The sequence below is a fragment of the Nocardioides gansuensis genome (assembly GCF_003076135.1).
In the GTDB taxonomy this organism is placed as follows: Bacteria; Actinomycetota; Actinomycetes; order Propionibacteriales; family Nocardioidaceae; genus Nocardioides; species Nocardioides gansuensis.
Genome location: NZ_QDGZ01000001.1, coordinates 228,033 through 339,755 on the forward strand (window position 1 = coordinate 228,033; position 111,723 = coordinate 339,755).

Genomic DNA, 111,723 nt, shown 5'->3' on the forward strand with positions numbered 1-111,723 from the left:
CGACGAGGTCTCCGCCGAGGAGGTCCTCGCGCACGAGGCCGTCGTCCTCTCGCCCGGCCCCGGCCACCCGGCCGACCCGCGCGACTTCGCCGTCGGTCGCGACGTGCTGCTCGCCGGCACCCGCCCCGTGCTCGGCGTCTGCCTCGGCATGCAGGGCCTGGTCACGGCGTACGGCGGCACGGTCGACCGGGTCCGCCCGGCCCACGGCGAGGTCGCCACCATCCGGCACGACGGCGCCGGCGTCTTCGCGGGGCTGCCGGAGCGCTTCGACGTCGTCCGCTACCACTCGCTCGCCGCGCTGGAGCTGCCCGAGTTGCTGGTCGCGACGTCGTGGAGCGACGACGGCGTGGTGATGGGCGTGCGTCACTGCTCGCTGCCGCTGGAGGGCGTGCAGTTCCATCCCGAGTCGGTGCTCTCGGAGCACGGCGCTGCGCTGGTCAGGAACTTCCTGTCATGACCGACCCCGTCTCCTTCTTCCGTGACGTCGCCGCCCGCCACCGCCGCTGCTTCTGGCTCGACGGCGGTGGCGCCCGCGAGTGGTCCGGCCGCCGGTCGCTCATCGGCTGGCTCGACGACGACGCGGTCTCCCTGTCGTACGACGCCGCGCGCGGCGAGGTCGTCCGCCACGCCGCCGGCTTGTCGACCGTCGTCGGCGACGACCCGTTCCTGGCCCTCGAGGACGAGATGGGGCCTGGGGAACAGTGGTTCGGCTACTTCGGCTACGCCGCCCGCCCCGACCTGCCCGCCCGCCCCGACGGCGTGCTCCCCGACGCGGTGTGGATGCGGGCGTCCCACGTCCGCCTCTTCGACCATCCGGTGAGCGCCGCGGCGGCCTTGGGGACCGCGCCGGAGGAGGGCGCCTCCGCGCCGTGGATGGGACTGGCCCCCTCCGCGAGGGACGAGCGGAGGGGGGTTGGCGCGGAGGGGCCCTCCGCAGGCGCGGGACCCCTCGACTACGCCGAGGCGTTCGCGCGCGTGCAGGAGCACCTCCACGCCGGCAACTCCTACGAGGTCAACCTGACCTACCGCGTGGCGGCCGAGGGCGGCGACCCGGTGGCGACGTACCTCCGGCTCCGCGAGCTCAACCCCGCGCCGTACGCCGGGTTCCTCCAGCACGACGTCGACGGCGCGCGCGCGTGGCTGCTCTCGAGCAGCCCGGAGCGCTACGCGGTGGTGACGACCGACGGCGTGCTGGAGACCAAGCCGATCAAGGGGACGACGCCGCGCGGCGCGACGGCCGAGGAGGACGCGGCGCTGCGCGACCGGCTGGCCGGCGACCCCAAGTGCCGCGCCGAGAACCTGATGATCGTCGACCTGCTGCGCAACGACCTGTCGATGGTCTGCAGGCCCGGCAGCGTCGAGGTGCCGGTGCTGATGGACGTGGAGTCCTACGAGACGGTGCACCAGCTGGTCTCGACGGTGCGTGGGCGGCTGCGTCCCGGCGTGACCACGGTGGGCGCGCTGCGGGCCCTCTTCCCGGCCGGCTCGATGACGGGCGCACCCAAGCTGCGCACGATGCAGATCGTCGACGAGGTGGAGTCGACGCCGAGGGGCGTGTACGCCGGGGCGTTCGGCTGGATCAGCGGTGACGGCGCGGCAGACCTGGGCGTGGTGATCAGGTCGCTGACGACGGCGGGCGACGGCGTGTGGCGGCTCGGCACGGGAGGCGGGATCACCGTGCTCTCCGACCTCGGCGAGGAGTGGGCGGAGTCGCGCTGGAAGGCGGAGCGGCTGCTCAGCGCCCTTGTAACGCCGGGTTAGTGCTTGTCCTACCCATGACATTTCATAGGCACTACAGCGCCTGACCCGGCGTTACAGCGCGCGGTGGGCCGGCAGCGCGACCCAGAAGGTGGATCCGGCGCCGGGCTGTGACTCCACGCCCACCGACCCGCCGTGCTGCTCCACGACCTGCCGGACGATGGCGAGCCCGAGCCCGGAGCCGGGCATCGAGCGTGACTCCTCCGACCGCCAGAAGCGCTCCCACACGTGCGGCAGGTCCTTGGCCGCGATGCCGGGGCCCTGGTCGGTCACGCTGAGCCTGCCGCCACCGAGTCGCACGGTGACGGTGTCGCCCGGGGGGCTCCACTTCGCGGCGTTGTCGAGCAGGTTGGTCACCGCCCGCTCGAGCGCGGTGGCGTCGCCCCACACCGGCCAGGCAGCCAGCTGCACGTCGAAGGTCAGGCCCGGCGCCCGGCGGCGTACGCGCGCCAGCGCCCGCTCGACCACCTCCGCCATCTCGACCGACTCCACCGTGCCGCTCGACGGCTCGTCGCGGGCGAGGGTGACCAGGTCGCCGACGAGGGTGGTGAGCTCGGCGATCTGGGCACGCACGTCGTCGAGCAGCTCCCGCCGCGCCTCGGGCGAGAGGCCGTGAGCGCCGTCCTTGGCCGAGTCGTCGGCCTGGGCGAGCAGGTCGAGGTTGGTGCGCAGCGAGGTCAGCGGCGTGCGCAGCTCGTGGCCCGCGTCGGCGACGAGCTGCTTCTGCCGGTCACGCGAGGCGGCGAGCGCCAGCAGCATCTGGTTGAAGGCGATGGACAGGCGCGCGATCTCGTCGTCGCCCTCGACGGCCAGCGGGGCGAGGTCCTCGGTGACGGCGATGTGCTCGACGGCCCCGGTCAGCCGGCGCACCGGACGCAGGCCGTTGCTGGCGACGCCCCAGCCGGCCAGGGCGGCGGCCAGGATGCCGAGGCCGCCGAAGGTCAGCATCACGCCACCGAGCTTGCGCAGCGTCTTGTCCTGTGACTCGAGCGGCTGGGCCAGGACCAATGCCTGGTTGGGCCCCGCCTGCACCGTGGCAACGCGGTAGCGCACGCCGCCCTCGGCGACGATCGTGCGCACCGACTGCGACCGGTGGCCTGCGGCCACCTCGCCCTCGGGCAGGCCGAGCTTGAGCTCCGGCCCGTCGTCCGCGGAGATGACGTCGGGGATCGGGCCAGTGAGGTCCACGTAGGCGATCCGGACATCGGCCGCGCCGAGCATCCACGAGGGCGCCTTGTTCCGCGTCAGCTCTGACAACGCAGTCGACTGGGCCGCCTTGTCCGCCCGGTTGAGCAGCGACTCGTCGAGCGCGCCCTGCAGCTGCATCCGCACCATGATGAAGGCGCCGAGCGCCATCGCGGCGATGGAGGCGCCGACTGCGATGGTGGTGAGCACGGCGACCCGCGAGGCCAGCGAGCGCCGGTAGTGCCAGCGCCGGTCCTCCCACCCGGGCATCACGCTTCCTTCAGCACGTAGCCGACGCCGCGCACCGTGTGGATGAGCCGGGGCTCCCCCTCGGCCTCCGTCTTGCGGCGCAGGTAGCCGACGTAGACCTCGAGCGAGTTGGCGGTCGTGGGGAAGTCATAGCCCCACACCTCCTCGAGGATGAACGACCGCTCCAGCACCCGCCGCGGCCGCCGCAGGAACATCTCGAGCAGGGTGAACTCCGTGCGGGTCAGCTCGATCGGTCGCTCGCCGCGGCGTACCTCCCGGGATGCCACCTCCATGGTGAGGTCGGCGAAGGACAGCACCTCGTCGGCTTCGCCGTCGGCAGGTACGACGCGGCGCAGGAGCGCGCGCAGCCGCGCCAGCAGCTCGGCCAGCGCGAAGGGCTTGGTCAGGTAGTCATCTGCTCCCGCGTCGAGACCTTCGACGCGGTCGCCGACCGCGTCTCGGGCCGTCAGCACCAGGATCGGCACGTCGTTGCCGGCGGCGCGGAGCGCGCGCGTGGTCTCCAGCCCGTCGAGCCGGGGCATCATCACGTCCATCACGACGACGTCCGGCTGGGTCGAGCCCGCGGCGACCAGCGCCTCGGCCCCGTCGGCGGCCAGCGCGACGTCGTAGCCGTTGAACTCGAGCGAGCGGCGCAGCGACTCGCGCACGGCCTTGTCGTCGTCCACGACGAGGACCCGGGGCTTGCTGGTGGGCACGGGGCAACTCTGCCATCCACGCCTGAGCACGCACTGAGAGCGCGGGACCTGTGCGCCGGGTCTCCACGGCATCGTCCGGCTGGTCGAGCGAAGTCGTTCGGCTGGTCGAGCGAAGTCGTTCGGCTGGTCGAGCGAAGTCGAGACCTCGCCCATTCCCAACGGCGCGCTCCGGGTCTAGCGTCAGTCCATGACGGGGTTGGAGCTGCGCACGGGCCTCCACGGCATCGCCCGGCACCCGCGGGCGCGGCCCGCCCCTGTGCCGACGCTGACGCTGCCGGACCACCGCAGGCCGATCCTCATCCTCGGCCGGGCCGGCGACTGCGACGTCGTGCTCGCCGATCCCACCGTGTCGCGGGTGCATGCCGTGCTGATGCGGTACGGCGGGCAGTGGCTGCTGCTCGACCGAGGCTCGACCAACGGCACGACCGTGAACGGCCGCAGGACCTGGGGGACGATCGCGGTGCGCCCCGGTGACCTGGTGACCTTCGGGCGGCTCGGCTTCCGGCTGGCGCGGGCGCCGAAGGGTCAGGTGTAGCGGCGCGCCACGTCGGCCGCCCGCGCGCCGTAGCCGCCGCCGAACATGCACGCGTGCACGAGCAGCGGGAAGAGCTGGTGCACGCCGAGGCGGTCCTCCCAGCCCTCGGCCAGGGGAGTGGTCTCCTCATAGGACGCCATCACCCGCGGGAGGTGGGGCAGGCCGAAGAGGTGCAGCATGGCGAGGTCGAGCTCGCGGTGCCCGCCATGGGCGGCCGGGTCGACGACGTGGACGCGGCCGTCGGCGCCCCAGAGGCAGTTGCCGTTCCAGAGGTCGCCGTGCAGGCGCGCGGGTGGCTCTTCGGGGAGCAGCGAGACGAGCTTGCCGATGATGCCCTCGATCGCGGATGCGTCCTCGGCCTCGACGGCACCGCGGTCCCGGGCCAGCTTGAGGTAGGGCAGCAGCCGGCGGGTCGCGTAGAACTCCGGCCAGGTCTCAGCCGGCCGGTTGGGCATCGGGAGCCGGCCGATGAACCCGTCCTTGTCCAGCCCGAAGCCGGGCGCGCCGGCGGCGTGGGTGCGCGCGAGCGCCCGCCCGAAGGCGACCGCCGAGTCGACCGCCGTCTTCCCGGTCTGCTCGACCCAGGCCAGGATCACGCACTCGGCGTCGGCTGCGAGCACCTCGGGCACCGGGACGCCGCCCTCGACCTCGCCCAGCCAGCGCAGGCCCGCGGCCTCGGCCTCGAAGAAGCCCTCGGGGGCGTGGGGCAGTGTCTTCATCAGGGCCGTCGCGCCGGTGGACAGGCGCAGCCGGGTCGCGGTGGCGATGTCGCCGCCCGCGACCGGCGCCGTGGCCACGACAGCGGTGCCGAGGAGCTCCTCGGCACGGCGGGCGACCAGCGGCTGGCGGGTCATCGTGGGGCACCTCGGCCGGGCTCGCTCTCGCTCAGGGTCGACTGGAGGACGTCGACCAGGGAGGCACTCGTGCGCTCGACCATGGCCAACACCTCCAGGAAGCCCTCGTGCCCACCGTAGTACGGGTCCGGCACGTCGCGGCCCGGGTCGACGGGATCGAAGTCCCGGAAGAGGCGGCGCCGCTCGCCGCGGCCGCCGATGCCGGCGAGGTTGTCGTGGTCCATGGCCAACGCCAGGTCGTACTGGGCATCGGGGTCCCACTGGCTGGCGCGGTGCAGCGACCCGTCGTATCCCGCTCCCAGCAGGGTGGCCGCGGCCCGGGTGTCCATCGGGTTGCCGACGTGCCAGTCACCGGTGCCGGAGCTGGTCACCACCACCGCGCCGGCGAGCCCGGCGCGCTCGAGGTGCTCGGCGAGGACGACGTGGGCCATCGGGGAGCGGCAGATGTTGCCCAGGCAGACCAGGTGGACGCGGTAGGGGCCGGACCCCTGCCGCGGCGGCACCGCCGGACCACGCATCAGCGGTCGTCGTCCCCGATGACCGAGTCGACGCCCCACGTGACCAGCGTGATCACGATCGAGCCCAGCAGGGCCGTCCAGAAGCCGTCGACGTGGAAGCCGAGGTCGACGCGGCCGGCGATCCAGCCGGTGAGCATGAGCATCAGGGCGTTGATGACGAGCAGGAACAGGCCGATGGTGACGATGATGAAGGGCAGCGAGAGGAGCTTGACCACCGGTTTCACGATCATCGAGACCAGGCCGAGGATCAGGGCGACACCGAGCAGCGGGAGCGCCTTCTCCTGTAGCTCCGCCGTGCCCCTCACCGGGCCGTCGAACCGGATGCCGCCGAGGAGCCACGCGGCCACCGCCACGCCCGCGGCGTAGGTCAGCAGCCAGGTGACGATCCTCATGCCGCGACCCTAGTGGCGCGGGGCAAGCCGCCACGGCACCGCGTAGCCTTCTCCGCCGTGGTGACGATCGGCGGCACGGGCGTGATGGTGCTGGGCGCCCTGCTGGCGGCGGCCCTCGCCGCGTTGGTCGCCCTGCTCGTACGTCGCCGGCTGGGCCCCGTCCACGCCGTGCTCGTCGCCGGCCTGCTCTGGAGCCTGCTGGTCATCGCGGTGGTCACCTTGGTCCCCGCCCAGTGGGGCACCGGCATCGTCCCCGCCGAGACGCGCTCGCCGACGTGCTCGTGGGACTACGGCGGCCCCGCTCCCGAGGGGTTCTGGGTGCTCGGCGGCACGCAACGCACGCTCAACACGCTGCTCTTCGTCCCGGCCGGCGCGTTCGGCGTGCTCGCCTTCGCCGGCTGGTGGGCGTGGCGGTGGATCCCGCTCGGCTTCGCCGGCCTCGCGGCGTACTCCATCGGCATCGAGACCGGCCAGCTCGCGCTTGCCCGCATCGACCGCGCCTGCGACGTCACCGACGTCGTCGACAACGTGACCGGCGCGGCGATCGGCGTGGTCATCGGATTGCTGCTGGCCGCGGTGCTGCGGCCGTGGCGACGGTACTGATCGCTGGTCGAGCGCTGCCATCGCATCGAGACCCTCGCCGTCGATGGCTAGTGTGACCGCCATGCCAGCGACTCCCCAGCCCCGCGCGAACGTCGGCCAGATCCCGGCCTACGTCCCCGGCAAGCCGCCCACCCCGCGGCCCGGGCTCACCACCTTCAAGCTGTCGTCCAACGAGAACCCCTACCCGCCGCTCCCGGGCGTCCTCACCGCCGCCACGCGCGCGGCCGAGCAGATGAACCGCTACCCCGACATGGGCAACAGCGCGCTGTACGACGCGCTCGCGGCCAGGCTGGGCGTGCCGGTCGAGGACCTCGCGGCGGCGACGGGCAGTGTGGCGCTGATCTACCAGCTCCTCGGTGCGTTCTGCGACCCCGGCGACGAGGTCGTCTACGCCTGGCGGTCCTTCGAGGCCTACCCGATCGCGGCCGCGGTCGCCGGCGCCACCTCGGTGCGGGTGCCGGTGCTTGCCGACGGCCGGCACGACCTGCCCGCGATGGCGGCGGCCGTCACCGACCGCACGAAGGTCGTGCTCGTGTGCACGCCCAACAACCCGACCGGCCCGGCGGTGACGCAGGCCGAGCTCGACGCCTTCATCGCCGCCGTCCCCTCGCACGTGGTGGTGGTCGTCGACGAGGCCTACCTCGAGTTCGTGCGGATGGACGACCCCGTCGACGGACTCGCGACCTACCGCGACCACCACAACGTCGTGCTCACGCGCACCTTCTCCAAGGCCTACGGCCTCGCGGGCTTCCGGGTCGGGTACGCCGTGGCGCAGGCGCCGCTCGCCGCCGCCCTCCGCGCGGTGTCGCTGCCCTTCGGTGTCTCCTCGGTCGCGCAGGCCGCCGCGGTGGCCTCTCTCGAGGCGGAGGACGCCCTGCTGGAGCGCGTCGAGGCGCTGGTCGCCGAGCGCGCCCGGGTCGTCGCCGGCCTCCGCGAGGCCGGCTGGAACGTGCCCGAGCCGCAGGGCAACTTCGTCTGGTTCGAGCTCGGTGACCGCACCCTCGACTTCGCCGCGGCCGCCGATGAGCTCGGGATCGTGGTGCGCCCGTTCGCGGGCGAGGGGGCGCGGGTCTCCATCGGCGAGGTCCAGGCGAACGACCGGCTGCTCGAGCTGGCACGCTCCTTCGAGGCCCGCTAGCGACCCGGCTCGACGAAGCCCCGGAGCACCGGCAGCCCGCCCGACCACCCCAGCCGGGCGGCGTACATCGACCGGATGGCGCGCAGCCGGCCCCGGCGCTCCCACGACCACCCGTTGGCGCACGGCAACGCCTGCCCGCGACACGTCCAGCCGTGGAACCACAGCCGGTTGCCGGCGACGTCAGCCCCGCCCGGCCCGCAGAGGCGAGTGCTCCCGCGGTCCATCAGCACGCCCGAGTCGCGCACGCTCCAGTCGAGCAGGCTCGGCGAGCGGTGCCAGATCGTGCGGTAGCGGCAGGAGGTGAAGTCGCCCTCGCTGAGCAGCAGCACGTGCCCCTGCGGCCGGCTGAGGAGGAGCGGGTTCTCGACCACGCCGTCATAGCGCACCAGCTCCACGCTGGCCGACCCCGGTCGCACCCGCTGGGCGTCGCGCGTCAGCTCCACGATCCGGATGCTCGAGGGGATCCTGTCGGTCTTGTAGAGCAGGTGGTGCCGTCCATCCGCGGAGTGCAGCGACGGGTCGATCACGCCCGCGCGCGGCAGGTCGACGCTCGGCACCGGGTCCTGGGCGGTGGGCACCTTGCGGAGGTACGACGGGCAGACGAGGGGCTGCCGGCCCACTGGCTCGAAGCCCGAGAGGGGCGTGCGGGACCGGGCGACGCCGATGCAGCGACCGTGCTCCCCGACCCCCGGGACGGGCGCCGCGTAGAAGAGCAGCCACCACCGACCGACGCGCGCCACGTCGGAGGCCCACACGTGGCCCTCGCGGGTCCAGGCCGGCAGCCGGGTGAGCGCCGCGCCGGCGGGTCGCCACGACCCGTGCGGGCGGCGGGTGACCGCGCGCGGCACCAGCGAGCCGGTGGAGAAGCCGACGTAGCCCGCCCCCAGCTCGGCCACCGCCGGGTCCGCGAAGTCGGACGCCAGCACGGGCCGGGGGACGCGCGGCTTCGCGGCGGCTGGGCTCCCCGTGAGGACAAGCACCCCCACGAGCAGGGCGAGCAGGGGTCGGGGCAGGCGCGGCACGGCGCTCAGGGTGCCAGATGCTGCCGGGTGGGCGGTCGCAGGCCGTGAAGCCCCAGCCGGTTTAGGCTTCAACGATGAGCGACAACGGGAAGCCCACCTACACCGAGGAGGGCAAGGCCTTCGAGCGGGACATGAGCTACGTCCCCGACCGGATCCTGGCGGGGGAGCGGTCGGCGGACCCGCACGACGCGGAGTACGGCGGCCGCTCGGACGTGACGGTCTGGCCGGTCGAGCCGGGCCGCTACCGCCTCGTCGCCGCCCGTGCCTGCCCGTGGGCCAACCGGTCGATCATCGTGCGCCACCTCCTCGGCCTCGAGGATGTCATCTCGTGGGGCGCCCCCGGCCCCACCCATGACAAGCGCAGCTGGACGTTCGACCTCGACCCCGGCGGGGTCGACCCGGTGCTCGGCATCGAGCGGCTGCAGGAGGCCTTCCTCAACCGCTTCCCCGACTACCCCAAGGGCATCACCGTCCCCGCGATGGTCGAGGTCGAGACGGTGCAGGTCGTCACCAACGACTTCCCGTGGATCACCCACGACCTCTTCTTCGAGTGGCGCGACCACCACCGCCCCGATGCCCCCGACCTGTGGCCCGACGACCTCCGCGAGGAGATGGAGCAGGTCATGGAGCGGGTCTTCACCGAGGTCAACAACGGCGTCTACCGCTGCGGCTTCGCCGGCTCGCAGGAGGCCTACGACGACGCCTACGACCGCCTGTTCACCGCCCTGGACTGGCTCGAGGAGCGGCTGACCGACCGTCGCTACCTGATGGGCGACCGGCTCACCGAGGCCGACGTGCGGCTGTTCACCACTCTGGTGCGCTTCGACGCCGTCTACCACGGCCACTTCAAGTGCAACCGCAACAAGCTGGCCGAGATGCCGGCGCTGGGGGGCTACGCGCGCGACCTCTACCAGACCCCCGGCTTCGGACAGACGATCGACTTCGACCAGATCAAGGCGCACTACTACTGCGTGCACACCGACATCAACCCGACCGGCATCGTGCCGAAGGGGCCTGACGAGTCGGTCTGGCACACGCCGCACGGCCGCAACAAGCTGGGCCGGGACGCGCGGTAGCCGGCTACGGGCTGGGGGCCGGTGTCGGTGAGGTCGTCGGTGGACTCGTCGTCTCGGTCGGGGTGGGTGTCGGGGTGGGCGACGGAGTCGTGGTGGGTGTCGGGGTGGGCGACGGAGTCGTGGTGGGTGTCGGGGTGGGCGACGGAGTCGTGGTGGGTGTCGGGGTCGGCGTCGGCGGGGGCGGGGTCCACGGCGGCCCCTGCACGAACGCGGCGATCGAGGGTCCGTCCATCCGCCACCTCAGCCGCACGGCGTACAGCGCGCGCTTGCCGACGTCCTCGTAGTCCTGCTGTCCCTGGTAGCTCTGGTAGCAGGGCAGGTTGGTGCCCTTGCAGACCCAGCCGTGGAAGAAGAGCCGGTTGCCCGCACCCGCGGTCGGCGGCACGTAGTCGGCGCCGCCGGGGCCGCAGACTCCGGTGCGCTGGCGGTTGAGCAGGACGTGGGAGCGCACCTCCTCCCAGCCCTTGTGCCACCACCTCGAGCGCCGCCACACGGTCCGGTAGCGGCAGTCGCTGTAGGCGCCCTTCGACGTCATCAGGTAGTGCCAGCCACGATCCTTGACCAGCGTCGGGTTCTCCAGCACGCCGGGGTCGCGCAGCAGTTCGCGACTGCGGCGCACGGCGTACCGCCCGTTCGGCGACAGTCGCACCATCCGGATCGTGGAGGGCGTGCCCTGGGTGCGGTAGAGCAGGAAGCGGCGGCCGTCCGCGGCGATGTACGACGAGGGGTCGATGACGCCGCGCTGGGGCAGCTCCGGCGCGCGGCCGGCCACCTGGTCGCCCGCCGGCTCGGTGGGGGCGTAGGACGGGCAGACGAGCGGCCGGCTGCCGAGGGGGGTGAACTTCGCGTCGAGGCTGGGCGCGACGGCGACGCCGATGCAGCGGTCCTCGGCGTGCGGCATGCCCTTGACCGGCATCGTGTAGTAGGCCAGCCACGACCCGTCAGGGGCCTTCTCGACCTCTGGCGCCCACACGCCGGCGAAGCGGGCCCAGGCCGGCCTGGTGTTCAGCAGGTCGCCCGTGCGCAGCCAGCCGCCGTGGTCCAGCGTGGAGATCGAGGTGCGGGCCCGCCAGCCGGTCGCGGCGCCGAACCACCGGGTGCCGTCGTGGACCACCGACGGGTCGCCGAAGTCGCGGTCCCAGATGACCGGCCGCGGCGCGGCGACGGCGCGCTGCCGGTCTTCCGGGTCGCCCGGGTCGGCAGGTGCCGAGGGGACGAAGAGCCCGGCGCCCACGGCGGCGAGGAGGGTTGTGGCGGCCACTCCACACAGCCGCGTGCGCGTGCGTCGCATCCTGTCCCTTCCCCGTGACCTCTCGAGATCGTCGGGCGCTCGGTGGTCCAGTCCAGTGCGCCCCATTCCGCCACGGGGGTAAAGGGCCAGTCAAGTTGCCCCGCGGGTCGTCAAGGTCCTCCCCATTTTGGGGCAACCTTCCAGCAATGGGGCATCCCCCATTTGGAGTAGCCCGAATTATCAGGCCCACGAGGAGCGCGGGGCGACCTGTCTGGCCGTCCGATCCGAGCGAGGCTCTCAGGGGCCCACTTCAGTGGGGAGTCACTACATGTCATCATCTCGACCCGTTCGCGGAGCGACCGTGTGTCCGGAGCCGGGGCTCCGTCGACGCCGGGCTTCTGCTCTCACGACGCTGGTGGCGCTCGTCGCGTCCCTCGGTGTCGTCCACGTCAGCATGCTCGCGCTTGCGCCTGCCGCGTCCGCCGCCATCGTCCAGGGCTTCGAGATCGACGGCAACGTCACGGTCGATGCAGGGGGCAAGGACTGGGCCAGCACAGGCACGCACGCCAAGGACCCGGTGGGCAACGTCGACACGTCCACCTTCGGGCAGGGCTCGAAGGAGTTCCAGCACCCGAGCACCTGGATCCAGAAGACCGGTCTCGCGCCCAACCAGGACGACATCTCCGACGTGTACTTCTACAACGAGACCAACGCGGCGGGCGAGGAGTGGGGCTTCTTCGGGTTCCGCCGGCTCACGACGACCGGCGTCACGAACTACGACGTGGAGTTCAACCAGGAGGACAACACCTCGGCCAACCCCGCCCGACCGACCCGGACCGCCGGTGACCTGATGGTCCGGTTCGAGCAGAACGGAAGCGACGCGTTCACCCTGACCAAGGCCTACATCTGGACGATCCAGGGCGCCGGCACGTGGGGTAGCAACTGCCTCCTGGTCCCGGGCTACGACCCGGCGGCCGGCTGGTGCCAGATCTCGACCGCTGCAGCAGGGTTCGTGGGTGCGACCGGTGAGAGCGGCCACTTCGCGGAGGGGGCGCTCAACCTCAGCTCCTTCTTCACCGGCACCGACTGCCGTGGCGGGTTCGGCACCGCCAACATCCGCTCCTTCACCGGTGAGGCGGACGCGTCCTCGCTGAAGGACTACGTGGAGCCCGTGCCGATCAGCGTCCCGCCGACGTGCGGCTCCATGCTGTTCAGGAAGGTGGACCAGTTCGGCAACTCGGTCGGTGGAGCCACCTACCAGATCTCCCCCAACCCGGCCCCCGGGAGCGCTCCGACGCCGCCGCTGACCGTCGTCGACAACCAGGCCCCCGACAGCGACCCCAGGGCGGGCTGGATCGAGATCGACCCGGCGTCGCCGGGCACCTACACCGTCACGGAGACGGTGGCGCCTCCCGGCTACCTGCTGCCGCCCGAGGGAGAGCGCTCGTTCGAGATCGTCGTCGACGAGGACGGCATGACCACACCGATCCGGATCTTCCGGGATCCGCGGATCTTCAAGCCGCTCACGATCACCAATGACCCCGAGGCGACGTACGACGTCGAGTACGACTGGAAGGTCGAGAAGTCGGTCGACCGGCAGAGCGCCAACGTGCCGGAGGGCACGCCGGCCGACTTCCAGTACACCGTCAAGCTGAGCGCTCTCTCGGAGCAGAAGTCGGGCTTCGAGGTGCACGGCACCGTGACGCTCGGCAACCCCAACGCCGTGGGCATGGTGGCGACGCTCGACACCACCATCACCGGTGGCAACGCCTGCACGTTCGTGACCAGCCTCGCCGACCCGCAGCCCCTCGAGGACGTCTCGAGCGCGGCCGGCTTCCAGGTCAACGTGCCCACAGGCAGCAACCAGTACGACTACGTCTGCGACCCCGGAGCCAACCCGGCGGCCAGCGGCACCAGCACCGCCACGGCCAGCTGGGACGCGGCCACCTACCCGCAGGAGGGCGCCAACCCGTCGTACACCCGGACGCACGCGGTCGACTACACCTACACGATCGACCAGCGCACCGACGAGCAGGTCACCGTGACCGACGTCTTCAACGGCCAGCAGCCGGGCAAGGACCTCGGCACGTTCACCTGGGACACCTTCGTGGGAGGCGGCACCCTGCCGGTCACCAAGACGATCGCCACCTACAAGCGCACGATCGACGGCGTGCCGGGGTCGTGCACCAGCTACCCGAACAAGGTGACGGCGGACGAGAACGACACCACCGACGCCACGGACGACTCCGAGACCGTGCAGGTCTGCGTGGGACGCAACCTGGCGATCGACAAGATCGCGACCCTGTCCTACGACCGGGTCTACACGTGGGACGTCGCGAAGTCCGGTCCCGGCACCGTCTTCACCGGTGACGACGGGCAGGGCAACTACACGACCGAGGTCACCTACAAGGTCGACCTCAAGGCCGTGGGCTACCAGGACTCCGACCGGCAGCTCGCCGGCCAGGTGTTCCTCAGCAACCCGAACGACTGGGCCGTCGAGGTGACCCTGGTCGACGTCGCCACAGTGGACGGCCAGGCCTACCCGTGCACCTTCACGGCTGCCGACGCCGACCCCGGCACGGCCGGCCACCAGGTGTCCGTCCCGGCTGACGCAAGCAGCCAGTCCTACGCCTACACCTGCCCGGGTGTGCCGCAGGGCAACTACGTGGGCACGAACACCGCCACGATCACGTGGGACAAGCAGGAGTACTTCACGCCGGGTGAGACGGCGACCAAGACGGTCGACATCAACGTCGCCCACGACCCGACTCCCGCCAACTACAACATCACGCTGGCCGACGTCCTCGACGGTGCGCCGGTTGGCCTACCGCAGTCGTCCTTCAACTGGGACACCGTCCGCGCCATGGCCGGCAACACCCAGACGCTCACCTACACCCGGACGCTCGACACCACCGCCGGTGCCTGCGAGCCGCACCTCAACACGGTGACGATCAGCCCGACCGGGCAGGACGCCAGCCACACCGTCGAGGTCTGCGCGCCCGGTGTCGACAAGACGTACGACGCCAGCCACGGCCGCAAGCGGCTGTGGACCGTCACCAAGGACGTCGACGAGACCCAGGTCGAGATCGCCCAGGGCGGTGCCGCGACGTTCACCTACACGGTGAAGGCGGTGCCCGGCGACGTCGTCGACGACGGCTCGGCGAGCTGGACCGGCACGGTGTCGGTCAAGAACCCGTCGGCGACCACACCCCTGACCGTGGACGTCACCGACGTCTCCGGAGTCACGGGCTGGACCTGCACGTTCACCAGCTCGGGCAAGGACACCGCGACCGGCGTGAAGATCGCTCCCAAGGCGACGGTGCCGCTGGCCTACACGTGCCAGGGCGCCGGGCACCCGGACGGCAACAACACCGCGCGGGTGACGTTCGGCGGTGAGCAGGTCAGCAAGACGATCCCGATCGCGTTCAAGCCTTCGGGGACGATCCTCGACTCGAAGGTCACGATCACCGACGACAAGACCAACCAGGACGTGCCGCCCGGCTTCCTGTTCGACGCCGACTTCGCGGACCCGTCCACCTGGTCGCACACCTACCAGCTGACCAAGACGGGCGCCGCTGGCACCTGCACGTCGTACACCAACAACGCCGTGCTCGACCTGACGGCCAGCCCGAACCCGCCGGTCGCAAGCGAGACGGTCGAGGTCTGCGTGGAGAAGCCGCTCACGCTCGCCAAGACGGTCGCCGCTGACCTCGAGCGCTCCTACACGTGGGGCATCGAGAAGGTGGCCGACGCGACCAGGCGTGACGTCGACCCCTCGACCGGCACCGCGAAGTTCCACTACACGGTCACCGTCAAGGCCGGTGCGGCCGTCGACTCCGGGTGGGCGATGAAGGGCACGATCGCGATCACCAACCCCAACGAGTACGCCGGGGGCGCCATCACGGCCGACATCACCGATACCCCGATGAACGTCGGTGGTGGGGTCACCTGCACCGTGCAGGGTGGCCAGGACGTGGTGATCCCCGCCCGGGCGGGTGACCAGAGCGGCGTCGTGACGCTGCCCTACACCTGCTCGTTCACCGGTGCGCCGACCGACGGGACCAACGTCGCCTCCGCTTCGTGGACCCCGCCGGGCTCCGCACAGCCGGCAACGGCCTCCACCTCGCCGGCCCCGGTGGCCTTCGCGGTGCGGGCGGAGCACGACAAGGTCGTTGACGTCGTCGACGACAAGACCGTGCCCGGCCAGCGGATCGTGCTGGAGGAGGACCTGGTCTGGTCGTCCGGACTCACGAAGTCCTATGAGTACGACCTGAGCGTGGCAGGGGGCGCACGCGGTGCGTGCCTCGACCACACCAACACGGCGATCGTCGACATGACGGGAGCGGGTGACCCGTCCGACAGCGTCACCGTCACGGCGTGCACCCCGCCCCTGCCCCCGGTGGTCACGGCTCCGCCGCCGCCGCTAGTGGAGGTCATCGCTGAGCAGGAGTCCGGCAAGGCCGTCGGCTCGCTGGCTGCCACCTGCCAGGGGACCGTGCGGGCCAGGCTCCGCAACTCCCGCTCGAGCGTGGCCGTCTACCAGGTCAGGATCGGCACGAAGAAGTACGCCGTCCGGGTCAAGCCCGAGAGCCGCAAACTCTGGGAGGGCCACGGCAAGCCGCAGGTGAGGGTGTCGCTGAGGGAGTCCGGGAAGGTCCTCGACCGGCTCCGGATGCCGCGGGCCTGCGAGCTTCCCGAGGTGCTGCCGGACACCGGCAAGCGGCCAGACTCGCGGACGTCCTGGTGACGTACGTGGAGTCCCGGCTGGACTGATCCCCCAGCCCGGCCGGAGCCGAGCCGGCGCAGAGGGTCGACCCCGACCTCTGCGCCGGCTTCGGTGTGTCCGGAGCAGCGTGGTCACCCACCGGATTGGTGTGGGGGCTGGTCCGCCCGATACGTTTGACGACACCATGTGGTCGGGGTCACACACGCCATCGGCCACACCGAGCTGCCGGCGAGCCGGAGACCCCGAGCCGCCGCTAGTGCGAAGGAGTCTGCCTTGAGCGACGCGTCAGGTTTCGGTCCAGACCTCGTGGAGGTGTTCGGCCCCTCGCAGCAGGACGGCGGCCCCGAGCTCGTCCAGCTGCTGACCCCCGAGGGCGAGCGGGTGCACCACCCCGACTTCGACCACGACTTCACCGCCGACCAGCTGCGCGGGTTCCACCGCGACATGGTGCTCACCCGGCGGATCGACACCGAGGCCACGGCGCTGCAGCGCCACGGCGAGCTCGGCATCTGGGCCCAGCTGCTCGGCCAGGAGGCTGCGCAGATCGGTGCCGGCCGGGCGCTTCGCCCACAGGACTACGTGTTCCCGACCTACCGCGAGCACGGCGTCGCCTGGTGCCGCGGCGTCGACCCGCTCCAGCTGCTGGGCCTCTTCCGCGGCGTCGACCAGGGCTCCTGGGACCCGGCGGAGAACAACTTCGGCCTCTACACGATCGTGATCGGCGCCCAGGTGCTGCACGCCACCGGCTACGCCATGGGCATGCAGCGCGACGGCGTCGTCGGCACCGGTGACCCCGACCGCGACGCCGCGGTGATCGCCCACTTCGGTGACGGCGCATCCTCGCAGGGCGACGTCAACGAGGGCTTCATCTTCGCCGCGTCCTACAACGCGCCCGTGGTGTTCTTCTGCCAGAACAACCAGTGGGCCATCTCCGAGCCGATCGAGCGCCAGAGCCGGATCCCGCTCTACCAGCGCGCCCTCGGCTTCGGCTTCCCCGGCGTGCGCGTCGACGGCAACGACGTCCTCGCGACGTACGCCGTGACGAAGGCGGCGCTGCAACGCGCCCGCGACGGGCAGGGCCCGACCTTCGTGGAGGCCTACACCTACCGGATGGGCGCCCACACGACCACCGATGACCCGACCCGCTACCGGCTCTCCGACGACCTGGAGCACTGGAAGCTCAAGGACCCGATCGCCCGGCTGGAGGTCTACCTGAGGCGCAACGGGCTGGTCGACGACGCCTACTTCGCCGACCTCAAGGCGGAGGCGGACGAGCTCGGCCACCACCTGCGCGAGGGCTGCAAGGCGCTTCCCGACCCGTCGCCGCTGAGCGTCTTCGACCACGTCTACACCGAGATCACCGACGAGCTGGCGGGCCAGCGCGACACCTACGCGGCGTACCTGGAGAGCTTCGAGACCGAAGGGGCCCACCGATGAGCACGACGAAGGTGACCCTGGCCAAGGCCCTCAACATGGGCCTGCGCAAGGCGATGGAGGACGACCCCAAGGTCCTCATCATGGGCGAGGACGTCGGCAAGCTCGGCGGCGTCTTCCGCATCACCGACGGCCTGCAGAAGGACTTCGGCGAGGACCGGGTCATCGACTCGCCGCTCGCCGAGTCCGGCATCGTCGGCACGGCGGTCGGCATGGCGCTGCGCGGCTACCGGCCCGTCGTGGAGATCCAGTTCGACGGCTTCGTCTACCCCGCCTACGACCAGATCGTCTGCCAGGTCGCGAAGATGCGGTTCCGCAGCCAGGGCAAGTCCAGGCTGCCGATGGTCATCCGCATCCCCTATGGCGGCGGCATCGGGGCGGTCGAGCACCACAGCGAGTCGCCGGAGGCGCAGTTCGCGCACACGCCGGGCCTCAAGGTCGTCACCTGCTCCAACCCGGTCGACGGCTACTGGATGATCCAGCAGGCCATCGCGCACGACGACCCGGTGATCTTCCTCGAGCCCAAGCGGCAGTACCACGCCGACAAGGCCGACCTCGACGAGTCCGCGACGCCGGACCCGCTGTTCGCCTCCCGGCTGGTCCGGCAGGGCTCCGACGCCACCGTGCTCGCCTACGGCCCGACCGTGAAGACCGCACTCAAGGCCGCCGAGGCCGCCTCGGGCGAGGGCACCTCGCTGGAGGTCATCGACCTGCGCACGCTCTCGCCGCTCGACATGGCCCCCGTCTACGACTCCGTACGCCGCACCGGGCGCTGCGTCGTCGTGCACGAGGCCCACGTCAACCTCGGCCTCGGCGCCGAGATCGCGGCCCGGGTCACCGAGGAGTGCTTCTACAGCCTGGAGGCCCCGGTGCTGCGGGTCGGCGGCTTCGACACCCCCTACCCGCCGTCGCGGATCGAGGAGGAGTGGCTGCCCGACCTGGACCGGCTGCTCGACGCCGTCGACCGCTCGCTCCAGTTCTGAGAGGCGCCCTGATGTCCGAGTTCCTGCTCCCCGACGTCGGCGAGGGCCTCACCGAGGCCGAGATCGTCTCCTGGAAGGTCAAGGAGGGCGACACGGTCGAGATCAACGACGTGATCGTCGAGATCGAGACCGCCAAGTCGATCGTCGAGCTGCCGTCCCCGTTCGCCGGCACCGTGCTGGGCCTGCTCGTCCCCGAGGGCCAGACCGTCGCCGTCGGCACCCCGATCATCTCGATCGGCACACCGGGCGAAGCTCCGGCCGCCGCGCCGCAGCCCCCTTCCCCGGCCGTCGACCTGACCGACATCGACCTCTCCAACCCCGCCGCCAGCGGCGGCGGCGAGGGTGAGTCGCTCGTCGGCCGCAACAAGGCCGAGCGTGGCGCGCTGCGCCGGGCCCGCCGCGGCTCTGCCTCGCCGGCCTCGGAGGCCGGTGCCCAGGCCCAGCTGCAGCTGCAGGGTGCGTTCGCGCCCGGTGGCGCGCAGTCGCACGAGGTGGTCCCTGCCGAGGAGGCGCCGGTGCCGGCCACGTCCGCGGCCGCGCCGCCGCCCTCCCGTCCGGCCGAGGCCCTGGTGCCTGCGCACACGCAGAGCCCGCGTGGCGACGTACGAGCGCTGGCGAAGCCGCCCGTCCGCAAGCTCGCCAAGGACCTCGGCATCGACCTCGCCACGCTGACCGGCTCGGGCTCGGGCGGCGTGATCACCCGCGAGGACGTGCAGGCCGCGGCATCCGGTGGGCCAGCGCCGAGGATGCCGGAGCAGTACGCCGATCTCGGCCGCCCCGGCGTCGCCCCGATGATGGGCGCCCGGGAGACCCGGGAGCCGGTCAAGGGCGTGCGCAAGATGATGGCCCAGGCGATGAGCCGGTCGGCCTTCACCAGCCCGCACGTGACCGAGTGGATCACCGTCGACGTGACCGCCACGATGGACTTCGTCGAGCGGCTCAAGCAGCGTCGCGAGCTGCGCGACGTCAAGGTCAGCCCGCTGCTGGTCCTGGCGCGCGCCTGCATCCTGGCGATGCGGCGTACTCCCGAGATCAACTCCTGGTGGGACGACGCGGCGCAGGAGGTCGTCTACAAGGGCTACGTCAACCTCGGCATCGCCGCGGCCACCCCGCGCGGGCTCGTCGTGCCCAACGTCAAGGATGCCGACCAGCTCTCGCTGGTCGAGCTGGCGCGGGCGCTCGGTGAGCTCACCGCGACGGCGCGCGAGGGGAAGACCCAGCCGGCCGAGATGGCGGGCGGCACGTTCACGATCACCAACGTCGGCGTCTTCGGCGTCGACGCGGGCACCCCGATCATCAACCCCGGCGAGTCGGCGATCCTGTGCTTCGGCGCGGTCCGCAAGCAGCCATGGGTGGTCTCCGGGCCCGACGGCGACCAGATCGTGCCGCGCCAGATCACCACGCTGGCGCTGAGCTTCGACCACCGCCACATCGACGGGGAGAAGGGCTCGCGGTTCCTCGCCGACGTCGCCGGCATCCTCGAGGACCCGGCGAGCGCGCTGCTCTTCTGAGGAGTTTCACCGCCACCGGCGCGGGGTAGGAGAGGCCCGTGCACTCCTACCCTGCCGCCGGTGACGAGGTCGGGCCCTACCGGATCCAGCGCCGCCTCGGCGACTCGGACCACGGCGTCCTCTACGCCGCCACCCAGGGGGCTGGCGGGCGCGAGGTGGCCCTCAGGGTGCTCTCCGCCGACGCCGCGGAGGACACGGTCGCCCGCCGCCGCGTGACCCGGGCCGCCCGCGCTGCCGCGTCGGTTCAGTCGCCGCACGTCGCGCTGGTCTACCTCTACGGCGAGGACAAGCGGCGCCGGATGTACGTCGCGAGCGAGCTCGTCACGGGCGACCAGCTCGGCCACGTGCTGCGCCATCAGGGCGCGGCACCGGTCCACCTCGGCCTGCAGCTGATGGCTCAGGTGGCGACCGGGCTGTCCGCGATCCACTCCACCGGCGTGCTGCACGGCGGGCTGACGCCGGCCAACGTGCTCGTCCAGTGGCGGGCCGGCACGCCGACCGCCGTGCTCGGCGACATCGGCGTGAGCCGGTCGGTGACCGCGCCCGAGGTGCACCTCGGCGAGCAGCCGGGGGTCGCCAGCGACGTGCACTCCCTCGGGGCCCTGGTCTGGACGACCCTGACGGGAGAGCCGGTGCACCAGGGCTCCGACTTCCAGGTCGCCGAGGCCTTCGTGCGCGACCCCGTGCCCCAGCTGCAGGGCCGCTCGCCCCAGGTGAGGCACCTCAACGAGCTGCTGGCGAAGGCGATGCACCGCGACCCCGCCAGGCGCCACGCCTCCGCCCTCGAGCTGCGCGACGACCTCGTCGCCGCCCTCGCCCTGCCCGGCGAGGCGGGCCCGCTCCGCCGCAGGCCGGTGGTCGTCAAGGGCCCCGACCGGCGTACGACCGTCACCACCACCGTCGCGGCCCTGCTCCTCATGCTCGTCGGGCTCGTCGCCGGCACGGTCCTGCTGTTCTCGTCCTTCTGACCGCGACCGGACCGCGACCACACCGCGACCGGGGGTGCGGCCCCCGCCGCGGGGGGCGGCTGCCGGGCCGTCTACCACGGCAGCACCCAGCAGCACGACGAGCGCGCGGTCGACCACCAGCGCGCGCTCGTGTGGTTGGGCACGGGGAGCGAGCCCGTGCGCGCCCACGACCCGTTCGGGCTGCAGAAGACCTCCGCGTGCAGGGTCCCCGGCAAGTGCCTGCCCCGCTCGGTGCGCGCCTGGAGGCGCTCGGTCCGGCAGTGAGCCTCAGTTGTCGTCGTCGGACTCCCACGAGTCGTTGCGGATCCCCGGCACCGAGCGGGGGTACCAGTCGCGGTCACCCTGCACGTTGTTGACGGAGTCCACGATCGACTGGGCCCGCTCGGTCTTCAGCGTCTGGAGCGCCTTGTCGAACTCCCCGAGGAACTCGTCGTACATGGTGCTGGTGAGGCCGTTGTAGATCTCCTCGGCCGTCTTCATCGTGAACTCGATGGGCCGCCTGGGCAGGTCGTCGCCCGAGGTGTTCACGTACTTGCCGATGATGTCGCCCGCGGACTTCAGGTCCCCGATGGTTTCGGCGACCTGGACGACGTCGCCCGGGATCTCGGCGAACTTGTCGACGATCGGGATGACCTCGACGATGTCGCCGGCGACACCGGCGATGTCCGCGACCCAGCCGAGGTCCGGCGGCGCGTCGTAGCTCTCGGGCGTGCGACCGACCTCGATCCACTGCCCGAGCTGGACGGCGAGGGCGTCCTTCACCGACTGCAGGAAGTCGAGCAGGCCGGCCTGGGCCGCGGCGACCAGCGCCCCGACCCCCTCGACCCAGTCGCCGGTGATCGACACCAGGGAGGCGTAGAGATCGGCGCGTGGGGGCAGATGCTCGTAGAACGTGACGAAGGCGTCGCGCCAGCCGCCCTGCCAGTGGACGAGCGTGGAGCCGAAGTCGGAGTTGCTCGACGCGGCGAAGTCGGCAGGCACCAGCCCGAGGCCGATCGCGTTCTTGAGGTCGATGGAGACGCTCTGGAACTTCTCGACGTCGGCCTCGGTGAAGGTGCCGCACAGGTTCTTGAGGTAGTCGGCGATGCCGCTGGCCCAGGTGGCGCCGCTCTCCCAGCTCGTCCGGGCGCCCTCCTTCAGGGTGTCGAGGTAGCCGGGACCCCAGCTCGGCATATCGCCCTGGGGGTCGAACGGCAGGACCCAGCGCAGGCCGAAGAACTCGCAGGCGAACTGCCCGTCGCTCGGCGTGGACTTGTAGGAGAGGATCGCGTAGTCGCCGGCGATCTGCTCGTCCGCGTGGTCGATGAGGTAGAGCTCGCCCTGGACGTTCTGGGCCTCGACGTACTCCACGACGAGCTCGTTGCCCTTGAGGTAGCCGAGGTAGCTCTCGATGTCGAGGCAGAGCTCGACGAGCCTGCTGTAGTCGAACGTCATGACGGGATCTCCCGCTGGTCGGGGAGGGCTTCCTCCGTGCGGTCGTCGCGCTCCTCGAGGTCGTCCTCGGGCGCCTCCGGCTCGGGGACCGACGTGTACTCGTCCCCGTCACCCTCCGGGGTCGGGTCGGGAATCACGGGGACACCGACCTGCGGGGGCGGTGGCCCGTCGCGGAGCGCCCGGTTGATCTGGTCGAACGCCTGCTGGGCCTGGTCGTCCGTGCGCGCGAAGTCGTCGGCGATGTGGATGAGGCCGGCCGCGCAGTCGTTCAGGGTCTGCACCGTCCGGCTCAGGGCGAGGTGGACGTCGTAGCAGACCTGCAGCGCGTCGACGAGCACGGCCGCGTCGCCGACCTGCGCCGACAGGCCGTTGAGCCGGTCCGTCGCCGCCTCGAGCCGGTCGGCCGCTGCCTTGACGTCCGACGCCTTGTCGGGGAACTCCAGCCGTCCCGCGCGGTAGAGCGCCTCCAGGCGGGCCTGGATCTCCGCCACTGTGGTCATCGTGTCCTTCTCTCTCTAGTCGCACCGCGCCACGGCCTCGGCGGGATACCCCGAGGTGCGTACGTCGAGCAGGCCGGGGGCCGCGTCAGCCTCGTCGCGAGCCATCGAGACCCGGACGAGGTCGCCGTCGGTCTCCGGCTCGCCGAAGGTGTAGGACGCCAGGTCGCTGGCGTGGAGCGACTCCGTGCCCACGACGACCTCGACGTCGGCCGGGTCGGTGGCGGGGACGAAGACCATCTCGCCCGGTTGGCCGCTGAAGGGCTCGACGACGGCGACCGCTTCGAGGCAGGACCATGCGCCGCCCTCGAAGCCGGACAGGATCGTGACCCCGGCCGCGCCCGTCCCGGCGGTCAGCTCGGCGGCGAGGGCTCCCTGAGGGGTCGTCGCGGGCGACTGCGCGAGCGCCGCCCGTGCGGCGTCCGCGCCCTCGGCTCTCCGGTCGCCCGCGAGGGCGACCAGCCCGTCCGCGAGTGCGACGTGGTGGACGGTCCGCGTGGCCGGGGCCTCGCCCTGGTAGGTGAGGACGTCACCGTCCGCGACGTAGCCAAGGTCCTCGAGGCCCGCCCTCAGCTCGGCGGCGTCCTGGTCGGTGTGCAGGACCTGGACCCGCTCGGCGACGGCCCCCGCACTGACGGCTGCGGTCACCTGCGTCGGGTCGATCACCTCGAGCAGGCCCTCCTCGCTGGTGAACGGAAGGGCGGCTGCCTGCGCGCCCCCGAGGATCCAGGAGCCGCTGCCGACGACGTCCCGGTCGGTCGGGTCGGCGGACGGGTCCAGCCCGGCAGCGGCGCGTGCGGCCGCGAGGTCGACGACGGTGAGGTAGGTCGGCGGGATCTTCGGCGTGGCCAGGGACCGGTCCACGAGCTCGCCGAGGAGCCCGGTGTCGACGGGGACCAGCTCGGTGACCGGCTCGGTGACCGAGCCTGTCGGTGTGCCGGTGGCGTCGGTCCCCCGGGTCCTCGGCTCGTCCCCGGTGCACGCCGCGAGCCCCGCGAGGAGCGCGAGCACGCCCAAGCTGCGGCCCACCCGTGCGGTCGCCCCTGTGTGCATCCGTGCCTCCGGTCCGTCGTCCCGCCCGTCGCGGCGGCTCCTGCCTCATTCCCGGGTGTGACCGGGGCGAAACCAACGCGGGGTGAACGTCAGGTGGACTCAGAGGTAGCGGCGCGTCCGGTCCGGCGTGCTAGTCCCACGACGTCCAGGACCCGCCGTCGGGGACGAGCTCGATCAGGTCGCGCGCGGAGAGTCGGGTCACCGTCGCAGGCTGGCCGCCCACGCTGCCAGCAGCTCGGCCTCTCGCTGCCGCGAGATCCCCGTGCGTACGGCGTCGGGTGTGGCCGCCAGCCACGCGGCCGTGTCGCGGGCGGTGTCGTCGATCGGGCGCAGCCACAGACCCGCAGCGAGGGCCGGGGCCGGGTCGTGGGCCATCATCCCGTCGTAGTCGGGGCGCGGCAGCCAGAGCGGCACGGAATCATCGCCGGACCACGGCTCGACGCCCTGCTCGGTCAGGAACTCCTGCGGCAGCCAGGTGAGCCTGGGCGTCGCGCCGACCCCGCTCGCGACTGCCCCGAGCAGCGACTCGAGCGACTGGATCTCGCCCACGGCGTCGTAGACGCCGGTGATCCGCTCCTCGGCCACGGTGACGAGCCACTCCGCGAGGTCGCGTACGTCGATGACCTGCACGACGTCGTCGGGCGTCCCGGGCGCGAGCACCTCGCCGCCCTCGGCCAGGCGCGCGGCCCAGTAGGTGAACCGGCCGCTGGGGTCGCCGGGCCCGACGATCAGGCCGGGCCGGATCACCAGGGAGGACGCGGCGCCGTCGGTCACGAGCTGCTCGCACGCCACCTTCATCCGGCCGTAGGCCTCCGGGGACTCGTCGAGGTCGACGTCCTCGGCCAGCGGCTCGTGCACCCGGAGGGTCTCGGGCGTGCCGGGGGTGTCGTCGTCGGGATAGACGCTGATGGTCGACACGAAGACCCAGTGCGTGTCCGGGACGGCCTCGACCGCGCGGCGTACGTGCGAGGGGAGGCGGGCGACGTCGACGACCGCGTCCCATCCCCCGTCGGCGAGCCCGGCCGGCGCCTCCTCGGAGCGGTCCCAGGCCATGTGGGTGACGCCGTCGGGCAGCCGGCCGGACGAGCCCCGGCACGCGCACGCGACCTGGTGGCCGCGGGCGACCGCCTCCTCCGCGACGGCGCGCGAGAGGAACCGGGTGCCACCGAGGACCAGGATCTTCATGGCACCTCCACCGTCGGGGTCGTCTCTCCCATGATCCACGCGTCGAAGAACGCCGTGAGCTCGCGACCCGTCTCGGCCTCCCAGAAGTCGTAGAGCTGCTCGCGGGTCACGGACTGGTTGTCGTGCTCGGACAGCCAGTCGCGGGTGATCCGGAAGAACTCCTGGTCGCTGAGCTCGAGCCGCAGCTCGTTCCACATCAGCGCCGGCAGGTAGTAGATGTTCGACCCGCCGAACTGCACCGGGTCCCAGTCGCCGGGCGGGCCGTAGGTGTCGCGCAGCTCCTGGTCGCGCGCCTCCCACTCGCCGAACATCTCCTCCAGCGTGCGCTCGCCGTGCTCGTCCTCCCACAGTGCCTGCATCAGCATCGTCATCCCCTCGTTGAGCCACACGTCGCGCCAGTCCGCCGGCGACACCTGGTCGCCGATCCACTGGTGGACGAGCTCGTGGACGATCACCGGGGCGGAGCGCACGTAGGGGTTGTTGCCGAGGGTGATCATCGTCTGCGTCTCCATGCCGCTCATGGAGTCGGTCATCACGATGCCCAGGCTGCTGAAGGGGTAGGGACCGAGCCGGTCCTCGATCCAGTCGACGCCGCTGGCCGCCACCGAGAGGTCCTGGCGGGCGCCGGGGACACCGCGGGGATACCAGTAGTCGACGACCAGCCCGTCCTCGGTCGTGTTGCTGGAATGCGCGTAGTCGCCGATCGCGACCGTGACCAGGTAGGACGACGCGGGCTCGTCGAGCTGCCACCGGGTGAGCTGTCGGCCGTCCTCGACCGACCGCTCGACCAGGCGGCCGTTGGCCACCCCGGTCCAGGGCCGCGGCGCCGTGATGGTGAAGTCGTAGAGCGCCTTGTCGGAGGGCTGGTCGTTCACGGGATACCAGCTGTAGGCGCCGTAGGGCTCCTGCATCGTCCAGGTCTCGCCGCTGGGCTCGACGGTCCAGCCGAGCCCCCAGAAGTCCCGCCGCGTCGTCGGCGCGCGGATCGGCCGCGGCCGCCCGCCGTACTGCACCTCCAGCTCGTACTGCTCGTCCGCGGCCACGGGCTCGGCGACGACGAGGTCCTTGCCGTCATGGGAGTACGCCGCGTCGCGGCCGTCGAGGAGGACCGACCGGATCCCCAGCCGGGCCGCGAGGTCGAGTTGGAACGAGTCGGCGTCCTCGGTCGCCCGGAAGGTGACGTCGGCCGTCGCGACCAGCTGCCGCCGCCGCTCCGGCTGCCAGTCCAGGGTGAGGTCGTAGTGCAGTGCGTCGACCCCGGGGTCGCCGACGTGGGGGTAGACGGAGTCCTCGACGGGCTCGCTGCGGGCGAGGTCGAGGTCGGTCTCGACGCGCGGCAGCGTCGCCGTGGCGACCTGAGTGGTGACCTCCGGTGCCGGCGCGGACGCATCCCCGCCCCCCGCCGTACATCCCGTGAGCACCGCGGCAGCCAGGAGGGCCGGTGCGAGCCTCACGCGTCGCCCCGGAGCAGCGGTCGGGCGAGCTTGCGGCCGTGGTGGATCTGCGCCTTGACGGTGCCGAGCGGGATGTCGAGGTGCTCGGCGATGTCGTCGTAGGGGAGGCCGTAGACGTCGCGCAGCAGCAGCGGCTCGACGCACTGCGGGTGCTCCCGCTCGATCGTCTCCATCGCCTCGAGGAGGTCGAGGCGGGTGCCTGCGATCACGCTGGTGGTGCGCGGGTCGGCCCGGTCGTGACCGCCGGCCTCGAAGTCGGTGGGCACGGCCTGGTTCTTCAGCCGGCGGTAGGTGGTGCGGGCGCTGTTGAGGGCGACGACGTGCATCCAGGTGGTGAAGCGGCCGCGGCCGTTCCACGAGCCGATCCTGGTGGCGATGTTGAGCAGCGCCTCCTGGCAGGCGTCCTCGGAGTCGCCCGAGTAGGGGAGCACGCCGCGGCAGATGTTCAGGGCGCGCTGGCGGACCGCCCCGAGCAGCAGCTCGAGGGCGTCGCGGTCCCCGTCGCGGGCGCGCAGGGCGAGGTCGTCGATCTCGTCAGGCGTCACCCCTGAACCCTAAGCCCGGCACCTATCATGCGACCGTGCCCACGCCCGCGAAGCTCGGTCGCTACCCGGTGCGCCGGCGCCTGGGCGCGGGCGCCTTCGCGACCGTGTGGCTGGCATACGACAACCACCTCGACTCCGCGGTCGCGATCAAGGTGCTGGCCGACAACTGGAGCGGGGACCTCCATATCCGGCGGCGGTTCGTCGAGGAGGGCCGCTTCCTGCGCAAGGTCGAGTCGCCGCACGTGGTGCCGGTCTACGACGCGGGGGAGCTGCCGGACGGCCGCCCCTACCTGGTGATGGCGTACGCCGACGAGGGCACGCTCGCCGACCGGCTGGAGCTCTCCCGGCTCACCCCGGAGGAGGCGCTGCACGTCATCTGCCAGGTGGGCACCGGGCTGCACGCTCTGCACCAGCGTGGCGTCCTGCACCGTGACGTGAAGCCGGCCAACGTGCTCTTCCGCACCGGCTCGGGCGGCGAGCTGGTCGCGATGCTCGGCGACCTCGGCCTCGGCAAGGCGATGGACATGTCCTCGCGGCTCACCGTCGTCGGCGGCACTCCTTCCTTCGTCGCACCCGAGCAGGCCCGGGGCGAGGGTCTCGACCCGCGCGCCGACCTCTACTCTCTGGCCGCCCTCTCCTACCTGCTCCTCTCGGGCCACCGCCCCTACGACCACCCGTCGCTCGGCGCCGCCGCCGAGCCGCAGCCGCCGCGGCCGATGACGGAGGCGGCGCCCGGGTCGGTGTCCGACGAGGTCGACGCCGTCGTGCGCCGGGCCCTCTCGCCGGTCCGTGAGGACAGGTACGCCGACGTCCCGTCGTACCTCTCGGCACTGACCCGCGCCACCGGCAGCACTGCCACCACGGCGCCTCAGCCCTGGCAGGCGGCCGCGCCGGGGCCACCGTCGCAGGGCACCAGCGCGGAGCCGGCGGCCGGGGCCACCCTGCACCGGGGACCTTCCGTCCAGCAGCGGCGGAGCCGGCCGCAGCTGGTTGTCGGCGCGGGCCTGGTCGCGCTACTACTGGGCGCGGTCGGCGGCGCGCTGGCGGAGTCGCTGCGCGACGGCGACCGGGAGGTGGTCGACGCGGCGGGGCACATCCGGGTGACCGTGCCCGAGGGGTGGGAGCGCGTCGAGGTCGAGGGCTGGAAGGTGCCGACCGGCGACGGCGCCCGCGTCGACCAGCCGGCGCTGTCGGTCGGGGAGTCCGCCGGCTGGCAGACGACCGGGACGGCGAGCGGGGTGTTCGTGGGGCTGCTGCCCGGCACCGGCCTGCCCGACGTGGTGCCGCAGCACCCCGAGTGCGACTCGGCCCGCCCGCCGATCGACGACAAGCAGGACGGCGACCGCTCGCGGACCGTCTTCTTCAGCGACTGCGTCGGCGGCACGGTGACGGTCGAGCGGGTCGTGCAGGCCACGGTCAACCAGCTGATGTGGGTTCAGGTGCGCAGCGCCGACCGCACGACGGCCAACCGGGTGCTCGACTCGGTCGAGCTCTCGGGCATCTGACCGAGTCGGCGCGTCTGCTCACGGCGTGACGGGCTGCATCCCGCTGGCGACGTGCTCGACCAGGGTGCGCATCCCCTCGACGTCGCGCTCGCGGCCGTTGGTGGCCACTTCCATCTCGGCCTCCCCCGACCCGGACACGTCGATCCAGGTGATGAACGCGTGGCGCCGGTAGCCGTTGAAGACGTAGTCGTAGGCCAGGCTGTCCGAGGTGCGCTCGGTGATCTCGACGTCGCTGATCCGGATGTCATCGTGCAGACCGACGATGCGTTGGGCCAGCATCGAGGGGATGGTGCGGCGTTCCCCGGCCACCCGCTCGACCCGCAGCACGTAGGTGAAGGGCGGATAGCCCTTCGGCTTCCACTTCCACTCGGCGATCTCGCTGATGTCCTGGCTCCAGCCGTTCGGCACCGGCACGTCGACCTCGAAGCCGTGGTCGCCCAGCCGCTCGACGTGGTACTCGAGGTCCGTGGCCAGGGGCGGCTGGTCGGGGTCGGGGTTGACCACCGGCTCCGGGTCGGAGGGCAGCTCCGGCTGGGCGGGCACCGGTGTCGCAGGGTCGTCCGAGGCGACGGTCCGGGCCGACCACGTCGCGCTCGCGGCGTACCCGCCCACGAGGCCGAGCGCGAGCAGCACTGCCACCGCCAGACCCCCGCGCCACGTCATGGGCGTCAGGGTAGTCCGTGACGAACGGACCCTCCGGGAGCCCGATCGAGGGTCCGGTCGTCACGGACTACCCCGAGTAATGGGACTACCCCGAGTAAAGAAATTGCCGGTCGGGATGTCGAATCGGGGCTGCGTGGTTCGTGGAGGAGGTGAGGGCCGCGAGAGGCGCCGCCCCGACAGACCTCCAGGAGTGACCATGAACGACGTCCGCGCCCGCTGGCTGGCGCTCTACGTGCTGTGCCTGGGCGACCTGATGATCGTGCTCGACACCAACATCGTGAACGTCGCGCTGCCCTCCATCCAGGGTGACCTCGGCTTCTCCCAGACCGCCCTGGCCTGGGTGGTCAACGCCTACATGCTCACCTTCGGCGGCTTCCTGCTCCTGAGCGGGCGCCTCGGCGACCTCTACGGCAACAAGCGGGTCTTCCTCGGCGGCCTGGTCGCCTTCACCGTCGCCTCCGTGGCCTGCGGCCTGGCGCCGACGCCCGAGCTGCTCGTCGTCGGCCGGGCCGTGCAGGGGCTCGGCGGTGCCGCGGTCTCGGCGGTCGCGCTGGCTCTGATCATGGGGCTCTTCTCCGACCCGGCCGAGCGGGCGAAGGCGATGGGCGTCTTCGGGTTCGTGATGTCCGGCGGCGGCGCGGTCGGCGTCCTCCTCGGCGGCGTACTCACCGGCCTCCTCAACTGGCACTGGATCTTCCTCGTCAACGTGCCGATCGGCATCGCCGTCTGGGTGCTCGCCCGGCGGGTGCTGCCGACCGACGAGGTGCTCGAGGAGCGCGGGCCCCTCGACGTGCCCGGTGCCGGGCTGGTCACGCTCGCGCTGATGCTGGCCGTCTACGGCGTCGTCGGCGGAAACGAGGTGGGCTGGGGCTCGGTCCGCACGCTCGGCATCCTCGGCGCGGCCGTCGTCCTCCTGGCCGCCTTCGTGTGGCGCGAGTCCGTCGTCGCCCACCCGCTGGTGCCGCTGCGCCTCTTCCGGCTGCGCAACGTCTCGATCTCGCAGTTCGTCGGCGTGCTGTGGGCGGGCGGGATGTTCGCGTGGTTCTTCCTCTCCGCGCTCTACCTCCAGCAGGTGCTGGGCTACGGCGCCCTCGCGGTCGGCCTGGCCTACCTGCCCACGTCGCTGGTGATGGCCCTCTGCTCGCTCAAGCTCAGCGACCGCCTGGTCATGCGCTTCGGCATCCGCACGCCGCTCACCGTGGGGCTCGGCCTGGCGGCCGCCAGCCTCGCGCTGTTCTCGCGGGCACCGGTCGGCGGCTCGTTCGTCGTCGACGTGCTGCCCTCGATGCTGCTGCTCGGCCTGGGCGCCGGCATCGCGTTCAACCCGGTGCTGCTCGCGGCCATGGGGGACGTCGAGCCGCACGAGGCCGGCCTCGCCAGCGGCGTGGTCAACACCTCCTTCATGATGGGCGGCGCACTGGGTCTGGCCGTGCTCGTGGCCGTGTCGTCGTGGCGCACCACGTCGCTCACCGGGTCGGGCGCGGCACCGCTCGAGGCGCTCAACGGCGGCTTCCAGCTGGCCTTCGGCATCGGCGCCCTCTTCGCCCTGGTCGCTGCGGTGGTCGGCGGGGCGCTGCTCCGGCCGCAGCCGATGACGATGCCCGCCGCGGACGAGGGCGACGAGGAGATCCTGGTGCCGGTCCACTGACGCTCCACCTTCGGCGGCTGGCTACGGTGGCCGTCATGCAGATCCGCACCGGCCCGGTCACGATCCTCCTCGCGACCGGGCTGGTCGCCGCCACGCTGGCGGGGTGCACCCAGGGGGAGGGGCCGGAGCCCACCGTCGAGCGCCTGGCGGCCGCGCTCGAGACGGGGGACCTGGCCCCCCTCGGCGCGGAGATCGAGGCCGCGGCGGCCGAGGAGTACGCCGCGATCCTCGAGCCGCTCGGCGACGAGCTGCGGCCGACGGTCGTCGTCGGCGAGGTCACATCGGAGGACGACACCGCCGAGGCCCAGCTGCGCTGGACGTGGGACCTCGGCGACGAGGAGCGCTGGACCTACGCCTCGGCCGCCGACCTCACCCGCACCGAGGACACCTGGCAGGTCCAGTGGTCGCCGAGCCTTGTCGAGCCCTCGCTCCAGGCCGGCGAGCAGCTCGACGTCGACACGGTCACCGCCGAGCGGGGGGACATCCTCGGATCGGGCGACCAGCCGCTGGTCACCGCCCGCGACGTCGCCCGGCTGGGGCTCGACAAGACCCGCGTCAAGGCCGGCCAGGTCGCGAGCAGCGCCCGGCGGATCGCCGAGCTCCTCGACATCGACGTCGCGGCGTACGTCGCCCGCGCCGAGGCCGCCGGGGCGGAGGCCTTCGTCGAGGCGCTCGTGCTGCGGGCGGACGAGGCGGCCGAGGTGTCGCCGGAGTTCGCCCGCGTGCCGGGCGCGTTCGTGGTCAACGACCAGCTGCCGCTGGGACCGACCCGCGGGTTCGCCGCGCCCATCCTCGGCTCGGTCGGCGAGGCGACCGCCGAGATCATCGAGAAGTCGGGCGGCCGCGTCGCCGCCGGCGACGAGGTCGGCATCTCCGGGCTGCAGGCGAGGTACGACGAGCAGCTGGCCGGCACCCCGGGCGTCCGCGTCGAGGCGGTGCTCGAGGACGCCGAGCGCACCCTGCACGAGGTCGCGCCGACGTCTGGCACGCCGCTGCGCACCACGCTCGACCCGCACCTGCAGACCAGGGCCGAGGCGCTGCTCGCAGACGTGGGCCCGGCGAGCGCGATCGTCGCGATCCGGCCGTCCGACGGCGCCCTCCTCGCGGCCGCGAGCGGCCCGGGCGGCGGGGGCCTGAACACGGCGACGTATGGGCAGTACGCCCCCGGCTCGACGTTCAAGGTGGTCAGCACCCTGGCGCTGCTGCGCGCCGGCCTCCAGCCGGCGACCGAGGTCGAGTGCCCTCCGACGACCGTGGTCGACGGCAAGTCGTTCAAGAACTACGACGACTACCCCTCGTCCGCCCTGGGCACGATCAGCCTGCGGATGGCGCTGGCCAACTCCTGCAACACCGCCTTCATCGGCTCCCGCGACCGGCTGCGTGAGGGCGACCTGGCCGACGCGGCCGCCGCGCTCGGGCTCGGTGTCGACCACGACCTCGGCTTCCCGGCGTACTTCGGCCAGGTCCCCCCGCCCGAGGGCGAGACGGAGGCTGCGGCCGACCTGATCGGCCAGGGCAAGGTGCTCGCCTCGCCGATGGCGATGGCGGCCGTGGCGGCCTCGGTGTCCGCCGGCCGCGCGGTCCTGCCGGTGCTGCTGCCCGACCACACCGCCGAGCAGCAGCCCCCCGCGAAGCCGCTCACCGAGGGCGAGGCGGTGGCGTTGCGCAGCCTGCTGCGGGCGGTCGTCACCGAGGGCTCGGGCGTGGGGCTGGCGGACCTCGGCGAGGTGATCGCCAAGACCGGGACGGCGGAGTACGGCGAGGCCCCCTCTGGTCAGGCAGGGGACGGCGAGCTGCCGACCCACGCCTGGATGATCGCGGCCCGCGGTGACCTGGCCGTGTCCGTCTTCGTGGAGACCGGGGAGTCCGGTTCGCGCACGGCTGGGCCGATCCTGGAGGCCTTCCTGAGATGAATGCGACGCTCATCCGCTCCGCCCGCCTCGTCGCGGTCTCGGGCGACGCGCCGGACCAGCCGGTCGACGTCCTGCTCGAAGGCGGGCGCGTGGTGGAGGTGGGGTCTCGACTTCGCTCGACCGACCGGCTGCGCTCGACCGACCGGCTGCGCTCGAGCGACCGGGTCGAGGTCGTGGACGCCGACGGGCGCTGGCTGATGCCCGGCCTGTGGGACCAGCACGTCCACCTGGGCCAGTGGACGCTCTCCAGCGCCCGCCTCGACCTCGGCCGGGCGCGGTCGAGCGCGGAGGCCGTCGAGCTGGTCCGCGAGCGGCTCGCCGTCGTGCCCGACCAGCCCGTCATCGGGTGGGGACACCGTCCGACCTCATGGGACGAGCCGCCCGTGGTCAGCGACCTCGACGCCCTCGGCAGCGACCAGCCGATCGTGCTCATCTGCGGCGACGGCCACCACGGCTGGCTCAACAGCGTCGCTCTCCACATGCTGGCGCTGGCCTCCCGCGAAGGGGTCGTCGCCGAGGCCGAGTGGTTCGCCGCCTACGGCCGCCTCGGCGCGATGCTGGGAGGCGACGGCACCGGGCCGGACGCCTACCGCCGGACCATGGCGGCGGCGGCCGCGCAGGGCGTCGTCGGGCTCGTCGACTTCGAGTTCTCCGGCGGGGTCGAGGAGTGGGTGGACCGCTGGGAGGCGGGCGCCGACCTGCTCCGCGTCCGGATGGCGACGTACGCCGCGGGGCTCGACGACGTCCTGGCCCGCGGTCTCCGCTCGGGCGATCCGCTGGCCGGGGCTCTGCCGACCGGGGATGGCCGCCTCACGATGGGCCCGCTCAAGATCATCAGTGACGGCTCCCTCAACACCCGCACGGCCTGGTGCTGCGAGCCCTACGCCGAGAAGGCCCTGCTCGGCTTCCCGCACGGCCAGCCAAACCAGACGCCCGAGGAGCTGCGCGCGCTGCTCGCCCGGGCCACCGGCCACGGCCTCGAGGTCGCGGTGCACGCGATCGGCGACCGGGCGGTGGCCGAGGCGCTGGCCGCCTTCGCCGACACCGGGGCCCGGGGCGGCATCGAGCACGTGCAGCTCACGACGCGCGACGACGTACGCCGGATGGCTGACCTGGGCGTGCGCGCGAGCGTCCAGCCCGCGCATCTCCTCGACGACCGGGACGTGACCGAGCGGCTGTGGCCCGGTCGGGCCGAGCGCTGCTTCCCCCTGCGATGGATGCTCGACGACGGCGTCGACGTGGTGCTCGGCTCCGACGCGCCCGTCTCCCCGCTCGACCCGTGGCTCGCGATCGCCGCGGCCGTGCACCGGTCGGGCGATGATCGCGAGCCCTGGCACCCGGAGCAGGCGATTACCGCGCGCGAGGCGCTCGCCGCTTCGACCGACGGGTGGGGCACTGTCGCTCCGGGCCATCCGGCCGACCTGGTCCTGCTGGCCTCGGACCCGCTAGGTTCTGGCCCGCTGAGCGGGCCAGAAGCCAGCGCCCACGAAGCGGCCCGGCTGCGCGACTTCGCCACCCAGGTCGAGGCCACCTGGGTCGCCGGAGCCCTGACGTTTGAGCGACAGGCGGCTGGGTAGCCTCGCTCGAGTGGACGAGCCTCCAACCGTGCGGCTGGTCCCGCGGTGGTACACCGCGACCGTGTTGACCGTCCTCGCCCTGGCGACCCTGGTGCTCGTCGGGCTGGCCCTCACGGCCGAGGGCGTCATGGGCTGGTCCGCCTGGGGACTGGTCGTCGCGTTCGGGTTGCTGTTCGCCTCGGCGGCCTCGGCGCTCGCCCGCCGCCGACGTCGACGGGAGCCGCAGGTCACCGCGGACGGCACCCGGGTCTTCCGCGCCCCGCCACTCACCGTGATGGGCCTGGTCGGCGCCTGGCTGGTGCTCCTCGTCGTGGCTGCCCTCTGGGCGTACGTCGCGGTGACGGACTTCGATGCCCTCGAGTCGCCGGGCTTCTCCCTGGTGACGATCGTCGGTGCGCTCGCCTCGCTCCCCGACTTCCTCCGGCTGGTCACGGGCAGGCTGCACCGCTGGACACTCGAGCTGGGCCACGACTCGCTGGTCTACCGGGGCTACCGGACCCACATCACCGTGCCGTGGTCGGACGTCCGCGGTGCGATCGTCCAGCGGAGGCACCCGGCCGGGGTCCGGATTGACCTGCGCGCGAACGCCCCCGACCCCGTCGTCCCGATCGCTGCCTTCGACGTCCCGGCTGAGCAACTGGTCGAGGAGGTCCTCCGCGGGCGGAAGGCCGCATCCGGTCGCTGAGCGCCGTACGGCTCAGGCCAGCGCCAGCGTCGCCTCGAGCACGAAGCGCGGGTCCTCGAGCCGGTCGCCGTAGAGCTCGCGCAGCTGGCCGACGCGATAGCGCACCGTCTGCGGGTGCACGAAGAGCTCCTCGGCGACCGCCTCACGACGGCCCTGGTGGAGCAGCCACGCGCGGAGGGTCTCGGCCAGCTTGTCTGCGGTGGACGGCCGCAGCTCGGCGAGGGGTGCGAGCACCTTCGCACGCAGATCGGCGCGGGCGGACGGGTCGGCGGCGAGCAGCACCTCGGCGAGGTGGGCCTCGGTGTCCACCAGCCCGTCCAGGCCGAGGCCGAGCGTGCGCAGGGCCCGCTCGTGCGAGCGGACGACCTCGAGCCAGGGCACCGTCGGACCGACCACCGACGACGTGCCCCGCAGCGCCCGCAGCAGCCCGGCCCGCGCGCTGGGCGACTCCGCCGTCGGCACCAGCAGCAGCGCGGTGCCGTCGTGGAGGCCGGGCACCTCCTCGCTCGGCTGCAGGGTGCGGGAGTCGATGAGGCTGAGCAGGTGGGAGACCTGCGACTCGGGCATCAGCACCGCCGTGAGCGCGGTCGGCGGCTCCCACTCGGCGCGCTCGGCGGCGGCCACCACGGCATCGGCGGCGGCGCCCGTGAGCAGGGCGTGCGCCAGCCGCTCGAGGTTGCGCTGCCGCACCCGGCCGCTGCTCTCCAGCTCGTCGGTGTGGCCCGCGGCGCTCGAGGCGGACAGCTCGTCGATGTAGGCGAAGACCAGCTCCGCGAACCGCGACAGCTGCTCCGCCCCCACGCCCGCGTCGACCGCGCTGCGCGCCATGTCCCGCCACGCCACCCGGGCGCCGATGCGGTACGCCGCCAGCAGGGCCTCCATGCTGCGGCCGCTCTTGGCCTCGCCCCGGCCGAGCTGGTAGGCCCCCTCGAGGGCCGGCGCCATCGGCGTGCCCGCGTCCTCGCGGGTGGCGAGGGTGAGGAAGCCGCCCAGGGCCAGCTGGACGGCGTTGCGGATGATCTCGCCCATCGACCCGCTCAGCGCGTTGGCATAGCTGGGCACCTCGGCGATGATCGCGGACACGGTGCGGTCGGCGACCTCGGGCAGCTGGGCGCGCATCAGGTCCACCACGCTGGCTTCCAGGGCGACCGGGGTGCGCCCGGCAACGGCCTGAGTCTGTGTGGCGCGGCGCACAACTCGACGTGACATCCCGCCTCCTGGGGTCCGTTTTGTTCGCTGTGCACAAAAGAGTAGCGCCGATTCACGTGCAGCGGGCAGGAAGTCTGCCGCGCCGACCGTCAGGCTGGAGGGCATGAGCACCACTCTCGAACTACCGGCCACGCAGGCGCCCAGCGCGCGCCTGAGGGACCGCCTGGTCCGGGTCGCCGAGGCGGCCACCACACCGCTCGTCCCGGCCGACTATCTCGACCTCTTCGCCCCCCTGCGCTCCGGCGCCGACCTCCGCGGCCGCATCGAGCAGGTCCACCCGGAGACCCGTGACGCCGCCACCATCCTGATCCGCCCCGGCGCCGACTGGGCCGGGCACGTCCCGGGACAGTACGTCCGCATCGGCATCGACGTCGACGGCGTGCGCCAGTGGCGCGCCTACTCCCTCACCCACGGCCCCCGCCGCGACGGCCGCATCGCGATCACCGTCAAGGCCGTGCCGGACGGCCTGGTGAGCAACCACCTCGTCCACGAGGCGCGCCCCGGCACCCTCGTCCACCTCGAGCAGGCGGCGGGTGAGTTCGTGCTCCCCGACCCGGGCGAGGGCGGCCACGCCAAGCTGCTCTTCGTCACCGCCGGCTCCGGCATCACGCCGGTCATCGGCATGCTGCGCAACCTCTTCCCCTCCACGGACGAGGGTGTGCTGCGCACCGAGCGGCTCGCGCACCGCGACCAGCACTCCGCCCCCGACATCGTCGTCATCCACGTGGCGCCCAGCCACCCCGACTCGATCTTCATCCGCGACCTCGAGGCGCTCGGCGAGGCCGGCGCCATCCGCCTGGTCGCGAGGTACGACGACCAGCACGGGCTCCTCGACCTTGCGGACCTCGAGACCTGGGTGCCCGACCTGCAGGAGCGCCGCACGTTCGCCTGCGGTCCCGCGGGGCTCCTCGACGCCCTGCAGGCCCACCACCAGGAGCGCGGCCTCACCGTGACGACCGAGCACTTCCGCACCGCCCGGGTCGAGCCCGGCGAGGGAGGCACGATCACCTTCGCAGACGGCAAGACCCTCGAGGCCGACGGGGCCACCCCGATCCTCGACGCCGCCGAGACCGCCGGCGTCCTCATGCCCAGCGGCTGCCGGATGGGCATCTGCTTCGGCTGCGTGCTGCCGCTGAAGGAGGGCGCCGTGCGCGACCTCCGCAACGGCGAGATCACCACCGCCGTCGCCGGTGAGAGCCGCCACGTCCTCGTCCAGACCTGCATCAGCGCCGCCGCCGGCGCCTGCCACCTCGACCACTGAACCCCTCTCGGCTGGTCGAGCGAAGTCGAGACCTCGACTTCGCTCGATCCACCGGACGAAAGGAATCTGATGACTGCCATCCAGAAGAAGTCCGACAACCCGATCGCCCACCTCACGCCCGAGGACATCGAGCAGCTCGGCCGCGAGCTCGACGCGATCCGCCAGGACGTGCTCGACTCCCGCGGCGCCGACGACGCGGCGTACATCCGCAAGGTCATCAAGACCCAGCGCGGACTCGAGCTCGGCTCGCGCGCCGTGCTGCTCTTCTCGGTCTTCCCGCCCGCCTGGGTGCTCGGCACCGCGGGCCTCAGCGTCTCCAAGATCCTCGAGAACATGGAGATCGGCCACAACGTCCTCCACGGCCAGTGGGACTGGATGCGTGACCCCAAGATCCACTCGACCACGTGGGAGTGGGACTTCGCGACCCCGGCCGCGCAGTGGCAGCACTCGCACAACCAGATCCACCACACCTACACGAACGTCATCGGCAAGGACAACGACCTCGGCTACGGCATCATGCGCGTCGACGAGGACCAGCGCTGGAGCCCGTTCCACCTCGCCCAGCCGCTGTGGTGCTTCCTCAACGCGGTCTTCTTCGAGTACGGCATCGCGGCCTACGACCTCGACCTCGGGGCCACCATCAAGAAGAAGAAGCTCAAGGACCCCGACTTCCAGCGCCGCGCCAAGGAGGTGCTCGCCAAGGTCCGCAAGCAGGCCACCAAGGACTACGTCGTGCACCCGCTGCTCTCCCTGCCGACCGGCTCGTTCCTGCCCACGGTGCTGGCCAACTTCACCGCCAACACGGTCCGCAACCTGTGGGGCAACTCGGTCATCCTCTGCGGCCACTTCCCCGAGGGCGTGGAGACCTTCGAGAAGCGCTCGATCGAGGGCGAGACGCGCGGCGAGTGGTACCTGCGCCAGATGCTCGGCGCCGCCAACATCTCCGGGTCGAAGGCCATGCACATCATGTCCGGCAACCTGTCGCACCAGATCGAGCACCACCTCTTCCCGGACCTGCCGTCCAACCGCTATGCCGAGATCGCACCCAAGGTGAAGGCGCTGTTCGACAAGTACGAGCTGACCTACTGCGCCAGGCCGTTCCCGCAGCAGGTCTACTCCGCCTGGCACAAGGTCTTCCGCCTCTCGCTGCCCAACGGCTGGCTCGCGACGACCAACGTGAAGAACGCGCCGCAGCAGCTCAAGCTCCTCTACGCCATGTCCACGAAGGGCCCCAAGGTCCGCCGTGCCGCCCAGGCCCGCCTCACCCAGGAGGCGCGTCGCAAGGAGGCGGCGAAGTCCAAGGCAGCCGAGAAGGAGACCGTGGCAGCCTGAACCGCCCACCGTCGCCGGCTGGTCGGGCTACAGCCCGACCAGCCCCGGCAACGGGGTGAGGTCGTCGACGAGCGCCAGGGCCCCGGCGGCGAGGAGTACGTCGCGGGCATGGGTCGTCGTCACGCCGTAGACCTGGCCCACGCCGGCCCCGAGGGCGGCGCGGACGCCGGCGGGGGAGTCCTCGACGGCGATGGCGCCTGAGGGGTCGACCCCCAGGCTGGAGCAGGCGAGCGCGAAGCCCGCCGGGTCGGGCTTGCCGTCGACGACGTCCTCGGCGGTGACCACGAGGTCGACGCCGTCGGACAGGCTGAGCGACTCCTGGAGCGACAGCCGGACCCATGCCGGGCCCGCCGACGTGACGACCGCGACCGGCACGCCGGCGCTGCGGGCGGCCAGCACGAGCGCCCGGGCTCCCGGCACGGGGGCCGGCGCCTCGTCGGGCACGAACGGGAGCACCTCGGCCAGCAGCTCGAGCGGGTCGTGCCCGGCCCACGGTCCGGGCTCGGTGACGAAGACGTCCTCGGCCCGCCGGCCGGTGAAGACCGACAGGTCGGGGACATCCCAGCCACGGTGCGCCAGCCAGTCGGCGTAGCCACGTCGGTGCAGCGGCTCGGAGTCGACGAGGGTGCCGTCGAGGTCGAGGAGCAGGGCGGCGGGAGTGGTCGGCGGCCTGGTCACGCGGTGAACAGCACCTCGCCGGTGGCCACGTCGGAGCCGATCCGCTCGCTCGACACCGAGCCCTTGGGGCGGTCCATCAGCACGATCGGGATGACCGTCGAGATGCCCTCCCCGGTGACGGTGGCGGGGTCCCAGGTGATCATCGGGTCCCCGGCCGCCACGTCGCTGCCCTGCTCGACGAGGACCTCGAAGCCCTCGCCCTCGAGGCGCACGGTGTTGATGCCGAGGTGGACCAGGAGGCCCACGCCGTCACCGAGCACGACGAACGCGTGCGGGTGGACCTTGAGCACCTTGCCCGCGATCGGCGAGACCACGGTGGTGCGGCCCGGGGCCGGCTCGATGGCCACGCCCGGGCCGACGATCTCCTCGGCGAAGACCGGGTCCGGGACCTCTGACATGGCGATGACCCGGCCGGGGCAGGGGGAGAGAACCGCCTTCACATCAGGTCCTCGATGTCCTCGGCCAGGTTGTCGGCCTCCGGACCCACGACGACCTGCACCACGTTGCCGCTCGCGACGACACCGTGCGCGCCCGCTGCCTTGAGGGCGGCCTGGTCGACCTTCGAGCCGTCCCTGACCTCGGTCCGCAGGCGGGTGATGCACGCCTCGATCTCGACGACGTTCTCGGCGCCACCGAGGCCGGCCAGGATCTGCTCTGCCTTGCTGCTCATCTGGGGTGCTCCTTCGTGGGTGTAGGGGTCAGGCGTCGGTCTGGGTGACCTTCTTCAGGCCGCGGGGATTGTCGGGGTCGAGGCCCAGGTCGCGGGCCAGCCGCTCGATCATCAGCTGGGCGGGCACGATCGTCGCCAGCGGCGCGACCGCCTCGGGCAGCTCGGGGCCGGCCAGGTGGACGTCGCAGGCCTCCGCGAACGCCGTACCGCCTCCGATGCCCACGATGTGCGCCCCCCGGGACCGCAGGTCGGCCGCGAGCTCGACCATCGGCTCCGCGAGCGGGCCATCCTGGGCGGCGACGAGCACGGCCGCGATCCCGGAGGTCACCACGGAGATGGGTCCGTGCCGCAGGTCGGCGTAGGAGTAACCACGCACCGGGGTCAGGCAGGTCTCCTCCAGCTTGAGGGCCGTCTCCAGGGCGGTGCCCATGAGCAGGCCGCGCCCTGAGACGACCACGTGCTCGGCGTCGGCGAGGAGCCGGGCGGCGGCCTCCACGTCGGCGCCCGAGAGACGGCTGATCTCCTCGGGCACGCGCGCGAGGTCGTCGCCGATGCCGGCACCGAGCGCGTCGGCGAGGACCGCGACGGCAGCCAGCTGGGTGACATAGGTCTTCGTGGCGGGCACCGCGAGCTCGGGGCCCGCCTGGGTGACCAGGGCCAGGTCGGCCGCTGCGGCGAGCGGTGAGTCGGCGACGTTGGTGACCGCCGCCGTGGCCGCGCCGCACTCGCGGGCCCAGGCCTGGGACTCGACGATCTCCTGGGTCGAGCCCGACTGCGAGACCGAGACGACCAGGGTGTCGGTGAGGTCGAGGCGAGCGCGGTAGTGGGTGGCCACGCTCGGCGCGGCCAGGGCGGCGGGGACGCCGGCGCCGACCTCGAGCAGGTAGCGCCCGTAGACGGCGGCGTTGTCGGACGAGCCGCGGGCCACCAGCAGCACGCGGCGGCGCTCGCCCACCAGCTCGCGCAGCGACTCGCGCTGGGGGAGCAGCCGGTCGAGGGTGCGCTGCACGGCGGCAGGCTGCTCGGCGATCTCCCGGGCCATCTGGCTCGACTGGCTGTGCTGGGCCGTCATGGTCACCCCTTGACAAGGACTCACTGCATGGTCAGGATAACTGGTACGTACCAGACCGTACCACGTCACGCGGAGCGCGTCGAGGTCGAAATCGCGAGGAGGAGCCATGGCCCTGGTCATCACCGACGGTCCCCGGCCCAAGCACGCGCAGCTCAGCGATGTGCTCGCCGAGCTCGCGGTCAAGGAGCTCGGTCCGGACGCCGCGATCCCCTCCGAGCGCGAGCTGATGTCGACCTACGACGTCTCCCGCGCCACCGTGCGCAAGGCGATCGAGACGCTGATCGCGGAGGGTCTGCTCACCCGGATCCACGGCAAGGGCACCTTCGTGGCCCGTCCGCGCGTCGAGAGCCACCTGCACCTCGCGTCGTTCAGCGAGGACATGCGCCGCCGCGGCCTCACGCCGTCGACCCGGCTGCTCGCCGTCGACCTCGACGAGCCGCCCGCCGAGGTCGCCACGTCGCTGCGGCTCGGCACCGCTGGGCGGGCCTGGCGGGTCGACCGCGTCCGGCTCGCCGACGGCCAGCCGATGGCGCTCGAGCAGGGCTGGTACGCCGAGGCCCTGCTGCCCGACCTCGACCACCACGACCTCACCGGCTCGCTCTACAGCCTCTTCGCCGACGTCTACGGCCTCGTCATCGACCGCGCCTCCCAGACGCTGTGGGGCGAGAGCGCCGACGCGACCCTCGCGCGGCGCCTCGAGGCGCCGCTGCACACGCCGCTCCTCGTCTTCCGTCGCGTCTCCACTGCGGACGGCAAGCCACTGGAGCACGTCGTCTCCCGCTACCGGGGCGACCGCTACCAGCTGCACATGGACCTGATCGGCAGCACCAGCACACCCCCCTCCCGCACGACACCCAGCACCACTCGAGAGAAGGGCAACCACCCGTGAGCACAACCGACACCGCCTCAGGCGGACTGCGGAGCAGGATCAACCTGGCTCCGATCCAGAAGTTCGGCCGCAGCCTGATGCTGCCGATCGCCGCCCTGCCGGTCGCCGCGATCCTGCTCCGCCTCGGGCAGGACGACCTCCTCGGCGTCGACGGGCTCGGCTGGGAGAGGGTCGCGGCGGTCATCGGTGCCGGTGGCGACGCACTCTTCGCGAACCTGCCGCTGCTCTTCGCCGTCGGCATCGCGATCGGCATGGCCAAGAAGGCAGACGGCTCCACCGCCCTCGCGGCCGTGGTCGGCTACCTCGTCTTCAAGGCCGTCGGCGACGCAGTCTCGCCGTTCGTCCTCGGCCTCCCCGAAGAGGGCCAGGAGCAGGAGCTCATCAACTACGGCGTGCTCGGCGGCATCGTGATGGGCCTCGCGGCCGCCTTCCTCTGGCAGCGCTACCACCGGGTCTCCCTGCCGCCCTACCTTGCCTTCTTCGGCGGCCGCCGCTTCGTCCCGATCATCACCGCGCTCGCGGCGATCGTGATCTCGGTGCTGATGTCGCTGGTCTACCCCTGGTTCGACACCGGTATCACCAGCCTCGGCGAATGGGTCACCGAGAACGCCGTGATCGGCGGCTTCGTCTACGGCACGATCAACCGGTTGCTGATCCCGCTCGGCCTGCACCACATCCTCAACAGCCCGCCGTGGTTCATCTTCGGCGAGTACGAGGCTGCCAACGGCGAGGTCTACCACGGCGACATCGCCCGCTTCCTCCACGGCGACCCGACCGCCGGCGCCTTCATGACCGGCTTCTTCCCGATCATGATGTTCGCGCTCCCGGCCGCCGCCCTGGCGATCTGGCACACCGCCCGCCCGGAGCACAAGAAGGCTGTCGGAGGCATCATGCTCTCCGTGGGCCTCACCGCGTTCCTCACCGGCGTGACGGAGCCGCTGGAGTTCACCTTCATGTTCGTGGCGTTCCCGCTCTACGTCGTCCACGCACTGCTCACCGGCACCTCGCTGGCGTTGGTCAACGCCCTGGGCATCCGCGACGGGTTCGGCTTCTCCGCCGGCCTGTTCGACTTCGTCCTCAACTGGAACATCGCCGAGAAGCCGGCCCTGCTGATCGTGATCGGCCTCGGCTACGCGGTGCTCTACTACTTCCTCTTCCGGTTCGTCATCACGAAGTGGAACCTGCGCACCCCAGGCCGTGAGGAAGAGGCCGCGATCGAGGCGGACACGTCCGCGTGATCCTCAGTGCCACTCGTGTGGTCACCCCGGCGCGTGTCCTCGCGCCGGGGTGGCTGCGCGTCACCGGCGACCGCATCACCGAGGTGGGCGAGGGGCACCCCCCCGCGCCCGCCGACGCCCACGCGGAGCTGCTCGTGCCCGGTTTCGTGGACATCCATGGTCACGGCGGCGGCGGCTTCTCCCACACCGACGGCGACCCGGAGGCGTCCCGCGCCGCGGTCCGCGCCCACCTCGCGCACGGCACCACCACCCAGGTCGCGAGCCTGGTCACCGACTCCCTCGACACGCTGGTCGCGTCGCTGCGGGCACTGCGGCCGCTGGTCGCCGACGGCGCCCTCGCCGGCCTGCACCTCGAGGGTCCGTGGCTCAGCTTCGACCACCCGGGTGCCCACGACACCAGCCACCTGTGCGACCCGACGCCCGCGGCGGTCGACGCCGTCCTCGACGCCGCCGACGGCGCGCTGAGCATGGTCACCCTGGCCCCCGAGCGCGCGGGCGGCCTCGACGCCGTACGCCGGCTGGCCGAGGCCGGCGTAACGGTGGCCGTCGGCCATACGGACGCGACGTACGACCAGACGCGCGCGGCCCTCGACGCAGGCGCCACCGTGGGCACGCACCTGTTCAACTGCATGCGCCGCCTCCACCACCGCGAGCCCGGCGTGATCGGCGCGCTGCTCGGCAGCGACGCGTACGTCGAGCTGGTCGCCGACGGCGTGCACCTGCACGACGAGACCCTGCGGCTGGCGTTCGCGGCGGCGCCCGGGCGGCCGGTGCTCATCACCGACGCGATGGGCGCGGCGGCCGCCGCCGACGGCGACTATCTGCTCGGCCCGATGGCCGTCGAGGTGCGCGACGGGCTGGCCCGGATCGCCACCACCGGTGCGATCGCGGGGTCGACGCTCACGTCGCTTGCCGCTGTGCGCCACGCCGTACGCTTCGCCGGGATCCCCCTCGTCGACGCGGTCCGCGCGGCCACCGCGACCCCCGCGGCGGCCCTGGGGCTGCCCGACGTGGGAGAGCTGCGAGCCGGTGCGCGGGCCGACCTCGTCCTCCTGGATGACGATCTCGGACTGCTGCGGGTGCTCCACGCGGGGGAGTGGCTCAGCCGTTGACCTGACGAGGGGGTCCGACCGGACTAGGCCGTTGGGGCAGTTCTTCCTCAACGTTCCCTCAAGAGACCGTCATGCCTTGGTCGTCGCTCCTTACGTTGCAGGTCACACATAAGCGCGTGGCTCGGGACGCCCAAAGACTCAGGGGCAAAGTCATGCTGATGCACTCGTTGCAGGACAAGCACAGGAAGAGGGCCGCGGCCGTGTCGCTGGCCGCAGTGCTGGGAGCCACCCCCTTCGTGGTGGCGATGACCGTGGACTCCTCGGTCGCGGCGGGGCCTCCCGCCAGGATGAAGGGCGTCATCACCGCCGCCGGCGGTGGAGCACTCGGGGGCATCAGGGTCTCGGCTCTGTCACTCATGCCGATCGACGGCGTCAACCAGTGGGTCGAGGTGGACTCCGCCGTCAGTGGGGTGGACGGCCGCTTCAACGTCGGCAAACTCGCCGACGGGGCCTACCGGCTCCGCTACTACGACCCCACCGGGACGTTCGCGACGGAGTTCTACGACAACGCGCCGCGCGCCGACGCGGCGAACGACATCGTCCTGTCAGGCGGCAACACCGTCCGCAGCGGCCTCGACGCCGAGCTGGGCGGCGCGGCGCACCTCACCGGCAAGGTCACCGACAACCTTGGTAACGCCCTGGCGGGAGCCGTCGTGACCACCTACGTCCTCCAGGGTTCGGACTGGGTGCCGTACCAGTCGGTCGAGACCACGGCCGACGGCAGCTATGACCTCGGCGGCCTGCCGGCGGGCGACTACACCCTCGGGTTCTCCGACCCCGCCAGCGGCGCGACGGAGTACTGGAACGACGAGGCGGCGCTGGCCGACGCCGACACGCTCGCCGTCGACAGCTCGGGCACGACCGCGGGCCTCGACGCCAGCCTGGACACCGGCGCGACCCAGCCGCCGGAGCCGACCCCGACGGTGACCGAGACGGCGACTGCGACCGCCACGGCCACGGCGACCGCCACGGACACGGCCACCGCCACGGCGACCACCACCGAGACGGCCATGCCGGCGGAGACCGCCACGTCCACCACCACCACGACCGCGGCCGCGCCGACCCAGGTGACGACCATCCGCGTCCTGACGAAGCCGCGGATCAAGGGCGTGCGCATGGTGGGCCGGAAGCTCCGGGTCACCCAGGGCACGTTCTCGCCCAGCCTGGTGGCGCGCAAGGTCCAGTGGCTCGCCAACGGCAAGGCCGTCAAGGGAGCGACCAAGTCGCGCCTGCGGCTCACGCCGAAGATGCGCGGCAAGCGGATCTCGGTCAGGGTCACCGTCTCGGTGCCCGGGTCGAAGCCACTGGTCGTGAAGTCCGCACGCACCAAGCGGATCAAGCCCGCGTCCTGACGGGCGGCCGGCTGGCGTTGACCGGCTCTGTTGACGGGCTGGGGCGGGCGGACGGCACGCGCCGTACGCTGACGGCATGTCTGCTCGCCCCAGCCTCGTCTCCTGCCAGATCGAGGACGGCATCGCGCACGTGCGGCTGATCCGGCCGGACAAGCTCAACGCCCTGACCCTCGACACGCTGGACCAGCTGGTCAGTACGGCGCGCAGGCTGCGCCGCGACAAGCGGCTGCGGGCCGTGGTGCTCTCGGGCGAGGGCGACGCGTTCTGCGCGGGCCTGGACTTCGCGACCGTGATGCAGGACCCCAAGGGCGTCGTCCGGGGCTTCATGCCGCGGCCCTGGCGGGGGACGAACACCTTCCAGGAGGCGTGCTGGGCCTGGCGCCGCCTGCCCGTCCCGGTGATCGCCGCCGTGCACGGCCACTGCCTCGGCGGCGGTCTCCAGATCGCGCTCGCGGCCGACTTCCGGATCGCGACGCCCGACTCGACCTGGTCCGTGCTCGAGGGCAAGTGGGGGATCATCCCCGACATGACCGGCGTGCGGAGCCTCGCCGAGCTGGTCGGGATCGACACGGCCAAGCGGCTCACGATGACCGCCGAGATGTTCTCCGGCAAGGAGGCGGCCGACCTCGGCCTGGTCACCCAGCTCGACGCCGACCCGGTCGCCGCGGCGCTCGGCTTCGCCCACCAGCTCGCACAGAAGTCGCCCGACCAGCTCGCCGCGACCAAGCGCATCTTCAACCGGACCTGGCACGCCAGCCCGCGGGCGACCTTCGCGCGCGAGCGATGGGAGCAGGCATTCCTGCTCGTCGCCCGCAACACCAAGGCGACCCAGAAGGCCGTGGTCTCCAGGACCGCGCCGGTCTTCGGTCCGCGCCAGCGCTGACGCCTCGCGTCCCGCGGGTCGATCAGGGGTAGGACAGCCCCACGGTCTCCTCGCTGATCTCCCACAGCCGGCGCTGCGCCTCCCGGTCGTGGGAGAGGCGGCGGCTCGACACGATCATCGGGGGACCGCGCAGCTCGCCGCGACCGCTCGGCCCGACGTACGTCGAGCCCGGCAGGTCGGCCGTCGCCGCCATCAGGCTCGGCCACGCGCCCGCGGCGGCCGACTGGGAGACGGCCTTGACCGCCGCGTCGAGGATGGCCGCGGGGCGACGGGGGGCCTCCCCCAGATGCGAGTGGGCGAACATCCCGTTGACCGTGAGGTGGGTGCCGGAGAGCCCGGGATGCGCGGCGAGCGCCTTGAGTGGCAGCCCGGCATCCCGCGCGCGCCGGTCGAGCTCGTAGGTGAAGAGCAGGTTGGCGAGCTTGGACTCGCCGTAGGCCGGCCACCGCTGGTAGCGCCGCCGGCTGCGGGGGTCGTGCAAGGGCGCCTGCCTGGCGGCCCGGTGCATCAGGGAGGAGACGGTGACGACTCTCCCTTCCCTTCTCTCCTCCCTTGACCCCTCCTTGCTGCCGTCGTCGGTGGCGACGAGCTGGGGGAGCAGCAGGCCGGTGAGCAGGAACGGGCCGAAGTGGTTGGTCGCCATCTGCGACTCGAGCCCGTCGACGGTGAGCCGGTGCGGCGTCGCCATGATGCCGGCGTTGTTGACCAGCACGTCGATCCGGCCGAGCACCACGGCGGCGGCACCGGCTCGGCGTACGGACGAGAGGTCGGCCAGGTCGACGACGAGGTGCTCGAGCGCGGCGTCGTGGACCTCCTTCCGGATCGCGGCGTCGGCCGCCGCGAGCTTCTCCTCGCTGCGGCCCGCCAGCACCACCCGCGCTCCCTTCCGGGTGAGCTCGAGCGCGGTGTGGTAGCCGATGCCGCCCAGGCTGGGCCCGGTGACGACGATCGTCCTGCCGGTCTGGTCAGGGATGTCGGCGAGGGTCCAGGGCTGCTGGCCGTCAGGTCCTTGCCCTTCAGGTCTTTGGCCACCGCTCATGGCGTGACCGCCATGACCTCGACGATGCGCTCGGCCAGGACGGGGTCACCCGCCAGCTGGACGCGGCCGGACTCGGGCTTGCGGCGCCCGCCGGCGAGCAGGGCGAAGGACTCCCGGTCGGTGCGGATCGTGACCGTGGGGTCTGCCGGCACCTCGACCGGGACGGCCCGGCCGGCGTCGTTCACCTCGACGGCCCGCGCGTGCCCGTCGATGTCCAGCACCACGCGGGTGCCGGCCGGTGCCTTGGCCCGCTTGGCCACCACGATCCCGAGGGACTCGGCGAGATAGTCGGCGGTGTGTGCGGCCGGCGCGGTGTGGAGGCCACCCGGCAGGTCGAGCGCGCGGCGGAGGTCCTGTTCGTGCATCCACACGTCGAGGGGACGGTTGCGCAGCAGGGTGCGCGTGGACCAGCCGATCATCCCGAAGACGCCGGGTGCCGGGGCGTCGGGATCGGTCGGGGGATCCGCCAGGAGCGCGGTGTGCCGGGCCGTGGCGGCGGAGCGGATCTCGTTGATCAGCTCGTCGGGAGTGCGGTCCTTGCGCGCGACGACGCCCTGCTCGGTGAACTGGCCCAGCATCCCGCGCACATGTGCCGGCTCGCCGATCTCCACGTTGTCGTGCTCGGCGCCTGCGAGGAGTGCCTCGAGGTGCGCGGTGTGCGCGGCGATGTCGTGGACGTCCCACCCCGGCAGGTCGGTGGGGTGGTGCCAGGCATCGTCGGGCACGTGCTCCAGCAGCGCGGTGAAGGCGTCGACCGCCTGCCACCACACGTCGACGTAGCCGGCCAGCTCATCCGAGACACTCATGCGCTGCAGGGTAGTGCCCGCATGCTCGCGTCGGTGCGCTCACTCGTGCCCCCGCCTAGAGGGGGCAAGACGTAGCGAGGACACAGGGTCAGTGGCGTCCTTGTCACGCGAGTCCTGGCACACCTCCCCCTCGTAGGCGAGGTCCGCCCGGTAAGGAGGTCCGCCCGGTAAGAATGTGCTGTGTCAGAGACCAGGGGGCGGGTGCGGGCGCCGGAGCTGCGCGGTCGCGCCTGGCTCAACACCGGCGGCAGCGAGCTGTCGACTGCCCAGCTGCGGGGCCGCTTCGTCCTCGTCGACTTCTGGACCTTCTGCTGCATCAACTGCCTGCACGTCCTCGACGAGCTCCGGCCGATCGAGGAGAAGTGGGCCGACGAGCTCGTCGTGGTGGGCGTCCACTCCCCGAAGTTCGTGCACGAGGCCGACCCGGTCGCCCTCGCCGCCGCAGTCGAGCGCTACGGCGTCCACCACCCCGTCCTCGACGATCCCGAGCTGGTCACCTGGTCGGCCTACGCCGCCCGCGCCTGGCCGACCCTCGTCCTGGTCGACCCCGAGGGCTACGTCGTCGCGCAGTACGCCGGCGAGGGCCACGGCCACGCGATCGACGCCCTACTCGCCGAGCTCGTCCCGCTCCATCGCGAGCGCGGGACCCTGCAGCCCGGCGACTCGCCGTACGTCCCTCCGGTCATCGAGCCCAGCGACCTCCGCTTCCCGGCCTCGGCCGTGCCCCTCCCCGACGGCCGGGTGCTCGTCGCGGACGCCGGTCACGACGAGGTCGTCGTCCTGGCCAGCCCCGAGGGCGACGACTCGGTCGAGCCGAGCCCGCTGGTCGAGCCTGTCGAGACCCGGATCGGCGGCTTCCGCGAGCCCAACGGCCTGTGCCTGCTGCCGCAGGAGGTCGCGGCCGAGGTGGGGTACGACGTGGTGGTGGCCGACACGGTCGCCCACCGCCTGGCCGGGATCACCCTCGCGACGGGGGAGGTGCGCACGCTCGCCGGCGACGGGACGCAGGGGATCGTCGGGGACGGGCACCTGAGCAGTCCCTGGGACGTGGCGTGGTGGCGCGACAAGGTCTGGGTCGCGATGGCGGGTGTGCACCAGCTGTGGATCTTCGACCCGCGCACCGGTCTCGCCGAGGTGGCGGGCGGCACCGGCAACGAGGGGCTCCTCGACTTGCCACTGGAGGAGGCGTGGTTCGCCCAGCCTTCGCGGCTCGCGCCGGACGGTGACCGGCTCTGGGTCGTCGACAGCGAGACGTCGGCGGTGCGCTGGGTGCGGGACGGCGCCGTCCACACCGCCGTCGGCACCGGCCTCTTCGACTTCGGCTTCCGCGACGGCCCCGCGGCCCCCGGCGCCGAGGACGGCGCGCTGCTACAGCACCCGCTCGGCGTGACCGTCCTGCCCGACGGCTCGGTGGCGATCTGCGACACCTACAACGGCGCAGTACGCCGCCTCGCCGACGGTCAGGTCTCGACCCTCGCCACCGACCTCGCCGAGCCGAGCGCGGCGTACGTCGAGGCCGGACCCGGTCAGGATGGCCACCTCGTCGTCGTGGAGTCCGCCGCCCACCGGCTCGTCCGGATCCCGCTGGACGCCCGGGTGGCCGCGGCGGACTTCGCCCACACCACGCAGCGCCCCGTCACCGAGGTGGGACCCGCGCTCGACCTGGTGGTGGCGTTCACGCCGCCGCCCGGCCAGAAGGTCGACGACCGCTTCGGGCCGCCCTCCCAGCTCTTCGTGACCGCGACCCCGCCCGCGCTGCTGCGCGAGGGCGACGGGCGAGGCACCGACCTCACGAGGCGGCTGGTGCTCGACCCCGCGGTCGGGGACGGTGTGCTCCACGTGGCCGCGCGCGCCGCGTCCTGCGACGCCGACGGCGGCGAGGGCGCCGCCTGCCATCTGCACCAGCAGGACTGGGGCGTCCCCGTCCGGGTCGTGCCTGACGGCCCGCCGACCCTGTCGCTACCCCTGGGCGGGACCGCGTGACGCGTACGTGAGGATCACGCCGGGTACCGGACGCTTGGGCGCGGCACCCGCCTGCGCCCACGACGGAAGGAGTGAACATGGGCATCGGCCTCGGCATCATCCTGCTCGTCATCGGCCTGATCCTCGCGCTCGGAGCGGTGGACCTCCCGGCCGCCGTGGACGACGTGGTGGCCACCGAGACGCTCGGCTGGATCCTGATCATCATGGGCGTCGTGGCCCTGGTCCTCGCGCTGGTGATCAACCAGCAGCGGCGGCACACCACCCACGTGGAGGAGCGCCGCGAGCTCTGAGCCGTGCAGCCGGGCTGAGCTCCTCGACCTGACCAGGAGGCACGCATGAGCATGGTGATCGTCGGGGGCGGGCTCGCCGCCGCCAACGCGGCCAAGGAGCTGCGGGACCGGGACTACCCCGGTCCGGTGACGGTCGTGGCGGCCGAGTCCCACCTGCCCTACGAGCGACCGCCGCTGTCCAAGGGCATCCTGCTCGGCAAGGCCGGGCCCGACGACGCGGTGGTCAATCCCCAGGAGTGGTACGCCGAGCAGGAGGTCGACCTGCGCACCGGCACCCGCGCCGAGTCGGTCGACCTCGAGGCGCGCACGGTCACGCTGGCCGGCGGCGAGCAGCTGTCCTACGAGCGGCTACTGCTCGCGACCGGCGCGACCCCGCGCACCCTGTCCTCCTTCGAGGCGTCGAGCCTGCCCGTCACCACCCTCCGCACGCTCGAGGACTCCCTCGCCCTGAAGGAGCGCCTCGACCGCGACCTGCTGATCGTCGGCGCCGGCTGGATCGGCCTCGAGGTCGCGTCGGCGGCCGTGCAGGCCGGCGGGCGCGTCACCATCGTGGACCCGGCGGCCCAGCCGCTCCTGGCGGCGCTGGGGCCCGAGGTCGGTGCGCTCTTCGCCGAGCTGCACCGCGGCCACGGCGTCGACCTGCGCCTCGAGACGTCGGTCGAGGCGGCCGCCGGTGACCTGGTCCGGCTCTCCGACGGCCACGAGCTGAGCCCCGACCTCGTGGTCGTGGGCATCGGCGCCGTGCCCGACGACTCGCTCGCCCGGGACGCCGGCCTGGACGTGGACGGGGGCGTCCTGGTCGACGCGAGCCTGCGCACGAGTGACCCGCACGTGCTCGCCGCCGGCGACGTCGCCGTGCACGACCACCCCGTGCTGGGCCGGCGCATCCGCGTGGAGCACTGGGACACCGCGATCCACCAGGGCCGCCACGCCGCGCGGGTGATGCTCGGCGACGAGGCGCCCTACGACCGCCAGCCCTACTTCTACACCGACCAGTACGACATGGGCATGGAGTACGTCGGCAGCGTCGGCCCCGACGGCTACGACGACGTGGAGATCAGCGGGAGCGGGCTCGTGGAGGGCCTGCAGGTCGTCTGGAAGCGCGGCGGGACCGTCGTGGCGGTCATGCAGGCCAACGACTGGGACGCCATGGACTCGTTGCGCGCGCGCCTCGGCGGCGCCTGAGCGGCGTACGACGAAGGGCCGTCCCGGACGAATCCGGGACGGCCCTCTCTCGCTACTCGACCAGCGAGGGCGGGTGGGTCAGAACGCAGCCTCGTCGAGGGCCATCAGGGAGTTGTCGACGGCCTCGGCGATGGCCCGCTCGGCCGTGATCCTCGGCAGGTTGGTCTGCGCGAAGAACTGGGCCGCGGCGATCTTGCCCTCGTAGAAGGCCTTGTCCTTGGCAGAGATCGAGGCGGCGTCGCCGGTCAGCTTCTCGAGCGCGACCTCGGCCTGGCGCAGCAGCAGCCAGCCGCAGATCAGGTCACCGAGCGCCATCAGCACGCGGGTCGTGTTGAGGCCGACCTTGTAGATGTGGGTGATCTCCTCCGCGGAGGCCATCAGGTCGTTGATCATGTGGCCGACGATCGCGTTGGCGTCCTCGAGCGCGGTGGCGAGCAGCGCGCGCTCGTTCTTGAGGCGGCCATCCCCCTCGGCAGAGCCGGCCCCTCCGGTGACGAACGCCTGGATCTCGGCGGCCAGGTGGCCCAGGGCGCGGCCCTGGTCCTTGACGATCTTGCGGAAGAAGAAGTCCTGGCCCTGGATCGCCGTGGTGCCCTCGTAGAGGGTGTCGATCTTGGCGTCGCGGACGTACTGCTCGACCGGATACTCCTGCAGGAAGCCGGAGCCACCGAAGGTCTGCAGCGACTCGGTGCCGAGCAGCACCCAGGAGCGCTCGGAGCCGTAGCCCTTGACGATCGGGAGGAGCAGGTCGTTGACCGCCTCGGCGAGCTTGACGTCGTCCCCCTCCTCGCCGGCGTGCCTGGCGAGCATGACCTTGTCCTGCCACGTCGCGGTGTAGAGCACCAGCGCGCGCATCGCCTCGGCGAAGGACTTCTGCGTCATCAGCGAGCGGCGCACGTCGGGGTGGTGGGTGATCGTGACGCGCGGGGCGGTCTTGTCGGCTGCCTGGGTCAGGTCGGCGCCCTGGACGCGCTCCTTGGCGTACTCCAGTGCGTTGAGGTAGCCGGTCGACAGGGTCGCGATGGCCTTGGTGCCGACCATCATCCGGGCGTTCTCGATGACCTGGAACATCTGCGCGATGCCGTCGTGCACCTCGCCCAGCAGCCAGCCCTTCGCGGGCTCGCCGCCGCCGACCTGCGGGTCGCCGAACGTGACCTCGCAGGTGTTGGAGACCCTGATGCCCATCTTGTGCTCGACGTTGGTGACGTAGACGCCGTTGCGCTCACCCGTGAGCTCGCCGCTTCGGAAGTCGAAGTGGATCTTCGGCACGATGAAGAGCGAGAGGCCCTTCGTGCCGGGGCCGCCGACGCCCTCGATGCCCTCGGGGCGGGCGAGGACGAGGTGGATGATGTTGTCGCACAGGTCCGACTCGGCGCTGGTGATGAAGCGCTTGACCCCGGTGATGTTCCAGGAGCCGTCCTCGTTGAGGGTGGCCTTGGTGCGGCCGGCACCGACGTCGGAGCCGGCGTCGGGCTCGGTCAGCACCATGGTGGTGTTCCAGCCGCGCTCGACGATGATCTGCGCGATGCGCTTGTCGCGGTCGTTGCCGTTGCGGTGCACGACGCCCGCGAAGGCCGGGCCCGCGGCGTACATCCAGATGGGGGCGTTGGCGCCGAGCACCATCTCGCCGATGGCCCAGTTGAGCGACGACGGGGCGAGGGTGCCGCCGAGCTCTTCGTCGATCTGGAGCCGCCAGTACTCCGCGTCCATCCAGGCCTGGTAGCTCTTCTTGAACGACTCGGGCACCGGAGCGGTGTGGGTCACGGGGTCGAAGACAGGCGGGTTGCGGTCGCTGTCGACGTACGACGCGGCCAGGTCCTCCCGCGCAAGGCGGTCCACCTCGGCGAGGATCTCGCGGGCGGTCGCGCCGTCGATCTCCGCGAACGGACCCGTGCCGAGGATCTCGTCCCGGCCGAGCACCTCGAAGAGGTTGAACTCGATGTCGCGCAGGTTGCTCTTGTAGTGGCTCACTGATCCACCTATCCGTTCCGACGGTGCCGGTCCTGGGGTCAGGCTCCGGTCCTCCTGGTTGGCCGGCCCGGGTGGGGCCGGGGCGGGAAGCGCAGTCCGCTACCCGCCAGTAACAAAATGATGCCTCCCGGACTGGCCGGATGCAAACACCAGGGCTGGTCCGGTGAGCCGCGTCACTGCTCCGAAGGAGCAAAGCCGTGAGCCCTCGACGTCCTGAGCGCGCCGACTTGACTCTCCCGGTTCTCGTAATGTCCACTTACACACTAGACATACAGACTTGGTGGACTAACTAAGGAAACACATGCGCAAGCTGCTCGTCCTCGGCTTCGTCGGACTCCTCGCCCAGCTGATCGACGGCTCCCTCGGCATGGCCTACGGCGTCACGTCCTCCACCCTGCTGCTCGCGGTGGGTGTCGCGCCGGCCGCGGCATCGGCTGCGGTGCACTTCTCCGAGATCGGTACGTCGCTCGTGTCCGGCGCCTCGCACCACAAGCTCGGCAACGTCGACTGGAGGACGGTGTCGATCCTGGCGGTCCCCGGCTTCGTCGGGGCCTTCGCCGGGGCGACGTTCCTGGCCAGCCTGCCCGGCGACGAAGCGAAGCCCTGGGTGGCCACCATCCTGCTGGCGCTGGGCGTCTACGTGATCTGGCGGTTCCTGATGCTGGGTGGCCGCCGGCCTGACTTCGCGGGCAGCCCGTCGCCGCTGTTCTTGGCGCCGATGGGCCTCTTCGGCGGCGCGCTGGACGCCATCGGCGGAGGCGGCTGGGGCCCGGTCGGGACCACCTCGCTGCTGTCGTCCGGGCGGCTCGAGCCGCGCAAGGTGATCGGCTCGATCGACACCTCGGAGTTCGTGGTGGCCGTGGGCGGCTCTCTGGGCTTCCTGCTGGCGCTGGGCAGCCAGGGCATCGACTGGGGCTACGCGCTGGCGCTCCTCGCGGGCGGCGTCGTCGCTGCCCCGATCGCCGCCTGGCTGGTGCGCCACCTCCCGGCGCGCGTGCTCGGCGTCGGCGCGGGCGGCCTGATCGTGCTCACCAACTCCAAGACCATCCTGGAGACGCTGGGCGCCACCGGCCTGCAGGTCGGCGTCGTGGCGGCCGTGGTGGCCGTGCTGTGGCTGACCGGCATCGCCTGGGCGGTCAAGCAGGAGTCGATCGCCGCGCGGCAGCGCGCGGAGGAGCCCGACCTCGAGCCCGCCCTCGGCTGACGGGGGCCACGGCGCGCCCGTGACGCGGCGAGCGTCGGGCCGGTCTGCCAGACTCGGGCCATGCGAGTCTCCGCCAAGTCCGACTACGCCCTCCGGGCGCTGATCGAGATTGCCACCCGTGACGACGGGTCGCCGGTGTCGGCCGAGCAGCTCGGCAAGGCCCAGCACATCCCGCACGGGTTCCTCCAGGCGATCCTCGCCGACATGCGCAAGGCCGACATCGTGGTGTCCCAGCGCGGGCAGTCCGGCGGCTGGCGGTTCGCGCGCCCTGCCTCGCAGGTGACCGTGGCTGACGTGATCCGTGCGGTCGACGGCCCGCTCGTCTCCGTCTACGGCCTGCGGCCCGAGGCGGTCGCCTACGGGGAGTCAGCCCAGGTGCTGCAGTACGTCTGGATCGCCGCGCGCCGCGCCCTGCGGGACGTCTTCGAGAAGGTCACCATCCAGCAGCTGGCCGACGGTGAGGTGCCCGAGTCGGTCGCGGCGCTCACCGCCGACGAGGACGCCTGGCAGCCGCACTGACCGGGGCCTCCCCGCACTGCGCCCTCCGGCTCACTCGCCGAACGCGACCGTCGTACAGGCCAGCCGTGCGCCCGCGCCGCCGTTCGTCGGGTTCGTCGGGTTCGCGTGGATGACCACCGAGCCGGCAGTTCCGGGAGCGAACTCCCACCCGACCGTCCGGGTCGCGACGCCGCGCCCGTCCGCGTCGGTCGTGATGTCGAGCCAGACCTCGCGCTGCTCCAGCGTGCCGGTGTGGCCCGGGTGCTGGTAGTGCCCGCCGGAGGCGAGCGGGTCGGTGCCGCAGAGCCCGGTGTGCACGTGGGCGCCGAAGGTCCGGTTCGGCGGCAGGCCCTCGGCCATCAGCCGCACGCGCGTGCTGTCGTCCTTCGACCAGGAGTGCACCTGCGTCGTCACGGCGGAGTACGCCGTGTCGTGCACGGCGTCGGGGCCGTGGCCGTGGTCGACCATCATCCGGTCGGCGGCCGCGACCACCGGAACGGCCAGGAGCACACCGGCGCCCGTGAGGGCCAGCGTCATCGTTCTGCGCATCTCTTCCTCCTCTACTCAGCTCCTGCCCACGCGGGCAGACACGAGTTGTGGCGCCGGACTGGCCATTCGGTTCACGGGGCGCCGGGATCAGCGCCACGATGGGGAACCGTTTGGCTCCCTCGGCACCACAAGGGATGTGACGACCATCGACCCTGCAGGCTCCTGGCCCGCGTCGGCGACCGACGCGGAGCTGATGGCTGCCGTCCGCGAGAGCGACCGGGGGGCCCTGCGGGAGCTCTTCCTGCGCCACGAGCCGTGGCTCGTCGCGCGGCTCACACGACGCTGCGCTGACAGCGCGATCGTGGACGAGGCGATCCAGGAGACCTTCCTCGTGCTCTGGCGCAAGCCCGGGAGCTGGCGCGGTGAGGGCGAGGTGGCGGCCTGGCTCTGGGGGATCGCCATCAGGTCACTGCTGCACCAGCTCAAGCCGCGGGCCAGCGTCGTCGACCGGCTGAGCGCGCTGCGCCGCGACGAGGAGGCAGTCTCCGCCGAGGAGCAGGTGCTCACCCGGGTCGAGTACAGCGACGTCGGCGACGCGCTGCACCGGCTCTCGCCGGAGCTGCGCGCCGTCGTCCAGGCCACCGTCCTCGACGGACTCAGCACCCGCGAGGCCGCCACGCTGCTGGGGATCCCCAGCGGCACCGTCAAGAGCCGGATGAGCCGCGCTCGCACCCAGCTCCGGGAGGCACTGCTGTGAACACCTGGCACGCCCAGCCCGCCGACCTCGCGGCGTACGTCGCAGGGGAGCAGGACCCCGTCCTCGCTGCCTCTCTCGAGGCCCACCTCGTCCGGTGCGCCGATTGTCGCGCCTCCCTGGCCCGCGCCGGCGCGGGGGAGCGCCGGGGGAGCGCCGACACCGAGCGCCGCTGGGCGGCGCTCACCGAGGTCGTCGACGCGCCGTCGCAGCACCACCTGGCCCGGCTCGGCGTCTCCACGCGACCGCTGCTCGGCGCCTGGCTCGCCGCCGTCCTGGGGCTCATCGCGGTGCCGCTGGTGCTCACCATGGTCGCCGGCACCCGGCTCGAGTCGATGGTCCTCGCCCTCGCGCCGATCGCTCCCGCGGTCGCGGTCGTGCTCGCGTACCGCGACTCGGCGGACCCCGCGGGAGAGATCTCGCTCGCCGCCCCCCGTGCGGGGCTGCGCGCGGTCTCGGCGCGGGCCCTCGTCGTCGGAGCAGGGGCGTTGCCGCTCGGGGTCGGCGCCGCCCTGGTGGCCGGCTTTCCGGTACACCTGGCCCTGTCGTGGCTGTTGCCGGGGCTGGCCCTGTCGGCCCTCGTGCTCCTCGCGGGCACCACGCGGCTCGATCCGGCGTGGGTGCTCGCCGTCCTCGGGTCCGCCTGGGCTCTCGTCGTCGGCCTGCCCGGAGCCTCGCGGCGGATCCCCGCGCGCGAGATGGCCGAGCTCCTCGCCACCCAGCCGGTCCAGCTGACGGCCCTCGCCGTCGCCGTACTCGCCCTCGGGCTCACGTTCACGCGGCGCGAGCGCGTCGCCTACAGGAGGTCAGCATGAGCACCACCGTCCTCACCTACGCCCGGGTCGCCGTGTCGGCACTCACCAAGACGTACGGCGCCAGGGTCGCCGTCGACGAGGTCGACCTGTCGTTGGGCAGCGGCATCATCGGCGTGCTGGGTCCCAACGGCGCAGGCAAGACGACCCTGCTGCGGATGCTCGCCACCGTGCTCGCACCCGACAAGGGCACGATCTCGCTGAACGGCCTCGACCCTCGCGTCCCCGCCGAGCGCGTCGAGATCCGCCGTCGGCTGGGGTTCCTCCCGCAGTCGAGCGAGCTCTACCCGAACTTCACGCCCCTCGAGCTCGTCGACTACGTCGCCGTGCTGAAGGAGCACACCGACCGTGACTGGCGACGCCGGGAGGCGACGCGCGTCCTGGAGGCGGTGGGCCTCGCGGACCGCATGCACCAGAAGATCAGGACTCTGTCGGGCGGCATGCAGCAGCGCGTCGCGCTCGCCGCCGCCCTGCTCGGCGATCCCGAGCTGCTGGTCCTCGACGAGCCGGCTACGGGCCTCGATCCGGAGCAGCGACTCGAGCTGCGGTCCCTCCTGGCGCGCAGCGCGGGCCGCGGCACGGTCATCCTCTCGACCCACAACACCGCCGAGGTGGCTGCGCTGTGCCAGCGCGTCCTCGTGATGCGGGAGGGGAGGATCTGCTTCACCGGCACTCCCGGCGAGCTGCGTGACCTCGCGGACGGCCGGGTCTGGGAGTCCGGCGGCGCCGACGCCACCGCGCTGCGGAGCTGGATGACGGCGGACGGGACGTTCCGCCACATCGGCGACCCGCCCGCCGGCGCGACCCACGTCGCCGCGACCCTCGACGACGGCTACCTCCTGAGCGGAGCAGGCCGATGATCGCCGTCCTGACCCAGGCAGTCCGGCCCACTGCGCGCACGATCGCGTGGCGGCCGGTCGCCGGCGTGGCCGCAGGCCTCGTGCTGCTGTCGGTGCTGCTTGTCGAGGAGGACCGCGCCCAGATGGTGATGGCGTGGCTCGGCGCCGCGGTGACCGCGTCCCTGCTGGTCGCCGCGATCCGCGACCGTGCGTCCCGGCTGCTGGCCGCCGTGCCGACGCCGCTGTCCGCCCGCCGGCTGCTGCGGCTGGCCATCGTCGCGCCTGTCCCGGTCGCCGTACTCGTGCTGGTCGTCGGGTTGCGGCAGCCGGACGGACCGCTGCCCCTCCTCGGTGACGTGACCGCGCTGACCCTGGCGGGGCTCGGAGTTGCGAGCTGGATGGCGGACGAGCGCGGGGTCGCATGGGGTGCCGGACTGCCGCTGGCCTGGGTGGCCGGCGCGCAGTTCGGCAACAGCTCGGCGGGCGCTGTGGGCGACGCGCTGCTCTGGTGGCACACGGACTCGCTGGTGGTCGGCGCCATCGCGGCGGGCTGTGTGCTCCTCGGGGCCCGACGATGAGCGCCGGTGCAGCTCTCGCCGTCGAGGTCCCGGTCCAAGCCTCGGCGCCTCGATGGCGAGTGGTCCGGGCGCTGGCGCGGCAGGAGGCCCGGCGTCACCTGCGCAGCCCGATGCTGCCGCTCGGGTTGGCGGGGTTCGTCTACCTCGCGTGGGTCACCAGGACGAGCGACGACTGGTCAGGGATCGAGTACGGCGGGATGCCGGGCGCGGGCGTCACCCTCTTTCTGGGCGTCTCCCTGCTGGTGGCGTCGAGCTTCCGCAGGGAACGGGCCGGTCTCGTCGAGGACGCGCCCACCGGCGAGACGACGCGTGCGACGGGCCGACTGCTGGGCGCGGGCGTGCTCGTGCTCGTCGTGGCCGCGGCGACCGCTGTACAGGTCATGGTCATGCGAGCCGGCGGCGGCGTCGACCTCGGCGATGAACCCGGCCGCACCCTGCATGCCCACCACACGCTGCCCGAGGTGCTCCAGCCGGTGTGCGTTGCCCTGGTCGCGGTCGCCCTCGGTGCGCTTCTCGGGCGCCGCGTGCAGCAGCGGGCCGCGACCACGATCGCGCTCTTCGCGTTCTGGTACCTCACGGCCGGCATCACCTGGCTCTTCCAGGCGGCACCGGTGCGCCCGTGGTCGATCGTCATGGTGCATCCCGTCGAGGTCCGGGTGGGACCGCATTCGGCCGATCCGCTCACCTTCCCCGAGGAGTGGCTGCTCTCGGCGCCCGACGCCTACGAGCCCTTCTGGGGGCGGCTGGTCGTCTCTCCCGAGCTGGCGACCGCGCATGACATGTGGCTGATCGGGCTGGCGTGCGTGCTGGTGGCGTTCGCCCTGCCCCGGCGGACGCGGGGTCGCCTCCTCGTGGTCGGCGGGATGGTCGCGGCCGTCGCCGTCATCGCCCAGTACGCGGTGGCGCCATGAGGATGCGGCGGCTGCGTCTGGCCGTGTCCAGTCTCGGGGTGTCGCTGGCAGTGGCCGGCTGCGCAGTGCCGTACGACGACGACGGCGAGCTGCTGGCCGGTGGCCGGCTGGCCTCTGCTCCGGTCAAGACGCACAGTGCCGTGCCTGTGGTCATCGACTCCGACCTCGCACCGGACGACCTCGCCGCGATCAGCTATCTGGTCCGGCATCCCGAGGTGCGGGTGGTCGGGGTCACGGTGCCGACCACGGGGATGGTCACGTGTCCCGCCGGCATCGCCCTGCTCGACGACCTCTTCACCGCGATCGAGGCGAAGCCGGTGCCCGTCGCCTGCGGCGAGGAGCCGCGCGGCGCAGCCGGCGTGCCCTTCCCGGCCTGGTGGGGGATCGGCAGCCTCACCGACAGCGGCCTCGAGCGCGGCGTGGGCGACGGCTCCACGCGGGTGAGCCGCCGCCCGGCTGGCCGATTCCTCGCCGACGCGGCGCGGCGGCACCCGGGGCTGCACGTCGTGGCGCTGGGCCCGCTCACCGAGGTCGCGGCACTGCTGAGGTCCGACCCCGACGCCTACGTGCGCCTTGCCGGCGTCACCACGATGGCCGGCATCGTCGAGGAGCCCGCGCAGGACTCCGACCTCGGTGTCGGCGAGTGGAACGCGGCAGCCGACCCGGAGGCCTTCGCCAGCGTGGTGGCGGGACCGGTGCCGGTGACCGTCGTTCCGCACGACCCGGTGCCGCCGGGCCGCCCCGCCGGCATGGCCGTGCCGGTCGTCGGGCACCTCGGCTTCGCGACCGACTTCGAGTCGCCGGCGTTCTGGGACCTGGCGACGGCGGCCCTCTTCACACTCCCCGTGGCCGCGCGGGCGGAGACGGGCACCTGGCGCGTCGACGTACGCGACGACCGTGGCCGGCTCACGCGCACCGGTGACGGAACGGTCCGGGTCGTGACGGCGCTCGACGCCGCCCGGCTCGACGACGCCTACCGCGCCGTCTTCGAGGCCCGGGACTGAGGGACCGTCCTCAGGCGGCGTCGATGCGGCCCAGCCGCTCCTTCAGGCCGCGGCGCTGCTTCTTGATCCTGGCCAGCTTGTCGTCGAGCTGGTGCTTCTCGTGCTCCAGCGCGAGCCGGGCGATCGCGTGGGTGAAGTCCTCGGGACCGGCGGCGGCGTCGAGGCTGAGGACGTGGATCCGGGCGTCCTTCTTGACGAACTTCGCCCAGTGGCCCACCAGCGTCGGGACCTGGTCGGCGTGCACGCCGTCAGGGGGCGTCACCACCAGGTGCAGCTGCAGCCCCACGAGGCCGTCGAGGGCGAGCGCCACCTGCTGGTAGTCGGCCTCGACGAAGCCGGGCTGGCTGATCACGACGTCGTGGCCCTTGCGGGCGGCCTTGAACGCCTTGCGGCAGACCTCGGCCCACGCTCCCTCGACGTCCTTGCGCTTGAGGCCCTCGGCCTTGTGCCGCCTCCGGATCTCGATGTCGGCACGGTCCAGGTCGGCCTGGTCGAGCTTCGGCACGGCCAGGCCCGCCTCGGCCGTGGCGGCGCTGTCGCGGAGCGCAGTGTGCGTCTCAGAGACGCCCGGGACGGCAGCCCCGATGTGCAGGAAGACCTTCTTCTTCGCCATGGGGGCACGGTCGCAGGCGCCGACGACGGCCCGGTGAACGCGAGTCGAACGCCCGCCTCGACGCGCTGGCGCTCACTCCCTGCCGTGCTCGGCGACCCACTCGACGAGCGGGCGCAGCGAGCGCCAGTCGGACCGGACCCGGTCGACGAGGCCGGGTCCGAGCGCGTCTTCCTCGAAGCCGTAGGGCCGGCCGACGAACAGCTGCTTGCGCCGCAGCAGGTCGATGCGCGGGTGGTCCTTGTCGTAGCCGCGCGGCGCGGTCCTGAGCTGGTCGCCGCCGATCTCCCAGCCCTCCACGGCGTAGGTCTCCAGATGGCGGGCCAGCTCGGTGCCCGTCCGCTCGTCTGCCATCGCCTCGCGGATCGCCGCCAGTCGCGGGCCGCCGGCCTCGTAGAAGCCGGCCCCGACGCGTACGCCGCGTGCCGAGAGCTCGACGTACCAGCCGGTCGCCGGGCCGGCGGCGACGAAGGCGCCCTGGTGGGTCTTGTAGGGGGTCTTGTCCTTGGCGAAGCGGACGTCGCGGTAGGGGCGGAAGACCTTGGCGCTGCCGAACTCCGGCTCCAGCTCGGCCACCAGCGCCCGCATCGGCGCCTCGACCGCCTCCTTGTAGACGCCCTTGTGGGCCTCCCAGAACGACTTGGTGTTGTCGACCTCGAGGTCGTCGTAGAAGTCCAGCGCGGCGACGGGGAATCCGGTGAAGCTCACCCGACCGACCCTAGCCGCGGGGCCTCGGTCAGGGGACCTCGGCGTAGACCTGCTCGTCGCCACCCTCGGCGAACGCGCTGAGAGTCAGCACGTGGCCCACACAGTCGGGTGGCGCCAGGAAGGCCTGGCCCTTGCCCCTCGTCTCGTAGACCGTCTCGAGGATTCCGTCCGACGTCCAGCGCATCAGTCGCGCCGGGTCGCCGGCCCCTCGCGGGTCGGCGGTGAAGTACGCCGAGTCGCCGCACGGCACGAGCGTGCCCGTCGTGCCCGGGCCCAGGTCGACCACGTCGCCGTCGTGGAGCGCGAAGAACCGGCCCTCCTCTTGGCGCCGCTCGTCGGCGACGGTCGACCAGATGGCGCCGGTGGCCGTGGCCGCGACGTCGCGGCCCGTGCACTCGGGCACCTCCGGCATCGGCGTGAAGGTCGCGCCGCCCCCGTCTTCGGCGTCCAGGTCGAGCAGGCCGAGCGTCCGGCAGGAGGCGGGGCGGCGGTCGTCGAAGGTCATCATCGCCAGGCCGTGCTCGCTGGTCGTGAGCCCGGAGAACCCGTGTCGCTCCTCGGCGCAGTAGCCGGTGAAGTCGCCGGGCTGCGACTCCGCCCGACCCGCGGGAGCCAGCGTGACCTCGGCGAGGCAGTAGGCGCCACCGGGGTCGTAGGTGCCGTAGAGGACGTGGCCGTCGTGCATCGCCCACGGTCCCGGTCCGGGCGGGGGCTGCTCGATCGGGTAGGTCTCGCCGGTATCGAGGTCCACCGCCGTCGCGGTGACCGCGGGCTCGGTGCGGCCTGTCTCGTCCGAGGCCACCACGACCGCCCAGTCGTCGTCCATCAGCACGTCGCTGACCCGCCGCGCCCCACCTGCCGGCACGACGACCTCCTGGTCGTCCCTGGTCAGGGTGACGCTGCCGCCCTGGCGCGCGGCGAGCGCGGTCCACTCGGCTCCGACGATCCGCCGGTCCATCGGGGAGTCGCCCGCGCGCTGCCAGTCGAGCAGGGCGGGCTCCGGCCCTGCCGTGCCCTGGGTGTTCTCTTCTGTGGGGCTCTCCTCAGACGTGGGGGACCCGCCCGGCTGCTGCGGCGCCACCTCCGGGTCGCCCGCGCACCCGGTCGCCAGCACCAGCAGCGCCGCCGCGATCGCCGTACTGCCCTGGTGAAGGTGCCGGGACATCACACGCCGAGGTTGTGCTGGAAGTGCGCCTGGTTGGCGCGGTAGGCCTTGTAGGCCGAGCGCCACTGGTTGCGCGGGATGAAGGGCTCCGAGGGGTCGAAGCGCGACTGGTCCCAGGGCTCGAAGTAGCCGAGCTGCGGGTTGCCGCCGGGATTCTGGTCGAAACCGCGGCCGACCTGGAAGTGGCCGGAGGCGTCGTCGTCGAGGTAGGGGAAGTAGCGCTTGAGCAGCACCGGGTGCAGCACCACGGGCGCCTGGTAGTCGTGGACGTGCTTCATCATCAGCAGCCACCACTGGTCGAAGGTGAAGTCGCCGATGTCGAGCACGACATAGCTGCCCGCGTGCTCCGGGCGGTCGAAGCCGGTGTTGTTGTTGACCACGCGGACCATGTCGGTGATCGAGGTGCCGGCCGTGGTCGTGTGCAGCCGCTCGGCCCACAGCGCCTGGCCCTGCCGGCGGTCGCGCCAGCCCCACGCGATCATCTGCATGGTCGCGGGCCCGCACCAGTAGTACTCCTTCTGCGGACGGACGTGCTTGTCCTTGAGGATCTTGAAGGCCTGGGGGTAGTCGGCCGGGGTCTTCACGGCCGGTGCGGCGGCGGGCACTGGGGCGGGCGCCGTCGCTGCTGCGGGGTCGGTGCCCGGCGTGGGGGTCGTGGCGGCCGCGGTGGTCGTGTCACGGGCCTGGACGGCGCGCGCCGGACGACCGAAGGCCTCGGGGTGCTCCTCGGCGAGGTCCGCCGGCAGCGGCACTCCCTGGATCTCGTGGCGTAGCAGCCAGACCTTCGCGACGGACCGCGCGGCGTCGGTGAGCTCGGCGCGCTCGGCGTCGGCGCGGGCGGCGGGGGTCATCCGGGCCAGGCGCTGCATCGCGGCCACCGGGTCGAGGTCCCCGGTGCGCTCACGGCCGCTCGGCGCCGGGCTGGCGAGGCGCGCGGCCACCTGCTGCTCGGTCTTCGTGGTCCAGCCGACCCCGAGGCAGTAGCGCTGCCCGTCGAAGGTCGCGCACCGCGCCGTGGCGGTGGCGAGACTGCGGGCGCTCGCGGTTGGGCTGACCCGCTGCCGCAGGCCGGCCGCGACGACCCGGTCGATCTCGGCCTGCATCTCCGGCGTCACCACGCCCCGTCCAGTGGCACCGCTGGGCAGCGGCCGGTCGGTCGGCTGGCCGGTGGGGGTGAGGGCCGGGCCTTCGCCGTTGCGATCCGGCAGGAGGTGCGCCGTGGCGACGACCAGGGTCAGCGCGCCGAGGGTCGCAGCGACAGCACGGCGGCGGCGGGAGCGGAGGAGACCAGCGGTCCGGGGAGCAGTGGATCGGAGCATCGGAGGGCCTCACGGGGGAAGACGGCGGTCGAGTCCCACTGTTCCCTTTGATCACAAAAGGCGCAAGTTTCCCACCAGTCACACGACTTTCCCCGGAGCGACACGCCGATGAATGACAGGCGTGTCATTCCGAGCGGCGTTTAGGAGCGGGTCACAGGTAGCGGCGGACCCGGGCCCGATAGGCGTCGTCGTACTCGCCTCCGAACCTCTCGTGGAGCCACCGTTCCTCCTTCAGCACCCACCGGTGCACCAACGCCGCGCTCACGGGGCAGGTCGCCAGCATCCAGCCGTTGCGGGTGACGCCGGCGAGGCCGAGATGGGCCGTCGTGAAGCCGAGGTAGATCGGGTTGCGGGAAAGCCCGTGCAAGCCTCCGGTGACCAGTGCTGCCGGCTCCTCCAGTGACCCTGGTCCCCGCTCCCGCCATGCGGCAAGGGCGACCAGGAGCCCGCTGCGAGCGAGCACTGAGCCGATGGGACGTGCCCACGCCGGGAGCCGCAGAGGGCGCACCTGCTGCACCAGCGCGGCTGTGAGAACACCGGTAATCGTCTCGGCCGGCAGCGGGATGTGGTCCGCCGCCGCCTGCAGCCTCCCTCGGCCGGTCACAGCTCCCCCTGCGACGCGGCTGCGGTCATCGGCACGGCCCTGGTCGCGCGGGGACGTCCGCAGCGAACGGCGCGAGAGCGCAGATACCAGTAGAGCATCAGCGCCGAGCTGGCCACGTAGAACGTGTGCAGGAGCCAGATGGGTCCGGGTGGCAGGTGAAAGACGTAGACGGAGTGCACCGCGTTGCCGACGTTGGCCAGGGCGATGTTGCCGAGGCTGTACGACGACAGGTCGCGCGTGCGGCGCGCCTTGTGCAGCATCGGCAGCGTGCTGCCGGCGAAAACGGCCGTGGAGACCATTCCCGCGAGGATCGGCAGCGTCGCATCCATGCCTCGACGGTATGCGCCCGACCCGTCGCAGGCATCGGATGAACGACGCATTCCCCTCCGCGACACGATGGGACGAACGATCCATGGCCCGTCATCACTGACCTGGTCGGAAGGACTGGAGCGGATGACGAGACTCGAACTCGCGACATCGACCTTGGGAAATGCGAGTCGTACTGGCGCAGCATCGACGCGATGCTCGCCTGACGATCTCGTCTGGGGTGGTGACCGACCCGCCCCGGAGGGGGGCTAACCAGGACGGGTCGGCGGCTCGTGGGTCAGTTCTGCTCGATGGTGACCGGTCCCTGGTCGGTCTCGCAGGCGGTGCGGGTTGCGCCGCTGCGGTCGACGGCCCGGCCCAGCACGGCCACGGGGCCGACCTTGACCCCGCAGACCTGGGCGGCGACCTGGGCGGCGATCCCGATGTTGACGTCCTCGAGAATGGTCACGTCACCCACGGCCACGTTGACCAGCCCGTCCTGGACGACCTGGGCCTGCGCGGGGGTGGCCAGAGCGACGGAACAGGCGATGGCGGATACGGCGGCTACGCCACCGGAACGAAGGATGCGCATGGGACTTGCCTTTCGTCGGACGCGGCTCTCCTGGTGAGGACCACTTGCCCCCATGACCCCGCTCGCGGTCCCGGATGATGCGGCCCACGGGGCGGCGATGAGGCCGGCGACGCCGGCTCTGCGCTCCGGCCACACGCCCACCCGGCGACGTCCCCGCGTGATGCGTCGGTTGCTCGCGAGTCACAAGAACAGGGGACATGTGCGCCGGACCTACCTGAGGGCCATCAGCGCGTGCCACCATCGGAGGTGTGACGTGCGTCTCAGCGCGGGCGGATTGCGGAGGTGGCCGGTGAACGGGGCTCCCCGGGTCCGTAACGCCGCGGGGACCCACCACGACGAGGACCTGGTGAACCTCGAGCCGATGGTGCGGCGCGTCGTGGGCGCCCGGGTCAAGGACCCCCACGCCGTGGACGACCTCGTGCAGGAGACGCTGGCGCGCGTCGTCGCCGCCCGCTCGCGCATCGAGGCGGACTCCCTGCCCCAGTACGCCGCAGTGACGGCGCGCAACCTGGTGGCGTCGATGGCGACGCGCAGCATCCGGGCTCGTGAGCGCTCGCACCTCCTGGTCGACGACCCCGAGGACGAGGACGCCCCCGTCGCGGACGTCCTGCTGCGCGAGGAACGCCACATCGTCATGACGGCGCTGGCGAAGCTCCCCGACGCCGATCGCCTTCTGCTGCTGGCCCACGAGGTGGAGGGACAGGACACCGCGACGATCGCCTCCGGCAACGGCTCCACACCGGGAGCCGTGGCGGCGCGGCTCTTCCGGGCGCGCGCCAACCTGAGGGTGGAATACCTGTTCGCCGCCGAGCAGCTCGAGCCGCCGACGGATCGGTGCCGACCGGTGCTGCGCGCCATCTCGAGCGCGGATCGCAGGCGGCAGCAGGACCTGGACGCGGCGGGACACCTGCTCCGCTGCACGACCTGCGCCCGCCTCAGGGCCCTGTTGGGCGCCCGTCGGGGTGAGCAGGACGAGGAGGGCGTGGTTCGGGTGCCCGTCGCCCGGGACGCCGACGTCGTCCTAGCCAGGCAGAAGGCACGCGAGGTCGCCGCGGAGGTGGGCTTTTCGGCCACGGACATGACGCTCGTCGCCACCGCGATCTCCGAAGTGACGCGCAACATCGTGAAGTTCGCCGAGCGCGGGGAGGTGGTGCTCACCCTGATTCGCCACGAGCACCGCCAGGGAATCCACGTGGTCGCCCGCGACGTGGGTCCGGGCATCGAGGACCCGGAGGAGGCGATGCGCGACGGCTTCAGCACCTGCCAAGGGTTCGGGCTGGGCCTCCCGGGGGCCAAGCGGCTGATGGACCACTTCGAGCTCACGTCCAACGCCGGGGAAGGCACCACGGTGACGATGGAGAAGTGGTTGCCGTGACGTCGACCGGGCACAGCCAACCGAGCACGAGAGGGACACCGACATGACCTACGAGAACACGATCGCCGAGGCGTCGACCCTTCCCCGCAGAGAGGGCGATGCACTGCTGCCAGAGCTCGTCGCACATCTCAATGACCACCGGACCGACCTGAGGCAGCGGTGGGCCGAACGCATCACCGAGGCGCACCTCCTCTCGAGCATGACTCCCCAGGAGGTCTTCTCCGAGGCGACGTCGGTCTACGACAACTACGTGGAGGCGCTGGAGACGGGCAGCGTCCAGGCACTCCAGCACTATGCGCGGGACCTGTCCGAACGCATCATCCCGCGGGGGGTCGAGACCCACGAGGTCGTGGGGATCGTCCTGCTGCTCCGCGACGTGCTGGCGCGATCGCTCTTCACCAAGTACCGGGACGACTTCGAGCTGCTCAATCGCGTGCTGGACGCCTACGAACCAGCCGCGAACCGCATCGCCAACACCGTGGCGGTCAGCTTCGTGGAGGAACGCGAGCGCGTCATCCGGCAGCAGCAGGACGCTCTCCTGGAGCTGTCCACCCCCGTGCTGCAGGTCCGGGAGCGACTCCTCATCCTGCCGATCATCGGGATCATGGACGCCCGCCGGGCCCAGCAGCTCACCGAGCAACTGCTGCACGGCATCCGCGCGCACCGCGCCAAGCTGGTGGTCATCGACATCACCGGGGTGCCGCAGGTCGACGAGGCAGTCGCCAACTCGCTGGTCAACACGGTCACGGCGTCGCGCCTGATGGGTGCGGACGTGATCATCACCGGGCTCTCGTCCGACATCGCCCAGACGCTGGTGACCATTGGCGTCGATCTCACGAAGATGCACACCGTGGGTGATCTCCAGGGCGGCATCGAGGAGGCCGAGCGGCAGCTGGGCTTCCGGGTCTCGAAGGCGACCGATGAAGATCGATGAGGGCCCGAGCCGGGCCCGCGCGCCCGTCCCGGCCTCGATCCTGTCGCAGGGCACGAACCTGATCGTCTCGATCCACACCGCGCTCGACGACGAACAGCTCATGCTGCTGCAGCGCGACCTGCTCGACCGCGTCGGTCGCCAGCGCGCGAAGGGCATCCTCATCGACGTCGCAGCCCTCGACGTTCTCGACTCCTTCGCGATCCGGACCCTCGCCGACCTGGCGTACATGGCCCAGCTGCGGGGGGCCGAGACCGTGGTGGTCGGCATCTCGCCCGAGGTGGCCATGGCGATGGTCCGACTGGCCGTGGAGATGCCCTTGATGCGCACCGCCCTGGACCTCGAGGAGGGACTTCAGTGCCTGACGTCGTGACTACGCGGGTCCGGGCACTCGGAGGCCCGACGTGGTGCACGACGCCGTAAGCCGGCTGCGGCTCGACTACGCCCCCGTCATGCTGCGACACCTGAGCCAGCAGGACGAGTCGGGGCTGCAATCGGCGTACGAGCTGGGCCGCGGAGCGATGCGGGACTCGGTCGGCCTCCTGGAGGTCGTCCGCGTGCACAACGAGGTGTTCCTCGAGGTCCACGCGTCGTCCCGTGACCTCGAGGAGGCTCGGAGGACCGCCCGCGCCGCCGCGGCCCTGCTCCTCGAGCTGGTCGCCGCGTTCGAGATGACCCAACGAGGCTTCATGGAGGGCCGACCCGCGCCGGAGTGACCGGGCATCCGTCGTCAGACCGGGGCCTGTCCTGCCGTGTTGCTTGGAGCGGATGACGAGACTCGAACTCGCGACATCGACCTTGGGAAGGTCGCGCTCTACCAACTGAGCTACATCCGCATGCCGTCGAGAAGACGGCGAGGGAATGCTACCCGACGTCGGCTGCCGATCCAGCCCCGGCCGCGATGGGGCGAGTGTCGGCCGCTTGGGCTGGACGCCGTCGCCGGACGAGCGACCGGTGACCCGAAGCATGGTGGCCTGGCGCTTCGTACGCCGCGGCGCTGGGCTAGGTTGGCCCCCGTGCTCCTCTCCGACCGCGACATCCTCGGCGAGATCGACGCCGGGCGGATCGCCCTCGATCCCTGGCATCCCGAGATGCTGCAGCCGTCGAGCATCGACGTGCGCCTCGACCGGTTCTTCCGGGTCTTCGAGAACCATCGCTATCCCCACATCGACCCGGCCGCCGACCAGTCGGACCTGACCCGCGAGGTCGAGCCGGAGGGCGACGAGCCGTTCATCCTGCACCCGGGGGAGTTCGTGCTGGGCTCGACGTACGAGGTCGTCAGCCTGCCCGACGACATCGCCGCCCGCGTCGAAGGCAAGTCGTCGCTCGGTCGGCTCGGGCTGCTCACCCACGCGACGGCCGGGTTCGTCGACCCCGGCTTCTCCGGGCACGTGACGCTGGAGCTCGCCAACGTCGCGACCCTGCCGATCAAGCTCTACCCCGGCATGAAGATCGGCCAGTTCTGCTTCTTCCGGCTCACGTCACCGAGCGAGCACCCCTACGGCTCGACGAAGTACGGCTCGCGCTACCAGGGCCAGCGCGGCCCGACGCCCAGCCGGTCGTACCAGAACTTCCACCGCACCGACATCTAGACGTCCGAACCGCGGAAGTACTCGATCGTGTGCTTGAGGCCCTCGTCGAGGTCGGTCACCGGCCTCCAGTCAAGGACTTCCTCGGCAAGTGAGATGTCCGGCTGGCGCTGCACCGGGTCGTCAGCAGGGAGGGGCCGGTGCTCGATCGCACCGTCGGACCCGACCATGGAGATCACCTTCTCCGCGAGCTCCAGCATCGTGAACTCGCCGGGGTTGCCCAGGTTCACCGGACCGGTGAAGTCGGCCGGAGTCTCCATCAGGCGGATCAGGGCTTCGACGAGGTCGTCGACGTAGCAGAAGGAGCGCGTCTGGCTGCCGTCACCGAAGATCGTCAACGGCTCGCCTTGCAGGGCCTGGACGATGAAGTTCGAGACCACCCGGCCGTCGTCCGGTCGCATCCGTGGGCCGTAGGTGTTGAAGATCCGGGCGACCTTGATCTCGAGATCGTGCTGGCGCCAGTAGTCGAAGAAGAGCGTCTCCGCGCACCGCTTGCCCTCGTCGTAGCAGGAGCGGATGCCGATGGGGTTCACGTTCCCCCAGTAGGACTCCACCTGCGGGTGGACCGTCGGGTCGCCGTACACCTCCGACGTCGAGGCGAGCAGGATCCGGGCGTTCGTCCGCTTCGCCAGGCCGAGCATGTTGATCGAGCCGTGCACGGACGTCTTGGTCGTCTGCACGGGGTCGCGCTGGTAGAAGATCGGAGACGCCGGGCACGCCAGGTGGTAGATCTGGTCGACCTCCACGTACAGCGGGAACGTGACGTCGTGGCGGATGAACTCGAAGTTCGGGTGGTCCGCAAACTCGCGCATGTTGTCGCGAGCACCCGAGTAGAGGTTGTCGGCGACCAGCACGTCGTGGCCCAGGTCCAGCAGCCGGCGAGTGAGATGCGAACCAATGAATCCCGCGCCGCCCGTGACGAGCACGCGCTGCCGGACTGCACGGGTGAAGCGGGGATCGGAAGCCAACATGGGTGCGATCCTCCCATGTGGCCGGCAAACCAAGGTCTACCGGTCCGCCCCCTCGGGTTCGGTGGGGGTCAGACGTCGATCCCCAGTGAAGGGAGCGCCCTGCTGAACATGCTCCCCCAGTCGAACTCCCGGCCGTAGTCGAGCGCGAGCTTGTGTCGTCGTTCCCATTCGCGTTCGTCGGTGAGCAACCGTTCGATCCCTGCTGCGAAGGCCTCCGGCGTGCTGGCGAGGACTTCGGCGCCCCCCTGCTCGGCCAGCTCACGCGCATTCGGCGGGACGTCGGTCAGGAGGATCGGCAGGCCTGCGGAGAGGTAGTTCTTGAGCTTGCCGGGGTCAGCGAAGCGGCTCAGTGAGTTCTCGTCCTCCTCGTACGGCGCGAGGGCGATCGAGCCACCGGCGAGCAAGCGCGTCACGTCCGCGAAGTCCTCGACATATCCGTGAACCCGGACAACCTTGCCGAGGTCGGACGATGCGACTCGCTCACGGATGGCGGGGAGGAGCGGCCCGCCGCCGAGGATGTCCGCCCTGAAGTCGACCCCGCGATCACGAAGCAGGCGCAGAGCACCGAGCATCGTCGGGAGCCCCATGCGTTCGACCATGTGTCCGAGGAAGACCACGCGCCGGGCCGCAAAGCCTGCAGACTTCGGAGAAGCTGACGTCCAGGAACCCATCGGGACCAGGACAGCAGGATGATCCTCGAGGGACATGTCGTATGCCTCTGCGCGGCCCTCTGCTGCCGCACGGGACAGTTCGACTCTGCCATCTGCCGACACACAGCATCGGCGGTCGAGGCGCTCGTAGATGCCGGTGAGTGCACCGCCCCCGAACCGTCTCGGCGTGAAATCGATGTTCCAGTGGACGACACGGTTGACGCGCCCGAAGCGCCGTCGCACCAATCCCTGGGCACTGGCCAGACAGTTGAACCCCACCCATACGTCGGCTCGTGATAGCCGGAGCGGTGAAATCGGGTCCAAGGCGTAGGTGAGCGGCGGACGATTCGGGCGGTGTAGCGACTTCTGAGACGTCAGGACGCCGCGTTCGTAGCGGACGACGGTGTGGGTTGGCGGGCCGTCGAGGCTGAACGGATGGCTGACAAACGTGACCGAACGGGCACCGCCCTCGTTCAGGAACCGGACGAGTGGTTGTGCTGGACCCTCCGCCACCCCGGCCCAGACGACGACGAAGGATCCATCCCGAACGGACGATCGCCGGCGCTGCGTCACCGAAGATCTCCGGCGCCAAGGCCGCCGCCACCCCGTGGCGTTGCGGTCCCTCGGACCGACCGGGGTAGCATCCCCGTGCCAGCGACAGGTTCCGAGGAGGGGCTGGATATAGATGACTCCGAACGTCGGCCCGCTGGGCGTATCGGCATGAAGCAACTCCTGTCCGTCGTCGTGCCAGCCTACAAGGAAGCCGACACGATCGCGGAGGCGCTAGCCCGCCTCCTGCTTGTGCTCGATCGGCTCGACAGTCCCGTCGAGGTGATCGTCGTTTCGGATGGCAATGAGGACGGAACCGAGCGAGCCGCCGCAGCGGTCGACCACCCCCGCCTTCGGGTCCTGCACTACCCGGAGAACCGCGGGAAGGGATTCGCGATCCGCCACGGGTTCGAGGCCGCTTCAGGCGAGCTGATCGCCTTCATCGACGCCGATCTCGACATCCACCCTGAGGGCATTCTGAGGTTTCTCGAGATCCTCGAGGTGAGCGGCGGGGACGCGATCGTGGCCTCCAAGATCCACCCTGACTCACGGGTGAGCTACCCCAAGTTCCGACGCTTTCAGAGCAGGGTCTTCCGCCGGCTCGTGCGGACGATCTTCGACCTGAACGTCGCCGACACGCAGACCGGGCTGAAACTCTTCCGGCGGCCGGTCCTCGAGGAGTGTATGCCCCACGTGATGACGTCGGGCTTCGCCTTTGACCTTGAGCTGCTCGTGCTGGCCAGTGACGCGGACTTCGCCATCGCCGAGGGACCGATCGACCTGGACTTCAAGTTCTCCACGACGACCGGGAGCCAGGCCGTCTTTGAGATGCTCGCCGACATCTCGCGTCTCCAGCGCCGGCGAATCCGCTCTCGGAGGAACGGCACCTGGGTAACCCCTGCCGGGCGGCTGGCCAGGAGTAGCGGCGGAGAGCCCGAGGCCGGGCCTGTGATCCCGGTCGCGGAGACCATGGACTCGGCTCCCGCCAAAGGCAGCCCTCGTGGGTGAGACGACAACTCGTCATTGCGTCGTGTGCGATGACGAGACTCTGAACGACCATGAGCTCACCCATCGGACCAACGTCTGCAGCGACCAGCTCTTCTGCGAAGTGCAGCCTGCAGGGCGTGCGGGCTGAGTGTGGGCAATCCGCCACCCCCCCAGGGGATCGCTAAGTACTACCCCTACCCGCGGACCTACCACGCCTACAACGCGGGCGAGAGCCGGACTGTCAGTCTGAAGGGGCTCGTGAACAAGCTGGCCAGCCGGCTGCCGGACAACATCTAGAACGGGTTCCTGTTCACCACGTTCTAAAGGCACCCGGGCAGGACCAGGCAACGGCGCTCGACGTGGGTTGTGGCGATGGCTCCAGCCTCGCAGAGCTGCGGAGGCTGGGCTTCTCTAGGCTGTACTGCACCGAGATCGGCACGGTGGAGCGTGAGTTCCCCGGCAGCGACGTCACGATCTACCGGCTGGACGACCTGATGCGCGTGCCCAGCCAGGACGGCACGATCAACGTGGTCTGGATCAGCCACGTGCAGATACGTCTACAGCCGCCGCGAGACGCTCTGAAGGCCTAGGCCCAATCTGTTCCACGCGACAAGTCCTCGATCTCTCACCTGTTCGAGGAGGTCGGCTTCAATGTCGTGCGGTTGCGCACCGTCGGGTACTCAGGCATTGCCTCGTCATTCCAGACGGTCCGCGGGACAGGTTCGGGATCCTCATGCCGGCGGCGGTGATGCATCCCCCATGCCTGTGATCGTGCCGGTGGGATCGTCCTCAACCTGCTCGGGCAGGGCTCATGCTCAACGACGAGCCTGTGAAGGCGATCTCGCCGGCGACGCCAGTGACTGTCAGGTCCGGAGGAATCACATCAGGGCGAGGTCGAGCATCGCACCGGCCCGGTGGTGGTAGGTGTGCTCACGTAGCACCCGCGCCTGTCCAGCCCCGGCAATGCGAGTCCGCTCGTCCGGGTGGTCCGAGTAGTACCTGATCTTGTCGAACCAGTCGTCGATGCCGGTGGCGATGACGATCTCGTCACCGTCGTCGAAGTAGTTCCTGATGCACGCCACGTCGTCTGCGATCTCGAACCCCCCGCACGCGGGCACCTTGAAGGTCCGCTCGTTGCAGTCGCCACCAAACCTGCGCTGGTAGTCCTCGTGGAGGTTCACCAGGATCCGGCTCGAGGAGTAGATCCGGGCCTCGTCCTCGAGCTCCAGCCGGGGCTTCCGGATGGAGCGCAGGACCGGGAGGTTCAGGTACTGGCCGAGCTTCTGGATATAGCCGAGATACCTGTCGCGGCGGGTCCAGTCCTGGCCGTAGAGCTTAAGGTCGTACGTCTTGCCGAGCGGGAACAGGTAGGAGCGGAAGAACTCCCGCTTCTGGGGGAGGTTGGTGCCGATGAAGGCGATGTCGGACTTGAACCGGGCATCCGGCGCATGGCGCATCAGCGTGACGTCGGCGGCCAGAGGAATGGTGTGGTATGGATGGCCGGTCCCGCGGGCGAACCCTTCCATCCGGGGATCGCCCTGCTCGGTGACGTGGAAGAACGCGTCACCCATCCGGCCACTCCTGATGAGGCGGACCGCCTCAGAGTCGTCGGACATGGAGCGCGCCTCGTTGACGCGATGCGCGTGGAGGGGTGAGGTCCAGAAGTCGACCCGGACGAGGGTCCTCATGCCCTGGTCCCGAAACCGCTTGAGGACGCCGTAGTCCAGCTGCTTGCGCCACAGGAAGTGCGAGGCGGTGACGAAGAGATCAGGCCGGTTCCTGCTGAGGAAGGACGCAAGGTCCATTCCAGCGCTGTAGGTGAAGAACTCGTGCCCCAGGTCGCCGAATGCGTTCTTGTACCCGTTGTAGATCACCCGATGGGCGTTGAGCGTCCCGGGAAAGGGGTGGTGGTAGGCGACGCGCATCAACTGTTCCGGAGGTAGTTGAACAGGGTGATCTTCCACTTCGGCGGCATTACCCAGATCGAGAGCCAGTGCGCCACGTTGTAGAGCCTGTCAGCCACCCCAGCCGAGTAGGCGGGGTTCGCGAAGTTGCGCATGCGGCTCCGCACGCTCACCTTCTCGATCGTCCGGAGCCGCTTGTACGTCGCGGACGTCGCGTGGTCCCGGTAGCGGATGACCACGCCCTCCACGTTGCCCAACCGGTAGCGCGACCCGATCCGGAAGAGCATGTCGAGGTCCTCCGCGGGTGGGGTGGACAGGTCGAACTCGCCGACTGCCCTGATGGCCTCGGTGCGGACCATCGCGGCAGGTTGGGCCAGGGGGACGTAGCGGAAGATCTTCCGTCTGATCTCCACGTCGGTGCGCGGGTAGGCACGAACCTGACCGTTGGCCGAGGTGTTCCCGAAGATCTCGAGGTCGCCCCCGCACATGGCAACGTCAGGGTTGGCCTCGAGGAACGCCACCTGGCGTTCGAGGCGGGTAGGCACTGACTCGTCGTCAGCGTCTGCCCAGGCGATGTACTTCCCACGCGCGCGGGACATGAGCATGTTGCGGTTGCCGGCGATGTACAGGTTCACCGGGTTGTCTATCACCACGACCCGGGAGTCCTGGGCAGCGAAGGACTCGAGGATGGCGGCTGATCCGTCGGTACTCGCGTCGTTGGCGATCAGCAGTTCGAGGTTCTGATAGGTCTGGCCGAGGATGCATTCGATCGCCTTCCCGACGAACTCCTCGCCGTTGTAGACCGGCATGAGGACGCTGACCAAGGGTTGATTCACCGGTGACTCCCGCGAGAGTGTGAGATGTGAGGTGCTGACGTGGATGAAGGCGAGGAAGTCGCCCGACCGGCGCCCTGCGCGCCTTCGTGCCGCAGCGCTCGCCCGAAGACCTCCCGGAGGTGCCTCTTCGGGTTGGTCTTGGGGAACACGGCGACGAGGAGTCCCATGCCGACGAGACCCAGGGTCAGCGCGTAGGCGGGTCCGGTCTTCGGAACCAGAGTGAATGCGGTGATCTCGGCGATGACCGCGGCCGCCATGGCAAAGAGGAAGCGCGCCTGGCGACGTGCGAGGAAGTGGTACAGCAGGAGGTTCACAACCGCGAACGGGATCATGGCGGCGCCAACCATCCAGCAGATCGGGGCCGCTGCCTGGTAGCGCTCGGAGTACAGGTGTGTGATCAGCGGGCCACCCAGAAGGAACAGGGCAAGCGTCGCGCCGACCGTGAGGCACAATGTCAGGGCCAGGGCGCGACCCACGACCCGTACCACCCGCCTTCCGTGTGTGAACTGCTCGGTCAGATGGGGGAAGACCACTTGGATGAGCACTGCCGGCAGGAGCAGCACGGCCTTGCCGAGGACGGCGGCAGCGGCGTAGATACCGGCATCCTCCGGGTCGAAGAACGCGCGCGCGAAGGCGACATCGATGCTGATCAGCACCCAGAAGGCGAAGACGGCCGCGAAGTTGCGTCGGACCTCCGGACTGAACACGTGCGTCTGGATTGCTCCGAGCCTGCGCGTCGCTATCAAGCCCGCGAGCGCGACACTCGTGCTCGACAGGACGAGTGCGCCCACGATCCCGACCACGTGGTACCCGAGGACAAGCACCAGGAGCGTCACGCTGAGCTTGCCTAGGGACTGCCCGAGGCCGTAGGTCGCCAGCGCGACGAAGCGCTTGGAACCCTGCAAGCGGCCGGCAGCCAGGGAGTCGAGCGCCGCCGGCACGACATATAGACCGAGGAAGAAGATCGGAAGGGAGCCGATGTTGATGAACCTGCCTGAGACTGGCACGGAGAGCGCGATGAGGCTTCCGAGGACGAGCGCATACAGCACCGACGACCGGATCAGGTGGTCGTTGAAGAGGCTGTGGGAGGGCTGGTTCTCTCCCGCTGCGATGGCTCTGGCAGCCGTTGTCTGCAACGCAGTGGCGGAGACGGCGATGATGGTCAACGCAGCCATGAAGCTGGCGAGGAGGCCGTATTCCTCGACGGAGAGCCAGCGCCCCGCGAGGATCTGGAACGCGTAGTTGGCGACGTTGGATGCCATGACCATCACCAACATGACCAGGCCGACCCGGCGGCCTACTAGCCGTCCGTCACTCGGTGGGCTCGGACTCATCTCACGAGGCTCCAGGCGTGGGCACGGCTGCCCTGATCCACGGCTGATGGTGGGCCAACGCGGACCTGGTCCTGCAAGCGCAGTGGCGACGGTGCGGTCGTACTCACGCGGGAACCTTAAGTCTCCTTGCCTGGGGTTGCATCATTCGCGGTCGATCGATGGCATGTCGCCGGCCGAGGCCAGGTCCCCCAGTCGCGTGGGAGACCCGTAAGACACCGCGCGACCGACTGCCGGACGGCTACGTGCTTCCTGATCTCCAATTGCCAACGGAAATTCGCACTCTTGGCGGGCCTTGTCCGCGGGCGGTCCGATTCGGCACGAAATGCACCTTGTCCTATAGCCTTCCACAAGCTCACCAGACAAGGGGAGGAAGCGTGCTCGGAAGCCGCAAGGTCGCTGGCCAGGACCGGGATATCCAACTGGGGCGAGACATGATCGGCGGCGAAGCAGACGTCATGTCCCCCGCGCTCCTTCACTACCTCGACGTCTTCGTCGAATTCGTGAGGCAGCACGCTGACGGCGGAACACTGCTCGATCTCGGGTGTGGGGACGGGGGAATCGCCCGGCTCGTCGCCGAACGCTCCCCGCACCTGAAAATCACCGCGATGGACGTCGAGGAGCACCCCGCCTGGGCCGATGAGCACCCCGACAACCTGGCTTTTGCAGTCGGATCGCTGGAAGACCTGCCGTTCGATGCAGGAAGCTTCGACACAGTCGTCGTCAAGGACGTGCTTCACCACGTCGACGATCCCGCTGACGCGTTGCGCTCAGTTCGGGGTCTGGCTCGCTCCCGCGTGCTGCTCATCGAGGCGAACCGATACAACCCGATCTCCTACATCCGCATGGTGAAGATCGCCGGGCACGAACACTTCAGTCGCCGTCGCCTTCGCCAGATCGTGGGCGAGGCCTTCGAGTTGACGTCGGTCGAGACCCACGTGTGGCCAGGACGGCTCGGGAAGCCAGGCCGTGGCGTGGATCGGCTGTTCAACCGATGGCGGATTTTCACCCGGCTGCGCAGCTACAACATCTGCGTGGTTCCACCGCTGGGTGACTAGGCTCCTTGCGGCCGGCGAAACGGCGTGTGTCTGGCACGCGTCGATCAGGTGTGTGCGGCCGACGCCATCGGACGGATGCCCCGGGCGTCGTCGTAGTTCTCCTCGAACCACTTGTAGGTCTGCGCGATGCCCTGGGACAGGGACGTCTGCGCGGTCCACCCCATCGCGCTGAGCCGCGAAACGTCGAGGAGCTTACGAGGGGCGCCGTCCGGCTTGGAGGGATCCCAGCGCAGCTCCGCCGCCGGGTTGATCACCTCGACGAGCGTCTCGGCGAGCTCGCGAATCGAGACTTCGATCCCGGTGCCGAGGTTGACGTGCTCCTCACCGCTGTAGTTGTCCATCAGGAACAGGCAGGCATCAGCCATGTCGTCGACGTAGAGGAACTCACGCCGGGCCGCCCCCATGCCCCAGACCTCGACCTCGGACCGGCCGTCGCGCTTGCCCTCATGGACCTTGCGCATCAGCGCCGGGAGCACATGAGAGCTCTCGAGGTCGAAGTTGTCGTGGGGCCCGTAGAGGTTCGTCGGCATAGCCGAAATGAAGTCGCAGCCGTACTGCTTGCGATATGCCTGGCAGAGCTTGATCCCGGCGATCTTCGCGATCGCATAGGGCTCGTTGGTCGGCTCGAGGGGGCCGGTGAGAAGGGCGTCCTCGGTCATCGGCTGCTCGGCGAGCCGCGGGTAGATGCATGAGCTGCCGGTGTAGAGCAGCTTACGCACGCCGTACTCGTGGGCTGCGTGCACCACCGTCGCGTGGATCATCATGTTGTCGTAGATGAACTCCGCCGGGCGGGTGGCGTTGGCGAAGATGCCACCGACAGTGCCCGCGACCAGGAACACGTAGTCCGGTCGGTTGGCCCGGAACCAGTACGAGACGGCCGCCTGGTCACGCAGGTCGAGCTGACTCCGCGTGGCGGTGAGGATGTTGGTGAAGCCGTCCTGCTCGAGGCGGCGGACAATCGCGGAGCCGACCAGGCCGTTGTGACCGGCGACGTAGACGCGGGCGTCGCGGGGTATGGGGTTCGAGTTCATCGACCATCCTTCGTTGCTGACCTAAGCCGCAGGATACTCGAACGGGTCATGACGGCCGATGGGTATGCCGCCCCCGCGCCTGGGGCCCGCCGTGGGCAACTCGTCCGGAACGGGCGCGCGCCGTTCCCGCGGGTCCTAGGCTGTGCGCGTGGCGGACAGGACTGACGTGACCATCGATCGAGCGAAGGCTCGCGACCGCGGCGACGCGACGTCTGCGGTGCCGAAGAGGCGCCATGACGCGGGTGCGGTCAGCGCGCCGCGCCCCCGCCGGCTCGATATCGCCCGGTTCAGACCTGCCGCCAGGACAGTGGGCCTCGCCATTGCCTACGTGCTAGGCGCCTGCCTCCTGCTTCGCCCCACTCTCACGACGACCGTCGTGGCCGATGACTTCCAGGCGCCCTTCGCGCTCGTGGTTAATTCCGGGCCCACGCTGGGCGATGCCCTCTCGCATGGCTGGAACATCGCGATGACAGGCGCCAAGTTCCGCTTGGTGGGCGCGGAGTTTGGCACGCTGATGAACTGGCTGAACCTCTGGGTGAGTGCGACATTCGACCTCCCGATCGACGTGGTGTTCAACGCGCTCAAGCTCGGCGTCTTCGTCGGCTGCGCTGCTGCCGCCGCCACCTTCTGGTGGCTCGTAGCCCGAACCCACGTCCGCCCGGTCCGGTGGGCCACCGCGTTCTTCCTCACCTCGACAGCCCTGTTCGGCTCGCTCCAGCTGCACGCGCTGTGGTCCAACGACCCGGTCCAGAGCTTCCCGTTCGCCGGCTTCGGCGCTACGGCAGTGGGATTCCTTATGCTGACGACCGCCGTGTGGGTCGCCGCGCGCCCCTCGTGGCGGCGGTACCTCGCTGCGACAGTCGGGACCGTGGCAGGGGTGTCCTACTACGAGCTGAATGCGGGCGCGGTCCTCGGCGCCGGCGTCGTCCTCGCCGTCGCGGCGTGGGCGGCGCGGCGGGACCGTCGGCGGCTCGTCCTCCATGTCGTGGGCGGCTCAGCGATGTGTCTCGTGCCCGCGCTGCTCCTGGTCGTCGCGCGCGGGGCGAGTCCCGCTGACACCTACGCTGGACGCCAGGTCCGCGCGGACGGAGCCTTCGACTTCCTCGTCCGGGGCCTCCTCGGCTCCCTCCCCGGGGGCGCCTGGCAGGTCAGTGAGAAGATCCTGCAGGCCCGACCCGGGCTGGTGTTCTCCCAGACGGTCGCCGTGCTTGTCGTGGTCGCCGCGGTCGGACTCTGGTGCGCCAGGGTTCCTGAGCTGCCGCCGGCGGACCCGGCCACCCGGTCACGCGCCGGGGCGCTGGCTGCGGGCGGCGGCGTGGTGGTGTACGCACTGTTCGCGGTCGGCCTGCAGTCGTCGACCGTGAAGGTGCAGGACGAGATGCTCGGGATCGGCTACGTGTACATGTTCTACGCCGTAGTGGCGACGTCCGTGGCGCTCGGAGTGGCCGTCGTGACCCTCGAGCTCATCCGGACGCGACGCCGGGCGTGGCCCCGTACGGTTGCCCTCTGCTGCGCGGTCGTCTTCCTCGTGTTCCAGGGCACTTACAACATGCGCTTGCACGATCTCCACAACTCCATCTTCAAGCCGAACGCCGCCCTGGACAATGCCTGGGACGAAGACGTCCCGCAGGGGGAGCGCTGCAGGGCCATACACGCATGGGCAGACAATCCCTGGCCGGACTACTACCGGAACGACGTAGTCCTCGGCACGGATAAGGCCTATCGGTACTACTTCGGCGAGGCGTTCTGCCCGTCGGCGCGTCGTTGGGTGAGGTTAGGTTAGGCTGTCCTAAGTCAGCCACCCGATCCCGAAGCAGGTCCGATGTCGCTCCGCCCCCGCGTGCTCGCCGGCGCCCTCTCCGCCGCGCTCGCTGCCGCCGCCCTCGCCGGCTGCAGCACCGGCTCCACCCAGGCCTCCGAGCCGACCACCACCTCCGAGACCCAGGTCGACGAGGGCGCCTTCCCCGTCACCATCGAGCACGTCTTCGGCGAGACCACGATCGAGGAGGAGCCGACCCGGGTCGCCACTCTCGGCTGGACCGACCAGGACCTCGCGCTCTCCCTCCGCGTCGTGCCGGTGGGGTCGACGAAGCTGACCTGGGGCGGCAACGAGGCCGGCTCGTCCGACTGGTTCGACGCGGAGCTCGAGGAGCTCGGCGCCGAGCAGCCGGTGCGCTACGACGACACCGACGGCGCCCCGATCGACGAGGTCGCGGCGCTCGCCCCCGACGTCATCCTGGCGACCAACTCGGGCATCACCGAGAAGGAGTACGACAAGCTCTCGAAGATCGCGCCGGTCGTGGCCTACCCCGAGGCCCCGTGGGTGACCCCGTGGCAGACCTCCCTGGAGATGGTCGGCCAGGCCCTGGGCCGGTCCGAGCTGGCCGGCGAGGTCGCGGCCGAGACGGAGGCGGAGATCGCAGAGGCGCGGGCGGACTTCCCGCAGCTGCAGGGCGCCTCGGTGATCTTCGCCTACCTCACCACTGCCGACCTCTCGACCATCGGCATCTACGGCGCCGAGGACAACCGCGTCCGCGCGCTCGAGGACTTCGGGATGACCAGCCCGGCCCTCGTCGACGAGGTCGTCAAGAAGGGCCAGTACTACGGCACCCTGTCCGCCGAGCGCGCCGCGGACGTCGAGTCCGACGTGCTCCTCACCTACGCCGAGAAGCCGGGCGATCTGGCGACGTTCACCAAGGACCCGCTGCTCGGCCAGATCCCGGCGCTGAAGGCCGGGCACGCCTACGCCGAGCAGGACAAGCACGTGGGCCTGGCGATCACCAACCCCAGCCCGCTCTCGATCCCGTTCATCGCCGAGGAGTTCCTGCCGCACGTCGCCGCGGCGGCGGAGGGGAAGTGACCCAGGTCCGCCTGGGCTCGGCACCCGGGCTCGCGACCGGCCGGATCGCCACATCCGGCCGGCCGCGGGGGACGGCGGCTGCTGCGTCGGGGGTCGCGGCAGCCGTCGTCCTGGTCCTTCTCGCCAGCGCGGCCTCGATCTTCATCGGCTCCCGGCCGGTGCAGCCGGCTGCGCTGCTCGACCCGACCCACCCGCTGCACGCGGTGCTCGCGGCCCGCATCCCGCGCACCCTGCTGGCCCTCGCCGTCGGCGCGGCCCTCGGCCTCGCCGGCGCCTGCCTGCAGGGCCTGACCCGCAACCCGCTGGCCGACCCCGGCATCCTCGGCATCAACGCCGGCGCCTCGCTCGCCATGGTGCTCGGCATGTCCGTGCTCGGCATCAGCGACCTCTCGTCGTACATCTGGTTCGCCTTCGCGGGCGCTGCGGTCGCGGGCATCCTCGTGCACGCGATCGCCTCGATGGGCCCGGGCGGCGCCACGCCGCTGAGCCTGGCGATCGCCGGAGCGGCCCTCGCCGCCCTCGCGGCGAGCTGGACGTCGGCCATGCTTCTCGCCGACCGCCAGACCATGGAGACCTTCCGTTTCTGGGCGGTGGGCACGGTCGGAGGCCGGGGGTTCGACGTGCTGCTCACCGGCCTTCCGTTCCTGCTCGCCGGCGCCGTGCTGGCGCTCGCCGGCGCCCGCCTCCTCGACGCCCTCGCGCTCGGCGACGACCTGGCCAGGGGGCTGGGCCGCCGCACCGGCTTCGACCGGGCTGCGCTGGGGCTGGCCGTCGTGCTGCTGGCCGGCACCGCCACGGCGCTGGCGGGACCGCTCGCCTTCGTCGGCCTGCTCGTGCCCCACGCCGTACGCGCCGTCACCGGACCTCACCACGGCCGCCTCCTCCCGCTCGCGGCGGTCGCCGGCGCGGTGCTCGTCACCCTCGCCGACACCCTTGGCCGCGTCGTGCTCCCGCCCGCCGAGGTGCAGGTGGGCATCATGACGGTCCTGGTCGGCGTGCCCGCCTTCCTCGCCCTGATCCGCCGCGGACGGATGGGGGCCCTGTGAGCACCCTGGCCACCCGGAGGATCCCGGACGCGACGGCGCCCGCCGAGGTCGTCCGCCGCGCCCGGGCCCTGCCCGTACGCCGGGCCCGCCGGCTGGTCGGCTCCCTGACCGTGGTGCTGGTGCTGGCCGTTGCCGCGCGGGTCCTGCTCGGCGACTTCACCATCACGATCCCTGACTTCTTCCGGATCCTCGGCGGTGCCGAGATCCCCGGTGCCAGCTACATCCTGATGGAGAGCAAGCTGCCGCGCGCCGTGCTGGGCGTGCTCGTCGGCGCGGCGCTGGGCCTCGGTGGCGCGATCTTCCAGACGACACTGCGCAACCCGCTGGCCAGCCCCGACGTGGTGGGCATCAGCATGGGCGCGAGTGCGGCGGCGGCACTCGCCATCATCACTTTCGGCCTCGACGGCCCGGCCGTCGCGGCGTGTGCCATCGCCGGCGCCGCGGTCGTGTCGCTCGTGGTCCGGCTGGTCGCAGGGCGCGACCCCGCCGGATTGTACGCCGGCGGCCAGCGGCTCGTGCTGGTCGGCATCGGCATGGCAGCCGCCCTGCAGGCGCTGGTGCAGTACCTCTTCACGCGCGCCGACGTCTACGACGCCCACCTGGTGCTGCGGTGGCTGACCGGCAGCCTGCACGACGCTGACTGGGCCACGATCCGGATCGTCGGCCTGGCGCTGCTGGTGCTCCTGCCGGTCGTGCTGTGGCAGGGCCGCTCGCTCCCGGCCACCGAGCTGGGCCCGGACACGGCGACCGGTCTGGGGGTCGGACCGCGCCGCGAGGACGTGCTCCTGCTCGTGGGAGTCCTGCTCGTCGCCGTGGCCGTCGCGGCGGCCGGACCCGTCGCCTTCGTCTCCTTCCTCGCCGGGCCGATCGCCCGGGCCCTCAACGCCGGCCGCACCTCGCTGGCCGGGGCCGCCCTCACCGGAGCGGTCATCGTCGTCGGTGCCGACTATGCCGCCGACTACCTCCTCGTCGACATCAACTTCCCCGTGGGCGTGGTCACCGGCGCACTCGGGGCCCCGTTCCTGCTCTGGCTGCTCGCAAGCGGCCGCGCATCCAGGAGACAGTTCTGATGGAGATCGGCATGACCGCCACCATGATCCCGGCCGCAGCGCAGGCGATCCCGGCCGGCGCCCGCCTCGAAGCACGTGCCGTGACGCTCTCCTACGGCGGGCAGCCCGTCGTGGAGTCGCTCGACCTGGCGGTGCCCGACCGGCGTACGACCGTCATCGTCGGCGCCAATGGGTGCGGCAAGTCGACCCTGCTGCGCGGGATGGCGCGCCTCCTCCGTCCCACCGACGGGGCGGTGCTGCTCGACGGGAAGGCCGTGCACGAGCGGCCCACGAAGGAGGTCGCTCGGACGCTCGGGCTGCTCCCGCAGCAGCCGGTCACGCCCGAGGGCGTCACCGTCGTCGACCTCGTCTCCCGCGGCCGCCACCCGCACCGCGGCGCCTTCTCGCGATGGTCGGCCGAGGACGAGGCTGCGGTGGCCGAGGCCCTCGAGCAGACCGGCACGATCGAGCTCGCCGAGCAGCCCGTCGACCAGCTCTCCGGCGGCCAGCGCCAACGCGTGTGGATCGCGATGGCGCTCGCCCAGCAGACCGACCTGCTGCTCCTCGACGAGCCGACGACCTATCTCGACGTCGCACACCAGGTGGACATGCTCGACCTGCTGGCCGAGCTCAACGCACGAAGGGGGACCACGATCGTGATGGTGCTGCACGACCTCAACCTCGCCGCGAGGTACGCCGACCACCTGGTCGCCGTGTGTGGCGGCCACGTCGTCGCCGCCGGGCCGCCCCGCGAGGTGGTCACGCCCGAGCTCGTGGAGGAGGTCTTCGAACTCTCCTGCCAGGTGATCGACGACCCCGTCGCCCACACGCCCCTGGTGGTCCCCGTGGGCCGCCGCCACCGAACGGACTCCTGATGACAGCGCTGACCGCTGCCGACCCGGCCGACACCGTGACCGACCTGCCGCTGCTCCTCGCCGAGGTCGAGGTCGTGTCCGTCGAGAGGCTCTCGCCGACGTTCCTGCGGCTCGAGCTCGGCGGTGCGGGGCTCGCCGACTTCGGCGTCGACGGCCCGCTCTACGACCAGCGGTTCAAGCTCGTCGTCCCGCACGAGGGTGGCGGGCTCACCTCGGTCGAGGGTGCCGACGAAGGCTGGCTCTCGACCTGGATGGAGCGCCCGGTCGAGGAGCGTGGCCACATGCGCACCTACACCGTGCGGGAGGTGCGCGGGACCGGCACCGACACCCGGATCGTCGTCGACTTCGCGCTCCACGACGCGGGTGACCACGGCGAGATCGGCCCCGGAGCCGGCTGGGGTGCGCAGGCCAGGCCGGGCGACCGGGCCGTGGTCGTTGCGCCGCGGCGCGGGCACCCCTTCGGCGGCATCGAGTTCGTGCCGCCCGCCGGCCACCGGCTGCTGCTCGTCGGCGACGAGACCGCCGTCCCGGCGATCTCGGCGATCCTGGAGTGCCTGCCGCACGACGCTCGGGGCGCGGCGTACCTCGAGGTGCCCGTCGACGGCGACATCCTCGACCTGCGTCACCCCGACGGCGTCGAGATCACCTGGCTGCCCCGCAACGGCGCGACGTGGGGCGAGCGGCTCACCCCCGCCGTGGTCGACCACCTGGGCGCCCCCCTGCCGGATGATCCGGCGGTGGGCTGGCTGCCCGCCGAGGACGAGGTCGACCCCGACCTGTGGGAGACGCCGACCTACTCGTCGTCGGGTGAGGAGATCGCGCCGGTGGAGGCGGGTCACCTGCCCCAGGCAGCCGACAAGCACCGTCTTGACGGCCTCTACGCGTGGATCGCCGGTGAGGCCGCCGTGGTCACCGGGCTGCGCCGCCACCTGGTGCGCGAGCTCGGGATGGACCGCAGCCAGGTCGCGTTCATGGGCTACTGGCGGCGCGGCATCTCGATGAAGTCCTGACGTGGCCTAGCGGCGGCGCCGCGAGCGGGGCTTGCGTGCGGTGGCGGCCTGCCGGCGGATCCGCTCCTCGATGTGGTTGCGAGCGATGAGCTCGAGGTCGGTGGGGGAGTCGAACACGGTGGTCTCCTCGGTCGGTGTGGGGTCAGCGCTGCTGGAGGGTGATGTCGCCACTGGCGGTCTTGGCGCGGATCTCGAGGTGGTCCTGGCCCTCGGCCGGTGCGCCGACCGGCTCGAGGTCGGAGCGGATCCGGCCGGTGACGGTCGAGATGTCGGTCCAGACGGGGGTGCCGGACGGGACGCCGATCCGGACGTCGCCACTGGCTCCCTTGATGACGAAGCTGCCTCGGCGGGCCAGTCCGACCTGGAGGTCGCCGCTGCCGGTGGAGAACGCGACGTCGTCGCTGCTCTCGCCGACCTGCACGTCGCCGGAGCCCGTCTTGACGGCGAGCCTGCCAGCGACGTTGCGGACCTGGACGTCCCCGCTGCCGGTCGAGACGGCCAGGGCGCCGCCGGCGCTGTCGATGCGGATGTCCCCGGAGCCTGACTTGATGCGGCCGTCGCCGCGGACGTCGGTGACCTGGATGTCGCCCGAGCCCGACTGGATCTCGCAGGCCGACTCGACGAGCTCCACCTGGAGGTCGCCGGAGCCCGTCGTGAGCCAGGCGGAGGCGAGCGGGCCCGCGACGACCACGTCGGCGCTGCCCGTCTTGCTCGTCAGGGTGCCGTGCTCGGGCATGGTCACGGTCACCTCGTAGGACGGCTCGCGTCCGGTGAGGAACCCGGTCTGCGACCGCGGTGCGATCACGGTGACCTGGTCGCCGCGGTGCTCGACGACGACGTCCTCGGCGTCCTTGCCCACGACGTCGACGCGGGTCTGGGTGGTGTCGGCCGCGGTCACCGCGAGGCGGCCCTTGCCGAGCTCGACGTACAGCTCGATCTTGGTCGGGGTGTCGAAGGTGTGCTGCATGACTGTCTCCCTTCTCGAGGCTCCTCGAGGGTGTGCTGGTCCTGCCGACCAGCCGGTGCTGGTCAGCCTGGGTGGGTGGGCGGGGCGAGCCGGCTAGATCCAGCCGGTCATCCGCCGGTTGCCGCCGGTCTTCCGGCTGAAGGGGTCGGCGCCGAAGAACGGGATGCTGGAGAGGTCGATGTCGACGTTGACGGCGTGCTCCGCGGTGGCGGCGCGTACGACGCTGACCAGCCAGGTGTTGAGGCTCTGGCCGGCCTGCGCCGCCTTCTCCTCGGCGCGGGTCTTGACGGCCTCCGGGATGCGCAGGGTGACGCGGGCCAGGCCTCCCTCCTCCATGTCCTCGGGTGTGGGCGGCGCGGGCGGCGCCGGATGCGCGGGGAGCGGTGCGCTGGGTGCGACCTGGACGACGAAGTCGAGCTCGCGTCCGGCCAGGCGCACGTCGACGCTCCCGTCCGGCAGCTCGGCGGTGATCTCGGCGGCGGCCTGGGAGATGGCCTCCATCAGGGCGAGCCGGGCGCTCGGCTCCAGCGCGAAGCCCAGTCGCTCGGCCGCGTGGCGCACCTCGTCTCCGCCGGCGTCGGCGGCCGCGAGCAGGTCGCGACGGAGGTGATCGACGTAGGGGGTGATGTCCATGCGCACCACTATGACATCACAATGACGTCATGACAAGTGTCATCTGGCGCCAATGTGGCGCCGGTGTGAGGGTGTCCTCCGGGTGCGCTCGTCTCTGGCCCGGTGAGCGGGCCAGAGACGAGCGTCGAGGCAGTCGTTCCGCCGTGGCACCTGGCGAACACGGCTGCGGCCCCTGCCGGTCGAGGGTCGACTGGCAGGGGCCGCAGTGTCCGGCTGGTGCTCTCGATCAGAGGTCGAAGAGCGACCCGCCCGAGTTGATGTCGGCGTCCGTGCGCGGCTTGTGCGCCGCGTCGCTCGACACCGGCTTGGGCTGGTCCTCCTCGGCGAGGGGTGCCTCGGCCTCCGCCACCGGCTCCTCCTCGTCCGCAGGCTCTTCGGCGACCGGCTCCGGGGCTGGAGTGCTCGGAGCGGCCGGCTCGGGGGCGACGATGTCGAAGAGCGACCCGTCCTCAGGGATCGAGCTCGCCGGCGCGCTGGCCGCCGGCGAGGGCGGTGCGTGATCAACCGTTACATCGGAGGGTTCGGTTGCCTGCTCACCGCTCGCGGGCTCGGCGGCCGGGGCCGGGGCTGGGGCGGCTGGCGCGGGAGTGGGCTCGGGGGCGGCCAGGTCGAAGAGCGATCCGCCCTCGGGGATCGAGGTCGCCGGGGCGCTTGCCGCCGGTGCGGCCGGTGCCTCAGCAACCGTCTCGGACGCGGAAACGGTTGCCTGCTCACCGCTCGCGGGCTGGGCGGCCGGGGTCGGGGCTGGGGCAGCCGGCGCGGGAGTGGGCTCGGGGGCGGCCAGGTCGAAGAGCGACCCGCCCGCACCGAGGTCCGTGGTGCCGGAGGCCGGCGTGGTCGGAGCAGCGGACTCCGGCTTGGTCTCGGCTGGAGTCAGGTCGAAGAGCGACCCGCCCGCACCGAGGTCCGTGGTGCCAGAGGCTGGCGTGGTCGGAGCAGCGGGCTCCGGCTTGGTCTCTGCCGGAGCCGCCGGAGCCGCCGGAGCCGGCTCAGCAGGAGCGAGATCGAACAGCGACCCACCCGTCGACGCGGGCTCGGCCGGCGCTGCGGGTGTCGCCGGCTCGGGAGCCGGGGTGTCGAAGAGCGACCCACCGGATGCGGGCTCGGCAGGAGCCGCCGGCTTGGCCGGCTCCGGGGCGGGCGTGTCGAAGAGCGACGACCCACCCGAGGCCTTGGCCGCCGGACCTGCGTCCGCGGTGGAGGTGATCGTGTCCTCGGTGACCGTGACGTCGCCGGGCGAGGGCTCCGCCTTCGTCGCCACGTCCGTGGCAGCCGCCGCGCCCGCAGTCGCGGCACCGGCGGCGGCGCCCGCCGTCGTACCGGCCGGGACCTTGGTCGCCGACTCGCCCCTGACCGACGCCAGCAGCATCTGCGCGACGTCGAGGACCTCGACCTCCTCGCGGGCGTTGCCGTTCGCCTGCTCGGCGGTCAGGCCGTCGGCGAGCATCACGCGGCAGAAGGGGCAGCCGACGGCGATCTGGTCGGCGCCGGTGCCGACAGCCTCCCTGGTGCGGTTGAGGTTGATCCGCTCGCCGAGGTTCTCCTCCATCCACATCCGGGCACCACCGGCGCCGCAGCAGAAGGACCTCTCGGAGTTGCGCTCCATCTCGACGTATTCGGCGCCGGGCAACACCTGCAGCAACTCGCGCGGCGGGCTGTAGACCTGGTTGTGGCGGCCGAGGTAGCAGGGGTCGTGGTAGGTGATCGAGCGCTTCGCGGCGCCCGCGCCGTCCTGGACCGGGGTCAGCTTGCCCTCGCGCACCAGGCGGTTCAGCAGCTGGGTGTGGTGCACCACCTCGAGCTCGATGCCGAAGTCCTTGTACTCGTTCTTGAGCGTGTTGAAGCAGTGGGCGCAGGTCGAGACGACCTTCTTGACCTTGTATTCCTTGAACGTCTCGACGTTCGCACTCGCCAGGCCCTGGAAGACGAACTCGTTGCCGGCCCGGCGGGCCGGGTCGCCGGTGCAGGTCTCGCCGTTGCCCAGGACGCCGAAGGAGACGCCGGCGATGTCGAGCAGCTCGGCGACCGCCCGGGTCGTCTTCTTCGCGCGGTCCTCGTAGGCGCCGGCGCAGCCGACCCAGAACAGCCAGTCGACCGACTCGAGCGACTCGAGGTCCTCGCCCACGACGGGGACCTCGAAGTCGAGGCCCTTCGCCCAGTCCATGCGGGCCGTGGACGACATGTTCCACGGGTTGCCCTTGTTCTCCAGGCCCTTGAAGAGCTGGTTGAGCTCGGCCGGGAAGTTCGACTCCACGAGCACCTGGTAGCGGCGCATGTCCATGATGTGGTCGACGTGCTCGATGTCGACGGGGCACTGCTGGACGCACGCGCCACACGACGTACACGACCAGAGGACGTCCTCGTCGATGACGAAGTCGGCGCCCTGAGCCGAACCCGAGGGCGGGTTGTAGAACCAGTCGGTGACGTCGCCGCCGGCGCCGTGCGTCTCGCCCTTCGCGCCGCTGCCGACGAGCACCCGATCCGTGTGCGCCGGGTCGCCCGCGGCCTTCGCATAGGCGTGCTCCCGCAGGCCCATCACCAGCAGCTTGGGCGAGAGCGGCTTCTCGGTGTTCCACGCGGGGCACTGCGACTGGCAGCGACCGCACTCGGTGCAGGTGGTGAAGTCGAGGATGCCCTTCCAGGAGAAGTCCTCGAGCGTGCCGGCGCCCAGCGTCGCGTCCTCGTCGAGGTCGTCGATGTCGTCGAGCGTGATGGCCTTGCCGCCCGAGGTGAGTGGCTTGATCGCGCCGAGCGCGGTGCGGCCCGACGACTCGCGCTTGAACCAGATGTTGAACCAGGCGGTGAAGCGGTGCCAGGCGATGCCCATGGTCAGGTTGCGGGCGACCACCATCAGCCAGACCATCGCGAGCGCGATCTTGAAGACCGCGATGGCGTAGATGATGTTCTCGAGCGAGCCCGCGGTGTCCGGGTAGAGGGCGTCACCGATCCACGAGGCGATCGGGTAGTGCGCGCGGCCGGCGTGCTCGTCGAGCTTCCACTCGGCGCCGCGGACGAACAGGATCGCGGAGCCCTCGAGGAGCGCGAGGTACTCCACGAAGTAGGCCTGCCACTGCGTGGAGCCGAAGAAGCGGCTGTTGCGGCCCTCGGTCCTCGGGTGGTGCTTCTGGCGGTAGATGATCAGGTAGACGATGCCGACCGTGCTGAGCGCGCCGATCAGCTCGCTGAACCACTCGTAGGGGTACCAGTGGCCGATGATCGGCCATGCGAAGTCCGGCTTGAAGAGCTGGAAGTACGCCGCTGCCACGGCTGTGCTGAGGAACAGGAACGCGGCGAACACGAACCAGTGCATGACGCCGACGACAGTCCACTGGAGCATCCGCGTGTGGAGCAGCGTCTCCTTGAACATGGTCGCCGTGCGGGCTGCCGGGTTGTCGCTGCGGTGGGCGGGCTGACCCGCCCGGACGACCTTCAGCATGCTTTGGACGGCCGGCACCAGCATGGCGACGGCCGCGACGGTGAGCGCCAGGCTGACCGCGATGGCGAAGATCTGGAAGATCTGCATGGACTGCTCCTCGTTCAGGGCCCAACGCAGGGAGCCTATTGGCGGGTGCGCGGCCCTGGGCAGGGGATCGGGGGTGAGATGGATCCTACTTGCAGGTAACTTCCGTTCACGAACCGATGTGGTGGTCGGCCCTACACCACCCCGGCGGATTGTGGCGCGGGTCACCATTGGGGGACGTCCGGGGCGTTCCTAGGGTCATGGGTGTGTCCACCCCACAGCTTGCTCTCCAGACGCGGGGCCTCTGCAAGGAGTTCCGGGGGTTTCGCGCCGTCAGCTCGGTCGACCTGGACGTGCACGAGGGCAGCATCCACGCCCTGGTGGGCCCGAACGGCGCCGGCAAGACGACGCTCTTCAACCTGCTGTCGGGCTTCCTGTCCGTCTCCGAGGGCTCCATCGAGCTGTTCGGCAGGGACATCACCGGCCTCGCCCCCGAGCGGATCGCCCATCTCGGCGTGGCCCGCAGCTTCCAGATCACCAGCCTCTTCGAGCACCTCACCCCCCTCGAGCACGTCGAGCTCGCGCTGCAGGGCATGACCCGCGACGGCTACCGGTTCTGGCGCTCGGACAGGTCGCTGCGCAGGTTCCGCGCCCGGGCCGACGAGCTGATCGAGGAGGTCGGCCTGGCCGCGCTGGCCGACCGGCCGGCAGGCGTGCTCGCCTACGGCCAGAAGCGGGCGCTCGAGATGGCCCTGGTCGCCGCGCTGAACCCGAAGGTGCTGCTCCTCGACGAGCCGACGGCCGGCATGGGCGTCGAGGACGTCGACCGGACCATCGAGCTGGTGCGCCGCATCTCGCAGGGGCGCACGGTCGTCTTCGTCGACCACAACATGCACGTGGTGGGCAGCCTGGCCGACCGCGTCACCGTGCTCCAGTCCGGGGCCGTCCTGGCCGAGGGCACCTACGACGAGGTCCGGCGCGACGAACGCGTCGTCACGGCGTACCTCGGGGAGGCCGACCATGCCTGACGCTGTCTCAACCGGCCCTGCGCTGCTCGAGATCAGGGGGCTGGACGCCTGGTACGGCGAGGCGCAGGCCCTGCGCGGCGTGGACCTCGAGGTCCACGCGGGCGAGGTGGTGACGCTCGTGGGCCGCAACGGCGCGGGCAAGACCACCCTGCTGCGCTCGGTCATGGGCCTGCACCGGCAGGTGTCCGGCTCGATCGTCTTCGACGGCACCGACCTCGCGAAGGTCCCCGCGCACCGCAGGGCCCGGATGGGGCTCGGCTGGGTGCAGGACGACCGCGGCATCTACGCCAGCCTCACCGTGGAGGAGAACCTCCTGCTCCCGCCGGTCGTCTCGGACAGCGCGTGGAGCACGGAGAAGGTCTACGACGCCTTCCCGGTCCTCGCCGACCGGCGCCGCGCGCCCGGTACGACGCTCTCCGGCGGCGAGCAGCAGATGCTGGCGATCGCCCGGGTGCTGCGCAGCGGCGCCCGGATGCTCCTGCTGGACGAGCCGACCGAGGGCCTCGCCCCCGTGATCGTCAGCCGGATCCGCGACATCATCCACGAGGTCCGGTCCACCGGCGGCACCGTGCTGCTGATCGAGCAGAACGTGAAGTTCGCCGCCACCGTCGCCGACCGCCACTACCTGCTGGCCCAGGGCGCGGTCGTCGAGAGCCTCGACAACGCCGACTTCCAGGCCCGCCAGGGCGAGCTGCTGGAACACCTGGGCATCTGACCTCCCCGCCCGACGCCTCCCCCGCCCGACGCACAGTCACGAGAGAGAAGGAACCATGAAGAGGAAAGCAGCCGTGAGCGCCGCCGTCCTGTCTGCCGGAGCGCTGCTCCTGTCCGCCTGCGGCCAGGGTGGTCCCGGCTCCGACGGCGGTGCCATCTCCGACGACAAGCTCGTGCTGGCAGTGCTCAACGACCAGTCGGGGGTCTACAAGGACCTGTCCGGCCCCAACAGCGTGAAGGCCGTCGAGATGGCCATCGCCGACTTCGAGGAGAAGCACGGCGACGACGCGGTGACCTCCGAGATCGAGGTCGTCTCCGCCGACCACCAGAACGAACCCGACGTCGCCAACACCAAGGCGCAGGAGCTCTACGACCGCGAGCTGGCCGACGTGATCCTCGACGTCCCGACCTCGTCGGCCGCCCTGGCCGTCGCCAACCAGGCCAAGACCAAGCAGAAGCTCTTCATCAACGTGGGCGCGGCCACCACCGAGCTCACCGGCGAGCAGTGCAACAAGTACACGTTCCACTGGGCCTACGACACCTACATGCTCGCCAACGGCACCGGCGCCGCGGTGACCAAGGAGGGCGGCAAGAACTGGCAGATCATCTACCCCGACTACGCCTTCGGCCAGGACATGGAGAACTCGTTCACCGCCGCGGTCGAGGCCGCCGGCGGCACCGTCGGCGGGACCATCCCGACGCCGTTCCCCAACGACAACTTCGCCACCTTCCTCACCAAGGCCGCCGCCAAGAACCCCGACGTCATCGGCACCATGCAGGCGGGCGGCGACCTCGTGAACCTGGTGAAGCAGTTCAACGAGGCCGGGCTCGCCGACAAGGGCATCGAGCTCGCCGTGGGCCTGATGTTCATCACCGACATCCACTCGCTCGGGGTCGAGCAGTTCGCCGGCACCAGCTTCACCGACGCCTGGTACTGGAACATGGACGAGGAGTCCCGCGCCTGGGCCGACCGGTTCCTCGAGGAGACCGGCACCCGCCCGTCCTTCGCCCACGCAGCCAACTACTCGGCCGCCACGCAGTACCTCGAGGCCGTGCAGCGCGCCGGGACCGACGACGCGGACGCCGTGGTCGGGGAGCTCGAGGGCCTGGAGGTCGACGACGTGTTCCTCCGCAACGGCGAGATCCGCGCCGAGGACCACCGCGTCATCCACGACGCCTACCTCGCCCGGGTCAAGTCCCCCGAGGACGTCACCGAGGACTGGGACTACGAGGAGATCGTCACCACCATCCCGGCCGAAGAGGCCTTCCGCCCCGTGGAGGAGTCCGGCTGCTCGATGTGACCTCGCCGAGGGGTGCGCCGGCCACAGGCCCGGTGCGCCCCTCGGAGCGGGACCTCGTCCAGAGCGAAGGGATGGCGATGAACGAACTGCTGCAGTACACGATCCAGGGCCTGGCCGCGGGCAGCTTCTACGCGCTGGCCGCCCTCGGCCTCGCGGTCATCTTCGGCGTCCTCGGCGTCGTCAACTTCGCCCACGGCGCCTGCTACATGCTCGGCGCCGTCGTCGCGGCGGTGCTCCAGGACACCCTGGGCCTCGGCTTCTGGCCGGCCCTGCTCGTCGTGCCCGTCCTGCTGTTCCTCTTCGGAGTCGTCATCGAGCGGCTGCTGGTGCGGTGGCTCGTGGGCCTCGACCCGCTCTACAACTTCCTGCTCACCTTCGGCCTGACCCTGCTGCTGGTCGACCTAGTCAAGCGGCAGTACGGCGTCTCCGGGCTGCCCTACGAGCGGCCGGAGGTCCTCACCGGGCAGATCGAGGTCGGCGGTGTCGGGCTGCCGATCTACCAGCTCTTCGTGTTCGGCTTCTCGCTGCTCATCTGTGCGCTGGTCTGGCTGCTCATGACCCGGACACGCGTGGGCATGATCGTGCGGGCTGCCACCGAGCGCTCCGACCTCGCCCGCGCGCTCGGGATCAACGTCGGCCGCTGGGTCACGCCCGTCTTCGGCTTCGGCATCGCGCTGGCCGGCATCGCGGGCGTGCTCGCGGCGCCGTTCCGCGCCATCACCGCCGACATGGGCAGCAACTTCATCATCATCCTGTTCGCCGTCGTGGTCATCGGCGGGCTCGGCTCGATCGTCGGAGCCGTCGTGGCCGGGTTCCTCGTCGGGCTGGTGGAGGCGTTCGGCCAGGCCTACGCCCCGACGTACGCGCAGATCATGATCTTCGTCCTGATGGCCGTCGTGGTGCTCGTGCGCCCCGCCGGCCTCTTCGGCCGCGAGGAGGCCGCCCGATGAGCAACGACGTGACGAGCGGTGCCACCGCGCACCTGGACCTGCCGACCGACGACGTGCACGTGTCGGCGACCACGCCCCGGCGGTCCGGGCTGCGGTGGCTGCTGCTGGCGGCCGGCCTGGTAGTCGCGCTGGCGCTGCCGTGGTTCATCTACCCGCCGATCGCCATGGACATCGCCTGCTGGGCGCTGTTCGCGATCTCCCTCGACATCCTGCTCGGCTACTGCGGGCTGCTGTCCTTCGGGCACGCGGCGTTCTGGGGCGGCTCCGCCTACTGCACCGGGCTGGTGGCCGTCCACTACGGCGTCCCGTTCCCCGTCGCGGTCCTGGCGGGCATGCTCTTCGCGATGCTCATCGCCGTGCCCATCGGCTACCTCTCGGTGCGCGCGACGGGCATCTACTTCGCGATGGTCACCCTGGCGTTCGCGCAGATGATCTACTTCATCGCCAACCAGTGGCGCGACGTCACCGGCGGCGAGAACGGGCTGCAGGCGGTGCCGAAGTCGTTCTTCGGGATCGAGCTGGTCGAGACCGAGTCGTTCTACTTCTACTACGCCGCGCTGCCGATGATCCTGCTGGGCATGTGGGCGGCCTGGCGGATCGTGCACTCGCCGTTCGGCCGGGTGCTCGTCGCGATCCGCGACAACGCACCCCGCGCCCGCGCGCTGGGCTACGACGTCGAGACGTACAAGGTGGTCGCCTTCGTCCTCTCCGCCGGCCTCGCCGGTCTCGCCGGTGGGCTCTTCGCGATCAGCCACGGCTTCGTCTCCCTGCAGGAGGTCAACTGGACGACCTCGGGCAAGGTCGTGCTGATGGCCGTGCTCGGCGGGATCGGCACCCTGTGGGGCGGCGTGGTCGGAGCCGGCTTCATCGTGGTCCTCGAGGACTACATGGCGTCGTCCGGCTTCGAGGGGATCGGCATCGTGACCGGGTCGGTCTTCGTGGTCGTGGTGCTGCTGTTCCGCCGGGGGATCTGGGGCACCCTCGCCCACCACCTCGGCCGCCGGCGACAGGCTGGCACGCGCGACTGAGGCGCCAGCGCGGGGGCTCAGGGCCGTACGACGAGCCGGTGCAGGCGCAGCGCCAGCTGCACCTCCAGCTGGCGCTCGGGCTCCTGCCACCCGTCGCCGAGCAGCATCCGGACCCGGTCGAGCCGCTGGGTCACCGTGTTGACGTGGACGTGCAGGTCGGTGCGGGTGCGCACCAGGTTGGCGCCGTTTCGGAAGTAGGCGTCGAGGGTCTCCACCAGGGCGGTGCCGCGCTCCTCGTCGTACGCCAGGACCGGACCGAGGACGGCCTCGACGAAGCCGGCGACGTCGGGCCGGTCTCCGACCAGCAGCCCGACGAAGCCCAGCTCGTGGGCGCGGACGCGCTCGCCGGCGCGTCCCAGGGCGACGAGCGCGTCGAGGACACGACGGGCCTCGTCGTGAGCGGCTGCGACGTCCTGCGGTCCGGAGACCGGACCGGAGACGCCGGCGGTCAGGGGCTCGGCCGCGACGACCTGGACGGCCTGGGCGACCAGCTCGCCGACGGCGTCGGAGTCGGAGCCCGGCAGCAGGAGCACCAGCCGGCCGCGGTGCAGCACGGAGAACCCGCCGTTGCGGGAGGCGAGGTGCTCGGTGGCCTGCGCGAGGCGGGACCGGTCGCCGGAGACCTCGGCGACCACGACGACGTGGTCGCGGTCGAGGTCCGCGCCCAGCACCCGCGCCCGGTCGCGGAGGTCGGCGGGGTTGCGGTCGGCGGAGGTGAGGAGGTCCTGCAGCAGCTCGCCGCGCACCCGCCCCTCCGCCTCGGCGACGTTGCGGCGGAAGAGCAGCAGCAGGGCGGTCACCATGGCGGCCCGCTCGAGGATCCGGCGGTCCGCCTCGTCGAGCGGAGCTGCCCGGCGCAGGCCCAGGGAGCCGAGCAGCTCGGTGCCCGCCAGCACCGGCGCGGCCGCCACGCCAGAGCCGTCGACGGTGCGGCTGGAGGCCACCGCCTCGACGAAGACGGCCAAGTCGTCGTCGGGCAGGGCCTTCCCGTGGGCGGTGGTGGTGAGCACGGCAGCGGCCGGGTCGAGCAGGGTCACCTCGCCCCCCAGCACCTCCGCCACCACGGCCGCGACGTCGTCGACGCCGCCGCCCCGGACGAGCAGGGCGGTGAGCCGGTCGTGCGCGGCGGCCGCCCGCTCGACGCTTCCGCTGTGGACGCGCAGCTGCTCGCTGGTCACCTTCAGCTCCGCGAGCGCCGCCTGGGTCTCGGCCAGGAGCCGGGCGTTGTCGATCGCGATCGCGGCGTGCGCGGCGAGCGAGACGAGCAGCGCGGTGTCGGCGCGCGTGAACGGGCGCACGCACCGGTTGGCGGCGTAGAGCACGCCGATCACCCGCTTCCCGAGCGTGAGCGGGACGCCGAGGATCGACACCAGCCCCTCGTCGGCGACGGCCGAGTCGATGCCCTGGGTGTGCCGGAAGCGCTCGTCCTCGAAGTAGGACGCGGTGGCGTAGGGCGTCGCGGTCTGCGCGACGAGCCCCCCGAGACCGGCGCCCATCGGGAGGCGCACCTGCCGGAACTCCGCCGACGTGCTGCCGTCGGTGATCCGCATGTAGGTGTCGCCGCGCTCGTCGTCGTTGAGGGAGAGGTAGGCGATGTCGCTCTGCAGCAGGGCGCGGGCGCGCCGCACGATGGCGGCGAGCACCTCGTCGAGGTCGGTGAGCGCCGCGAGGTCGCTGGCGGTCTCGTAGAGCGCGGTGAGCTCTGCCTCGCGGCGGCGCCGGGACTCCAGCACGCCCCGCACCTGCAGCGCCATCGCCTTGGCGTGCTCGAGGGCCGCCAGCGTCTCCTTGTCGGCGCCGGCCACCCGCGCCGCCAGCAGCGGCGCCTCGAACTCCACCGGCGACGCGTCGCGCGCCAGCAGCTCGAGGAATTCCGCTCCGGTCACGTCGAGCATTGTGTCCGACGGCACGCCCGTCGGCTGCGGGAGGCGGGCCCGGGCGCCGTCCCGCGTCGCCGGCAGCGGTCCCGTCCCGGACATCAGCGGGCCGACCAGCCGCCGTCCAGCACCAGGTTCGCGCCGGTCATGTACGACGCCTCCGGGCTGCACAGGTAGGACACCGCGGCCGCGACCTCGTCCGGCTCGATGAGCCGCTTGATCGCCGAGTTCTTCAGCAGCACCTCGCCGACCACCCTCTCCTCGGAGAGGTCGTGGACGCGTGCCTGGTCGGTGATCTGCTTCTCCACGAGCGGGGTGCGGACGTAGCCGGGGTTCACGCAGTTGCTGGTGACGCCGTGCTCGGCCCCCTCGAGGGCGACCACCTTGGAGAGGCCCTCGAGACCGTGCTTGGCGGCGACGTACGCCGACTTGAACGGGCTGGCCCGGAGCCCGTGGGCGCTCGAGACGTGGACCACCCGCCCCCACCCCGCGGCGTACATGTGCGGCAGGGCCGCCCGGGTCAGCAGGAAGGGTGCCTGCAGCATCAGCCGGACGATCAGGGCGAAGCGCTCCGGCGGGAACTCGTGGACGGGGCTGACGTGCTGGACCCCCGCGTTGTTGACCAGGATGTCGACGTCGAGGCGCAGCTCTGCCAGCGCGTCGACGTCCGAGAGGTCGACCACCCACGGCTCGCCGCCGATGCGGTCGGCCACCGCGCCGGCCCGGTCGGCGTCGATGTCCGCGACCACCACTCCGGCACCCAGGTCGGCCAGTCGGACGGCGACCGCGGCCCCGATCCCGCTGCCTGCCCCCGTGACCAGCGCCCTGCGTCCGGCCAGGTCCGGCCCGGTGAGGCGCTGTCCAGTGCCGGACGGTGCGGGGCCCGTCCCGGCAGCCGGTGTCTCCATGGTCACGAACCTAGATCGGGGCCTGGGGGTTGTTGATGGTGGTGACCCACACAGTTGGGCCGCCGGCGATGTGGTCGCCGACGGGTGCCGCTCCTGCCACCCCGCTGATGACTGACGCTGATGACTAGGGTGCGCCCATGACGTCCCTGAGCTGGCTGGACCGGGACCAGGTGCGCGAGCTGATGCCGTCGGTGGAGGAGCAGCTCGACCTCGTGCACGAGACGTACGTCGCGTCCGCGCGCGGGCGGGTCGAGCTGCCGCCGAAGCCGGGGCTCCACCCGCGCGAGGGTGCCTTCCTGAACGCGATGCCGGCGTGGCTGATGGACCGTGACGTGGTCGCGATGAAGTGGGTCTCGGCCTTCCCGGCCAACGCCTCGCGCGGGCTGCCGACGATCAGCGGGCTCATCATCGTCAACGACCCGGAGACCGGGCTGCCGGCCCTGGTCATGGACGCCGAGGAGATCACCGCCATCAGGACCGCGGTGGCGAGCGGGGTGGCCGTCCGGCATCTCGCCCATCCCGGCTGGCAGCGGGTGGCGATCCTCGGCTACGGCGCGCAGGGACGCAGCCACGCGGCCGTGATGCGGGTGCTCCACCCCGACGTCGAGGTCGTGGCGTGGGGTCCGCGCCTCACGGCACCCGGGCACGGCATCGAGGTGGCCCCGGACGCGCGCAGCGCCGTCGAGGGCGCCGACGTGGTCATCACGAGTGGTCCCATGCGGGGCGAGCCCGCCCCGGTCGTCGATCCGGCCTGGCTGTCACCGCGGTGCCTGGTCCTGCCCGTGGACTACGACGCGCAGGTGCGTCCCGAGGTGTCGATGGCCGCGGACCTCTTCGCCGTCGACGACGTCCCCCAGTTCGAGTCGTTCGTCGAGAGGGGCTCGTTCGCCGGCTGGGCCGCGCCGCACGGGACGCTGGGCGAGGCGCTGCTGACGGAGCCGTCGGGCGTCCTGCGGCTGGTGTGCAGCCTCGGAGTCGGCTCGATCGACGCGGTCATCGCCGGCGAGGTCTGGGAGCGCGAGAAGGTCGCCCGGATCGGCCTGCCGCTGCGGTCCTGACCCGGCCTGGGCATCCGGCCGGTCTAGAGCGCCGGCCGACTCCGGCATAACCGCTACCTGGACCGCCGTGCGGGGCTACCGTGGCTGGATCCCCGTCGACAGGAGGTCTCCGTGCGCGCGCTCGCCACAGCGTTGACCTCGCTCGTCCTGGGCATGTCCGGGCTCGGTGCGGGCGTTGTCGCGTCGGCCTCGGCAGCACAGCCGGCCGTGTCGACCGTGTCGGCCGCCGAGTCGGTCGACCCCACTCCTCGCGCCGCAGGCTGGCCCCGGCTCTCCATCCCCCGGCTCCGGGTCAACACCGCGATCATCCCGGTGGGCATCACCCGCGCCGGGCAGCTCGCCGTCGGGCCGAGCGTCACGGCCGTCTACACCTGGAAGCACGGCGTGCGCCCGGGGCAGCGCGGCAGCGCGGTCATCGCGGGGCACACCTGGTCGCGCGGGCACGGTGTGTTCGACGAGCTCGGCTCGATGCGGGTGGGCCACCGCTTCACCGTCGGACGGCACACCTTCCGGGTGAGCCAGGTGCAGCGGGTGCACAGGATGTCGGGAGCCGACGTCCGGGGCCTGTTCTCCGACCGCGGCAAGCCCCGCGTCGTCCTCATCACCTGCGGCGACCGCACCGCTACGGGCGTCTACCGGACGCGCATCCTGGTGCACGCCCGCAAGGTCTGACGTCCCACCCTCAGTGCGTCCGCCGCGCGTCGGACCCCCCACTGCCCGTGCGCGGTGAGGTGCACCCGGTCGACGGGCACGGACCCACGGCCAGGTCCACGCTGCCGGCCGCCCCGGGACCCACGGTGAGCAGGATGCGCAGGGGCCCGTCGTACGTGACCGGGAACGGCGTGTTGGCGAAGGTGTAGCTGCCGTCGCCGCACCCGTTGGGGGAGCCCTTGCCGCAGGCGATCGGGTGCTCGCTGGTGAGCGATGCCTGCCACACGTCCGCCGCCATCGTCGACCCCGAGGCGACGAGGTAGTGGGGGGCCGCGCCGGCCTCGACGCGCGCCGTCATCCACCGGCCGGGGTCGGTGACGGTCCACGTCCGCGGCGGCTCGCCCGCCTGCATCGGCGGCAGCTCGAGGATGGTGCGAGCGCGGACCAGGGCGCTCTCGACTCGAGGCTCGCCGGTGGTGAGGCTCTCGATGTAGGTGTACGTCCGCGTCTCAGGCGTCGGCCGGATCCCCGGGTGGTCGCCGTCGAAGAAGACAGGCGGACTCCACGTCGGGGTCGGCGCCTCGGTCTGCACGTAGACGCGTTGGCCGGCCTCCTGGTGGACCCGGAACGCGGTGAGGAAGCCTCGGTCGCCCCTGTGTGGCTGGGCCGGGCCGTCCACGACGAGGGGGCGGACGCGCAGCCTCGTCAGCTGCAGCCGTTCCGGTCGGGCATCGCCCCGGCAGGGGGTGTAGGCGATGACGTGCCAGCCGCGGCGGCGCAGGCGGTGGAAGCCGAACTCGTCGGCCGGCAGGGGCCGCCCACCGACGCGCCTCACGGTGTACCGGCTGCAGCGGTCGGAGTAGGCCGACAACGGGTACAGCTCCGCGAAGGGTGCCACCCGGTCCCCGTCCCGCCCGCGGAACCGGATCGCCACGGGCGAGCCGTCCCTCAGCCGCACCGGGCCGTCGCCGTATTGCCGGACCACCGTGCGAGGTGCCTCGGGGACGGCGGGGGAGCGAGGGGAGGCGGTGGGCTCGGCGGGGGACGCCGAGAGCGGCGCGGGGGTGAGCAGGGCGGCGAGCAGGACGGCTGCGGCCAGTCGGTGTCGAGGCATGGGTCCCTCCCAGGAGCGGTGAGCCAGCGTAGTGGCGCCGGATCGCCGCCGCAGGGCATTTCCCGGGCTGGTCCAGCCCCGCGCCTCAGGACCTCGGTGGACGTGCGCGTGGGCTACGTGCCCCGGCCCGCCCGCCCGCTGGGGGCGAGCCGCCGCGTCAGCTGGTCGGCGGTGGCACGCACCGCTGCGGCGGCCGCCTCGAGGTCGGCCTCACCGGCGGGGAAGGTGAGTGCCACGGCTGCCACCGGCTGCCCGTTGTGGTCGAGCACCGCCACGGCCACGCTGGCCAGGCCCGGGGTCACGTCCCCGTCCTCGATCGCGTGTCCGCGCTGGCGGGTCTCGGAGAGGACGGTGCGCAGGGCGGTCGGCGAGGAGGGCCCGGTGCCGTGCCGGTCGACGAAGGCGCTCTTGTCCGGATAGAGCGCCCGCACCTGGCTGGCCGGGAGGGCGGCGAGGATGGCCCGCCCGCTGGCGGTCAGGTGGGCCGGCAGCCGCACGCCGACGTCGGTGACGAGCGGTGGCCTGCCGGGCGCGCGCTCCTCCAGCACATAGAGCACGTCACGCCCGTGCGGCACCGCGAAGTGGCCGTTGTGACCGGTCCGGTCGACGAGCGCGGCGAGTGGCCGCCGGGCGATCCGCTGGAGTGGGGCCTGGCGCGAGAACCCGCTGCCCACCTCGAACGCCGCCACCCCCAGCCCGAACCGCTGCTCCTCGGGCAGGTGCACGACGAAGCCCTCGTCGACCATGGCGCCGAGCAGGTGGTACGCCGTGCTGCGCGGCAGGTCGCACGCCCGCATGATCCGGTCGAGCGGCACCGGGTCCGGCTGCGACGCCAGGAACCGCAGCACCCTCAGGGCGCGCGTCGCGGCAGGGACCTGGCTCATGGCCCGTCATCCTGCCCGAGGGGCTCAGGCCTGGCGCGGCGGGTTCCTGCGCTCGTCCTCGTCGTGGATGGTGTCGGGGTCGTAGGACTGCGACTTGTGGTCGACGTCGGGGTCGAGCCGGTCGGCGGCCCGGACCCGCTCGTCGTGCGCGGCCGCCTGCTCGTCGACCCGCTCCTGTGCCTCGGCCGCCTGCTCCTCCGCCCGCCTGGCCTCGGCCTTCGCCTCATCGGCGCGCAGCTCGGCTTCCTTGGCCCGCGCGGCTGCGTCGGGGAGCGACTCGCGGCGCCGCTCGGCCTCGGCCCGCAGCTCGTTGGCGCGGGCCCGGTCGGCCTCGGCGCCCTTCTTCCGCATCATCACGACCGCCAGCGCGATGAGCGCGAGCACCACGACGGCGATGACGACGGTCCAGATGATCTGCTCGGTGGTCATCCCACACCTCCCTCGCCACTGCATTCCGCAGCGGTGTGCCACGGCGGTACCCGAGGCAGAGGCGACCCATGCCCTCACGAGGGGGGTGCCCGGGCCGTGGGACCCGTCACGGTCGGGTGCTTTTAGTCGATGAGCGTCATCACCCGGTGGGCCGTCTCGTGGCCGAGGACGTAGGTGTCCTCCATGCCGTCCCGGAAGTGCAGCCCGCCCCATATCCGGGCATGCAGGGCGTCGTGCTCGAGCGCGCTGAGGTTGGCGTAGGGCCGCTCCAGGAGGCCGGCCTTGAGCAGCAGCGGCGTGCTCTCGCCCAGCGTCAACCGGACCACCTCGGCGAACGCCGCCGTGGCGCTGCCGTGCCCGCTGGGGTAGTCGGAGTACGCGGGGTTGGCGACGAGCGGGGTCCAGCCGGGCTGGGGAGCGGTGGCGGGGTTGCCGTCGTCGGCAGCCCTGGCGATCGCCTGGAACGGGCGCCAGTAGCCGAGGTCGTACTTCAACCGCCAGGTCCGGATGAACGTGTCCGACTGGGCCGCGTCGATGCGTGCGAACAACCTGGTGGTCGCGAGCAGCCCGAGCGGATGAGCGTCGAGGTAGGTGCACAGGGCGCTGCGGTACATGGACACCGGGTTGTTGGCGAAGAAGAGGGCGATGTCCTTCTGCGCCTGAGTCCGCTCGGCAGATGCCGTGGAGCCGAGGCGTCGCACCTCGTTGTAGTCGGCTGCGTACGCCGCGCTGCCGAGGGCGTCCGGTCCGTCCACGGGGACGGTGGAGTCGAGCACGACCGGCCGCACGAACCCGAGCCAGGCCGCGGCCATCGCGCCGCCTGGGACGGGCTGCCAGATGCCGATGGCTTCCGGCTTGCTGTAGACGATGCTGGCGTTGTCGCGGCCGTCGCCCACGCGCGACGCGATCATCCGGGCCGCGGCGGCGCGACCGAGCCGCACGCCCTTGGCCTCCGCCGGGCCGTCCGGCACCGTCGCCAGTGAGGCAGCGAGGTCGGCGTCGAGGTTCGCGCGCGAGGCCGGGCTCTTGAAGTACTCCCAAAGGACGTCGTGCGCGGCCGTCGCCACGGCGGCCGTCTCAGAGGTGTGGCCACGCTGCAGGGCCTCGCCGGCGGCGTCGTGGACGGCCAGGGAGGTGAAGGACAGGTAGAGGGAGCCGACCGGGGGCGCGAGGGCACCCTCGGTGTAGACGGTGCGGACGGCGATCCGCTGCCAGGCGACGGCGACTGCCGCGGCGTTGGAGTCGACCTCACGGCCGACCCCGCGGCGCGGCTCCGGGGCGGTGTGTCCCGGGAGGACGAGGCTCGCGGTGAGGAGGGGAGCGAGGGCCAGGGTCAGGCCGAGCGCCACGGAGGCGCGAGGACGGGTGCGCATGGGAGCCTTCCTTTCGCTGCAGTTGCCGGGCGCCCGAGAGCTTCCCCGCGAGCATCCACGCTAGGGCCAGCCCGGAGTGCCAGGCATCCCCACTGTGGGCGGTTTCGGTGCGCACACCCGGGGCGCTCGCCGATGCCCAGGATCCGCCCCGATCGTCTCGGATCCGAGACAGGCAACGGCTCTGGACGCTGGTCGCGGGTGGCCCGCGGGGCTTTCATGGAGGCATGAGCACTTCCCCTACTCCCGTGGCCGCGAGCCCTGTCACCGGAGACCTGTCCGTGGTGCCCGTCGGCACCGGCCCGATCTCGTTCGCCGACGTCGTGGCGGTCGCCCGCGAGGGCGCCCCCGTCCGGCTCACCGACGACGCGCTCGCTGCGATCGACCGGGCCCGGGGCCTGGTCGACGAGCTGGCGGCCGCGCCCACCCCGGCGTACGGCATCTCCACCGGGTTCGGCGCCCTGGCCACCCGCCACATCCCCACCGAGATGCGCGCCCAGCTGCAGCGCTCGCTGGTCCGCTCGCACGCGGCGGGCTCCGGCCCCGAGGTGGAGCGCGAGGTGGTGCGGGCACTGATGCTGCTGCGGCTCTCGACGCTCGCGACGGGCCACACCGGCGTACGTCGTGAGACGGCGCAGCTGCTCGCCGACCTCCTCACGCACGGGATCACCCCGGTCGTGCGGGAGTACGGCTCCCTGGGCTGCTCCGGCGACCTTGCGCCGCTGGCCCACTGCGCGCTCGCGCTGATCGGCGAGGGGGAGGTGCGCGACGCCACCGGCACGCTGATGCCCGCCGCCGAGGCTCTCGCCGCTGCCGGCCTCGCTCCGGTCGAGCTCGCCGCCAAGGAAGGGCTCGCGCTCATCAACGGCACCGACGGCATGCTCGGCATGCTGGTGCTCGCGATCGAGGACCTGCGCCGGCTGCTGAGGACCGCCGACATCGCCGCCGCGATGAGCGTCGAGGGCCAGCTCGGCACGGATCGCGTCTTCGCGCCGGAGCTGCAGGCGCTCCGCCCCCACCCCGGGCAGGCGCTCTCGGCGGCCAACCTGGTCGCCCTGATGGCCGACTCCGGCGTCGTCGCCTCACACCGCGGGCCCGACTGCAACCGGGTGCAGGACGCCTACTCGCTGCGCTGCTCCCCGCAGGTCCACGGGGGTGCCCGCGACACGGTCGATCACGCCGCGACGGTGGCGTCCCGCGAGCTGGCGTCGGCGGTCGACAACCCGGTGGTCCTGCCCGAGCAGGGGAGGGTCGAGTCCAACGGCAACTTCCACGGCGCGCCCGTCGCCTACGTGCTCGACTTCCTCGCGATCGTCGCCGCCGACGTCGCCTCCATCAGCGAGCGCCGCACCGACCGCTTCCTCGACAAGACCCGCAACCACGGGCTGCCGCCCTTCCTCGCCGGGGACCCGGGCGTCGACTCGGGGCTGATGATCGCGCAGTACACCCAGGCGGCGATCGTCTCGGAGCTCAAGCGGCTCGCCGCCCCGGCGTCCGTCGACTCGATCCCCTCCAGTGCGATGCAGGAGGACCACGTCTCGATGGGCTGGTCCGCCGCGCGCAAGCTGCGCCGCGCCGTCGACGGCCTCACCCGCGTCGTGGCCATCGAGGTGCTCACCGCGGCCCGCGCCCTCGACCTGCGCGCCCCGCTGGAGCCGTCACCCGCCACGGGCGCCGTCGTCCGGCTGCTGCGTGACGCCGGCATCGCCGGGCCCGGCCCCGACCGCCACCTCTCACCCGAGATCGAGACCGCCGTCTCGCTCGTCGCCTCCGGGGCGGTGCTCGCCGCCGCCCAGTCCGTGATCGGAGAACTCGCATGACCTCCACCCCTAACCCCCGCCTGCCCATCCACGCCCCCACCGGCACCGAGCTGACCGCCAAGTGCTGGCAGACCGAGGCGCCCCTGCGGATGCTGATGAACAACCTCGACCCCGAGGTCGCCGAGCGTCCCGAGGACCTCGTCGTCTACGGCGGCACCGGCAAGGCGGCCCGCAGCTGGGCGGCGTACGACGCGCTCGTGCGCACCCTGCGCGACCTGGAGCCCGACGAGACCATGCTCGTGCAGAGCGGCAAGCCCATCGGCGTGATGCGCACCCACGAGTGGGCGCCGCGCGTGCTGATCGCCAACTCCAACCTGGTGGGCGACTGGGCCAACTGGGAGGAGTTCCGGCGGCTCGAGGAGCTGGGGCTGACGATGTATGGCCAGATGACGGCCGGCTCGTGGATCTACATCGGCACGCAGGGGATCCTGCAGGGCACCTTCGAGACCTTCGCGGCGGTGGCGGACAAGTCGTTCGGGGGCACTCTCGCCGGCACGATCACCGTCACCGCCGGCCTCGGTGGCATGGGCGGCGCCCAGCCGCTGGCCGTGACGATGAACGACGGCGTCGCGATCTGCATCGAGGTCGACCAGTCGCGGATCACCCGGCGCATCGAGCACCGCTACCTCGACGTCCAGGCGGACTCGCTCGAGCACGCGCTGTCACTGGCCGTCGAGGCGCGCGACGCCCGGCGACCCCTGTCGATCGGTGTCCTCGGCAACGCCGCCGAGCTGCTGCCGCGGCTGCTGGAGATGGACGCGCCCATCGACATCGTCACCGACCAGACCTCGGCCCACGACCCGCTGTCCTACCTGCCGGTCGGCGTGCCCTTCGAGGAGTGGCACGACCGCGCGGCGGCCGACCCCGCGGCGTTCACGAAGGAGGCGCAGGCCTCGATGGCGGCGCACGTGCGGGCGATGGTCGAGTTCCAGGACCGCGGTGCCGAGGTCTTCGACTACGGCAACTCCATCCGGGACGAGGCGCGCAAGGGCGGCTACGACCGCGCCTTCGAGTTCCCCGGCTTCGTGCCGGCCTACATCCGGCCGCTCTTCTGCGAGGGCAAGGGCCCCTTCCGGTGGGCGGCCCTCTCCGGTGACCCGGCGGACATCGCGGCCACCGACCAGGCCATCCTCGAGCTCTTCCCGGAGAACGAGCGGCTGCGGAAGTGGATCACCCTGGCGCAGGAGCGCGTCCACTACCAGGGCCTGCCCGCCCGCATCTGCTGGCTGGGCTACGGCGAGCGCCACCTCGCCGGCCTCAAGTTCAACGAGATGGTGGCGAACGGCGAGCTCAAGGCGCCGATCGTCATCGGCCGCGACCACCTCGACTGCGGGAGCGTCGCGTCGCCCTACCGCGAGACCGAGGCGATGCTGGACGGCTCCGACGCCATCGCCGACTGGGCCCTGCTCAACGCACTCGTCAACACGGCCAGCGGCGCCACCTGGGTCTCGATCCACCACGGCGGCGGCGTCGGCATGGGCCGCTCCATCCACGCCGGCCAGGTGTGCGTCGCCGACGGCACCGAGCTGGCCGCGCAGAAGATCGAGCGCGTCCTCACCAACGACCCCGGCATGGGAGTCATCCGCCACGTCGACGCCGGCTACGAGCTCGCCGCCGACGTCGCCGCCGAGCGTGGCGTACCCATTCCGATGCAGGAGGGCTGAGCGGGCGGGCTCAGTCCTGCAGCGCCTCGATCGCCTCGGCGATGGCGAGCGTGCGCTTGGCCGACTCGACGTGGAGGTTCTCCACCATCCGGCCGTGGTAGGTGACCACGCCACCGGTCGCCGACTCGAAGGCCTCGATGAGGCCGCGGGCGTCCTCGACGGCCTGGGCGGACGGGGCGAAGCCCTCGTTGGCCGGCTCGACCTGGCCCGGGTGGATCAGGGTCTTGCCGTCGAAGCCCATCTGGCGGCCCTGCTCGACCTCGGCCTGGAAGCCCTCGGCGTCCTTCACGTCGTTGTAGACGCCGTCAATGATCACGATCCCTGCGGCGCGGGCGGCCAGCAGGGCCAGCCCGAGGCCGGTGATCACGGGCTGGCGGCCGGGCACGTGCTCGGCGTACAGCTCCTTGACCAGGTCGTTGGTGCCCATCACGAAGCCGGTCAGCCGCTCGTGGGCCTGCGCGATCGAGAGCGCGTTGAGCATCGCGATCGGGGTCTCCACCATCGCCCAGAGCTTCGTCTTCTCCGGCGCGCCGGCGGCCTCGAGGGCGGCGACGAGCTGGTGCACCTCCTCGGCGGAGTTGACCTTGGGGACGAGTACGACGTCGGGGCCGGCCGCCGCGGCCGCCTTGATGTCCTCGTCGTGCCACTCGGTGCCGATGCCGTTGACGCGGATGATCAGCTCGCGGCGGCCGTACTCACCCGACTGCACGGCCGCAGCCGCGGCCTCGCGGGCGGCAGGCTTGGCGTCGGGGGTGACGGCGTCCTCGAGGTCGAAGATGATCGCGTCGGCCGGGATGGTCTTCGCCTTCTCCAGCGCCCGCTCGTTGGAGCTGGGCATGTAGAGGACGGAGCGGCGTGGCCGGAAAACGGGGGAGGAGTCGGTCATGAGGGGCCTCTCAGTCCAGGGTGATGGCGTCGTACTGCGCCTTGAGCTTCGGGTCGATGGCGGCCAGCTCCTCGGCCAGCTGCACCATCACCAGGCACTGCTTGAGGGAGGCGTCGTCCTCCATCTTGCCGTCGAGCATCACCGCGCCGGTGCCGTCGCCCATGGCGGCGACGACGCGGCGGGCGTGCCTGATGTCCTCGACGGACGGGGAGAAGACCCGGTTGGCGATCTCGATCTGCTTCGGGTGGAGCGACCACGTGCCGACGCAGCCGAGCAGGAACGCGTTGCGGAACTGGTCCTCGCACGCCACCACGTCGGCGATGTCGCCGAACGGCCCGTAGTAGGGGTAGATGCCGTGCATCGCGCACGCGTCGACCATCCGCGCGATCGTGTAGTGCCAGAGGTCCTGCTGGTACGTCGTGCGGTCGGCGTCGATCTGCGCCGTGCCGTCGTCGCCGCGCGGCGGGTCCTGCCGGACGAGGTAGCCGGGGTGGCCGCCGCCGACGCGGGTGGTCTTCATCCGGCGGTCGGCGGCGAGGTCGGCCGGGCCGAGGGAGAGGCCCTGCATGCGCGGGGAGGCGCCACAGATCTCCTCGATGTTGGCCACGCCGCGCGCGGTCTCCAGGATCGCGTGCACGAGGATCGGCCGGGCCAGGCCCGCCTTCGCCTCGAGCTGGGCGAGGATCCGGTCGATGTAGTGGATGTCCTCGGCGCCCTGCACCTTCGGCACCATGATCACGTCGAGCTTGTCGCCGATGGCAGGGACCAGCGTGGTCAGGTCGTCGAGCACCCACGGGCTGTCGAGCGCGTTGATGCGCGTCCAGAGCTGGGTCGAACCGCTCTGTCCACCAAGATCGGCGGTCTCCTGTGCGATCCGCACCAGGCCCTCGCGCGCGGCGACCTTGTTGTCCGCCTTGACGGCGTCCTCGAGGTTGCCGAGAAGCACGTCGACGGTGCCGACCATCTGCGGGATCTTCGCCGCCATCTTCTCGTTGGACGGGTCGAAGAAGTGGATCGCCCGGCTGGGACGGGCGGGGATCTCCGTCAGGGGCTGGGGGGCGCCCACGGCGAGGGGGCGGAAGAAGTCCTTGGCTGAACGCATGGTGCGGAAACTACCCCGGCGGCGCCCCCCGCAGGTATGGCGAAGATCTCGCCGGGAAGAGCTCCACGACGCGGCGCGTCAGTCGAACTCGCCGGCCGCGTCGCCGAAGTAGCCGAGCTGGGTGAGGACCCCGTCGTCCTCGAAGGCCTGGATGATTCCCAGGTCCTCGACGACCATCCCGGCACGCAGGTGGAGCCGCTGGAACTCCTCGCTGGCGGTCATGGTGGTCAGTGCCTGTGCCGGGCCCTTGATCAGGAAGAACCCCTGCAGGTCTCCGCCGTGGGGGTTGAGCAGGACGGGCTCGAAGCCCTCGATGGTCCCGTCCTGCTGGCGCTCGCCGTAGTAGGTGACGGCGTCGTTGAAGACGTCGAGGACGCGCTTCTCCGCCCGCGGACCGGATGACCCCAGCCGATGAAGAGCGCTGATTCGGACATGTCATTGCCTGCCTCTCGGGTGGCGCAGTGAATGCCCGACGCTAGGGGCGGCCCGCGCCGCCGGTCATCACCCATCGAGGGGACGCGCGATCAGGGGTGGGCGACGAAGTAGGCGTTGAAGGGGTCCTCCTCCAGGTCGTGCACCGTCACGTCGGCGAACCCCGCCTCGTGCAGCATCCGCTGGGCCGTCTCGACCCCCCAGACCGTGCCGAGCCCGTCGCCGCCCTGCGCGAGGGAGACGGACATGCAGTGGGTCGTGGAGATGGCGTAGAGGAAGGACGCCCACGGCAGGTCGAGGTTGTCCTCGAGGTTGCTCGAGGCCGAGATGTCGACCATCAGGAAGGTGCCGTCGGGCCTGAGCGCCTCGCGCACGCGGCCCAGCACGGTCGCGGGGTGTGCCTGGTCGTGGATGGCGTCGAAGGCGGTGACCAGGTCGAGGGAGCCGGGCTCCGCGACGGAGGTCGCGACGTCGCGCTCGACGAAGGTGGCGTTGTCCAGTCCCCACGCGGCCGCCTCCTCGCGGGCACGGGCGATCGCCTCCGGACCGAAGTCCAGCCCGGTGAACGTGCTCGCCGGGAACTCCCTGGCCAGCAGGTTGATCGCGTGTCCCTCTCCGCAGCCGAGGTCGGCGACCCGGATGCCGGCGCGCAGCCGGTCGACGAGTCTCGTCAGCGGGATGATCGTGTCGAGGAGCGACGCGTCGTTGACGGCAGCGCTCTCTGCGGCCATCAGGTCGTGGAAGCCGGGGTAGTCGTCGTACGACGGGCCGCCGCCGTGCCGGAAGGCCTCGACCACCTTCGGCTGCACCAGGCCCATCAGCGCGACGTACCGGGTCATCCGGGCGAGGTTGTCGGGGGAGCCGCCGGTGAGGAACGGCGCGTGGTCGGGACGGAGGCGGTAGGTGTCGTCGGTGGGGACGTACTGCACGAAGCCCGCGGTCACGACGCCGCCGAGCCACTCGCGCACGTAGCG

General features: G+C 71.6%; 106 protein-coding genes, 1 tRNA gene and 1 pseudogene (2 of these 108 running past the window's edge). 58 read left to right on the forward strand and 50 right to left on the reverse strand.

Annotated elements, in window-relative coordinates:
- Both DDE18_RS01050 and DDE18_RS01055 read left to right on the forward strand, forming a co-directional pair.
- Positions 1-457, forward strand: partial view of an anthranilate synthase component II gene (locus DDE18_RS01050; RefSeq protein ID WP_116570382.1) — the 3' portion only. 104 nt of this gene lie to the left of the window's left edge; 457 of the gene's 561 nt are visible here — the last part of the coding sequence; its start codon lies beyond the left edge, outside the window; its stop codon occupies positions 455-457.
- Positions 454-1,761, forward strand: a complete 1,308-nt coding sequence (locus DDE18_RS01055; RefSeq protein WP_116570383.1) for an anthranilate synthase component I family protein — start codon at positions 454-456, stop codon at positions 1,759-1,761. Before DDE18_RS01050 ends, DDE18_RS01055 begins: the two co-directional genes overlap by 4 nt.
- A gap of 51 nt (positions 1,762-1,812) precedes the next feature.
- On the opposite strand, the gene DDE18_RS01060 is transcribed toward DDE18_RS01055, so the two are convergent.
- Complete coding sequence (locus DDE18_RS01060) at positions 1,813-3,213, reverse strand: sensor histidine kinase (protein ID WP_116570384.1); 1,401 nt, start codon at positions 3,211-3,213, stop codon at positions 1,813-1,815.
- Positions 3,213-3,908 carry a response regulator transcription factor gene (locus tag DDE18_RS01065; protein WP_245916378.1) on the reverse strand — a complete coding sequence of 232 codons (696 nt, stop codon included), beginning with the start codon at positions 3,906-3,908 and terminating at the stop codon, positions 3,213-3,215. Before DDE18_RS01065 ends, DDE18_RS01060 begins: the two co-directional genes overlap by 1 nt.
- Positions 3,909-4,095: 187 nt before the next feature.
- Here DDE18_RS01065 and DDE18_RS01070 point away from each other — a divergent pair, with 187 nt between their 5' ends.
- Positions 4,096-4,443, forward strand: a complete 348-nt coding sequence (locus tag DDE18_RS01070) for an FHA domain-containing protein (RefSeq protein ID WP_116570385.1) — start codon at positions 4,096-4,098, stop codon at positions 4,441-4,443.
- Here DDE18_RS01070 and DDE18_RS01075 read toward each other — a convergent pair.
- From DDE18_RS01075 to DDE18_RS01085, 3 genes are read right to left on the reverse strand one after another with little or no spacing between them, the layout of a single operon-like run.
- The gene (locus DDE18_RS01075; protein WP_116570386.1) at positions 4,434-5,297 is read right to left on the reverse strand and encodes a fructosamine kinase family protein; all 864 of its coding nucleotides are present in this window, start codon (positions 5,295-5,297) and stop codon (positions 4,434-4,436) included. The two genes, DDE18_RS01070 and DDE18_RS01075, sit on opposite strands and share 10 nt — an antisense overlap.
- Positions 5,294-5,815, reverse strand: a complete 522-nt coding sequence (locus DDE18_RS01080) for a low molecular weight protein-tyrosine-phosphatase (protein ID WP_116570387.1) — start codon at positions 5,813-5,815, stop codon at positions 5,294-5,296. Before DDE18_RS01080 ends, DDE18_RS01075 begins: the two co-directional genes overlap by 4 nt.
- A complete protein-coding gene (locus DDE18_RS01085; protein WP_116570388.1) occupies positions 5,815-6,207 on the reverse strand; it encodes a phage holin family protein in 393 nt (130 codons plus the stop codon). The genes DDE18_RS01080 and DDE18_RS01085 overlap by 1 nt, the downstream gene beginning before the upstream one ends.
- 57 nt (positions 6,208-6,264) lie before the next feature.
- Between DDE18_RS01085 and DDE18_RS01090 the strand changes: the two genes are divergently transcribed.
- Both DDE18_RS01090 and hisC read left to right on the forward strand, forming a co-directional pair.
- Positions 6,265-6,810: a VanZ family protein gene (locus tag DDE18_RS01090; protein WP_133241115.1), complete on the forward strand. Its 546-nt coding sequence runs from the start codon at positions 6,265-6,267 to the stop codon at positions 6,808-6,810.
- 61 nt (positions 6,811-6,871) lie between these two features.
- Complete coding sequence (hisC, locus tag DDE18_RS01095) at positions 6,872-7,948, forward strand: histidinol-phosphate transaminase (RefSeq protein WP_211754354.1); 1,077 nt, start codon at positions 6,872-6,874, stop codon at positions 7,946-7,948.
- Here hisC and DDE18_RS01100 read toward each other — a convergent pair.
- The gene (locus tag DDE18_RS01100) at positions 7,945-8,970 is read right to left on the reverse strand and encodes a glycoside hydrolase family protein (RefSeq protein WP_165820968.1); all 1,026 of its coding nucleotides are present in this window, start codon (positions 8,968-8,970) and stop codon (positions 7,945-7,947) included. The genes hisC and DDE18_RS01100 overlap by 4 nt on opposite strands.
- 74 nt (positions 8,971-9,044) lie before the next feature.
- Between DDE18_RS01100 and DDE18_RS01105 the strand changes: the two genes are divergently transcribed.
- Complete coding sequence (locus tag DDE18_RS01105; protein WP_116570392.1) at positions 9,045-10,046, forward strand: glutathione S-transferase C-terminal domain-containing protein; 1,002 nt, start codon at positions 9,045-9,047, stop codon at positions 10,044-10,046.
- A 4-nt stretch (positions 10,047-10,050) separates the two neighbouring features.
- Here DDE18_RS01105 and DDE18_RS01110 read toward each other — a convergent pair whose 3' ends face one another.
- Entirely contained in the window at positions 10,051-11,307 is a 1,257-nt protein-coding gene (locus tag DDE18_RS01110) for a family 43 glycosylhydrolase (RefSeq protein ID WP_211754355.1), read from the reverse strand.
- 385 nt (positions 11,308-11,692) lie between these two features.
- Here DDE18_RS01110 and DDE18_RS22725 point away from each other — a divergent pair, with 385 nt between their 5' ends.
- The 5 genes from DDE18_RS22725 (at position 11,693) to DDE18_RS01135 (ending at position 20,899) form a co-directional block, all read left to right on the forward strand.
- Positions 11,693-16,024 (forward strand): prealbumin-like fold domain-containing protein, encoded by a 4,332-nt coding sequence (locus DDE18_RS22725; RefSeq protein ID WP_165820969.1) that lies wholly within the window; start codon positions 11,693-11,695, stop codon positions 16,022-16,024.
- A gap of 252 nt (positions 16,025-16,276) precedes the next feature.
- Positions 16,277-17,440 carry a pyruvate dehydrogenase (acetyl-transferring) E1 component subunit alpha gene (gene pdhA / locus DDE18_RS01120; protein ID WP_116570394.1) on the forward strand — a complete coding sequence of 388 codons (1,164 nt, stop codon included), beginning with the start codon at positions 16,277-16,279 and terminating at the stop codon, positions 17,438-17,440.
- Complete coding sequence (locus tag DDE18_RS01125) at positions 17,437-18,420, forward strand: alpha-ketoacid dehydrogenase subunit beta (protein ID WP_116570395.1); 984 nt, start codon at positions 17,437-17,439, stop codon at positions 18,418-18,420. Before pdhA ends, DDE18_RS01125 begins: the two co-directional genes overlap by 4 nt.
- 11 nt (positions 18,421-18,431) lie before the next feature.
- A complete protein-coding gene (locus DDE18_RS01130; protein WP_116570396.1) occupies positions 18,432-19,931 on the forward strand; it encodes a dihydrolipoamide acetyltransferase family protein in 1,500 nt (499 codons plus the stop codon).
- Between the two features lie 38 nt (positions 19,932-19,969).
- The gene (locus DDE18_RS01135; RefSeq protein ID WP_116570397.1) at positions 19,970-20,899 is read left to right on the forward strand and encodes a serine/threonine-protein kinase; all 930 of its coding nucleotides are present in this window, start codon (positions 19,970-19,972) and stop codon (positions 20,897-20,899) included.
- A gap of 267 nt (positions 20,900-21,166) precedes the next feature.
- On the opposite strand, the gene DDE18_RS01140 is transcribed toward DDE18_RS01135, so the two are convergent.
- The 6 genes from DDE18_RS01140 to DDE18_RS01165 all read right to left on the reverse strand — a co-directional run bounded on the left by DDE18_RS01140 (position 21,167) and on the right by DDE18_RS01165 (position 27,067).
- On the reverse strand, positions 21,167-22,333 hold the full coding sequence (locus DDE18_RS01140; RefSeq protein ID WP_116570398.1) for a hypothetical protein: 1,167 nt from the start codon (positions 22,331-22,333) through the stop codon (positions 21,167-21,169).
- Complete coding sequence (locus DDE18_RS01145) at positions 22,330-22,833, reverse strand: WXG100 family type VII secretion target (RefSeq protein ID WP_116570399.1); 504 nt, start codon at positions 22,831-22,833, stop codon at positions 22,330-22,332. Before DDE18_RS01145 ends, DDE18_RS01140 begins: the two co-directional genes overlap by 4 nt.
- 15 nt (positions 22,834-22,848) lie before the next feature.
- Positions 22,849-23,883: a hypothetical protein gene (locus tag DDE18_RS01150; protein WP_116570400.1), complete on the reverse strand. Its 1,035-nt coding sequence runs from the start codon at positions 23,881-23,883 to the stop codon at positions 22,849-22,851.
- A gap of 198 nt (positions 23,884-24,081) precedes the next feature.
- Positions 24,082-25,068 carry an NAD-dependent epimerase/dehydratase family protein gene (locus tag DDE18_RS01155; RefSeq protein ID WP_116570401.1) on the reverse strand — a complete coding sequence of 329 codons (987 nt, stop codon included), beginning with the start codon at positions 25,066-25,068 and terminating at the stop codon, positions 24,082-24,084.
- A complete protein-coding gene (locus DDE18_RS01160) occupies positions 25,065-26,522 on the reverse strand; it encodes a M1 family metallopeptidase (RefSeq protein WP_116570402.1) in 1,458 nt (485 codons plus the stop codon). Before DDE18_RS01160 ends, DDE18_RS01155 begins: the two co-directional genes overlap by 4 nt.
- Positions 26,519-27,067 carry an RNA polymerase sigma factor gene (locus DDE18_RS01165; RefSeq protein WP_116570403.1) on the reverse strand — a complete coding sequence of 183 codons (549 nt, stop codon included), beginning with the start codon at positions 27,065-27,067 and terminating at the stop codon, positions 26,519-26,521. Before DDE18_RS01165 ends, DDE18_RS01160 begins: the two co-directional genes overlap by 4 nt.
- A 35-nt stretch (positions 27,068-27,102) precedes the next feature.
- Between DDE18_RS01165 and DDE18_RS01170 the strand changes: the two genes are divergently transcribed.
- Positions 27,103-28,572, forward strand: coding sequence for a serine/threonine-protein kinase (locus tag DDE18_RS01170; protein ID WP_116570404.1), 1,470 nt, complete (start codon positions 27,103-27,105; stop codon positions 28,570-28,572).
- Between the two features lie 18 nt (positions 28,573-28,590).
- Here the strand turns inward: DDE18_RS01170 and DDE18_RS01175 are convergent, their stop codons facing one another.
- Complete coding sequence (locus DDE18_RS01175) at positions 28,591-29,235, reverse strand: hypothetical protein (protein ID WP_133241116.1); 645 nt, start codon at positions 29,233-29,235, stop codon at positions 28,591-28,593.
- Between the two features lie 196 nt (positions 29,236-29,431).
- On the opposite strand from DDE18_RS01175, the gene DDE18_RS01180 reads away from it, so the two are divergent.
- Genes DDE18_RS01180 through DDE18_RS01195 form a run of 4 tightly spaced genes read left to right on the forward strand, consistent with a single transcriptional unit; the run spans position 29,432 to position 35,058 of the window.
- A complete protein-coding gene (locus DDE18_RS01180; RefSeq protein WP_116570406.1) occupies positions 29,432-30,883 on the forward strand; it encodes a DHA2 family efflux MFS transporter permease subunit in 1,452 nt (483 codons plus the stop codon).
- A gap of 35 nt (positions 30,884-30,918) precedes the next feature.
- Positions 30,919-32,796, forward strand: coding sequence for a penicillin-binding transpeptidase domain-containing protein (locus tag DDE18_RS01185; protein ID WP_116570407.1), 1,878 nt, complete (start codon positions 30,919-30,921; stop codon positions 32,794-32,796).
- On the forward strand, positions 32,793-34,373 hold the full coding sequence (locus DDE18_RS01190) for an amidohydrolase (RefSeq protein ID WP_116570408.1): 1,581 nt from the start codon (positions 32,793-32,795) through the stop codon (positions 34,371-34,373). The genes DDE18_RS01185 and DDE18_RS01190 overlap by 4 nt, the downstream gene beginning before the upstream one ends.
- Positions 34,374-34,383: 10 nt before the next feature.
- Entirely contained in the window at positions 34,384-35,058 is a 675-nt protein-coding gene (locus tag DDE18_RS01195; protein WP_133241117.1) for a hypothetical protein, read from the forward strand.
- A gap of 12 nt (positions 35,059-35,070) precedes the next feature.
- Here DDE18_RS01195 and DDE18_RS01200 read toward each other — a convergent pair whose 3' ends face one another.
- Positions 35,071-36,267 carry a PucR family transcriptional regulator gene (locus tag DDE18_RS01200; protein ID WP_116570410.1) on the reverse strand — a complete coding sequence of 399 codons (1,197 nt, stop codon included), beginning with the start codon at positions 36,265-36,267 and terminating at the stop codon, positions 35,071-35,073.
- 103 nt (positions 36,268-36,370) lie between these two features.
- Between DDE18_RS01200 and DDE18_RS01205 the strand changes: the two genes are divergently transcribed.
- The gene (locus tag DDE18_RS01205; RefSeq protein ID WP_116570411.1) at positions 36,371-37,528 is read left to right on the forward strand and encodes a ferredoxin reductase; all 1,158 of its coding nucleotides are present in this window, start codon (positions 36,371-36,373) and stop codon (positions 37,526-37,528) included.
- Positions 37,529-37,597: 69 nt separating this feature from the next.
- Positions 37,598-38,860: a fatty acid desaturase family protein gene (locus DDE18_RS01210; RefSeq protein WP_116570412.1), complete on the forward strand. Its 1,263-nt coding sequence runs from the start codon at positions 37,598-37,600 to the stop codon at positions 38,858-38,860.
- A gap of 27 nt (positions 38,861-38,887) precedes the next feature.
- On the opposite strand, the gene DDE18_RS01215 is transcribed toward DDE18_RS01210, so the two are convergent.
- From DDE18_RS01215 to DDE18_RS01230, 4 genes are read right to left on the reverse strand one after another with little or no spacing between them, the layout of a single operon-like run.
- Positions 38,888-39,538, reverse strand: coding sequence for an HAD family hydrolase (locus DDE18_RS01215; RefSeq protein ID WP_116570413.1), 651 nt, complete (start codon positions 39,536-39,538; stop codon positions 38,888-38,890).
- The gene (locus DDE18_RS01220) at positions 39,535-39,978 is read right to left on the reverse strand and encodes a PTS sugar transporter subunit IIA (protein WP_116570414.1); all 444 of its coding nucleotides are present in this window, start codon (positions 39,976-39,978) and stop codon (positions 39,535-39,537) included. The genes DDE18_RS01215 and DDE18_RS01220 overlap by 4 nt, the downstream gene beginning before the upstream one ends.
- Positions 39,975-40,208: a PTS sugar transporter subunit IIB gene (locus tag DDE18_RS01225; RefSeq protein ID WP_116570415.1), complete on the reverse strand. Its 234-nt coding sequence runs from the start codon at positions 40,206-40,208 to the stop codon at positions 39,975-39,977. The genes DDE18_RS01220 and DDE18_RS01225 overlap by 4 nt, the downstream gene beginning before the upstream one ends.
- A gap of 28 nt (positions 40,209-40,236) precedes the next feature.
- Positions 40,237-41,280: an SIS domain-containing protein gene (locus DDE18_RS01230; RefSeq protein WP_245916379.1), complete on the reverse strand. Its 1,044-nt coding sequence runs from the start codon at positions 41,278-41,280 to the stop codon at positions 40,237-40,239.
- 106 nt (positions 41,281-41,386) lie between these two features.
- On the opposite strand from DDE18_RS01230, the gene DDE18_RS01235 reads away from it, so the two are divergent.
- The 5 genes and pseudogenes from DDE18_RS01235 (at position 41,387) to DDE18_RS01255 (ending at position 46,754) form a co-directional block, all read left to right on the forward strand.
- Entirely contained in the window at positions 41,387-42,169 is a 783-nt protein-coding gene (locus DDE18_RS01235) for a GntR family transcriptional regulator (protein WP_116570416.1), read from the forward strand.
- Positions 42,166-43,377 (forward strand): annotated as a pseudogene (locus tag DDE18_RS01240) (PTS transporter subunit EIIC); the annotation flags it as partial. The gene DDE18_RS01235 and the pseudogene DDE18_RS01240, both read left to right, overlap by 4 nt.
- Before the next feature lie 26 nt (positions 43,378-43,403).
- Positions 43,404-44,519 carry an N-acetylglucosamine-6-phosphate deacetylase gene (gene nagA / locus DDE18_RS01245; protein ID WP_116570417.1) on the forward strand — a complete coding sequence of 372 codons (1,116 nt, stop codon included), beginning with the start codon at positions 43,404-43,406 and terminating at the stop codon, positions 44,517-44,519.
- A gap of 158 nt (positions 44,520-44,677) precedes the next feature.
- Positions 44,678-45,871, forward strand: a complete 1,194-nt coding sequence (locus tag DDE18_RS01250) for an MSCRAMM family protein (protein ID WP_133241118.1) — start codon at positions 44,678-44,680, stop codon at positions 45,869-45,871.
- A gap of 76 nt (positions 45,872-45,947) precedes the next feature.
- Positions 45,948-46,754 carry a crotonase/enoyl-CoA hydratase family protein gene (locus DDE18_RS01255; protein WP_116570419.1) on the forward strand — a complete coding sequence of 269 codons (807 nt, stop codon included), beginning with the start codon at positions 45,948-45,950 and terminating at the stop codon, positions 46,752-46,754.
- Positions 46,755-46,776: 22 nt separating this feature from the next.
- On the opposite strand, the gene DDE18_RS01260 is transcribed toward DDE18_RS01255, so the two are convergent.
- Complete coding sequence (locus tag DDE18_RS01260; protein ID WP_116570420.1) at positions 46,777-47,793, reverse strand: oxidoreductase; 1,017 nt, start codon at positions 47,791-47,793, stop codon at positions 46,777-46,779.
- Complete coding sequence (locus DDE18_RS01265; RefSeq protein WP_116570421.1) at positions 47,790-48,599, reverse strand: maleylpyruvate isomerase family mycothiol-dependent enzyme; 810 nt, start codon at positions 48,597-48,599, stop codon at positions 47,790-47,792. Before DDE18_RS01265 ends, DDE18_RS01260 begins: the two co-directional genes overlap by 4 nt.
- A gap of 180 nt (positions 48,600-48,779) precedes the next feature.
- Between DDE18_RS01265 and DDE18_RS01270 the strand changes: the two genes are divergently transcribed.
- The 3 genes from DDE18_RS01270 to DDE18_RS01280 all read left to right on the forward strand — a co-directional run bounded on the left by DDE18_RS01270 (position 48,780) and on the right by DDE18_RS01280 (position 52,057).
- The gene (locus tag DDE18_RS01270; RefSeq protein ID WP_116570422.1) at positions 48,780-50,582 is read left to right on the forward strand and encodes a thioredoxin-like domain-containing protein; all 1,803 of its coding nucleotides are present in this window, start codon (positions 48,780-48,782) and stop codon (positions 50,580-50,582) included.
- Between the two features lie 77 nt (positions 50,583-50,659).
- Positions 50,660-50,872: a DUF6458 family protein gene (locus DDE18_RS01275; RefSeq protein WP_116570423.1), complete on the forward strand. Its 213-nt coding sequence runs from the start codon at positions 50,660-50,662 to the stop codon at positions 50,870-50,872.
- Between the two features lie 45 nt (positions 50,873-50,917).
- Positions 50,918-52,057: an NAD(P)/FAD-dependent oxidoreductase gene (locus tag DDE18_RS01280; protein ID WP_116570424.1), complete on the forward strand. Its 1,140-nt coding sequence runs from the start codon at positions 50,918-50,920 to the stop codon at positions 52,055-52,057.
- A 78-nt stretch (positions 52,058-52,135) separates the two neighbouring features.
- Here the strand turns inward: DDE18_RS01280 and DDE18_RS01285 are convergent, their stop codons facing one another.
- On the reverse strand, positions 52,136-54,028 hold the full coding sequence (locus tag DDE18_RS01285; RefSeq protein ID WP_116570425.1) for an acyl-CoA dehydrogenase: 1,893 nt from the start codon (positions 54,026-54,028) through the stop codon (positions 52,136-52,138).
- Positions 54,029-54,329: 301 nt separating this feature from the next.
- On the opposite strand from DDE18_RS01285, the gene DDE18_RS01290 reads away from it, so the two are divergent.
- Together DDE18_RS01290 and DDE18_RS01295 are read left to right on the forward strand one after the other, a co-directional pair.
- Positions 54,330-55,232, forward strand: a complete 903-nt coding sequence (locus DDE18_RS01290; RefSeq protein ID WP_116570426.1) for a sulfite exporter TauE/SafE family protein — start codon at positions 54,330-54,332, stop codon at positions 55,230-55,232.
- A gap of 60 nt (positions 55,233-55,292) precedes the next feature.
- On the forward strand, positions 55,293-55,751 hold the full coding sequence (locus DDE18_RS01295; protein WP_116570427.1) for an RrF2 family transcriptional regulator: 459 nt from the start codon (positions 55,293-55,295) through the stop codon (positions 55,749-55,751).
- A 30-nt stretch (positions 55,752-55,781) separates the two neighbouring features.
- Here the strand turns inward: DDE18_RS01295 and DDE18_RS01300 are convergent, their stop codons facing one another.
- Positions 55,782-56,279 (reverse strand): superoxide dismutase family protein, encoded by a 498-nt coding sequence (locus tag DDE18_RS01300; RefSeq protein WP_116570428.1) that lies wholly within the window; start codon positions 56,277-56,279, stop codon positions 55,782-55,784.
- A gap of 136 nt (positions 56,280-56,415) precedes the next feature.
- Here DDE18_RS01300 and DDE18_RS01305 point away from each other — a divergent pair, with 136 nt between their 5' ends.
- Genes DDE18_RS01305 through DDE18_RS01330 form a run of 6 tightly spaced genes read left to right on the forward strand, consistent with a single transcriptional unit; the run spans position 56,416 to position 61,117 of the window.
- Positions 56,416-56,976 (forward strand): RNA polymerase sigma factor, encoded by a 561-nt coding sequence (locus DDE18_RS01305; RefSeq protein WP_211754357.1) that lies wholly within the window; start codon positions 56,416-56,418, stop codon positions 56,974-56,976.
- Positions 56,973-57,788, forward strand: coding sequence for a zf-HC2 domain-containing protein (locus DDE18_RS01310; protein WP_116570429.1), 816 nt, complete (start codon positions 56,973-56,975; stop codon positions 57,786-57,788). Before DDE18_RS01305 ends, DDE18_RS01310 begins: the two co-directional genes overlap by 4 nt.
- Entirely contained in the window at positions 57,785-58,645 is an 861-nt protein-coding gene (locus DDE18_RS01315; RefSeq protein ID WP_116570430.1) for an ABC transporter ATP-binding protein, read from the forward strand. Before DDE18_RS01310 ends, DDE18_RS01315 begins: the two co-directional genes overlap by 4 nt.
- Positions 58,642-59,202 (forward strand): hypothetical protein, encoded by a 561-nt coding sequence (locus DDE18_RS01320; RefSeq protein ID WP_116570431.1) that lies wholly within the window; start codon positions 58,642-58,644, stop codon positions 59,200-59,202. Before DDE18_RS01315 ends, DDE18_RS01320 begins: the two co-directional genes overlap by 4 nt.
- Positions 59,199-60,113 carry a hypothetical protein gene (locus tag DDE18_RS01325; protein ID WP_133241119.1) on the forward strand — a complete coding sequence of 305 codons (915 nt, stop codon included), beginning with the start codon at positions 59,199-59,201 and terminating at the stop codon, positions 60,111-60,113. The genes DDE18_RS01320 and DDE18_RS01325 overlap by 4 nt, the downstream gene beginning before the upstream one ends.
- A gap of 23 nt (positions 60,114-60,136) precedes the next feature.
- Entirely contained in the window at positions 60,137-61,117 is a 981-nt protein-coding gene (locus DDE18_RS01330; RefSeq protein WP_165820970.1) for a nucleoside hydrolase, read from the forward strand.
- Between the two features lie 10 nt (positions 61,118-61,127).
- Here the strand turns inward: DDE18_RS01330 and DDE18_RS01335 are convergent, their stop codons facing one another.
- The 7 genes from DDE18_RS01335 to DDE18_RS01365 form a co-directional block, all read right to left on the reverse strand.
- The gene (locus DDE18_RS01335) at positions 61,128-61,730 is read right to left on the reverse strand and encodes a hypothetical protein (protein WP_116570434.1); all 603 of its coding nucleotides are present in this window, start codon (positions 61,728-61,730) and stop codon (positions 61,128-61,130) included.
- A gap of 72 nt (positions 61,731-61,802) precedes the next feature.
- Complete coding sequence (locus tag DDE18_RS01340) at positions 61,803-62,435, reverse strand: DUF2461 domain-containing protein (protein WP_116570435.1); 633 nt, start codon at positions 62,433-62,435, stop codon at positions 61,803-61,805.
- Positions 62,436-62,463: 28 nt separating this feature from the next.
- Complete coding sequence (locus tag DDE18_RS01345) at positions 62,464-63,600, reverse strand: hypothetical protein (RefSeq protein ID WP_116570436.1); 1,137 nt, start codon at positions 63,598-63,600, stop codon at positions 62,464-62,466.
- Positions 63,600-64,919: a cysteine peptidase family C39 domain-containing protein gene (locus tag DDE18_RS22730; protein WP_116570437.1), complete on the reverse strand. Its 1,320-nt coding sequence runs from the start codon at positions 64,917-64,919 to the stop codon at positions 63,600-63,602. Before DDE18_RS22730 ends, DDE18_RS01345 begins: the two co-directional genes overlap by 1 nt.
- A gap of 151 nt (positions 64,920-65,070) precedes the next feature.
- Positions 65,071-65,523: a methyltransferase family protein gene (locus DDE18_RS01355; protein WP_165820971.1), complete on the reverse strand. Its 453-nt coding sequence runs from the start codon at positions 65,521-65,523 to the stop codon at positions 65,071-65,073.
- Positions 65,520-65,852: a hypothetical protein gene (locus DDE18_RS01360; protein WP_211754358.1), complete on the reverse strand. Its 333-nt coding sequence runs from the start codon at positions 65,850-65,852 to the stop codon at positions 65,520-65,522. The genes DDE18_RS01355 and DDE18_RS01360 overlap by 4 nt, the downstream gene beginning before the upstream one ends.
- Before the next feature lie 275 nt (positions 65,853-66,127).
- Positions 66,128-66,421, reverse strand: coding sequence for a hypothetical protein (locus DDE18_RS01365; protein ID WP_116570438.1), 294 nt, complete (start codon positions 66,419-66,421; stop codon positions 66,128-66,130).
- Positions 66,422-66,710: 289 nt separating this feature from the next.
- Between DDE18_RS01365 and DDE18_RS01370 the strand changes: the two genes are divergently transcribed.
- The 4 genes from DDE18_RS01370 to DDE18_RS01385 are packed head-to-tail and all read left to right on the forward strand — an operon-like array spanning position 66,711 to position 69,443.
- Entirely contained in the window at positions 66,711-67,796 is a 1,086-nt protein-coding gene (locus tag DDE18_RS01370; RefSeq protein WP_211754359.1) for a sigma-70 family RNA polymerase sigma factor, read from the forward strand.
- Between the two features lie 43 nt (positions 67,797-67,839).
- On the forward strand, positions 67,840-68,730 hold the full coding sequence (locus tag DDE18_RS01375; RefSeq protein ID WP_116570439.1) for an STAS domain-containing protein: 891 nt from the start codon (positions 67,840-67,842) through the stop codon (positions 68,728-68,730).
- Positions 68,717-69,100: an STAS domain-containing protein gene (locus DDE18_RS01380; protein WP_116570440.1), complete on the forward strand. Its 384-nt coding sequence runs from the start codon at positions 68,717-68,719 to the stop codon at positions 69,098-69,100. Before DDE18_RS01375 ends, DDE18_RS01380 begins: the two co-directional genes overlap by 14 nt.
- Positions 69,101-69,134: 34 nt before the next feature.
- Entirely contained in the window at positions 69,135-69,443 is a 309-nt protein-coding gene (locus DDE18_RS01385; protein ID WP_133241120.1) for a phosphatase RsbU N-terminal domain-containing protein, read from the forward strand.
- Positions 69,444-69,487: 44 nt separating this feature from the next.
- Here DDE18_RS01385 and DDE18_RS01390 read toward each other — a convergent pair.
- A tRNA-Gly gene (locus DDE18_RS01390) sits at positions 69,488-69,563 on the reverse strand.
- 180 nt (positions 69,564-69,743) lie between these two features.
- Here DDE18_RS01390 and dcd point away from each other — a divergent pair.
- The gene (gene dcd, locus DDE18_RS01395; protein WP_165820972.1) at positions 69,744-70,319 is read left to right on the forward strand and encodes a dCTP deaminase; all 576 of its coding nucleotides are present in this window, start codon (positions 69,744-69,746) and stop codon (positions 70,317-70,319) included.
- Here the strand turns inward: dcd and DDE18_RS01400 are convergent.
- Positions 70,316-71,287: a UDP-glucuronic acid decarboxylase family protein gene (locus tag DDE18_RS01400; protein ID WP_116570443.1), complete on the reverse strand. Its 972-nt coding sequence runs from the start codon at positions 71,285-71,287 to the stop codon at positions 70,316-70,318. The two genes, dcd and DDE18_RS01400, sit on opposite strands and share 4 nt — an antisense overlap.
- Before the next feature lie 68 nt (positions 71,288-71,355).
- Positions 71,356-72,510 (reverse strand): glycosyltransferase, encoded by a 1,155-nt coding sequence (locus DDE18_RS22575; protein WP_165820973.1) that lies wholly within the window; start codon positions 72,508-72,510, stop codon positions 71,356-71,358.
- A 147-nt stretch (positions 72,511-72,657) separates the two neighbouring features.
- Here DDE18_RS22575 and DDE18_RS01410 point away from each other — a divergent pair, with 147 nt between their 5' ends.
- Together DDE18_RS01410 and DDE18_RS01415 are read left to right on the forward strand one after the other, a co-directional pair.
- Positions 72,658-73,494, forward strand: a complete 837-nt coding sequence (locus DDE18_RS01410; protein WP_165820974.1) for a glycosyltransferase family 2 protein — start codon at positions 72,658-72,660, stop codon at positions 73,492-73,494.
- 338 nt (positions 73,495-73,832) lie between these two features.
- On the forward strand, positions 73,833-74,063 hold the full coding sequence (locus tag DDE18_RS01415) for a methyltransferase domain-containing protein (protein WP_116570446.1): 231 nt from the start codon (positions 73,833-73,835) through the stop codon (positions 74,061-74,063).
- Positions 74,064-74,351: 288 nt separating this feature from the next.
- On the opposite strand, the gene DDE18_RS01420 is transcribed toward DDE18_RS01415, so the two are convergent.
- Genes DDE18_RS01420 through DDE18_RS01430 form a run of 3 tightly spaced genes read right to left on the reverse strand, consistent with a single transcriptional unit; the run spans position 74,352 to position 77,475 of the window.
- Positions 74,352-75,398, reverse strand: a complete 1,047-nt coding sequence (locus DDE18_RS01420; RefSeq protein WP_116570447.1) for a CgeB family protein — start codon at positions 75,396-75,398, stop codon at positions 74,352-74,354.
- Positions 75,398-76,201 (reverse strand): glycosyltransferase family 2 protein, encoded by an 804-nt coding sequence (locus DDE18_RS01425; RefSeq protein WP_133241123.1) that lies wholly within the window; start codon positions 76,199-76,201, stop codon positions 75,398-75,400. Before DDE18_RS01425 ends, DDE18_RS01420 begins: the two co-directional genes overlap by 1 nt.
- 8 nt (positions 76,202-76,209) lie before the next feature.
- Positions 76,210-77,475, reverse strand: a complete 1,266-nt coding sequence (locus tag DDE18_RS01430; protein ID WP_133241124.1) for a lipopolysaccharide biosynthesis protein — start codon at positions 77,473-77,475, stop codon at positions 76,210-76,212.
- Positions 77,476-77,921: 446 nt separating this feature from the next.
- On the opposite strand from DDE18_RS01430, the gene DDE18_RS01435 reads away from it, so the two are divergent.
- Complete coding sequence (locus DDE18_RS01435; RefSeq protein ID WP_165820975.1) at positions 77,922-78,602, forward strand: class I SAM-dependent methyltransferase; 681 nt, start codon at positions 77,922-77,924, stop codon at positions 78,600-78,602.
- 44 nt (positions 78,603-78,646) lie between these two features.
- On the opposite strand, the gene DDE18_RS01440 is transcribed toward DDE18_RS01435, so the two are convergent.
- The gene (locus DDE18_RS01440) at positions 78,647-79,633 is read right to left on the reverse strand and encodes a GDP-L-fucose synthase family protein (RefSeq protein ID WP_170313253.1); all 987 of its coding nucleotides are present in this window, start codon (positions 79,631-79,633) and stop codon (positions 78,647-78,649) included.
- A gap of 148 nt (positions 79,634-79,781) precedes the next feature.
- Between DDE18_RS01440 and DDE18_RS01445 the strand changes: the two genes are divergently transcribed.
- From DDE18_RS01445 to DDE18_RS01470, 6 genes are read left to right on the forward strand one after another with little or no spacing between them, the layout of a single operon-like run.
- The gene (locus tag DDE18_RS01445; RefSeq protein WP_133241125.1) at positions 79,782-81,416 is read left to right on the forward strand and encodes a hypothetical protein; all 1,635 of its coding nucleotides are present in this window, start codon (positions 79,782-79,784) and stop codon (positions 81,414-81,416) included.
- A gap of 39 nt (positions 81,417-81,455) precedes the next feature.
- The gene (locus tag DDE18_RS01450) at positions 81,456-82,493 is read left to right on the forward strand and encodes an ABC transporter substrate-binding protein (protein WP_116570452.1); all 1,038 of its coding nucleotides are present in this window, start codon (positions 81,456-81,458) and stop codon (positions 82,491-82,493) included.
- Positions 82,490-83,539 (forward strand): FecCD family ABC transporter permease, encoded by a 1,050-nt coding sequence (locus DDE18_RS01455; RefSeq protein ID WP_116570453.1) that lies wholly within the window; start codon positions 82,490-82,492, stop codon positions 83,537-83,539. The genes DDE18_RS01450 and DDE18_RS01455 overlap by 4 nt, the downstream gene beginning before the upstream one ends.
- Positions 83,536-84,609, forward strand: a complete 1,074-nt coding sequence (locus DDE18_RS01460) for a FecCD family ABC transporter permease (protein ID WP_245916380.1) — start codon at positions 83,536-83,538, stop codon at positions 84,607-84,609. Before DDE18_RS01455 ends, DDE18_RS01460 begins: the two co-directional genes overlap by 4 nt.
- Before the next feature lie 11 nt (positions 84,610-84,620).
- Complete coding sequence (locus DDE18_RS01465; protein ID WP_245916381.1) at positions 84,621-85,463, forward strand: ABC transporter ATP-binding protein; 843 nt, start codon at positions 84,621-84,623, stop codon at positions 85,461-85,463.
- Positions 85,463-86,473, forward strand: a complete 1,011-nt coding sequence (locus DDE18_RS01470; protein WP_116570454.1) for a siderophore-interacting protein — start codon at positions 85,463-85,465, stop codon at positions 86,471-86,473. Before DDE18_RS01465 ends, DDE18_RS01470 begins: the two co-directional genes overlap by 1 nt.
- A gap of 142 nt (positions 86,474-86,615) precedes the next feature.
- Here DDE18_RS01470 and DDE18_RS01475 read toward each other — a convergent pair whose 3' ends face one another.
- The 3 genes from DDE18_RS01475 to DDE18_RS01485 form a co-directional block, all read right to left on the reverse strand.
- Complete coding sequence (locus tag DDE18_RS01475; RefSeq protein WP_116570455.1) at positions 86,616-87,440, reverse strand: DUF4097 family beta strand repeat-containing protein; 825 nt, start codon at positions 87,438-87,440, stop codon at positions 86,616-86,618.
- A 93-nt stretch (positions 87,441-87,533) separates the two neighbouring features.
- A complete protein-coding gene (locus DDE18_RS01480) occupies positions 87,534-88,073 on the reverse strand; it encodes a toxin-antitoxin system HicB family antitoxin (RefSeq protein ID WP_116570456.1) in 540 nt (179 codons plus the stop codon).
- A gap of 226 nt (positions 88,074-88,299) precedes the next feature.
- Positions 88,300-91,596 (reverse strand): (Fe-S)-binding protein, encoded by a 3,297-nt coding sequence (locus DDE18_RS01485; protein ID WP_116570457.1) that lies wholly within the window; start codon positions 91,594-91,596, stop codon positions 88,300-88,302.
- 203 nt (positions 91,597-91,799) lie between these two features.
- On the opposite strand from DDE18_RS01485, the gene DDE18_RS01490 reads away from it, so the two are divergent.
- From DDE18_RS01490 to DDE18_RS01510, 5 genes are all read left to right on the forward strand, one after another.
- Positions 91,800-92,561: an ABC transporter ATP-binding protein gene (locus DDE18_RS01490; protein WP_245916382.1), complete on the forward strand. Its 762-nt coding sequence runs from the start codon at positions 91,800-91,802 to the stop codon at positions 92,559-92,561.
- Entirely contained in the window at positions 92,554-93,276 is a 723-nt protein-coding gene (locus tag DDE18_RS01495) for an ABC transporter ATP-binding protein (protein ID WP_211754361.1), read from the forward strand. Before DDE18_RS01490 ends, DDE18_RS01495 begins: the two co-directional genes overlap by 8 nt.
- Positions 93,277-93,349: 73 nt before the next feature.
- Positions 93,350-94,576 carry an ABC transporter substrate-binding protein gene (locus tag DDE18_RS01500; RefSeq protein WP_245916383.1) on the forward strand — a complete coding sequence of 409 codons (1,227 nt, stop codon included), beginning with the start codon at positions 93,350-93,352 and terminating at the stop codon, positions 94,574-94,576.
- Positions 94,577-94,653: 77 nt separating this feature from the next.
- Positions 94,654-95,526 (forward strand): branched-chain amino acid ABC transporter permease, encoded by an 873-nt coding sequence (locus DDE18_RS01505; protein ID WP_116570969.1) that lies wholly within the window; start codon positions 94,654-94,656, stop codon positions 95,524-95,526.
- Entirely contained in the window at positions 95,523-96,554 is a 1,032-nt protein-coding gene (locus DDE18_RS01510; protein WP_116570460.1) for a branched-chain amino acid ABC transporter permease, read from the forward strand. The genes DDE18_RS01505 and DDE18_RS01510 overlap by 4 nt, the downstream gene beginning before the upstream one ends.
- Positions 96,555-96,571: 17 nt before the next feature.
- Here the strand turns inward: DDE18_RS01510 and DDE18_RS01515 are convergent, their stop codons facing one another.
- Positions 96,572-98,440, reverse strand: a complete 1,869-nt coding sequence (locus DDE18_RS01515; protein WP_245916384.1) for a helix-turn-helix domain-containing protein — start codon at positions 98,438-98,440, stop codon at positions 96,572-96,574.
- Between the two features lie 92 nt (positions 98,441-98,532).
- On the reverse strand, positions 98,533-99,339 hold the full coding sequence (locus tag DDE18_RS01520; RefSeq protein ID WP_116570461.1) for a 3-hydroxybutyrate dehydrogenase: 807 nt from the start codon (positions 99,337-99,339) through the stop codon (positions 98,533-98,535).
- A 137-nt stretch (positions 99,340-99,476) separates the two neighbouring features.
- Here DDE18_RS01520 and DDE18_RS01525 point away from each other — a divergent pair, with 137 nt between their 5' ends.
- Together DDE18_RS01525 and DDE18_RS01530 are read left to right on the forward strand one after the other, a co-directional pair.
- A complete protein-coding gene (locus DDE18_RS01525) occupies positions 99,477-100,397 on the forward strand; it encodes an ornithine cyclodeaminase family protein (RefSeq protein ID WP_116570462.1) in 921 nt (306 codons plus the stop codon).
- A gap of 111 nt (positions 100,398-100,508) precedes the next feature.
- Positions 100,509-101,069, forward strand: coding sequence for a class F sortase (locus tag DDE18_RS01530; protein WP_116570463.1), 561 nt, complete (start codon positions 100,509-100,511; stop codon positions 101,067-101,069).
- A 10-nt stretch (positions 101,070-101,079) separates the two neighbouring features.
- On the opposite strand, the gene DDE18_RS01535 is transcribed toward DDE18_RS01530, so the two are convergent.
- The 4 genes from DDE18_RS01535 to DDE18_RS01550 all read right to left on the reverse strand — a co-directional run bounded on the left by DDE18_RS01535 (position 101,080) and on the right by DDE18_RS01550 (position 104,848).
- Positions 101,080-102,162: a LolA-like protein gene (locus tag DDE18_RS01535; protein WP_116570464.1), complete on the reverse strand. Its 1,083-nt coding sequence runs from the start codon at positions 102,160-102,162 to the stop codon at positions 101,080-101,082.
- 113 nt (positions 102,163-102,275) lie between these two features.
- On the reverse strand, positions 102,276-103,046 hold the full coding sequence (locus DDE18_RS01540; protein WP_116570465.1) for an IclR family transcriptional regulator: 771 nt from the start codon (positions 103,044-103,046) through the stop codon (positions 102,276-102,278).
- A gap of 24 nt (positions 103,047-103,070) precedes the next feature.
- Positions 103,071-103,475 (reverse strand): hypothetical protein, encoded by a 405-nt coding sequence (locus DDE18_RS01545; protein ID WP_116570466.1) that lies wholly within the window; start codon positions 103,473-103,475, stop codon positions 103,071-103,073.
- A gap of 122 nt (positions 103,476-103,597) precedes the next feature.
- Positions 103,598-104,848, reverse strand: coding sequence for a vanadium-dependent haloperoxidase (locus tag DDE18_RS01550; RefSeq protein ID WP_116570467.1), 1,251 nt, complete (start codon positions 104,846-104,848; stop codon positions 103,598-103,600).
- 224 nt (positions 104,849-105,072) lie between these two features.
- Between DDE18_RS01550 and hutH the strand changes: the two genes are divergently transcribed.
- Both hutH and hutU read left to right on the forward strand, forming a co-directional pair.
- The gene (gene hutH, locus DDE18_RS01555; protein ID WP_116570468.1) at positions 105,073-106,665 is read left to right on the forward strand and encodes a histidine ammonia-lyase; all 1,593 of its coding nucleotides are present in this window, start codon (positions 105,073-105,075) and stop codon (positions 106,663-106,665) included.
- Positions 106,662-108,329, forward strand: coding sequence for a urocanate hydratase (hutU, locus tag DDE18_RS01560; protein WP_116570469.1), 1,668 nt, complete (start codon positions 106,662-106,664; stop codon positions 108,327-108,329). The genes hutH and hutU overlap by 4 nt, the downstream gene beginning before the upstream one ends.
- Positions 108,330-108,339: 10 nt before the next feature.
- Here the strand turns inward: hutU and DDE18_RS01565 are convergent, their stop codons facing one another.
- The 3 genes from DDE18_RS01565 to DDE18_RS22735 all read right to left on the reverse strand — a co-directional run bounded on the left by DDE18_RS01565 (position 108,340) and on the right by DDE18_RS22735 (position 110,539).
- Positions 108,340-109,215, reverse strand: a complete 876-nt coding sequence (locus tag DDE18_RS01565) for an HpcH/HpaI aldolase/citrate lyase family protein (protein ID WP_116570470.1) — start codon at positions 109,213-109,215, stop codon at positions 108,340-108,342.
- A 10-nt stretch (positions 109,216-109,225) separates the two neighbouring features.
- Positions 109,226-110,317, reverse strand: coding sequence for an HpcH/HpaI aldolase/citrate lyase family protein (locus DDE18_RS01570; protein WP_116570471.1), 1,092 nt, complete (start codon positions 110,315-110,317; stop codon positions 109,226-109,228).
- A gap of 78 nt (positions 110,318-110,395) precedes the next feature.
- On the reverse strand, positions 110,396-110,539 hold the full coding sequence (locus DDE18_RS22735; RefSeq protein WP_165820977.1) for a hypothetical protein: 144 nt from the start codon (positions 110,537-110,539) through the stop codon (positions 110,396-110,398).
- A 57-nt stretch (positions 110,540-110,596) separates the two neighbouring features.
- On the opposite strand from DDE18_RS22735, the gene DDE18_RS23915 reads away from it, so the two are divergent.
- Positions 110,597-110,719, forward strand: a complete 123-nt coding sequence (locus DDE18_RS23915) for a hypothetical protein (protein WP_281258318.1) — start codon at positions 110,597-110,599, stop codon at positions 110,717-110,719.
- Between the two features lie 122 nt (positions 110,720-110,841).
- Here the strand turns inward: DDE18_RS23915 and DDE18_RS01575 are convergent, their stop codons facing one another.
- Positions 110,842-111,723: the 3' portion of a class I SAM-dependent methyltransferase gene (locus tag DDE18_RS01575; RefSeq protein ID WP_116570472.1), read on the reverse strand. 219 nt of this gene lie beyond the right edge of the window; 882 of the gene's 1,101 nt are visible here — the last part of the coding sequence; the start codon falls outside the window, past its right edge; the stop codon is at positions 110,842-110,844.

What these genes read in the sequence shown, in the direction of transcription:
- DDE18_RS01055 (WP_116570383.1), top strand. Translation starts at nt 454, where the DNA reads ATGACCGACCCCGTCTCCTTCTTCCGTGACGTCGCCGCCCGCCACCGC.
- DDE18_RS01060 (WP_116570384.1), bottom strand. Translation starts at nt 3,213, where the DNA reads ATGCCCGGGTGGGAGGACCGGCGCTGGCACTACCGGCGCTCGCTGGCC.
- DDE18_RS01070 (WP_116570385.1), top strand. Translation starts at nt 4,096, where the DNA reads ATGACGGGGTTGGAGCTGCGCACGGGCCTCCACGGCATCGCCCGGCAC.
- DDE18_RS01075 (WP_116570386.1), bottom strand. Translation starts at nt 5,297, where the DNA reads ATGACCCGCCAGCCGCTGGTCGCCCGCCGTGCCGAGGAGCTCCTCGGC.
- DDE18_RS01080 (WP_116570387.1), bottom strand. Translation starts at nt 5,815, where the DNA reads ATGCGTGGTCCGGCGGTGCCGCCGCGGCAGGGGTCCGGCCCCTACCGC.
- DDE18_RS01085 (WP_116570388.1), bottom strand. Translation starts at nt 6,207, where the DNA reads ATGAGGATCGTCACCTGGCTGCTGACCTACGCCGCGGGCGTGGCGGTG.
- hisC (WP_211754354.1), top strand. Translation starts at nt 6,872, where the DNA reads ATGCCAGCGACTCCCCAGCCCCGCGCGAACGTCGGCCAGATCCCGGCC.
- DDE18_RS01105 (WP_116570392.1), top strand. Translation starts at nt 9,045, where the DNA reads ATGAGCGACAACGGGAAGCCCACCTACACCGAGGAGGGCAAGGCCTTC.
- DDE18_RS01125 (WP_116570395.1), top strand. Translation starts at nt 17,437, where the DNA reads ATGAGCACGACGAAGGTGACCCTGGCCAAGGCCCTCAACATGGGCCTG.
- DDE18_RS01130 (WP_116570396.1), top strand. Translation starts at nt 18,432, where the DNA reads ATGTCCGAGTTCCTGCTCCCCGACGTCGGCGAGGGCCTCACCGAGGCC.
- DDE18_RS01140 (WP_116570398.1), bottom strand. Translation starts at nt 22,333, where the DNA reads ATGACGTTCGACTACAGCAGGCTCGTCGAGCTCTGCCTCGACATCGAG.
- DDE18_RS01145 (WP_116570399.1), bottom strand. Translation starts at nt 22,833, where the DNA reads ATGACCACAGTGGCGGAGATCCAGGCCCGCCTGGAGGCGCTCTACCGC.
- DDE18_RS01150 (WP_116570400.1), bottom strand. Translation starts at nt 23,883, where the DNA reads ATGCACACAGGGGCGACCGCACGGGTGGGCCGCAGCTTGGGCGTGCTC.
- DDE18_RS01155 (WP_116570401.1), bottom strand. Translation starts at nt 25,068, where the DNA reads ATGAAGATCCTGGTCCTCGGTGGCACCCGGTTCCTCTCGCGCGCCGTC.
- DDE18_RS01175 (WP_133241116.1), bottom strand. Translation starts at nt 29,235, where the DNA reads ATGACGTGGCGCGGGGGTCTGGCGGTGGCAGTGCTGCTCGCGCTCGGC.
- DDE18_RS01180 (WP_116570406.1), top strand. Translation starts at nt 29,432, where the DNA reads ATGAACGACGTCCGCGCCCGCTGGCTGGCGCTCTACGTGCTGTGCCTG.
- DDE18_RS01185 (WP_116570407.1), top strand. Translation starts at nt 30,919, where the DNA reads ATGCAGATCCGCACCGGCCCGGTCACGATCCTCCTCGCGACCGGGCTG.
- DDE18_RS01190 (WP_116570408.1), top strand. Translation starts at nt 32,793, where the DNA reads ATGAATGCGACGCTCATCCGCTCCGCCCGCCTCGTCGCGGTCTCGGGC.
- DDE18_RS01200 (WP_116570410.1), bottom strand. Translation starts at nt 36,267, where the DNA reads ATGTCACGTCGAGTTGTGCGCCGCGCCACACAGACTCAGGCCGTTGCC.
- DDE18_RS01205 (WP_116570411.1), top strand. Translation starts at nt 36,371, where the DNA reads ATGAGCACCACTCTCGAACTACCGGCCACGCAGGCGCCCAGCGCGCGC.
- DDE18_RS01210 (WP_116570412.1), top strand. Translation starts at nt 37,598, where the DNA reads ATGACTGCCATCCAGAAGAAGTCCGACAACCCGATCGCCCACCTCACG.
- DDE18_RS01225 (WP_116570415.1), bottom strand. Translation starts at nt 40,208, where the DNA reads ATGAGCAGCAAGGCAGAGCAGATCCTGGCCGGCCTCGGTGGCGCCGAG.
- DDE18_RS01230 (WP_245916379.1), bottom strand. Translation starts at nt 41,280, where the DNA reads ATGACGGCCCAGCACAGCCAGTCGAGCCAGATGGCCCGGGAGATCGCC.
- DDE18_RS01235 (WP_116570416.1), top strand. Translation starts at nt 41,387, where the DNA reads ATGGCCCTGGTCATCACCGACGGTCCCCGGCCCAAGCACGCGCAGCTC.
- DDE18_RS01250 (WP_133241118.1), top strand. Translation starts at nt 44,678, where the DNA reads ATGCACTCGTTGCAGGACAAGCACAGGAAGAGGGCCGCGGCCGTGTCG.
- DDE18_RS01255 (WP_116570419.1), top strand. Translation starts at nt 45,948, where the DNA reads ATGTCTGCTCGCCCCAGCCTCGTCTCCTGCCAGATCGAGGACGGCATC.
- DDE18_RS01260 (WP_116570420.1), bottom strand. Translation starts at nt 47,793, where the DNA reads ATGAGCGGTGGCCAAAGACCTGAAGGGCAAGGACCTGACGGCCAGCAG.
- DDE18_RS01265 (WP_116570421.1), bottom strand. Translation starts at nt 48,599, where the DNA reads ATGAGTGTCTCGGATGAGCTGGCCGGCTACGTCGACGTGTGGTGGCAG.
- DDE18_RS01275 (WP_116570423.1), top strand. Translation starts at nt 50,660, where the DNA reads ATGGGCATCGGCCTCGGCATCATCCTGCTCGTCATCGGCCTGATCCTC.
- DDE18_RS01280 (WP_116570424.1), top strand. Translation starts at nt 50,918, where the DNA reads ATGAGCATGGTGATCGTCGGGGGCGGGCTCGCCGCCGCCAACGCGGCC.
- DDE18_RS01290 (WP_116570426.1), top strand. Translation starts at nt 54,330, where the DNA reads ATGCGCAAGCTGCTCGTCCTCGGCTTCGTCGGACTCCTCGCCCAGCTG.
- DDE18_RS01295 (WP_116570427.1), top strand. Translation starts at nt 55,293, where the DNA reads ATGCGAGTCTCCGCCAAGTCCGACTACGCCCTCCGGGCGCTGATCGAG.
- DDE18_RS01300 (WP_116570428.1), bottom strand. Translation starts at nt 56,279, where the DNA reads ATGCGCAGAACGATGACGCTGGCCCTCACGGGCGCCGGTGTGCTCCTG.
- DDE18_RS01315 (WP_116570430.1), top strand. Translation starts at nt 57,785, where the DNA reads ATGAGCACCACCGTCCTCACCTACGCCCGGGTCGCCGTGTCGGCACTC.
- DDE18_RS01320 (WP_116570431.1), top strand. Translation starts at nt 58,642, where the DNA reads ATGATCGCCGTCCTGACCCAGGCAGTCCGGCCCACTGCGCGCACGATC.
- DDE18_RS01325 (WP_133241119.1), top strand. Translation starts at nt 59,199, where the DNA reads ATGAGCGCCGGTGCAGCTCTCGCCGTCGAGGTCCCGGTCCAAGCCTCG.
- DDE18_RS01335 (WP_116570434.1), bottom strand. Translation starts at nt 61,730, where the DNA reads ATGGCGAAGAAGAAGGTCTTCCTGCACATCGGGGCTGCCGTCCCGGGC.
- DDE18_RS01345 (WP_116570436.1), bottom strand. Translation starts at nt 63,600, where the DNA reads ATGTCCCGGCACCTTCACCAGGGCAGTACGGCGATCGCGGCGGCGCTG.
- DDE18_RS22730 (WP_116570437.1), bottom strand. Translation starts at nt 64,919, where the DNA reads ATGCTCCGATCCACTGCTCCCCGGACCGCTGGTCTCCTCCGCTCCCGC.
- DDE18_RS01360 (WP_211754358.1), bottom strand. Translation starts at nt 65,852, where the DNA reads ATGGATGCGACGCTGCCGATCCTCGCGGGAATGGTCTCCACGGCCGTT.
- DDE18_RS01365 (WP_116570438.1), bottom strand. Translation starts at nt 66,421, where the DNA reads ATGCGCATCCTTCGTTCCGGTGGCGTAGCCGCCGTATCCGCCATCGCC.
- DDE18_RS01375 (WP_116570439.1), top strand. Translation starts at nt 67,840, where the DNA reads ATGACCTACGAGAACACGATCGCCGAGGCGTCGACCCTTCCCCGCAGA.
- DDE18_RS01380 (WP_116570440.1), top strand. Translation starts at nt 68,717, where the DNA reads ATGAAGATCGATGAGGGCCCGAGCCGGGCCCGCGCGCCCGTCCCGGCC.
- DDE18_RS01400 (WP_116570443.1), bottom strand. Translation starts at nt 71,287, where the DNA reads ATGTTGGCTTCCGATCCCCGCTTCACCCGTGCAGTCCGGCAGCGCGTG.
- DDE18_RS01410 (WP_165820974.1), top strand. Translation starts at nt 72,658, where the DNA reads ATGAAGCAACTCCTGTCCGTCGTCGTGCCAGCCTACAAGGAAGCCGAC.
- DDE18_RS01420 (WP_116570447.1), bottom strand. Translation starts at nt 75,398, where the DNA reads ATGCGCGTCGCCTACCACCACCCCTTTCCCGGGACGCTCAACGCCCAT.
- DDE18_RS01430 (WP_133241124.1), bottom strand. Translation starts at nt 77,475, where the DNA reads ATGGCATCCAACGTCGCCAACTACGCGTTCCAGATCCTCGCGGGGCGC.
- DDE18_RS01440 (WP_170313253.1), bottom strand. Translation starts at nt 79,633, where the DNA reads ATGAACTCGAACCCCATACCCCGCGACGCCCGCGTCTACGTCGCCGGT.
- DDE18_RS01450 (WP_116570452.1), top strand. Translation starts at nt 81,456, where the DNA reads ATGTCGCTCCGCCCCCGCGTGCTCGCCGGCGCCCTCTCCGCCGCGCTC.
- DDE18_RS01465 (WP_245916381.1), top strand. Translation starts at nt 84,621, where the DNA reads ATGACCGCCACCATGATCCCGGCCGCAGCGCAGGCGATCCCGGCCGGC.
- DDE18_RS01470 (WP_116570454.1), top strand. Translation starts at nt 85,463, where the DNA reads ATGACAGCGCTGACCGCTGCCGACCCGGCCGACACCGTGACCGACCTG.
- DDE18_RS01475 (WP_116570455.1), bottom strand. Translation starts at nt 87,440, where the DNA reads ATGCAGCACACCTTCGACACCCCGACCAAGATCGAGCTGTACGTCGAG.
- DDE18_RS01480 (WP_116570456.1), bottom strand. Translation starts at nt 88,073, where the DNA reads ATGGACATCACCCCCTACGTCGATCACCTCCGTCGCGACCTGCTCGCG.
- DDE18_RS01485 (WP_116570457.1), bottom strand. Translation starts at nt 91,596, where the DNA reads ATGCAGATCTTCCAGATCTTCGCCATCGCGGTCAGCCTGGCGCTCACC.
- DDE18_RS01495 (WP_211754361.1), top strand. Translation starts at nt 92,554, where the DNA reads ATGCCTGACGCTGTCTCAACCGGCCCTGCGCTGCTCGAGATCAGGGGG.
- DDE18_RS01505 (WP_116570969.1), top strand. Translation starts at nt 94,654, where the DNA reads ATGAACGAACTGCTGCAGTACACGATCCAGGGCCTGGCCGCGGGCAGC.
- DDE18_RS01510 (WP_116570460.1), top strand. Translation starts at nt 95,523, where the DNA reads ATGAGCAACGACGTGACGAGCGGTGCCACCGCGCACCTGGACCTGCCG.
- DDE18_RS01520 (WP_116570461.1), bottom strand. Translation starts at nt 99,339, where the DNA reads ATGGAGACACCGGCTGCCGGGACGGGCCCCGCACCGTCCGGCACTGGA.
- DDE18_RS01525 (WP_116570462.1), top strand. Translation starts at nt 99,477, where the DNA reads ATGACGTCCCTGAGCTGGCTGGACCGGGACCAGGTGCGCGAGCTGATG.
- DDE18_RS01535 (WP_116570464.1), bottom strand. Translation starts at nt 102,162, where the DNA reads ATGCCTCGACACCGACTGGCCGCAGCCGTCCTGCTCGCCGCCCTGCTC.
- DDE18_RS01540 (WP_116570465.1), bottom strand. Translation starts at nt 103,046, where the DNA reads ATGAGCCAGGTCCCTGCCGCGACGCGCGCCCTGAGGGTGCTGCGGTTC.
- DDE18_RS01545 (WP_116570466.1), bottom strand. Translation starts at nt 103,475, where the DNA reads ATGACCACCGAGCAGATCATCTGGACCGTCGTCATCGCCGTCGTGGTG.
- DDE18_RS01550 (WP_116570467.1), bottom strand. Translation starts at nt 104,848, where the DNA reads ATGCGCACCCGTCCTCGCGCCTCCGTGGCGCTCGGCCTGACCCTGGCC.
- hutH (WP_116570468.1), top strand. Translation starts at nt 105,073, where the DNA reads ATGAGCACTTCCCCTACTCCCGTGGCCGCGAGCCCTGTCACCGGAGAC.
- hutU (WP_116570469.1), top strand. Translation starts at nt 106,662, where the DNA reads ATGACCTCCACCCCTAACCCCCGCCTGCCCATCCACGCCCCCACCGGC.
- DDE18_RS01565 (WP_116570470.1), bottom strand. Translation starts at nt 109,215, where the DNA reads ATGACCGACTCCTCCCCCGTTTTCCGGCCACGCCGCTCCGTCCTCTAC.
- DDE18_RS01570 (WP_116570471.1), bottom strand. Translation starts at nt 110,317, where the DNA reads ATGCGTTCAGCCAAGGACTTCTTCCGCCCCCTCGCCGTGGGCGCCCCC.
- DDE18_RS22735 (WP_165820977.1), bottom strand. Translation starts at nt 110,539, where the DNA reads ATGACCGCCAGCGAGGAGTTCCAGCGGCTCCACCTGCGTGCCGGGATG.